General features: G+C 71.9%; 102 protein-coding genes, 4 tRNA genes and 1 riboswitch (2 of these 107 only partly in view). Of the genes, 44 read left to right on the top strand and 62 right to left on the bottom strand.

Translation table 11 applies throughout. The annotated features are described in order from the left end of the window. The 3 genes from SKED_RS04185 to SKED_RS20475 form a co-directional block, all read left to right on the top strand. Window positions 1-846 carry the 3' portion of an LCP family protein gene (locus tag SKED_RS04185; RefSeq protein ID WP_012865878.1) on the top strand. The gene continues 345 nt to the left of window position 1, outside the view, so only the last 846 of its 1,191 coding nucleotides appear in the window; its start codon lies off the left edge, out of view; its stop codon occupies window positions 844-846. A 100-nt stretch (window positions 847-946) separates the two neighbouring features. Beyond that, complete coding sequence (locus SKED_RS04180; protein WP_143755649.1) at window positions 947-2,158, top strand: LCP family protein; 1,212 nt, start codon at window positions 947-949, stop codon at window positions 2,156-2,158. A 568-nt stretch (window positions 2,159-2,726) separates the two neighbouring features. Continuing rightward, window positions 2,727-3,803, top strand: a complete 1,077-nt coding sequence (locus SKED_RS20475; protein ID WP_245534605.1) for an LCP family protein — start codon at window positions 2,727-2,729, stop codon at window positions 3,801-3,803. 24 nt (window positions 3,804-3,827) lie between these two features. On the opposite strand, the gene purE is transcribed toward SKED_RS20475, so the two are convergent. Both purE and SKED_RS04165 read right to left on the bottom strand, forming a co-directional pair. Beyond that, window positions 3,828-4,361 (bottom strand): 5-(carboxyamino)imidazole ribonucleotide mutase, encoded by a 534-nt coding sequence (purE, locus tag SKED_RS04170; protein WP_012865875.1) that lies wholly within the window; start codon window positions 4,359-4,361, stop codon window positions 3,828-3,830. A gap of 113 nt (window positions 4,362-4,474) precedes the next feature. Then, window positions 4,475-5,605: a 5-(carboxyamino)imidazole ribonucleotide synthase gene (locus tag SKED_RS04165; RefSeq protein WP_245534604.1), complete on the bottom strand. Its 1,131-nt coding sequence runs from the start codon at window positions 5,603-5,605 to the stop codon at window positions 4,475-4,477. A 156-nt stretch (window positions 5,606-5,761) separates the two neighbouring features. On the opposite strand from SKED_RS04165, the gene SKED_RS04160 reads away from it, so the two are divergent. Continuing rightward, on the top strand, window positions 5,762-6,304 hold the full coding sequence (locus tag SKED_RS04160) for a GtrA family protein (protein WP_012865873.1): 543 nt from the start codon (window positions 5,762-5,764) through the stop codon (window positions 6,302-6,304). 10 nt (window positions 6,305-6,314) lie between these two features. Here SKED_RS04160 and SKED_RS04155 read toward each other — a convergent pair whose 3' ends face one another. Beyond that, complete coding sequence (locus SKED_RS04155) at window positions 6,315-7,640, bottom strand: ATP-binding protein (RefSeq protein WP_042437761.1); 1,326 nt, start codon at window positions 7,638-7,640, stop codon at window positions 6,315-6,317. A 107-nt stretch (window positions 7,641-7,747) separates the two neighbouring features. Then, entirely contained in the window at window positions 7,748-8,431 is a 684-nt protein-coding gene (locus tag SKED_RS04150; RefSeq protein WP_012865871.1) for a response regulator transcription factor, read from the bottom strand. Window positions 8,432-8,671: 240 nt separating this feature from the next. On the opposite strand from SKED_RS04150, the gene SKED_RS04145 reads away from it, so the two are divergent. The 4 genes from SKED_RS04145 (at window position 8,672) to SKED_RS04130 (ending at window position 14,265) form a co-directional block, all read left to right on the top strand. Next, the gene (locus tag SKED_RS04145; RefSeq protein ID WP_012865870.1) at window positions 8,672-9,934 is read left to right on the top strand and encodes a sensor histidine kinase; all 1,263 of its coding nucleotides are present in this window, start codon (window positions 8,672-8,674) and stop codon (window positions 9,932-9,934) included. Continuing rightward, window positions 9,931-10,641: a response regulator gene (locus SKED_RS04140; RefSeq protein ID WP_012865869.1), complete on the top strand. Its 711-nt coding sequence runs from the start codon at window positions 9,931-9,933 to the stop codon at window positions 10,639-10,641. The genes SKED_RS04145 and SKED_RS04140 overlap by 4 nt, the downstream gene beginning before the upstream one ends. Before the next feature lie 220 nt (window positions 10,642-10,861). After that, window positions 10,862-11,686 carry an ABC transporter ATP-binding protein gene (locus tag SKED_RS04135; protein ID WP_012865868.1) on the top strand — a complete coding sequence of 275 codons (825 nt, stop codon included), beginning with the start codon at window positions 10,862-10,864 and terminating at the stop codon, window positions 11,684-11,686. Next, window positions 11,686-14,265, top strand: a complete 2,580-nt coding sequence (locus SKED_RS04130; protein ID WP_012865867.1) for an ABC transporter permease — start codon at window positions 11,686-11,688, stop codon at window positions 14,263-14,265. The genes SKED_RS04135 and SKED_RS04130 overlap by 1 nt, the downstream gene beginning before the upstream one ends. A 105-nt stretch (window positions 14,266-14,370) precedes the next feature. Here SKED_RS04130 and SKED_RS04125 read toward each other — a convergent pair whose 3' ends face one another. Next, complete coding sequence (locus SKED_RS04125; protein WP_012865866.1) at window positions 14,371-14,841, bottom strand: hypothetical protein; 471 nt, start codon at window positions 14,839-14,841, stop codon at window positions 14,371-14,373. A gap of 331 nt (window positions 14,842-15,172) precedes the next feature. Here SKED_RS04125 and SKED_RS04120 point away from each other — a divergent pair, with 331 nt between their 5' ends. Further along, window positions 15,173-15,421, top strand: a complete 249-nt coding sequence (locus SKED_RS04120) for a WhiB family transcriptional regulator (RefSeq protein WP_012865865.1) — start codon at window positions 15,173-15,175, stop codon at window positions 15,419-15,421. 236 nt (window positions 15,422-15,657) lie between these two features. Here the strand turns inward: SKED_RS04120 and SKED_RS04115 are convergent, their stop codons facing one another. Continuing rightward, on the bottom strand, window positions 15,658-17,136 hold the full coding sequence (locus SKED_RS04115; RefSeq protein ID WP_012865864.1) for a sensor histidine kinase: 1,479 nt from the start codon (window positions 17,134-17,136) through the stop codon (window positions 15,658-15,660). 103 nt (window positions 17,137-17,239) lie between these two features. Between SKED_RS04115 and SKED_RS04110 the strand changes: the two genes are divergently transcribed. The 8 genes from SKED_RS04110 to SKED_RS04080 all read left to right on the top strand — a co-directional run bounded on the left by SKED_RS04110 (window position 17,240) and on the right by SKED_RS04080 (window position 27,762). After that, window positions 17,240-17,752, top strand: a complete 513-nt coding sequence (locus SKED_RS04110; RefSeq protein WP_012865863.1) for a DUF2505 domain-containing protein — start codon at window positions 17,240-17,242, stop codon at window positions 17,750-17,752. A gap of 398 nt (window positions 17,753-18,150) precedes the next feature. Next, window positions 18,151-19,467 (top strand): ABC transporter substrate-binding protein, encoded by a 1,317-nt coding sequence (locus SKED_RS04105; protein ID WP_012865862.1) that lies wholly within the window; start codon window positions 18,151-18,153, stop codon window positions 19,465-19,467. 139 nt (window positions 19,468-19,606) lie between these two features. After that, on the top strand, window positions 19,607-20,746 hold the full coding sequence (locus SKED_RS04100; protein WP_012865861.1) for a carbohydrate ABC transporter permease: 1,140 nt from the start codon (window positions 19,607-19,609) through the stop codon (window positions 20,744-20,746). Further along, a complete protein-coding gene (locus SKED_RS04095) occupies window positions 20,743-21,657 on the top strand; it encodes a carbohydrate ABC transporter permease (RefSeq protein ID WP_012865860.1) in 915 nt (304 codons plus the stop codon). Before SKED_RS04100 ends, SKED_RS04095 begins: the two co-directional genes overlap by 4 nt. After that, on the top strand, window positions 21,654-23,138 hold the full coding sequence (locus SKED_RS04090; protein WP_012865859.1) for a GH1 family beta-glucosidase: 1,485 nt from the start codon (window positions 21,654-21,656) through the stop codon (window positions 23,136-23,138). Before SKED_RS04095 ends, SKED_RS04090 begins: the two co-directional genes overlap by 4 nt. A gap of 51 nt (window positions 23,139-23,189) precedes the next feature. Beyond that, window positions 23,190-24,245 carry a LacI family DNA-binding transcriptional regulator gene (locus SKED_RS04085; protein ID WP_012865858.1) on the top strand — a complete coding sequence of 352 codons (1,056 nt, stop codon included), beginning with the start codon at window positions 23,190-23,192 and terminating at the stop codon, window positions 24,243-24,245. 518 nt (window positions 24,246-24,763) lie between these two features. Then, window positions 24,764-25,990, top strand: a complete 1,227-nt coding sequence (locus tag SKED_RS19905; protein ID WP_143755647.1) for an MBL fold metallo-hydrolase — start codon at window positions 24,764-24,766, stop codon at window positions 25,988-25,990. A gap of 392 nt (window positions 25,991-26,382) precedes the next feature. Then, on the top strand, window positions 26,383-27,762 hold the full coding sequence (locus SKED_RS04080) for a Glu/Leu/Phe/Val family dehydrogenase (RefSeq protein ID WP_012865856.1): 1,380 nt from the start codon (window positions 26,383-26,385) through the stop codon (window positions 27,760-27,762). 109 nt (window positions 27,763-27,871) lie between these two features. On the opposite strand, the gene hemQ is transcribed toward SKED_RS04080, so the two are convergent. The 3 genes from hemQ to SKED_RS04065 form a co-directional block, all read right to left on the bottom strand. Beyond that, window positions 27,872-28,624, bottom strand: a complete 753-nt coding sequence (gene hemQ / locus SKED_RS04075) for a hydrogen peroxide-dependent heme synthase (protein ID WP_012865855.1) — start codon at window positions 28,622-28,624, stop codon at window positions 27,872-27,874. A 25-nt stretch (window positions 28,625-28,649) separates the two neighbouring features. Then, on the bottom strand, window positions 28,650-29,837 hold the full coding sequence (locus tag SKED_RS04070) for a ferrochelatase (RefSeq protein ID WP_012865854.1): 1,188 nt from the start codon (window positions 29,835-29,837) through the stop codon (window positions 28,650-28,652). A gap of 80 nt (window positions 29,838-29,917) precedes the next feature. After that, a complete protein-coding gene (locus tag SKED_RS04065) occupies window positions 29,918-30,709 on the bottom strand; it encodes a zf-HC2 domain-containing protein (RefSeq protein ID WP_012865853.1) in 792 nt (263 codons plus the stop codon). A 214-nt stretch (window positions 30,710-30,923) separates the two neighbouring features. Between SKED_RS04065 and SKED_RS04060 the strand changes: the two genes are divergently transcribed. From SKED_RS04060 to SKED_RS04045, 4 genes are read left to right on the top strand one after another with little or no spacing between them, the layout of a single operon-like run. Then, window positions 30,924-32,768 carry a beta-N-acetylhexosaminidase gene (locus tag SKED_RS04060; protein WP_012865852.1) on the top strand — a complete coding sequence of 615 codons (1,845 nt, stop codon included), beginning with the start codon at window positions 30,924-30,926 and terminating at the stop codon, window positions 32,766-32,768. Next, on the top strand, window positions 32,765-34,441 hold the full coding sequence (locus tag SKED_RS04055; protein WP_012865851.1) for an N-acyl-D-amino-acid deacylase family protein: 1,677 nt from the start codon (window positions 32,765-32,767) through the stop codon (window positions 34,439-34,441). Before SKED_RS04060 ends, SKED_RS04055 begins: the two co-directional genes overlap by 4 nt. Continuing rightward, window positions 34,438-35,811, top strand: a complete 1,374-nt coding sequence (locus SKED_RS04050) for an alanine racemase (protein ID WP_012865850.1) — start codon at window positions 34,438-34,440, stop codon at window positions 35,809-35,811. Before SKED_RS04055 ends, SKED_RS04050 begins: the two co-directional genes overlap by 4 nt. A 37-nt stretch (window positions 35,812-35,848) precedes the next feature. Next, entirely contained in the window at window positions 35,849-36,262 is a 414-nt protein-coding gene (locus tag SKED_RS04045) for a RidA family protein (protein WP_012865849.1), read from the top strand. Between the two features lie 25 nt (window positions 36,263-36,287). Here the strand turns inward: SKED_RS04045 and SKED_RS04040 are convergent, their stop codons facing one another. Continuing rightward, window positions 36,288-37,466, bottom strand: coding sequence for an AAA family ATPase (locus SKED_RS04040; protein ID WP_012865848.1), 1,179 nt, complete (start codon window positions 37,464-37,466; stop codon window positions 36,288-36,290). Between the two features lie 131 nt (window positions 37,467-37,597). Next, entirely contained in the window at window positions 37,598-38,359 is a 762-nt protein-coding gene (locus tag SKED_RS04035; RefSeq protein WP_042437757.1) for an isoprenyl transferase, read from the bottom strand. 204 nt (window positions 38,360-38,563) lie between these two features. Here SKED_RS04035 and trhA point away from each other — a divergent pair, with 204 nt between their 5' ends. Further along, window positions 38,564-39,352, top strand: coding sequence for a PAQR family membrane homeostasis protein TrhA (gene trhA / locus SKED_RS04030; RefSeq protein WP_012865846.1), 789 nt, complete (start codon window positions 38,564-38,566; stop codon window positions 39,350-39,352). Between the two features lie 27 nt (window positions 39,353-39,379). On the opposite strand, the gene SKED_RS04025 is transcribed toward trhA, so the two are convergent. The 3 genes from SKED_RS04025 to mca are packed head-to-tail and all read right to left on the bottom strand — an operon-like array spanning window position 39,380 to window position 41,431. Next, a complete protein-coding gene (locus SKED_RS04025; RefSeq protein WP_012865845.1) occupies window positions 39,380-40,177 on the bottom strand; it encodes a nitrilase-related carbon-nitrogen hydrolase in 798 nt (265 codons plus the stop codon). A 1-nt stretch (window position 40,178) separates the two neighbouring features. Then, the gene (locus SKED_RS04020; protein ID WP_012865844.1) at window positions 40,179-40,547 is read right to left on the bottom strand and encodes a hypothetical protein; all 369 of its coding nucleotides are present in this window, start codon (window positions 40,545-40,547) and stop codon (window positions 40,179-40,181) included. Further along, the gene (gene mca, locus SKED_RS04015; RefSeq protein ID WP_012865843.1) at window positions 40,544-41,431 is read right to left on the bottom strand and encodes a mycothiol conjugate amidase Mca; all 888 of its coding nucleotides are present in this window, start codon (window positions 41,429-41,431) and stop codon (window positions 40,544-40,546) included. Before mca ends, SKED_RS04020 begins: the two co-directional genes overlap by 4 nt. A gap of 180 nt (window positions 41,432-41,611) precedes the next feature. On the opposite strand from mca, the gene SKED_RS18865 reads away from it, so the two are divergent. Beyond that, window positions 41,612-42,211: a DUF4307 domain-containing protein gene (locus tag SKED_RS18865; RefSeq protein WP_012865842.1), complete on the top strand. Its 600-nt coding sequence runs from the start codon at window positions 41,612-41,614 to the stop codon at window positions 42,209-42,211. A gap of 274 nt (window positions 42,212-42,485) precedes the next feature. After that, window positions 42,486-42,968 carry a transcription elongation factor GreA gene (gene greA, locus SKED_RS04005; RefSeq protein ID WP_012865841.1) on the top strand — a complete coding sequence of 161 codons (483 nt, stop codon included), beginning with the start codon at window positions 42,486-42,488 and terminating at the stop codon, window positions 42,966-42,968. A 94-nt stretch (window positions 42,969-43,062) separates the two neighbouring features. Here greA and ilvA read toward each other — a convergent pair whose 3' ends face one another. Continuing rightward, a complete protein-coding gene (gene ilvA / locus SKED_RS04000; RefSeq protein ID WP_012865840.1) occupies window positions 43,063-44,289 on the bottom strand; it encodes a threonine ammonia-lyase in 1,227 nt (408 codons plus the stop codon). A 31-nt stretch (window positions 44,290-44,320) separates the two neighbouring features. After that, window positions 44,321-45,688 carry an AI-2E family transporter gene (locus SKED_RS03995; protein ID WP_012865839.1) on the bottom strand — a complete coding sequence of 456 codons (1,368 nt, stop codon included), beginning with the start codon at window positions 45,686-45,688 and terminating at the stop codon, window positions 44,321-44,323. 231 nt (window positions 45,689-45,919) lie between these two features. On the opposite strand from SKED_RS03995, the gene msrA reads away from it, so the two are divergent. Then, window positions 45,920-46,588, top strand: a complete 669-nt coding sequence (gene msrA, locus SKED_RS03990) for a peptide-methionine (S)-S-oxide reductase MsrA (RefSeq protein ID WP_012865838.1) — start codon at window positions 45,920-45,922, stop codon at window positions 46,586-46,588. A 96-nt stretch (window positions 46,589-46,684) separates the two neighbouring features. Beyond that, on the top strand, window positions 46,685-47,119 hold the full coding sequence (locus SKED_RS03985; RefSeq protein ID WP_012865837.1) for a VOC family protein: 435 nt from the start codon (window positions 46,685-46,687) through the stop codon (window positions 47,117-47,119). Between the two features lie 22 nt (window positions 47,120-47,141). Here the strand turns inward: SKED_RS03985 and SKED_RS03980 are convergent, their stop codons facing one another. After that, a complete protein-coding gene (locus SKED_RS03980; protein WP_012865836.1) occupies window positions 47,142-47,972 on the bottom strand; it encodes a LysR substrate-binding domain-containing protein in 831 nt (276 codons plus the stop codon). A 40-nt stretch (window positions 47,973-48,012) separates the two neighbouring features. On the opposite strand from SKED_RS03980, the gene SKED_RS03975 reads away from it, so the two are divergent. Further along, window positions 48,013-48,420 (top strand): DUF5997 family protein, encoded by a 408-nt coding sequence (locus SKED_RS03975; protein ID WP_012865835.1) that lies wholly within the window; start codon window positions 48,013-48,015, stop codon window positions 48,418-48,420. A gap of 28 nt (window positions 48,421-48,448) precedes the next feature. Here the strand turns inward: SKED_RS03975 and SKED_RS03970 are convergent, their stop codons facing one another. The 3 genes from SKED_RS03970 to SKED_RS03960 all read right to left on the bottom strand — a co-directional run bounded on the left by SKED_RS03970 (window position 48,449) and on the right by SKED_RS03960 (window position 50,850). Then, window positions 48,449-49,333, bottom strand: a complete 885-nt coding sequence (locus tag SKED_RS03970) for a hypothetical protein (RefSeq protein ID WP_143755645.1) — start codon at window positions 49,331-49,333, stop codon at window positions 48,449-48,451. A 235-nt stretch (window positions 49,334-49,568) separates the two neighbouring features. Then, window positions 49,569-49,973, bottom strand: coding sequence for an FKBP-type peptidyl-prolyl cis-trans isomerase (locus SKED_RS03965; protein ID WP_012865833.1), 405 nt, complete (start codon window positions 49,971-49,973; stop codon window positions 49,569-49,571). Window positions 49,974-50,019: 46 nt separating this feature from the next. Then, window positions 50,020-50,850, bottom strand: coding sequence for a Bax inhibitor-1/YccA family protein (locus SKED_RS03960; protein WP_012865832.1), 831 nt, complete (start codon window positions 50,848-50,850; stop codon window positions 50,020-50,022). Between the two features lie 405 nt (window positions 50,851-51,255). On the opposite strand from SKED_RS03960, the gene SKED_RS03955 reads away from it, so the two are divergent. The 4 genes from SKED_RS03955 (at window position 51,256) to SKED_RS03940 (ending at window position 56,803) form a co-directional block, all read left to right on the top strand. Beyond that, window positions 51,256-52,212: an ABC transporter ATP-binding protein gene (locus SKED_RS03955; protein WP_012865831.1), complete on the top strand. Its 957-nt coding sequence runs from the start codon at window positions 51,256-51,258 to the stop codon at window positions 52,210-52,212. After that, a complete protein-coding gene (locus SKED_RS03950; protein WP_012865830.1) occupies window positions 52,209-53,027 on the top strand; it encodes an ABC transporter permease in 819 nt (272 codons plus the stop codon). Before SKED_RS03955 ends, SKED_RS03950 begins: the two co-directional genes overlap by 4 nt. Window positions 53,028-53,119: 92 nt before the next feature. Beyond that, window positions 53,120-54,769, top strand: a complete 1,650-nt coding sequence (locus SKED_RS03945) for an FAD-binding dehydrogenase (RefSeq protein ID WP_012865829.1) — start codon at window positions 53,120-53,122, stop codon at window positions 54,767-54,769. Between the two features lie 324 nt (window positions 54,770-55,093). Continuing rightward, on the top strand, window positions 55,094-56,803 hold the full coding sequence (locus SKED_RS03940) for a sensor histidine kinase (RefSeq protein WP_012865828.1): 1,710 nt from the start codon (window positions 55,094-55,096) through the stop codon (window positions 56,801-56,803). A 79-nt stretch (window positions 56,804-56,882) separates the two neighbouring features. On the opposite strand, the gene SKED_RS03935 is transcribed toward SKED_RS03940, so the two are convergent. Next, window positions 56,883-57,203, bottom strand: a complete 321-nt coding sequence (locus tag SKED_RS03935) for a hypothetical protein (protein ID WP_012865827.1) — start codon at window positions 57,201-57,203, stop codon at window positions 56,883-56,885. A 129-nt stretch (window positions 57,204-57,332) separates the two neighbouring features. Between SKED_RS03935 and SKED_RS03930 the strand changes: the two genes are divergently transcribed. After that, the gene (locus SKED_RS03930) at window positions 57,333-58,031 is read left to right on the top strand and encodes a helix-turn-helix domain-containing protein (protein ID WP_012865826.1); all 699 of its coding nucleotides are present in this window, start codon (window positions 57,333-57,335) and stop codon (window positions 58,029-58,031) included. Continuing rightward, complete coding sequence (locus tag SKED_RS03925) at window positions 58,028-58,294, top strand: hypothetical protein (protein ID WP_012865825.1); 267 nt, start codon at window positions 58,028-58,030, stop codon at window positions 58,292-58,294. The genes SKED_RS03930 and SKED_RS03925 overlap by 4 nt, the downstream gene beginning before the upstream one ends. A 72-nt stretch (window positions 58,295-58,366) precedes the next feature. Here SKED_RS03925 and SKED_RS03920 read toward each other — a convergent pair whose 3' ends face one another. From SKED_RS03920 to SKED_RS03900, 5 genes are all read right to left on the bottom strand, one after another. Next, on the bottom strand, window positions 58,367-60,301 hold the full coding sequence (locus SKED_RS03920) for a heavy metal translocating P-type ATPase (RefSeq protein WP_012865824.1): 1,935 nt from the start codon (window positions 60,299-60,301) through the stop codon (window positions 58,367-58,369). A gap of 174 nt (window positions 60,302-60,475) precedes the next feature. Next, the gene (locus tag SKED_RS03915; protein ID WP_012865823.1) at window positions 60,476-61,279 is read right to left on the bottom strand and encodes an energy-coupling factor transporter transmembrane component T family protein; all 804 of its coding nucleotides are present in this window, start codon (window positions 61,277-61,279) and stop codon (window positions 60,476-60,478) included. Further along, window positions 61,276-62,952 (bottom strand): ABC transporter ATP-binding protein, encoded by a 1,677-nt coding sequence (locus SKED_RS03910; protein ID WP_012865822.1) that lies wholly within the window; start codon window positions 62,950-62,952, stop codon window positions 61,276-61,278. Before SKED_RS03910 ends, SKED_RS03915 begins: the two co-directional genes overlap by 4 nt. Then, on the bottom strand, window positions 62,949-63,617 hold the full coding sequence (locus tag SKED_RS03905) for an ECF transporter S component (RefSeq protein WP_012865821.1): 669 nt from the start codon (window positions 63,615-63,617) through the stop codon (window positions 62,949-62,951). The genes SKED_RS03910 and SKED_RS03905 overlap by 4 nt, the downstream gene beginning before the upstream one ends. After that, entirely contained in the window at window positions 63,614-64,291 is a 678-nt protein-coding gene (locus SKED_RS03900) for a YkoF family thiamine/hydroxymethylpyrimidine-binding protein (RefSeq protein ID WP_012865820.1), read from the bottom strand. Before SKED_RS03900 ends, SKED_RS03905 begins: the two co-directional genes overlap by 4 nt. 74 nt (window positions 64,292-64,365) lie before the next feature. Further along, window positions 64,366-64,466: riboswitch (TPP riboswitch) on the bottom strand. Window positions 64,467-64,578: 112 nt separating this feature from the next. On the opposite strand from SKED_RS03900, the gene SKED_RS03895 reads away from it, so the two are divergent. From SKED_RS03895 to SKED_RS03885, 3 genes are all read left to right on the top strand, one after another. Continuing rightward, complete coding sequence (locus SKED_RS03895) at window positions 64,579-65,673, top strand: PrsW family glutamic-type intramembrane protease (RefSeq protein WP_042437750.1); 1,095 nt, start codon at window positions 64,579-64,581, stop codon at window positions 65,671-65,673. 142 nt (window positions 65,674-65,815) lie between these two features. Then, complete coding sequence (locus SKED_RS18860; protein WP_012865818.1) at window positions 65,816-66,691, top strand: D-alanyl-D-alanine carboxypeptidase family protein; 876 nt, start codon at window positions 65,816-65,818, stop codon at window positions 66,689-66,691. Between the two features lie 111 nt (window positions 66,692-66,802). Beyond that, a complete protein-coding gene (locus SKED_RS03885; protein ID WP_012865817.1) occupies window positions 66,803-67,663 on the top strand; it encodes a pentapeptide repeat-containing protein in 861 nt (286 codons plus the stop codon). A gap of 55 nt (window positions 67,664-67,718) precedes the next feature. Here SKED_RS03885 and SKED_RS03880 read toward each other — a convergent pair whose 3' ends face one another. After that, the gene (locus tag SKED_RS03880; RefSeq protein WP_012865816.1) at window positions 67,719-68,768 is read right to left on the bottom strand and encodes an iron-siderophore ABC transporter substrate-binding protein; all 1,050 of its coding nucleotides are present in this window, start codon (window positions 68,766-68,768) and stop codon (window positions 67,719-67,721) included. A gap of 143 nt (window positions 68,769-68,911) precedes the next feature. Next, the gene (locus SKED_RS03875) at window positions 68,912-69,805 is read right to left on the bottom strand and encodes a helix-turn-helix domain-containing protein (RefSeq protein WP_143755644.1); all 894 of its coding nucleotides are present in this window, start codon (window positions 69,803-69,805) and stop codon (window positions 68,912-68,914) included. A 181-nt stretch (window positions 69,806-69,986) separates the two neighbouring features. On the opposite strand from SKED_RS03875, the gene SKED_RS03870 reads away from it, so the two are divergent. After that, window positions 69,987-70,715, top strand: coding sequence for a hypothetical protein (locus SKED_RS03870; RefSeq protein WP_012865814.1), 729 nt, complete (start codon window positions 69,987-69,989; stop codon window positions 70,713-70,715). A gap of 65 nt (window positions 70,716-70,780) precedes the next feature. On the opposite strand, the gene SKED_RS03865 is transcribed toward SKED_RS03870, so the two are convergent. The 11 genes from SKED_RS03865 to SKED_RS03815 all read right to left on the bottom strand — a co-directional run bounded on the left by SKED_RS03865 (window position 70,781) and on the right by SKED_RS03815 (window position 82,342). Then, window positions 70,781-70,854: transfer RNA gene (locus SKED_RS03865), tRNA-Leu, on the bottom strand. Between the two features lie 198 nt (window positions 70,855-71,052). After that, on the bottom strand, window positions 71,053-72,534 hold the full coding sequence (locus tag SKED_RS03860; protein WP_042437748.1) for an NAD(P)/FAD-dependent oxidoreductase: 1,482 nt from the start codon (window positions 72,532-72,534) through the stop codon (window positions 71,053-71,055). A 213-nt stretch (window positions 72,535-72,747) separates the two neighbouring features. After that, complete coding sequence (locus SKED_RS03855; protein ID WP_012865812.1) at window positions 72,748-73,947, bottom strand: HAAS signaling domain-containing protein; 1,200 nt, start codon at window positions 73,945-73,947, stop codon at window positions 72,748-72,750. After that, the gene (locus SKED_RS03850; protein ID WP_042437744.1) at window positions 73,944-74,270 is read right to left on the bottom strand and encodes a PadR family transcriptional regulator; all 327 of its coding nucleotides are present in this window, start codon (window positions 74,268-74,270) and stop codon (window positions 73,944-73,946) included. The genes SKED_RS03855 and SKED_RS03850 overlap by 4 nt, the downstream gene beginning before the upstream one ends. Window positions 74,271-74,478: 208 nt before the next feature. Next, window positions 74,479-75,540: a Ppx/GppA phosphatase family protein gene (locus SKED_RS03845; protein WP_012865810.1), complete on the bottom strand. Its 1,062-nt coding sequence runs from the start codon at window positions 75,538-75,540 to the stop codon at window positions 74,479-74,481. Between the two features lie 46 nt (window positions 75,541-75,586). Continuing rightward, window positions 75,587-76,108, bottom strand: a complete 522-nt coding sequence (locus SKED_RS03840) for a DUF501 domain-containing protein (RefSeq protein ID WP_012865809.1) — start codon at window positions 76,106-76,108, stop codon at window positions 75,587-75,589. Between the two features lie 128 nt (window positions 76,109-76,236). Next, window positions 76,237-76,995 carry an FtsB family cell division protein gene (locus SKED_RS19900; protein WP_012865808.1) on the bottom strand — a complete coding sequence of 253 codons (759 nt, stop codon included), beginning with the start codon at window positions 76,993-76,995 and terminating at the stop codon, window positions 76,237-76,239. Between the two features lie 193 nt (window positions 76,996-77,188). Continuing rightward, window positions 77,189-78,469: a phosphopyruvate hydratase gene (gene eno, locus SKED_RS03830; protein ID WP_012865807.1), complete on the bottom strand. Its 1,281-nt coding sequence runs from the start codon at window positions 78,467-78,469 to the stop codon at window positions 77,189-77,191. A gap of 141 nt (window positions 78,470-78,610) precedes the next feature. After that, on the bottom strand, window positions 78,611-79,321 hold the full coding sequence (locus SKED_RS03825) for a nucleoside triphosphate pyrophosphohydrolase (protein WP_012865806.1): 711 nt from the start codon (window positions 79,319-79,321) through the stop codon (window positions 78,611-78,613). Between the two features lie 41 nt (window positions 79,322-79,362). After that, complete coding sequence (gene pntB, locus SKED_RS03820; protein ID WP_012865805.1) at window positions 79,363-80,781, bottom strand: Re/Si-specific NAD(P)(+) transhydrogenase subunit beta; 1,419 nt, start codon at window positions 80,779-80,781, stop codon at window positions 79,363-79,365. A gap of 1 nt (window position 80,782) precedes the next feature. Beyond that, the gene (locus SKED_RS03815) at window positions 80,783-82,342 is read right to left on the bottom strand and encodes a Re/Si-specific NAD(P)(+) transhydrogenase subunit alpha (RefSeq protein WP_012865804.1); all 1,560 of its coding nucleotides are present in this window, start codon (window positions 82,340-82,342) and stop codon (window positions 80,783-80,785) included. 324 nt (window positions 82,343-82,666) lie between these two features. Here SKED_RS03815 and SKED_RS03810 point away from each other — a divergent pair, with 324 nt between their 5' ends. Genes SKED_RS03810 through SKED_RS03800 form a run of 3 tightly spaced genes read left to right on the top strand, consistent with a single transcriptional unit; the run spans window position 82,667 to window position 85,049 of the window. After that, the gene (locus tag SKED_RS03810) at window positions 82,667-82,978 is read left to right on the top strand and encodes a hypothetical protein (protein WP_012865803.1); all 312 of its coding nucleotides are present in this window, start codon (window positions 82,667-82,669) and stop codon (window positions 82,976-82,978) included. After that, a complete protein-coding gene (locus SKED_RS03805) occupies window positions 82,975-83,358 on the top strand; it encodes a DUF6507 family protein (RefSeq protein ID WP_012865802.1) in 384 nt (127 codons plus the stop codon). Before SKED_RS03810 ends, SKED_RS03805 begins: the two co-directional genes overlap by 4 nt. Window positions 83,359-83,363: 5 nt before the next feature. Continuing rightward, the gene (locus tag SKED_RS03800; RefSeq protein WP_012865801.1) at window positions 83,364-85,049 is read left to right on the top strand and encodes an alpha/beta hydrolase; all 1,686 of its coding nucleotides are present in this window, start codon (window positions 83,364-83,366) and stop codon (window positions 85,047-85,049) included. A 227-nt stretch (window positions 85,050-85,276) separates the two neighbouring features. Here the strand turns inward: SKED_RS03800 and mfd are convergent, their stop codons facing one another. The 8 genes from mfd to SKED_RS03760 all read right to left on the bottom strand — a co-directional run bounded on the left by mfd (window position 85,277) and on the right by SKED_RS03760 (window position 97,499). After that, complete coding sequence (mfd, locus tag SKED_RS03795) at window positions 85,277-88,915, bottom strand: transcription-repair coupling factor (RefSeq protein WP_012865800.1); 3,639 nt, start codon at window positions 88,913-88,915, stop codon at window positions 85,277-85,279. A 214-nt stretch (window positions 88,916-89,129) separates the two neighbouring features. After that, window positions 89,130-90,098 (bottom strand): DUF2332 domain-containing protein, encoded by a 969-nt coding sequence (locus tag SKED_RS03790; RefSeq protein WP_012865799.1) that lies wholly within the window; start codon window positions 90,096-90,098, stop codon window positions 89,130-89,132. Beyond that, the gene (locus SKED_RS03785) at window positions 90,098-90,799 is read right to left on the bottom strand and encodes a hypothetical protein (RefSeq protein WP_012865798.1); all 702 of its coding nucleotides are present in this window, start codon (window positions 90,797-90,799) and stop codon (window positions 90,098-90,100) included. The genes SKED_RS03790 and SKED_RS03785 overlap by 1 nt, the downstream gene beginning before the upstream one ends. Window positions 90,800-90,880: 81 nt before the next feature. Beyond that, window positions 90,881-91,666, bottom strand: a complete 786-nt coding sequence (locus tag SKED_RS18855) for a phosphotransferase family protein (protein WP_012865797.1) — start codon at window positions 91,664-91,666, stop codon at window positions 90,881-90,883. A 37-nt stretch (window positions 91,667-91,703) separates the two neighbouring features. Beyond that, complete coding sequence (locus tag SKED_RS03775; RefSeq protein ID WP_012865796.1) at window positions 91,704-93,284, bottom strand: gluconokinase; 1,581 nt, start codon at window positions 93,282-93,284, stop codon at window positions 91,704-91,706. After that, entirely contained in the window at window positions 93,281-94,666 is a 1,386-nt protein-coding gene (locus SKED_RS03770; RefSeq protein WP_012865795.1) for a GntP family permease, read from the bottom strand. Before SKED_RS03770 ends, SKED_RS03775 begins: the two co-directional genes overlap by 4 nt. Window positions 94,667-94,830: 164 nt before the next feature. Continuing rightward, window positions 94,831-96,021 carry a UDP-N-acetylmuramate dehydrogenase gene (locus SKED_RS03765; protein WP_012865794.1) on the bottom strand — a complete coding sequence of 397 codons (1,191 nt, stop codon included), beginning with the start codon at window positions 96,019-96,021 and terminating at the stop codon, window positions 94,831-94,833. A 92-nt stretch (window positions 96,022-96,113) separates the two neighbouring features. Continuing rightward, on the bottom strand, window positions 96,114-97,499 hold the full coding sequence (locus SKED_RS03760) for an MFS transporter (RefSeq protein ID WP_143755643.1): 1,386 nt from the start codon (window positions 97,497-97,499) through the stop codon (window positions 96,114-96,116). Window positions 97,500-97,759: 260 nt separating this feature from the next. Here SKED_RS03760 and SKED_RS03755 point away from each other — a divergent pair, with 260 nt between their 5' ends. Further along, window positions 97,760-98,839 (top strand): LacI family DNA-binding transcriptional regulator, encoded by a 1,080-nt coding sequence (locus SKED_RS03755; protein WP_012865792.1) that lies wholly within the window; start codon window positions 97,760-97,762, stop codon window positions 98,837-98,839. A gap of 217 nt (window positions 98,840-99,056) precedes the next feature. Here the strand turns inward: SKED_RS03755 and SKED_RS03750 are convergent, their stop codons facing one another. The 6 genes from SKED_RS03750 to SKED_RS03730 form a co-directional block, all read right to left on the bottom strand. Then, window positions 99,057-99,491 (bottom strand): MaoC family dehydratase, encoded by a 435-nt coding sequence (locus tag SKED_RS03750; RefSeq protein WP_012865791.1) that lies wholly within the window; start codon window positions 99,489-99,491, stop codon window positions 99,057-99,059. After that, window positions 99,488-99,991 (bottom strand): FAS1-like dehydratase domain-containing protein, encoded by a 504-nt coding sequence (locus tag SKED_RS03745; RefSeq protein WP_012865790.1) that lies wholly within the window; start codon window positions 99,989-99,991, stop codon window positions 99,488-99,490. The genes SKED_RS03750 and SKED_RS03745 overlap by 4 nt, the downstream gene beginning before the upstream one ends. A gap of 22 nt (window positions 99,992-100,013) precedes the next feature. Then, window positions 100,014-100,184, bottom strand: coding sequence for a 50S ribosomal protein L33 (gene rpmG, locus SKED_RS19420; RefSeq protein WP_012865789.1), 171 nt, complete (start codon window positions 100,182-100,184; stop codon window positions 100,014-100,016). An 85-nt stretch (window positions 100,185-100,269) separates the two neighbouring features. Beyond that, window positions 100,270-100,346 (bottom strand) — tRNA-Met (locus SKED_RS03740). 63 nt (window positions 100,347-100,409) lie between these two features. Next, window positions 100,410-100,481, bottom strand: a tRNA-Thr gene (locus SKED_RS03735). 237 nt (window positions 100,482-100,718) lie between these two features. Next, window positions 100,719-100,800 (bottom strand) — tRNA-Tyr (locus tag SKED_RS03730). A 194-nt stretch (window positions 100,801-100,994) separates the two neighbouring features. On the opposite strand from SKED_RS03730, the gene rarD reads away from it, so the two are divergent. The 3 genes from rarD to SKED_RS03715 all read left to right on the top strand — a co-directional run bounded on the left by rarD (window position 100,995) and on the right by SKED_RS03715 (window position 103,344). Continuing rightward, window positions 100,995-101,939 carry an EamA family transporter RarD gene (rarD, locus tag SKED_RS03725; protein ID WP_012865788.1) on the top strand — a complete coding sequence of 315 codons (945 nt, stop codon included), beginning with the start codon at window positions 100,995-100,997 and terminating at the stop codon, window positions 101,937-101,939. A gap of 110 nt (window positions 101,940-102,049) precedes the next feature. After that, window positions 102,050-102,544, top strand: coding sequence for a YajQ family cyclic di-GMP-binding protein (locus SKED_RS03720; protein WP_081447914.1), 495 nt, complete (start codon window positions 102,050-102,052; stop codon window positions 102,542-102,544). Between the two features lie 2 nt (window positions 102,545-102,546). Further along, entirely contained in the window at window positions 102,547-103,344 is a 798-nt protein-coding gene (locus SKED_RS03715; RefSeq protein ID WP_012865786.1) for an HAD-IIB family hydrolase, read from the top strand. 2 nt (window positions 103,345-103,346) lie between these two features. Here SKED_RS03715 and SKED_RS03710 read toward each other — a convergent pair whose 3' ends face one another. From SKED_RS03710 to SKED_RS03670, 9 genes are all read right to left on the bottom strand, one after another. Next, entirely contained in the window at window positions 103,347-104,948 is a 1,602-nt protein-coding gene (locus tag SKED_RS03710; RefSeq protein WP_012865785.1) for a methyl-accepting chemotaxis protein, read from the bottom strand. Between the two features lie 189 nt (window positions 104,949-105,137). Then, on the bottom strand, window positions 105,138-106,040 hold the full coding sequence (gene htpX, locus SKED_RS03705; protein WP_042437738.1) for a zinc metalloprotease HtpX: 903 nt from the start codon (window positions 106,038-106,040) through the stop codon (window positions 105,138-105,140). A 133-nt stretch (window positions 106,041-106,173) separates the two neighbouring features. Continuing rightward, a complete protein-coding gene (locus tag SKED_RS03700; protein WP_012865783.1) occupies window positions 106,174-107,547 on the bottom strand; it encodes an FAD-dependent oxidoreductase in 1,374 nt (457 codons plus the stop codon). A gap of 117 nt (window positions 107,548-107,664) precedes the next feature. Beyond that, complete coding sequence (locus tag SKED_RS03695; protein WP_012865782.1) at window positions 107,665-108,144, bottom strand: LpqN/LpqT family lipoprotein; 480 nt, start codon at window positions 108,142-108,144, stop codon at window positions 107,665-107,667. Then, complete coding sequence (locus tag SKED_RS03690) at window positions 108,144-108,839, bottom strand: hypothetical protein (protein ID WP_012865781.1); 696 nt, start codon at window positions 108,837-108,839, stop codon at window positions 108,144-108,146. Before SKED_RS03690 ends, SKED_RS03695 begins: the two co-directional genes overlap by 1 nt. A gap of 109 nt (window positions 108,840-108,948) precedes the next feature. Further along, window positions 108,949-110,655, bottom strand: coding sequence for a serine/threonine-protein kinase (locus tag SKED_RS03685; RefSeq protein ID WP_012865780.1), 1,707 nt, complete (start codon window positions 110,653-110,655; stop codon window positions 108,949-108,951). Window positions 110,656-110,668: 13 nt separating this feature from the next. Then, complete coding sequence (locus SKED_RS03680; RefSeq protein WP_012865779.1) at window positions 110,669-112,513, bottom strand: FHA domain-containing protein; 1,845 nt, start codon at window positions 112,511-112,513, stop codon at window positions 110,669-110,671. A gap of 97 nt (window positions 112,514-112,610) precedes the next feature. Beyond that, window positions 112,611-113,411, bottom strand: a complete 801-nt coding sequence (locus SKED_RS03675; protein WP_012865778.1) for a PP2C family protein-serine/threonine phosphatase — start codon at window positions 113,409-113,411, stop codon at window positions 112,611-112,613. A gap of 280 nt (window positions 113,412-113,691) precedes the next feature. Next, window positions 113,692-114,402, bottom strand: the 3' portion of a protein-coding gene (locus SKED_RS03670) for a polyprenyl synthetase family protein (protein WP_012865777.1). It continues 303 nt past the right edge of the window; only the last 711 of its 1,014 coding nucleotides appear in the window; its start codon lies beyond the right edge, outside the window — the gene reads right to left on this strand; it ends in the stop codon at window positions 113,692-113,694.

The raw sequence follows: 114,402 nt of genomic DNA, 5'->3' as shown, positions 1-114,402 counted from the left end.
ATCCACGTGTCGGCCGACAGGACGCGGGTCGAGTCGGTGTCCATCCCGCGCGACTCCCTGGTCGACATCCCCGAGTGCCAGACCACCAACGGCCCCGTGCCGCCGCGCCGGCAGGCGATGTTCAACAGCGCGATGGCCGCCGCCTGGGACAAGGGCCAGGACCACGAGTCGGCGATCGCCTGCCTGCGGGACACCGTCGAGTCGCTCACAGGGGTGCGGGTCACGGAGTTCGTGCTGCTCGACTTCGTCGGCTTCGTCGCCATGGTCGACGCGCTCGGCGGCATCCCGATGGACCTGCCCGAGCCGATCGTCTCGCCCAAGGCGGACCTCGAGCTCGAGGCCGGCCCGCAGGTCCTCGACGGCCACCAGGCGCTCGGGTACGTGCGCGCCCGCACCGGAGCCGGGCTGGACGGCTCCGACCTCTCCCGGATCGGCCGGCAGCAGGAGCTGGTCACGGCGATGCTCGACCAGGTCCTCAGCACCGACCTCATGACGAGCACACCGTCGCTCCTGCGGTTCCTCGACGCCGCGACGTCGTCCATCATGACGAGCCCGGGCCTGGACTCCGTCTGGGAGATCGCCGGCCTCGCGCACTCGCTCCGCGGCGTCCCCCTCGACGACGTCACGCTCGTGACCGTGCCGACGACGGTCGCCCCGCAGGACCGGAACCGTGTGGTCTGGACCGAGGAGGCCGACGAGCTCTGGCGCCGCATGGCGGCCGACGAGCCGATCGTCGACGTGGCACCGAACCCCTCTGAGCAGGGGTCGGAGGTGCCGGGTGAACCTGCGCCCGGGGCGCACGCCACGCCCCTCGGAGCACGCGACGGGCAGGTCCTGGTCCCGTAGGCTCACGGCTGGCGAAGGGTGGCCTTCTCCACAATCCCTCCACCCAGCGGGCGCTCAGGCTTCTCCACGCCGCCGGAACCGCGACCTAGGATGACTCATCGTGACCTCACCTGAAACCCCCACCCGAGCCGCCCAGCGCGCTGCCCGCGGGAGCACGGACCGCGAGCTCCCCGCTCACGCCCGCTCCCTGCGCCGCCACAAGGTCGGCCGGATCGTGGCGCTCGCGCTCGTCGGGGTCTTCACCTTCACCGGCACCGCCGCCGGTGCGCTCTACTACACGCTCGAGCACAACATCGAGGCCGTGAACATCGACGCCCTCACCAACGAGGACCTGCGCCCGGCCGCGCCCGAACCGGACCCCGAGGACCCGAACGGTGGCCGAGCCCTCAACATCCTGCTCATCGGCTCCGACGCCCGCGACGGCGAGAACGGCGCGATCGGCGGCGAGGCGCCCGGCATGCGCTCTGACACGACGATGGTCATGCACGTCTCGGCCGACCGTACCCGCGTCGAGGTCGTCTCGATCCCCCGCGACAGCATCGTCGACCTGCCCTCCTGCCTGACCTCCAACGGCGAGGTCCCGGCGCAGTCCAAGGCCATGTTCAACTCCGCCTTCGCCTTCGGATGGGACCGCGGAGGCGACATCGAGTCCGCCGTCAGCTGCACCCGCACGGCGATCGAGTCGCTCACCGACGTCCGGATGGACGGGTTCATGGTCGTCGACTTCACCGGCTTCGAGCACATGGTCGACGCCATCGGCGGCGTGCCGATCACCCTCGACGCACCGATCAACGCCCCGCTCGCCGACCTCGACCTGCCCGCGGGCGAGCAGGTCCTCAACGGGCAGCAGGCCCTCGGCCTCGCCCGGGCCCGCAAGGGCGAGGGCCTCAACGGCTCCGACCTGCAGCGCATCGACCGCCAGCAGGACCTGCTCGACGCCATGGCGTCGGCGGTGCTCTCCAAGAACCTGCTGACCGACACCCCGGCGCTCATCCAGTTCCTCAGCTCGGCGACGTCGTCGCTCACGGTGAGCCCCGAGTTCTCGAGCATCCCGGAGCTCACGGGCCTCGCGCTGTCGCTCAACAAGGTCTCGACCGAGAACATCATCTTCGAGACCATCCCGATCACCGACTACCCGGCCGACAAGAACCGCGTCATCTGGACGAGCGCAGCCGACGAGGTGTGGGCGAACATGAAGGCCGACATCCCGATCCCCGTCTCCGAGCAGGTCTCCGGGACCGGCATCAGCAGCCCCGAGCCGGCCGACACGGCCGGTGAGACGGCCGACACCACCGGTGTCGTGGTTCCATGAGCACCACGACCACCGCACCGCTCGTGTGCTCCGGCACCGCGACGCTCCGCTGCCCCACCTGACCGGGACCTGAATGCCATCCGACGCCACGCCTCCGAGGCGGACACCCCCTCCGAGCTTCACGCCGCAGTCCGGACGCCCCGCGCGCCCGTCGGCCCGTGACGTCGCGATCGAGGTGCCCGACTCGGGCGAGCAGCCGCAGTCTCCGGCTCCCACGTCCGCGCCAGCGGCACCGGTGGCGCCGTTGAGCAGCAACGCTCCCCGGCCCGGAGCCTCTGGTCGGGTCCCGGCACGCGTCCAGCGGCCGGCCGAGAACCCGCAGGCCGCTCGACCCGCGAGCGTGCCGCCGGGCCGGCCGACGAGCCGACCCGGGAGCGCGGCTGCGGGCGACGTCCCCGCACGCTCGGCAGCGAGCCGCACGCCCACGAGCGGCTCGGGCACACCCGTCTCGTACGCCCCCGCGTCGCGGACCGCCCGCCCGGGCGCGACAGGCGCCTCACGCACCGGCGCCCCGCAGCAGCCCGCCGCCGGCAGACCCGCTGCTCAGCAGCCCGCCGCCGGTCGTCGCGTGACCTCCTCGCCCCAGGCACGCGTGGCCTCGGCACCGCAGGCCCGTGCCGGCTCAGGACGCCCGTCCGGTCCGCCGCCGTCCGCCCCCAAGAGCCACGCCGCTGCTGCGGCCGGGGCTCCCGGTCCGCGACGCCGCCCGCGCTGGCGCCGGATCGTCGCCGTCGGGCTCGTCGTCCTGCTCGTGTGCCTCGTCGCCTGGCCCGTGGGCCTCATGCTGTGGGCCAACGGCAAGATCAACCACGTCGAGGCGCTCTCGAGCGCTCCGTCGACGCCCGGCACCACCTACCTGCTGGCGGGCTCCGACTCCCGCGACGACGGCAGCGTCGTCAACGACGGCACCGAGGGTGCGCGGACCGACACGATCCTCGTGCTGCACGTCCCCGAGTCCGGGCCGTCCTCGCTCATCAGCCTGCCGCGCGACTCCTACGCCGAGATCCCCGGCTACGGCGGCAACAAGCTCAACGCCGCCTACTCCTTCGGCGGTGCGCCGCTGCTCGTGCAGACCGTCGAGGGCCTCACCGGCATGAAGGTCGACCACTACGTGGAGATCGGGCTCGGCGGTGTCGAGGAGATCGTCGACGCCGTCGGCGGCGTCGAGCTGTGCCTCGACTACGACGTGGACGACCCGAAGAGCGAGCTGATCTGGACGGCCGGCTGCCACGTGGCCGACGGGCACACCGCCCTCGCCTTCTCGCGCATGCGGTACTCCGACCCGCTCGGCGACATCGGCCGCGCCGAGCGTCAGCGCCAGGTGATCTCCGCGGTCACCACCAAGCTGCAGGACAAGTCCCTGCTGGTGAAGCCGCTGTCGCAGACCGCGCTCATCAGCTCTGGCCTCGGAGCGGTCACCGTCGACGACTCGACGAACATCGTGGACATGGGCAAGCTCGCCCTGGCCTTCCGCAACGCCAACGGCCCCGAGGGGATCACCGGGACGCCGCCGATCGCGACGATCGACTACCGCCCGGGCGGAGTCGGCTCGGCGGTGCTCCTCGACCCCGACCTCAGCCCGCAGTTCTGGACCGACATCAAGAACGGCACCATGGCCCCCGGCGCCGTCGGCGGGATGCCCTGACCCGACCCGTGGCCGGGCAGCGCCTCAGGCGCTGAAGCCGGCGGCGGGGCGCGTACGGCTGGCGCGCAGGCGGGCGCCCTTCTCCTTGGCCTGGTCGCTCAGCGCGGCCTGGAAGGCGACCATCCGCTCGCGCAGGGCGAGGGACTCGTCGTCCGTGCCGCTCGCGAGGATGCGCGCCGCCAGGAGCCCGGCGTTGCGTGCGCCGCCGATCGACACGGTGGCGACGGGCACTCCCGCGGGCATCTGCACGATGGACAGCAGCGAGTCCATGCCGTCGAGGTAGGCCAGCGGCACCGGCACGCCGACCACCGGGAGGGGCGTCACGGCGGCGAGCATGCCCGGCAGGTGGGCCGCTCCCCCGGCGCCCGCGATGATGACGCGGATCCCGCGCCCGGCCGCGTCGCGGCCGTAGTCGATCATCTCGGTGGGCATCCGGTGCGCGGAGACCACGTCGACCTCGACCTCGACGCCGAGCTCGGCGAGCGCGTCGGCTGCGGCCTGCATGACCGGCCAGTCGGAGTCCGAGCCCATGACGATGCCGACGACGGGGGTGCTCATGCGTGTCTCCTCAGAGGTGGTAGGTCGTGCCGTGCCATGCCGTTCAAGAGGTACAGGTCGTGAGGTGCAAGTCGTGAGGTGCAAGTCGTGAGGTGCAGGTCAGGTCGTGCAGGTCACGGCTGATCGCCGCGCAGCATGGCGGCGGCGGCGACCGCGCGACGACGGACCTCGTCGAGGTCGCTGCCGCTCACGTTGACGTGACCGAGCTTGCGCCCGGGGCGCACCTGCTTGCCGTAGAGGTTCACGCGGGCGTCCGGGAAGGCCGCGAGCACCGCAGGGAGGGCGTCGGTGACGTCGTCGAGCGCGCTGCCGAGCACGTTCGCCATGACCGTCCACGGTGCGACCGCGGAGGTGTCGCCGAGCGGCAGGTCGAGCACGGCCCGCAGGTGCTGCTCGAACTGGCTGGTGACGGCGCCGTCGATGGTCCAGTGGCCGGAGTTGTGCGGGCGCATCGCGAGCTCGTTGACCACGAGCGTCGGCTCGGCGTCGGGGCTGGTGCGCACCTCGAACATCTCGACGGCGAGCACGCCGGTGACGCCGAGGCCCTCGGCGATGCTCAGCGCGACCGCGCGGGCACGGTCGGCCTCGTCGGTCGTGAGGTCGGGGGCGGGGGCCACCACCTCGGAGCAGACGCCGTCGCGCTGGACGGACTCGACGACGGGCCACGTGCGCGCCTCGCCGCTCGGGCGACGCGCCACGAGCACCGCGAGCTCGCGGGTGAAGGGCACCTTCTCCTCGACGAGCAGGGTCGGTCCGCCCGCGGTGACGGCGGCGAACCAGTCGGAGACGGCGTCGGCCGAGCCGACGACCCGCACGCCCTTGCCGTCGTAGCCGCCGCGAGAGGTCTTGACGACCACGTCGCCGCCACCGCCGTCCGCGATGAAGCCGTCGAGGGCGACGCGCGCGTCGCTCTCCTCGCGCGGGAGCTCGAGCCAGCGCGGGCAGGGCGCGCCGAGCTCGGCGATCCTGCGGCGCATGACGATCTTGTCCTGGGCCTGGACCAGGGCGTCCGGGCCAGGGTGCACGGGCGTGCCGGAGGCGACGAGCTCACGGAGCAGCTCGTTGGGCACGTGCTCGTGCTCGAAGGTGAGGACGTCTGCGCCGACGACCAGCGCCCGCAGGGCCTCCTCGTCGGAGGCGACGCCGACGGGGGCGTCGACCACCACCTGGGCCGCGCTCGAGGCGGGGTCCTCGACGAGCACCCGCAGGTGCACACCGAGCTCTGCCGCCGCAGGAGCCATCATCCGGGCAAGCTGCCCGCCACCAACCACTGAGATCACCGGAGCTGCCACGGGAGCGATCTTAGTCGACCCCCCGGTGCCGTCGTCGCGCACCGTGCACCGGTGGACAGGTGCCTCCGCGCCCAGGTGGACCGCAGGCATCCGGGGTAATCTGCCGCAATGACATCGGACGTCCGCCCGGCCGCCACGGCGACCACCTCCCCGGGCAGCTCACAGGGCACGGAAGACCCCGGCCCCGCCCCCCGGCGAGGGCTCGCAGCACGTCGCGCCGCGCTCGTGGCCCGGGTCAGCGAGCTGCTGCGGTTCGGGACTGTCGGGGGCGTCGCCTTCGTGGTCGACACGGGTCTGTTCAACCTGCTGCGCTTCGGCCCCGGCGGGCTGCTCGACGACAAGCCGCTCACCGCCAAGGTGGTCTCGGTCGCGGTCGCGACCATCGTCGCGTGGCTCGGCAACCGGTACTGGACTTTCGCGGACCGCCGCACCGAGACCCACCTGCGCGAGTTCCTCGGCTTCGTGGTCGTCAACATCGGCGGCATGGCCATCGCGCTCGGTTGCCTGTGGTTCTCCCACTACATCCTCGACCTGCGCACGCCGCTGGCCGACAACATCTCGGCCAACGGCGTGGGGCTCGTCCTCGGCATGGTGTTCCGGTACCTGGCCTACAGGACCTTCGTCTTCACCGCGGCACCCAAGGACGCCTGACCGGCTCCTGCTACCAGGACCGGCGGCGCTTCGAGCTGCTGGAGATCGCCACGCCGCGCGGGATGACCACGTCGGGGTTCATGGTGCGGGGCACGCCCGCGAGGAACACCGAGAAGATGGGCGGCTGGCGCTGCGTGAGCTCGAGGCGGCCACCGTCGGCCGCGGCGAGGTCGCGGGCCAGCGCCAGGCCGAGCCCGGTGCCCTTGCCCGAGGTGACCTCGCGCTCGAAGATCCGCGGCGCGAGGTCGTCCGGGACCCCGGCGCCCTCGTCGGTCACCGTGATGACCATGGCCTTGCTCGGGCCGGACTGCTTGGCGCGGACCGTGGTGGTCCCGCCGCCGTGCTTGAGCGAGTTCTCGATGAGCGTCGCGAGCACCTGGGCGAGCGCACCGGGGGTCGCGAGGACGTGGATCTCGTCGGAGACGTCGATGACGAGGGAGCGGCCGTTCTGCTCGAAGGTCGGCCCCCACTCCTCCTCCTGCTGCTGCAGCACCTCGACGAGGTGCACGGCCTCGGTGGTCCCTCCCGAGGTGCGCGAGCGGGAGAGGAGGTCGTCGACCACGCGGACCAGGCGCTCGACCTGCTCGAGCGAGATCCGCGCCTCCTCCTGCACCTCGGCGTTGTCCGGGGCCGCCATCGCGATCTCCTCGAGGCGCATGGACAGCGCCGTGAGGGGCGTGCGCAGCTGGTGCGAGGCGTCCGAGGCGAACTGCCGCTCGGCCGCGAGCCGACCGGCCATGCGGTCCGAGCTGCGCCCGAGCTCCGCGGCGACGAGGTCGATCTCCTCGACGCCGGAGGGCTCGATCCGGGGTCTGACCTGCCCCGACCCGAGCTGCTCGGCGGAGGCGGCGAGGTACACGAGGGGCGCGGAGAGCCGGTTGGCCTGCCACACGGCCATGACGATGCCCGCCCCGAAGGCGACCACCGCCGCGGCGACCACGAGCACGACCACCTGCGCGCTGCGCAGGTAGAGCGACCACGTCGACACCTCGATCTGCACGATCCAGTTGGACTGCGTGCGGATGGGCCGCGACTCGGTGCGCCCCTCGATGGGGTCGCCGGCGGTGATCTTGTCGCCGACGCCGAACACCTGGACGTAGCCCTGGAGGTTCCCGTCGTCGCCTCCCACGTACCTCTCGAGGAGGTCGGGGGTGATCTGCTCGTCGCGGGCCAGGCGGTTCTCGATGGAGCGGCCGAGCTCGGAGGTGCGTGACTGGAGCGAGCGGATCTCGTTGTCGCGCACGAGCGTCGCCCCGATGAGGGCGAGGGGCAGCCCCAGCAGGATGACGGCGACGGCCACGGCGGACACCGTGGCCATCAGTACTCGACGTCGCATGTCAGTCCTCGCTCATGGGGTGCGCAGCGCGCGAGGTGCACGGTGTGCACCTGGCGCGCTGGCGACCCGCGTCACACATGACGGCGGGCCGTCAACCGGCAGGGGGCTCAGCCCTCGCCGTTCTCGAAACGGAAGCCGAGACCGCGGACGGTCGTGATGTACCGCGGGGAGTTCGCGTCGTCGCCGAGCTTGCGGCGCAACCACGAGACGTGCATGTCGAGGGTCTTGGTCGAGCCGATCGGCTCAGAGCCCCAGACCTCGCGCATGAGGGCGTCGCGGACCACGACGGTGCCCGCGCCCTGGACCAGGACGCGCAGGAGCTCGAACTCCTTGGTGGTGAGGTGGAGCTCGCGCTCGCCCTGGAAGGCCCGGTGCGCCGCGACGTCGACCTTGACGTCCTGCGCGTGGAGCTCCTCGGCCTCGGTCGGGTCGCCGTGCGTGCGACGCAGCAGCGCCCGCACGCGGGCGAGCAGCTCGGCGAGCCGGAAGGGCTTGGTGACGTAGTCGTCGGCACCGGCGTCGAGGCCGACGACGAGGTCGACCTCGTCGGCACGCGCGGTGAGCACGAGGACGGGGGTGGTCAGGCCGAGGCCACGGATCGCACGGGCGACCTCGAGACCGTCCATGTCCGGGAGCCCGAGGTCGAGCACGACCAGGTCGGCGACAGATGCGTTGTCGATCGCGCCTTGACCTGTTCCTTGCACAACCACGTTGTAGCCCTCACGAGAGAGCGCGCGCGCCAAAGGTTCGGCAATCGCCGGGTCGTCCTCTGCCAGAAGTACGTGGGTCATTCGCCCATGCTAGGTCATGGAACGACCTCGCGGGTGATGAAGTCCGCGCGCGCCGAGCCCGAGTGCGTCACAGCGCCCTCTCGGCACGGGCCGCCTGCAGGATCCGGACATCTCGCAGGTCAGGTGGCACGTCGGCGCGTCCCCTCCGGCGGGGTCAACCCCGGGGCGGGCGCGCCCGGGGGTGCGGCTCCGCCCACGGGCTGACGCCGACCCGGCCGCCGCGCTCCTAGGCTGTCCGTCATGAACTGGTACGACAGGATCGGCCGCTGGGCCGAGGAGCGCCGCGCGCAGGTCGACGTCGTCGGGACGCTGCTCGCGCTGCTCGTGGTCGTCCCCATGGCGATGTCGATGACGAGCGGCTACGTCGACTTCGGCCTCGGCTACGGCCCGACCGCCACGCGACCGGTCCTCGCGCTCTTCGCCGTGGCGACGGTCGCTCCCCTCGCCGTCAGGCGCACACGCCCGGTGCTCTCCGTCGTCCTCGTCTACACGGCGACCCTGGTGCAGATGCTGTCCGGCATCCCGATCCTGCTCCCGGCCAACCTCTTCATCCTCGTCGCGGTGTTCTCGATCGCCGTCTACGGGCCCCGGTGGGCGCACCTCGCCGCGATCGGCACCGGTCTGGTCGGCTGCGGGCTGCTCGGCGCGATGCTCGGGCTCGCGAGCGGCCCGGGGAACGTCGTCTACGCGACCGTCTTCTCGATGGTCTTCATCGGGCTGATGTTCATCGCCACCTGGGCCTTCGGCCTCGTGCGGCGCGCGCGGCGCGAGACCTACACGGCGCTGCGCGACCGCACCGAGCGCCTCGAGGTCGAGCGCGACCAGCAGGCCCGCATCGCCACGGCCGCCGAGCGCTCGCGCATCGCCCGCGAGATGCACGACATCGTCGCGCACTCCCTGTCCGTGATGATCGCGCAGGCCGACGGCGGCCGCTATGCCGCGAGCCACGACCCCGAGGCAGCCTCCCGCACGCTCGGCACCATCAGCGAGACCGGGCGCGCCGCCCTGGCCGACATGCGCCGCCTGCTCGGCGTGCTCCGCGACGACCCGGACGACGCCCGCGGCGACGGCGGCGCGGCCGAGCGGACCCCGCAGCCCGCCGCCGGGGACATCACCGCCCTCGTCGAGCAGGTCCGCGCGTCCGGCATGCGCGTCTCGCTGGTCCGCATGGGCACCGCCCGCACCCTCCCGCCCGGCACCGGCCTCACGCTGTACCGGATCTGCCAGGAGGCGCTCACCAACATCCTCAAGCACGCCGGCCCCGACCCTTCGGTCACCGTCGTGGTGACCTGGGAGCGACGCGGCGTCAAGGTCGAGATCGATGACGACGGCCGAGGCGCCTCGGCCGACAGCGACGGCGCCGGCCAGGGTCTCCTCGGCATGCGCGAGCGCGCCGCCATGTTCGGCGGGACCGTCACCTCCGGGCCACGCCCGGGCGGCGGCTTCCGTGTGATGCTTGACCTCCCGCTGCCCGAACCCTCCCCGAGGAGCACCGACGCATGACCGACACCCTCGACGCCGCCCCGCACATCCGCGTCGCGATCGTCGACGACCAGCAGCTGCTCCGGGCGGGCTTCCGCATGGTCATCGACTCCCAGCCGGACCTCGAGGTGGTCGTCGAGGCCGGCGACGGTGCCCAGGCGGTGCGTCTGCTCACCGACCACCCCGTCGACGTCGTGCTCATGGACGTGCGCATGCCGACCATGGACGGCCTCGTCGCGACCGCCCAGCTCACCGCCCTGTGGGAGGCCCGCGGCGACGAGGCACCTCGCATCATCGTGCTCACCACCTTCGACCTCGACGAGTACGCCCTCGAGGCCATCCGGTCGGGCGCGAGCGGGTTCCTGCTCAAGGACGCCCCGCCCGAGGAGATGCTCGCCGCGATCCGCACCGTCCACTCGGGCGACGCGGTCATCGCGCCGTCGACCACGCGGCGCCTGCTCGACCGGCTCGTCACGACCCTCCCCGAGGAGCAGCTCGTCGACTCCGGTCAGGCCTCGGCCGTCGACTCGCTCACCGAGCGCGAGCGCGAGGTCCTCGTGCTCATGGCGCGGGGGCGCGCCAACCAGGAGATCGCCTCCGACCTGTTCGTCGCCGAGGCGACCATCAAGACCCACGTGGGCCGCATCCTGTCCAAGCTCGGCGCCCGCGACCGCGTCCAGGCCGTGGTGACCGCGTACGAGACCGGCCTGGTGCGCCCCGGGGAGTGACCCCTCCCCCGCCCGGTGGCCGCGAGCGCCCGCCGGGTCCGCCTGCGGGATGACCCCGGGTGCCGGCAAGACCCGCCCCCAGCCCGACGCCCCACCTGCACCTCCGTCGATAGCGTGGTGATCACGTCGGGGGCAGGTTCCCCCAACGCAGCGCGGCCCGGTCCCCCGGAGCGCTGGCGCCCCCGACGGCCACCGTCCCCCCGCCACCTGGAGACTCCCCGTGGACACGTCCGCACACCAGCCGCCCGCCGCACCGGGCACCCCCGCCCAGCCCGCCGTCCGCGCTCGCAGCCTCACCAAGCTCTACGGCAAGGGCGCAGGGACCGTGCACGCGCTCGACGGGGTCGACGTCGACTTCGCGCAGGGGCAGTTCACCGCGATCATGGGCCCGTCGGGCTCGGGCAAGTCGACGCTCATGCACCTGCTGGCTGGCCTCGACTCCGCGTCCTCCGGTCAGGCGTTCCTCGGGTCGACCGAGGTGACGAGCCTCGACGACGACCACCTCACCGCGCTGCGCCGCGACAGGGTCGGCTTCGTCTTCCAGTCCTTCAACCTGCTGCCGATGTTCACGGCCGAGCAGAACATCCTGCTGCCGCTGACCCTCGCCGGCTCCCCGGTGACCGCCGAGGTCAAGGGATGGCTGGGCACGCTCGCCCAGACCCTCGGGATCCAGGACCGGCTCACGCACCGCCCCTCCGAGCTGTCCGGCGGGCAGCAGCAGCGCGTCGCGATCGCCCGCGCGCTCATCGCCCGCCCCGAGGTGGTGTTCGCCGACGAGCCCACCGGGAACCTCGACTCGCGCTCGGGCGCCGAGGTGCTGAGCTTCCTGCGGCGCTCGGTCCGCGAGCTCGGCCGCACCATCATCATGGTGACGCACGACCCCGCCGCGGCCGCCTACGCCGACCGCGTGGTGCTCATCGCCGACGGTGCGATCGCCGGCGACATCGCCAACCCCACCCCCGAGTCCGTCCTCGCGGGCCTCGACGCGCTGCGCACCTTCGAGTCGACCGCCGACACGGGCGCCACCCGGCAGGTGGCCTCCTGATGTTCTCCCTCACCTTCGCCCAGATGCGTCGCAGCATCGGGCGGCTCACGGCTGCCGGGATCGCGATCGCGATCGGCACCGCCTTCGTGGCCGCCACGCTGCTCGCCTCGGACGTGCTCACGCGCGCGACCTACGACTCGGTCGCCGCGCAGTACGGGTCCTCCGACCTCGTCGTGCGCAGCGACGGCGCCTACTTCGGCTCGAGCACGATCACGTCGCAGCAGCTCGACCAGATCCGTCAGGCCGACGGCGTCGCCGCCGCAGACCCTGTCGCCGCCGCCTATCTCGAGCTCACCGCCGGTGGCAGCAGCCTCTACCAGGCGAGCATCGCCGTCGGGACCTCCCCTGACCTCCAGCCGCTCACGGTCGCCGAGGGCGCCCTGCCCACCTCCGACAGCGAGATCGCCCTCCCCGAGGGCACCGCCCGCCTCCTCGGCGTGTCCGTGGGCGACAGCGTCGACGAGGTCTCCTACCCGTCCACGGGCGAGAGCGTCTCCGACCCGGTCGGTGTCCGGACCCCCCTCACGGTGACCGGCATCGTCGACGACCCCTATAAGGCCTACGCCGCGCAGGGCGGCGCCGCCGTCGTCGCGGAGGGCCTGTTCACCGAGCGGCACTCCTACGGCACCAACCCGGTGTACCCGCAGGTGGCCGTCGCTCTCACGCCCGGCACCGACCTCGAGACGGCCCGAGACCGCATCGCCGGGATCGTCGACCTGGACAGCACCGAGGTGGTCACCAAGGACGAGGCCGCAGCAGCGTCCGTGAACTCCGCGACCGGCGGGCAGCAGGTCTTCACCGTGGTGATCCTCGCCTTCGCGGCGATCGCGATGGTCGTCGCGGCGCTCGTCATCTCCAACACCTTCCAGGTGCTCGTGGCCCAGCGCACGCGCACCCTCGCCCTGCTCCGCTGCGTGGGTGCCAAGAAGGCCCAGCTGCGCGGGTCCGTCGTGCTCGAGGCAGCCACCCTCGGGCTCGTCTCGTCCCTGGTCGGCATCGTGCTCGGGTCGGCCTTCGTCCAGCTGACCATCATGGTGCTCGCCCGGACCGACCTCGACTTCCCGATCCCCGGACGCATCACCTTCTCCCTCGGCGCGATCCTCTGGCCGCTCGTCGTCGGCACTCTCGTCACCGTCGTGGCGAGCCTCGTCCCCGCCCGGGCGGCGACCCGCGTCGCGCCGCTCGAGGCCATGCGTCCGGCCGACGCGCCGACCCTCGGCGCCTCGGCCGGCAAGGTACGCCTCGCCTTCTCGCTCCTCCTCGCCGTCGGCGGTGCCCTGTTCATGGTCCTCGGTGTCTACCTCACGGCGACCACAGGCCGGGTGGAGGAAGCCGTCGCCGCCGGGGTCTTCGGAGGTGCCGTGTCCTTCGTCGGGATCCTCGTCGGAGCCGTGTTCTGGCTCCCACGCGTCATCGGGCTCGTCGGCCGGCTCCTCGGATCCGCCGGCCCGAGCGCCCGGCTCGCCGGGGCGAACATCACCCGCAACCCGCGCCGCACCGCGGCCACCAGCAGCGCACTCCTCATCGGCGTCACCCTCGTGGCCATGATGTCGGTCGGCGCGGCGTCTGCCCGAGCCTCCCTCGCCTCGACCCTCGACTCCTCGTACAACGTCGACGTCATGGTCGAGACCGGGGCGGTCGAGGCCGACGGGTCGAGCCCCGAGGGGTCGCTCACACCGGCCGTCCTCAGCGAGCTCGCGACGGTCGACGGGGTCGCCGCCGTCGCGCCCGTCTCCGACGTCATGCTCGACGTCGCCGGGAGCACGGGCAGCGTCGCGACGCAGGAGCCCGTCTCCGTCGTCACGAAGGCCTCCGCCCAGGCCGCCCTGCGCGACCCCTCGATCCTCGACGGCCTCGACGCCACGCACGTGGTGGTGTCGCCGTTCTACGCCGACTACATGGTCGGCGACGACAGGACGCTGACCTTCACCGGACCGGGCGGGTCCGTGACGCTCGACGTGGTCGTCGCCGACCTCAAGACCACGCGGGCCGTCGTCGACGCGACCGCCGTGTCCGGCATCGTCGGGGACGTGCTGCCCACGAGCGCGTGGATCCAGGTCGCCGACCTCGACGACGCCAGCACCACCGTGAACATGGTCCGGGACGCCCTGTCGTCGGACGCCGTGTCCGTCACCGGTGCGGCTGTCGAGCGAGCCACGATGCAGCAGGCGATCGACACCATGCTCGCCGTGGTCGTCGGGCTCCTCGCCATCGCGGTGGTCATCGCGCTCATCGGGGTCGCGAACACGCTCTCGCTCTCCGTCCTCGAGCGTCGCCGCGAGTCCGCGACGCTCCGCGCCATCGGGCTCAGCAAGCGACAGCTGAGGCTCACCCTCGCCGTCGAGGGCTCCCTCATCGCCGGGGTCGGCGCCGTGCTCGGCATCGTGCTCGGGGCCGTCTACGGGTGGGTCGGCGCGCTCGTCGTCCTCGGCGGCTTCGCCGACGTGTCCCTCTCGGTGCCCGTCGTCCCGCTGGTGCTCGTGCTCGTCGTCTCAGTCGCAGCGGGCCTGCTCGCCTCGGTGGTCCCCGGCCGCACGGCAGCCCGGACGTCACCGGTCGAGGCGCTCGCCGTCGACTGACCGGGCCGTCGGCACCGGGAGCACAGCAGAGGCCGCGCGTTCCCCGAGGGGATCGTGCGGCCTCTGGCATCTGCGGGAGAGCTCGCCGGTCCTGGTGGAGCGGGTTCAGTCCTGGTCGAGCGAGTACGTGCGGCGTCCGGTGAACCGGGAGACGGGGCCTGACAGCAGGCCGACGAGCACGAGCACGGGCACCACGACGAGCGCTGCACCCAGTGCGGTCTCCCCACCCTGGACGAAGTTCACGCCGACGAGGGCGGCGAGGACCTGGACGGTGATGACCGGCCCTCGGACCCACGCGCGACCGAGGGTGACGCCGTAGGCGCTGGCGAGCAGCAGCCACGCGCCGCCCGCGGCGGAGAGCGTCAGCGCGATCGCGACACCGAGCACCCGCTCGCGCCCGGGCAGCAGGTCGGTCGCACCGACCACGGCGACCACCACGAGGACGAGGCCTTCGAGCGCCAGCAGCGCCGCGGTGCACCACACGGCCGGGTGGCGGCGGATCGCGAGCCAGCGGCGGACCGCTCCGCGCGGTTCGGGAGCGGGCTCGGGCGGCGGGGTGAGACCGGAGGAAGTCATAAGTGATCCAGACGATAGCGGATCGACCGCGATGCTCTCGACCATGTCCTAGGTCCTGGATCGGACGTCACAGCACGCAGAGCCGACCGATCGTCGTGAAACGGCACAGAATCACCCTTGACCTGCGCCGTGCGGCGTGCTTATAACCCACTCGGGGAGCGTGGTTGACCAAAAATGTGACCAAGGCCTCAGTCGTCACACAATAGAAACCTCCTGGTAACCCTTGTGCCGGGGGTGGTTGAGGTGTGAACTGGTTACCAGCAGTCACACCCCCCTCCCTTTGCAGCCGCCCTCCCCCGGGGCTGGCTCCCCCCTGCCTGAGGAGATACCCATGGATTGGCGTCACCGCGCTTCCTGTCTCGACGAAGACCCGGAGCTGTTCTTCCCGATCGGCAACACCGGTCCCGCGATCCTGCAGATCGACGAGGCGAAGGCCGTCTGCCGTCGGTGCCCCGTCGTGGACACCTGCCTCAAGTGGGCCATCGAGTCCGGCCAGGACGCCGGCGTCTGGGGCGGCCTCTCCGAGGACGAGCGCCGCGCCCTCAAGCGCCGCACCGCCCGCGCCCGCCGCGCCAGCTGACCACACGCTGCGCAGGCGCACCACACGCTGAGCACGAGGCCCGGACCCCCTGAGGGGTCCGGGCCTCGTGCCGTCTGTACCGTCGCCGCCTTCGCCTCCGCCTCCGCCAGGTCGTACCGTCGCCGCCGAGGTCGTACCGACACGCCGACAACGCCCCGTGAGAGCGCCGATCTGGCGTGTCGGTACGACCTCGAGGCAGGGTGTGCGACCTCGGGGAGAAGGACGGCTGGTACCCGTCAGGCCGAGGGGTCGTGGTTCGTGACGCCGCGCAGCACCACGGCCACGGTCACGAGGGTGCCGCCGCCCTCGCGCGGCGACCAGTCGATCGTGCCCTGGAGCTCGTTGGTCACCAGGGTGTTGATGATCTGCGTGCCGAGGCCCCCCGAGGAGCCCTTGTCGCGCCCCTCGCCCATCCCGATGCCGTCGTCGGCCACCGTGACCGTGAGGTCGGCGCCGTCGCGCTGCGCCTTGACCTCGACCGTGCCACCACCGGTCGACGACAGGCCGTGCTCGACGGCGTTGGTCACCAGCTCGGTGAGGATCAGCGCGAGCGCCGTGGCGTCCTGCGCCGGGACCATCCCGAAGGAGCCCGTCTGCACCGTCCGCACGCTCACGTCGGCCGACGCGACGTCCGCGGTGAGCCGTAGCGCCCGGCCGACCATGTCGTCGAACTCGACCTCCTCGTCGAGGGTCTGCGACAGCGAGTCGTGCACCAGGGCGATCGTCGCGACGCGACGCATGGCCTCCTCGAGCGCCTCCTTCGCCTCGGGGAGCTTCATGCGACGTGCCTGCAGGCGCAGCAGCGCGGCCACGGTCTGCAGGTTGTTCTTCACGCGGTGGTGGATCTCGCGGATCGTGGCGTCCTTGGTGATGAGCTCGCGCTCGCGCCGCCGGAGCTCTGAGACGTCGCGGCACATGAGCACGGCACCGATGCGGTGCCCGTTCTCGGTGAGCGGCACGGAGCGCACCGACAGGCACACGCCGTGCGAGTCGATCTCCGTCCGCCACGGCGCACGCCCCATGAGGACCAGGGGCATGGACTCGTCGACGGGCACCTGGTGCTCGACCAGCTCGGTGGTCACCTCGATGAGCGACTCGCCGACCAGCGCACCGATGACACCGAGGCGGTGGAAGCAGCTCAGGGCGTTGGGGCTCGCGTAGAGCACCTCGCCCTCGGAGTTCAGCCGGATGAGCCCGTCGCCCACGCGCGGCGCACCCCGGCGCGGGCCGGTCGCCCCGTCGGGGGACGGGAACTCGCCCGTGGTCACCATGTTCATGAGGTCGTCGGCGGCCTCGACGTAGTTGAGCTCGAGGCGGCTCGGCGTCCGGCCGCTGCCCAGGTTCGTCTGGCGGGCGACGACGGCGATCGACCGGCCCGCGTGCACCACGGGGACGACCTCCTCGCGGACGGCGTAGGTACCGAACCAGCGGGGCTCGCGCGAGCGCTGCGTGCTCGCCTCGGTGAGCGCCCGCTCGAGCTGCGGCAGCAGCCCCTCGGGGGCGAAGGACCCGACGATGTCGTCGTGGTGGACGGTCGCCCCGGTGCTGGGCCGGCACTGCGACACGGCGACGAAGCCGCCGTCGGTCGTCGGCAGCCAGAGCACCAGGTCGGCGAAGGCCAGGTCGGAGATGAGCTGCCAGTCCCCGACCAGCAGGTGCAGCCACTCGGCGTCCGCGGGGTCGAGCGCGCTGTACTTGGACACGAGGTTGCTCATGGTCGACACAGGGGAAGCCTACGCGGGCCGCGCCGACGCGCGCTGTCCGCGCGCTGTTCGGTAGGCTCGACCCCACCCGTCACGGCGAAGGAGCGCGTCCGACATGCACACGAGCATCACCCTGCACCTGCCGCTGGCGACGGACGCCGCGGTGCGGCTGGTCAACGACCCCGCCTTCATCCGTCACAAGGCGGCCGAGGCCGGGTCCGGGGTGCTCAGCGTCGACGTGACCGTCGGGACCGACGGCAGCTTCACCTCCGCCGTGCGCCGCGTGATCCCGAGCGACCAGATCCCCGCGCAGGCGCGGTCCTTCGTCGGGTCAGAGCTCGAGATCCGGCAGACCGAGGCGTGGGCCGAGCCCACCGAGGGGGCCGACGGCCGCCGCTTCGGTACCGTCTCGGTCGAGATCACCGGGGCGCCCGTGCGGATGACCGGCTCGATCACCCTCGTCCCCGCCGAGGGCGGGTCGACCATGACCTACGACGGCGAGATCAAGTCACCGGTGCCGCTGTTCGGGGCCAGCATCGAGAAGGCTGCGGCCGAGGCGATCCGCCAGGCGCTCACCTCCGAGGCCGCCACGGCAGCCGGGTGGGTCGCCGACCACCCCGAGGCCTGACCCGGCCCCCGGACCTCACCCACGACGCACCGTCCCCGACGCCGTCACCGCACAGCGCACCGACCTGCACTCCAGACGGGTCGACGCCCGCGGTGGCGGCGTCGTCGTGCGTCGAGACGGCCCTCCCAGATAACGATTCGGCATCCCTCCTGCCACGGCGCAACGCCCTGACCTGCGACGACGTCGTCTCGCACCGTCGTGACCGAGGTCTCACCCGATCTGGTCGTTGACGTGTGGGAGCGATCCCACCATGATCATCCATGACGCATGGGAGCGTTCCCACCGACGGGCGCCCTCCACATGCAGGTTCGACGGTCTCCCCACCCACGGAGAGCCCGACCGTCCCTTGACACGCACGCGCGGCACCGCAGCCGCACGTGGACGAAGGAGTCTGCAGAATGTTCAGCAACCCCCGTTCGCGCCGCCTGACCACGGTGGTCGCCGGCGCTTCGATCATGGCGCTCGCGCTCTCCGCCTGCTCGAGCGACAGCGACGCCGAAGGCACCTCGACCAACGCCGACGGCAAGGTCGAGCTCACGATCGCCACGTTCAACAACTTCGGCTACACCGACGAGCTGCTCGCCGAGTACACGGCCGCCAACCCCAACGTGGTCATCAAGCACACGAAGGCCGCCAAGACCGAGGACGCCCGCTCGAACCTCACGACCAAGCTCGCCGCCGGCGGTGACGGCCTCGCCGACATCGAGGGCATCGAGGTCGACTGGATGCCCGAGCTCGACATGATCTCGACCGCCTTCGCCGACCTCTCCGACCCCGAGGTCGAGGGCCGGTACGTCGACTGGAAGCTCGCCCAGGGCACCGCGTCCGACGGCACGCTCATCGGCCTCGGCACGGACATCGGCCCGGCGGCCATCTGCTACCGCTCCGACCTCTTCGAGGCTGCCGGTCTGCCGACCGACCCCGCCGAGGTCGCCGAGCTGCTCGGCGGCGAGGACGCCACCTGGGACGAGTACTTCCAGGTGGGCCAGCAGTTCGTCGGCGCCAGCGACACCGCCTGGTACGACTCCAGCCTCGCCATCATGCAGGGCATGATCGGCCAGGTCGACGCGGCCTACGAGGACCCCACCACGGGCGAGCCCACGGACCTCTCGGCCAACACCGAGGTCAAGGGCATCTACGACTCGATCAACGCGGTCGCCCCCGACCTCTCGGCGCACCTCGACCAGTGGTCCCCGGACTGGGACGCCGCGTTCCAGAACTCCGGCTTCGCCACGATGCTCTGCCCCGCCTGGATGACCGGCCCGATCGAGGAGCGCGCTGGCGGCGTCGACGGCTGGAACGTCGCTGACGTCTTCCCCGGCGGCGGCGGCAACTGGGGCGGGTCCTTCCTGACCGTCCCGAAGGCCGGCAAGAACGTCGAGGAGGCCAAGAAGCTCGCCCTGTGGCTGACCGCCCCCGAGCAGCAGATCAAGGCCTTCGCCAACGCGGGCACCTTCCCGAGCCAGGTCGCGGCCTACGAGGACGAGACCCTCACCTCGGCCACGAACGACTTCTTCAACGACGCCCCGGTCGGCCAGATCTTCATCAACCGCTCCAACGCGGTGAACCCGGTCCCGCCGTTCAAGGGCCAGAACTACTTCGCGATCCACCAGGCCGTCCAGGACGCGCTCAAGCGGGTCGACGTCGAGCAGACGCAGCAGCCGGACGAGGCGTGGACCCAGGCGGTCTCCGACTTCAACAACCTCGGCTTCTGACCCAGACCTCGCGTCTGACCGCCTGAACGAACGCGCCGGGCGCCGCTGACCAGACCGCACGGTCTGGCAGCGCGCCCGGGCGCGCTCACGCCACACTGCCCGTCCGCGCCCTGCTGCGGCGTCCGCCCGGAGGAACCCCATGGCTGTCCTGTCCCCACCCAAGCCCTCGACCGACGAGGAGCGCACACCCCGTCGGATCGCCTTCCGCCAGCAGCGTGGCAAGTGGGATGTGAAGCTCTCCCCCTACCTGTACATCTCGCCGTTCTTCGTGCTCTTCGCGATCACCGGCCTCTTCCCGCTGGTGTACACCGCCTGGGTGTCGATCCACGACTGGAACCTGCTCATCGGGCAGGGCGAGATGGTGGGCCTCAAGAACTACGCGGACGTGCTCCAGCAGCCGAACTTCTGGAAGGCGCTGCGCAACACCTTCTCGATCTTCCTGCTCTCGTCCGTCCCGCAGGTGATGATCGCGATCGTGCTCGCGGCCCTCCTCGACGCCAACATCCGCGCCCGCACCTTCTGGCGCATGGGCGTGCTGCTGCCCTACGTGGTCGCCCCCGTCGCCGTCGGCCTCATCTTCGGCCGCCTGTTCGCCGACCAGTCCGGCACGATCAACGCCGTCCTCGACATCTTCGGCATGGACCCGGTCCGCTGGCACGCCGAGATCCTGCCCAGCCACTTCGCGATCGCGACCATGGTGAACTTCCGCTGGACGGGCTACAACACCCTCATCTTCCTGGCCGCCATGCAGGCGGTCCCCCGCGAGCTCTACGAGGCCGCGATCATCGACGGGGCCGGCCGCCTGCGCCAGTTCTTCTCGATCACCGTGCCGCAGCTGCGCGCCACCATCATCTTCGTCGTCATCACCTCGACCATCGGCGGTCTGCAGATCTTCGACGAGCCCCGGATGTTCGACCCCTCGGGAATGGGCGGCGCCGACCGGCAGTGGATGACGCTCACCATGTACATCTACGAGCTCGGCTGGGGCAACCAGAAGAGCTTCGGCCGCGCCGCAGCGGTCGCGTGGATCCTCTTCGTCATCATCGTCGTCATCGGGATCATCAACTTCCTCATCACCCGGCGCATCTCGTCGTCCGGGGCGAGGGCCGTGAAGCGCTCGGCCAAGAAGGCCCTGCTCGACGCGCCGCAGACTCCCCCGGCGCCCGCCGCGCCGCTGAGCCCCACCGGGGTCGCGGCACCGGCAGCACCGCCGACGACGACGTACCACCCAGACGACCTGCCGGACGACGGCACCACGACCACCGGGAGCACGCGATGAGCACCTCAGTCCCCGTCATCGCCCAGACCGCCGGCAAGGGCGCTGCCCGCAGCGCCGCCAAGCGCCGCCGCAACAAGGTCGGCGGCGCCGACCGCCGACCCGGGTGGGTCACCTACACCATCCTGTCCGTCGTGCTGCTCGTCTCGGTCTACCCGCTGCTCTACGTGTTCCTGCTCGGGTCCTCCGACCAGCTGACCATCTCGCAGAACCCGATCCCGAGCCTCATCCCCCAGGGCAACCTGCTCGAGAACTTCCAGCGGGTGTTCGACTCCGCGATCCCGCTGTGGAAGGGCTTCTTCAACTCGCTGATCGTCGCCGTGCTGCAGTCGCTGTCCGTCGTGATCTTCTCGACGCTCGCCGGCTACTCCTTCGCCAAGCTGCGCTTCCGCGGCCGCGGACCGCTGCTCGTGTTCGTCATCGCGACGATGGCGATCCCGACCCAGCTCGGCATCGTCCCGCTGTTCATCGTCATGTCCGAGATCGGCTGGTCCGGCAAGCTCATCGCCGTGATCGTGCCCGGCATGGTCACCGCCTTCGGCGTGTTCTGGATGACGCAGTACCTCGAGAACGCCCTGCCCTTCGAGCTCATCGAGGCGGCCCGCGTGGACGGCGCGTCGATGATCCGCACCTTCTGGCACGTGGCCATGCCCGCCGCACGCCCCGCCGCCGCGATGCTCGCGCTCTTCACCTTCATCGGGAGCTGGACCGCGTTCTTCTGGCCGTTCATCATCCTCAACGGGTCCAACCCCACCCTGCCCATGGTGATCCAGCAGCTCCAGGCGAACTACTTCCAGGACTACTCGCTCATCATGGCCGGCGTGCTGCTCTCGACGCTGCCGCTGATCTTCGTGTTCATCTTCGCGGGCCGCCAGCTGGTGGCCGGCATCATGCAAGGAGCTGTCAAGGGATGACGTCCGTGACCCCTACCCCCGCCCCGTCCACGACCGGCACGCCGCTCGTCTTCCCCGAGGGCTTCGTCTGGGGCGCCGCGACCGCGGCCTTCCAGATCGAGGGCGCAGCCCGCGAGGACGGCCGCAAGGACTCCATCTGGGACACCTTCTGCCGCGTGCCCGGCGCCGTCCTCGACGGCCACACCGGTGACGTCGCCTGCGACCACTACCACCGCTACGCCGACGACACGAGGCTCATGCAGGACCTCGGCATCGGCGCCTACAGGTTCTCGTCGTCCTGGGCCCGCGTGCGCCCGGACGGCGTCGCCGGCCCCGCCGGTGTCAACCAGAAGGGGCTCGACTTCTACTCGCGCCTCGTCGACTCGCTCCTCGAGCGGGACATCCTCCCCTGGATCACGCTCTACCACTGGGACCTCCCGCAGGCCCTCGAGGACCAGGGCGGATGGGCGAACCGCGACACCGCGTACCTCTTCGCGGAGTACGCCGTGACGATGCACGAGGCGCTCGGCGACAGGGTCGGCGTGTGGACGACGCTCAACGAGCCGTGGTGCTCGTCGTTCCTCAGCTACACCGCCGGGGTGCACGCGCCCGGCCGCCAGTCGCGACCCGACGGCCTCGCCGCCGCGCACCACCTGCTGCTCGGCCACGGCCTCGCCACCCAGGAGCTGCGTGCCCGGGCTCCCGAGGCGAACCTCGGGCTCACGCTCAACCTCACGGTCGCCGAGCCGGTCGACCCGACCAACCCCGACGACGTCGACGCCGCACGCCGGATCGACGCGCAGTTCAACCGGGTCTTCGCCGACCCGGTCTTCCACGGCGCCTACCCGGTCGACCTCCTCCAGGACCTCGACGACCTCGGGCTCGCCGAGGGGTTCCTCGAGCACGTGCACGACGGGGACCTCGAGATCATCTCGACGCCGATCGACACGCTCGGCGTGAACTACTACCACGGCGAGAGCGTCTCGAAGACGCCCGCAGCCCCCACCGAGGAGCTCCACGGCGACGCCCCCGTCACCCGCGAGACCTCCGCACCGTGGCCCGCGGCAGACGGCGTCTACTGGCACCCCACGGGCGCGCCGGTGACCGACATGGACTGGGAGATCCAGCCGGAGCTCCTCACCCGCCTGCTCGTGCGCATGCACGAGGAGTACACGGGACCGAAGGGCATGCGCCTCTACGTCACCGAGAACGGCTGCGCCTACGACGACGTCGCCGGCCCAGACGAGCAGGTCGACGACCAGGACAGGCTCTCGTTCTACGACCAGCACCTGCGCGCCACGCACGCCGCGATCGCCCAGGGGGCCGACGTCGCGGGATACTTCGCATGGTCGCTGCTCGACAACTTCGAGTGGGCCTGGGGCTACAACAAGCGCTTCGGCATCGTCCGGGTGAACTATGAGACCCAGGAACGTACGGTCAAGGCGAGCGGTGCCTGGTACGGCGAGGTCGCCAGCACCAACACCGTCCCGCCCCGCGGCTGAGGCACCCAGCCCCACCCGCAGCACGGCCCTCACGGGCCACGAGGAGATCCGATGAGCTCGCAGGTACCGACACTCGAAGAGGTGGCCCTGGCCGCCGGTGTGTCACGCTCGACCGCGTCACGCGCCATCAACGGCGGTTCGCGGGTCTCCTCCGAGGCGCAGGCCGCGGTCGACGACGCCGTCGCCCGGCTCGGGTTCGTCCCGAACCGGGCGGCGCGGTCGCTCGTCACCCGCCGCACCAACTCCGTCGCGCTCGTGGTCCCCGAGCCCGACGAGAGGTTCCTCAACGACCCCTTCTTCGCGGCGACGCTGCGCGGCATGAACTCCGTGCTGAAGAACTCCGACCTCCAGCTCGTGCTGCTCATCGCCAAGCTCGACGAGTCCGCCGGGCGGATCGCGCAGTACCTGCGGAACGGCCACGTCGACGGCGCGATCGTCGTCTCGCACCACCGCAAGGACGACCTCGAGGGCGCCATCGAGGCGTCCCGGCTGCCCGCCGTGTTCGTCGGGCGCCCCTTCCACCCGTTCCCGGGGCTGCGGTTCGTCGACGTCGACAACGTCGCCGGCGGACGCATGGCCACCGAGCACCTGCTGCGGCGCGGCTGCACCCGCATCGCGCACATCGCCGGACCTGCCGACATGACCTCGGGCGAGGACCGGCTCGCCGGCTTCGAGGAGGCCGTGCGCGCCGCAGGGCTCGAGCCCGGCCCCGTCGTCCGCGGCGACTTCACCACCGCGACGGGCGCCGCAGCCATGGAGCAGGTCCTCGCCGAGGACCCGACCATCGACGGCGTGTTCGCCGCGTCCGACCTCATGGCCAGCGGCGCGCTCCAGACCCTCGCGGCCCACGGCCGCCGCGTCCCCGACGACGTGGCCGTCATCGGCTACGACGACCTCGGCGTCGCCGACGACACCGTCCCCGCGCTCACCACCATCGCCAACCCCGTGGTCCGCATGGCGCGGCATGCGACCGAAGAGCTCCTCGTGACCCTCGGCGCGCTCTCCCCCGACACCCTGGTGGGCGGTGACGGCGACGCACCGCCGATCATCGAGGAGGACGGGCACTTCGTGCTCGCCCCGGTGCTCGTCGAGCGCGCGTCGAGCTGAATTGCTCTTCGACCTTCCTCGGTCTCACGGCTATGGTTCTCCGCCCGCATCTGCCCCAACAGCACGCCCACGAAAAGGGACGTCGGGCACCGTGTCAGCGGCACCCACGCCAACCCCCAAGTAGCAACCTGAGGCCTTCGGGCAGCGTCAGCATCTCAGGACTTCCCCGATGTGCTTGGAGTCGGGTGCCGACGTTCATCGTCAAGAGTCCTCTAGGATTTTCACGCTAGACCCAAAGCTAAACGTCCGGCCTCGTAGAGCGCGAGACCTCGAAGCCACCCCCTCGCATCGGCAACGGGCGCTCATGGTCATCACCCGCACCTCCCTCCTACACCAGCCATCAAGCGGGCGAAAAACTCTCACCCTCGAGGAAAATTCCCCCACACCATGTATGGTACTCATCAAGCCGAGAGGGAGACTCGGAAGCCACGTACACCTTTCCGCCAATTGCATCGAGGTGTCGGAATGTCAAGGGGAGACCAATGCAGCGTCTATTCGCATCTCGAACACAATGGGCGGTGGGCAATGGGTTCTTCCACAGCGGCATTATCGATACTGATGAGAGTCAAAGCGTCTACGTCTACGATTGCGGGTCAATCAACAGACCAGCCAACCGGGCCGCACTAACTCGAGAGATCGGCGAGTTCGGAAAACAGCTCGACCTGCGGGACGCTGGCGTTGACATCATGTTCATCTCGCACTTTGACGAGGATCATGTGTCCGGAATTCCAGAGCTTACCCAAAGGGTACGGGTGACAAAGTTTGTTCTGCCGATGATTCCAGGACCGGACCGCCTACTCCTCTACTCGAGGTCACTTCTAGACAGAACACCTGGGCGCCCAATCGGGTCCTTCTATGGATCTTTTATCACTGACCCGGATGCCGCCTTACGTGCACTCGGCGCCACGGGGGTTTTTTTCATCCCTCCTACGCAACCGCAAGGCGGCGACGAAGGAGATGCTGGCGAGCCCTTGCACGAAGAGCGGAAGCCCATCAGAGATATCGACTCAGACCAGGGCAACACCACGGCCCATGTCGACCTCGAAATCTCCACCAAACTGGCTACGATCTCAAGAGACGGCGACGTGGTCTGGGAATGGCGGTACGCCCAGTCGCAACAATCCACCTCCGTGATGAAGGATTTCGCTGGCGAGCTCGTGAAGGCCGGCGCGATCGCACGTGAAGTCGATCTTCACGACTCAAGAGAAATAGCACGCTTGGTGCAGACTAGACCGGCCGACCTAGCGGATGCATATCGGCTCGCGATCCGAAAAGTTGGAAGATCCTTCACGAGGAACCTCAGTTCTCTCATGCTTTATTCTGGCCCTCCGGTGGCGGGATGGTGCTCAACCCTTACACGCCGTTCCACAGCATGCCCCCCCTTTGAGGATGTTTTCGTCTCGGGCGATCGCCCGGGGTTTTTGGGCCTTGGCGACGCCAATCTTCGATCAAAGGCCCGTAGGGCGCACGTGAATGCAGTCTTTAAGGAAAGGAAGAAGCGGGTTGGGACCTTCGCGCCAGCCCATCACGGCTCCCACCTAGACTGGAACGTCAGTTTGCTCGATGGACTCGGGGGAGGCTCTGGGTACCGACCAACCCTGGTATTCAGCGCTTCCGGAGCCTACGACCATCCACATTTGAAAGTTCTCCTGGAGGCCAATGAGGCGGGAGCCACGACGAAAGTCGTAGGGGTCGAGGAGCCTTCGCGCTTGACGGAGTCTTTCGCCATCTTCTATCAACCTTGAAACGATTGGCATCGCCTGCCAGCATCTCGGGGTAAGAGATGTTCTGGGAGTGAATATTGTGGAATTCGCACCAGCTTAGCGAACCAGTATGTCAACCAATTATTTACGCAAGAGCTGCACAAATGCACCTTGGACGAAAGCCACCACAACTTAGGCCGCAGAATGCGAAGCCTTGCCGGATGGATGATTATTCGACACTGACAAACGCTTTATTTTCTCACTTTTTTGCGACAGTGAGCCTAGAGTCAGGTCGAGAATGTCTCGATCGACTCAGGGCGGGTGTGCAGAACCGCGACGCAACAAGACCCGAGCGTGAAGGTGCGGCTGACAGGTAGGTTGGTCTGTGACGTGCCGCACAACGGCGCTCACCGACAGCGAGGAGACCACCGACGATGTCCACCCAGAACACGGCAGCGGCAGCCCACGACACCGAGCAGCAGGACGACAGCCCCGAGCAGCGCCCAGGCAGCAGCTCGCCCGAGAGGCCACCGGTGGCGTCCGCACGGCCAGGCCTCGCCGTGCCGGCGACCGCGTCCGTCCCCTGGGCCAACGCCCTGGGCCAGCTCGCCGGTGCCGTGGAGATCCTCGGCTACGAGGAGGGCCTCCACGAGATGCTCGCCACGCCCCGCCGCGAGATCAACGTGGCCGTGCCGCTGCGACGCGACGACGGCCGGGTCGAGCTGTTCAAGGGCTTCCGGGTGCAGCACAACGTCTCGCGCGGGCCGGGCAAGGGCGGGCTGCGGTTCCACCCGAGCGTCGACGCCGACGAGGTTCGCGCGCTCGCCATGCTCATGACGTGGAAGTGTGCCGTCGTCGACCTGCCCTACGGCGGTGCCAAGGGCGGCGTCGGCATCGACCCCGCCGGCTACAGCGAGCGCGAGCTCGAGCGCGTCACCCGTCGCTACACCAGCGAGATCATGCCGATGATCGGCCCCGAGCGCGACATCATGGCACCCGACATGGGCACCAGCGAGAAGACCATGGCCTGGGTCATGGACACGTACTCCGTGAGCCAGGGCTACACCATCCCCGGCGTCGTGACCGGCAAGCCGCTCGCCGTCGGAGGCTCCCTCGGGCGCGCCACCGCCACCTCGCGAGGCGTCGTGCACGTGACCATCTCGGCGCTCGCCGAGGTCGGCGAGGAGGTCACCGGCGCGACCGTCGCGATCCAGGGCTTCGGCAAGGTCGGCGCCCACGCCGCGTCGATCTTCGCCGAGGAGGGCGCCCGGGTGGTCGCCGTGAGCGACCAGTTCGGCGGGCTGCACAACGCCGCCGGCATCGACGTCCCGCGCCTCCTCGACCACGTCGCCGCCACCGGGTCGGTCGTCGGCTTCGAGGGCGCCGACCCCGTCGACAACGACACGCTCCTCGCGCTCGAGGTCGACGTGCTCGTCCCCGCCGCCATCGACGGCGTCCTGGACTCCCGGACCGCCCCGACCGTCCGGGCCCGGTTCGTGGTCGAGGGCGCCAACGGCCCGACCACCGCAGACGCCGACCGGATCCTCGCGGCCAAGGGCGTCGTGGTCGTCCCCGACATCCTCGCCAACGCCGGCGGTGTGGTCGTCTCGTACTTCGAGTGGGTCCAGTCCAACCAGACGTACTGGTGGGACGCCAACGAGATCGAGCAGAAGCTCGCCGACCGCATGCACTCGGCCTTCCGCGAGGTCGCCGCGACCTCGCGCGCCCAGGGCATCACGCTGCGCGACGCAGCGCTGGTCATCGGCGTGCGACGCGTCGCCGAGGCGCACCAGATCCGCGGCCTCTACCCCTGACACCTCCCACCCCGAGGGACGGGGCGCGGCGGCGAGGTACCTCAGGAGGTACCTCGCCGTCGCGCCCCGTCCCTCATGGGGAGGTCAGTCGCCGAGGCGACGCCGTCTCTCAGTCGCCGAGGGGCTGGCGGTCGGCCCAGGCGTGCAGGTCGGTGCGCGGTCCGGTGAAGAAGGGGACCTCTTCGCGGACGTGGAGGCGCGCCTCGGTCGCGCGGAGGTCGCGCATGAGGTCGACGATGCGGGCGAGGTCGGACGCCTCGAAGGCGAGGAGCCACTCGTAGTCACCGAGGGCGAAGGCCTGGACCGTGTTGGCCCGGACGTCCTTGTAGCCCGCGGCCGCGACGCCGTGGTCGCGCAGCATGGTCGCGCGCTCGTCGGCGGGCAGCAGGTACCACTCGTACGACCGCACGAAGGGGTACACGCAGATGTACTTCTCCGGCGTCTCGTCGGCCATGAACGCGGGGACGTGCCCGCGGTTGAACTCGGCCGGGCGGTGCAGACCGACGTTCGACCACACGGGCTCGAGATGACGTCCGAGGTCCGAGGCCCGCAGGCGCTGGTAGGCGCCCTGCACGGACTCGATCGAGGGTCCGTGCCACCACACCATGAGGTCGGCGTCGGAGCGCAGGCCGCCGACGTCGTACCAGCCGCGGACGGTGAGCTCGGTGTCGATACCCGAGTCCTCGCCGCCCACGGCGGCGAGCGCCGCGTCGACCAGCCCGGCGCGCTCGTCGGCGTCGGTCGGCAGGGTCTGGACCGTCGAGAAGACGGACCACATGGTGTAGCGGACGGCCTCGTTGATGTCGCCCGTCGGCACGGTCTCGCCGGTGTCAGGACGGTGGTGCAGGTGCTGGTCGCTCATGGCGTGGGGCTCTCTTCGTCGCAGGTCAGGAGTTCAGGGCTTCTGAGCACAGCGCGGGCACGCCGCTGTCCTCGCCGTCACGGCGGCGGCAGCAGCCGGGCCGGCAGATCGACCTGTAGGCAGGCAGGGCGCCGACGGTCTGCTCGGTGATCTCGTCGCCGCGGGCCAGGGCGGCCCGCTCGAGGACGAGGTCGACGAGGCCGGACACGAACGGTGCGCGGGTGCTCACGGTGCCCGCACGCACGGCGGCGAGGCCGAGCTCGGCGGCGGTCGCGATCGCCTCGGTGTCGAGGTCGTAGGCGACCTCCATGTGGTCCGAGATGAAGCCGATGGGCGAGATCACGACGGACCTCACCCCCGCCTCGGCCAGCTCGCCGAGGTGGTCGTTGACGTCGGGCTCGAGCCACGTCTGGCTGGGCGGGCCGGAGCGGGAGCAGTACGAGAGGGTCCACTCGACCGGGTGACCGAGGACCGCCGAGACCTCTGCGGCCACCACGGCGGCGAGGTCGAGGTGCTGCTCGGAGTACGTGGCACCCGAGACGGCCGAGGCAGCCTCCATGGTGTCGGGGATCGAGTGCGTGACGAAGACCAGACGGGCAGCAGCGGCGAGCTCGGCCCCGTCCTTCTCCGCGAGCGCACGGTAGCCGTCGACCACCGCGTCGACGTTCGCCTGGGCGAAGCCGGGGTGGTTGAAGTACGAGCGCACCTTGTCGAACTGGACGCTGCGCGAGCCGTCCGGGCCAAGGTCGCCGAGGCCTTCGAGGGTGACGGCGAGGTCCTCGCGGTACTGGCGGCAGCCGGAGTACGAGGAGTAGGCGCTCGTGACGAGGGCCACGGCGCGCTGGACGCCCATCTCCTTGAGCTGCTCGACCGCGTCGCGGGTGTAGGGCTCCCAGTTGCGGTTGCCCCAGACGATCGGGAGGTCGATGCCGCGGGCTGCGAGCTCACCCTCGAGAGCGGCCTGGAGGGCCAGGTTCTGCTCGTTGATGGGGCTCTTGCCGCCGAAGCCGTAGTAGTGCTCGCCGACCTCTTCGAGGCGGGCGTCGGGGATGCCCTTGCCGGCCGTGACGTTCCGCAGGAACGGGACGACGTCCTCGGGCTTGTTCGGGCCTCCGAAGGAGTACAGCAGGAGGGCGTCGTAGGGGAGCTGGGGGCCGGGGACGGTCGCGGCAGCCGTGCCGGGAACAGCCTCGGTGTCTGGGGTGAGGGCCATGCCTGCCATCTTCGCACCGCTCCCTGAGGGTGCCACCGCGCAGGGCGTGCTCGGCGGTGTGAGTTTGACGGGACAGTCCGTCAGGTCGCCCCGCGTCGCGTCGCGGTGGTCCCGCCGGCACCGCCGGTGCTGCCGTGGCGCACCCCGCTCTCACGGTCGTCGCGGTCCTCCCGTGCGACCACGAGGGTCCGCGCGGTGCGGCGCAGCAGGCCGCCGACGTCGGAGAGGTCCTGGGACACGCCTCGGCAGTGCTCGCAGTGCTCGAGGTGGCGGTCGTAGCGGTCGTTCGAGGCCGGCGCGAGGGCTCCGCTGGCGCGCAGGTCGAGACGGGGCGCCACCCAGGCGCAGTCGGGCGGGGTGCTCGGCGACTCCACGATCTCGGTGAGCCACCGAGTGCGCAGGTCGACCTGGGCGACCCGGAGCAGCGCGTGCAGCTCCGTCTCGGGGACACCGACCATGAGGGCGACCGACGCGGGGGCCTCGTCCTCGACGGCGAGGTACCAGAGCACGGAGCGCGAGGTCAGGGAGAGCTCGGCGTAGGCGCTGACGACGAGCGGCAGCGGGCGGGGGCTGTCCCAGGGCTCGTCTGCGAAGAGCCTGCGGTAGAGGTGCAGCCGGAAGGGTCCGTCGACGGCTGCTCCCGAGGCGATCTCGAGCAGCAGGTCGCTGAAGGCGCGGTTGACGGTGGTCTCGGCCGGGTCGTCGGTGGACGTCCAGCGGCGCGTGAAGGCATAGGCGGCCTGCCGGTGGCGCCGCCAGAGCTCGAGGAACGCGTCCACGTCCCCGGTGCCGACGGCGTCGACGAGCGCTGCGTCGGTCGGGCTGGCGCGCGAGGCGGAGAGATCCCGTCCGGTCGGTACGTCGGTGAACATGCGCCCCTCCTGCGCCGCGCTCCCCCGGCGGCCTGTGCAGACAGAGTGCCAGGTGACAGGGGTGTGCGGCAGAGGGAAAACCGCATGCGGACCCCTCTGACGGGTGCGGTCCGGGTGATGCTGCGGGAACCCGTCGGGTGCTGAGACGGAGGTCACGCGCTCCGACGTTTGTCAGGAGGGTGGACAAACCCTGATCTCTCGCTAGGCTCGACGGGTGACCATCGCTGACCACCTCGGGCTCGTCCCCGCCCCCGTCCGGGCCACGACCCGCTCCGGGTCGCCCTTCGTCGCCGTCGACACCCTCGAGGTCAGGTCCGACGAGGACCTGCGCCTCGCCGCCCGGTGGTGGTCGGGCACGGTGTCCGCGTCCACGGGGATCGACGTCGCTGTGGTCACCACCGTCGCTGGCGACCCGCCCGCTGCGGCTGTCGCGCCCGCTGCGGGCGACGCACCTTCTCCTGCTGCGGGCACGGTGACCTTCCGGCTGCGCGGCGGCGAGAGCCCCCAGGACGGCGACGACGCACGGCACGACGCGACCAGCCTCCCGCAGGGCGGCGGGTACCGGCTCACGGTCGACAGCAGCGGGGTCACCGTCGACGCCGACGACCTCCCCGGCGCCTTCGCCGCAGCGCAGACGCTGCGCCAGCTCGCCGGGCCCGACGCGTCGCGCCGCGCGCCCCTGCGCTCCGGGCGCCCGCGACTCACGCTCTCGCCCGTCGAGGTCGACGACGCCCCGCGCCACGCCTGGCGCGGCGTGCTGCTCGACGTCGCACGGCACTTCATGCCCGTCCACGACGTCCTGCGCTTCGTCGACCTCGTGGCCGCGCACAAGCTCAACGTCCTCCAGCTACACCTCACCGACGACCAGGGCTGGCGCATGCAGGTGCTGCGCCACCCCCGCCTCACCGAGGTGGGCGGCTGGCGCACCGCGACGGGCGTCGGCACCTGGCGCACCGGGCTCACCGACGGGCAGCCGCACGGCGGCTGGTACACCCAGGACGACCTGCGCGAGATCGTCGCCTACGCCCGCGAGCGCGGCGTGGTCGTGGTCCCCGAGATCGACGTCCCCGGGCACGTGGAGGCGGCCGTCGCCGCGTATCCCGAGCTCGGGACGCGCAAGCAGCCACACCAAGTGCGGACGACCTCCGGGGTGAGCACCGAGGTGCTCGACCCGTCAGAGGCGACGCTCGCGTTCTTCCGCGAGGTCCTCGACGAGGTGCTCGACGTGTTCGACGGGCCGTGGGTCGCGCTCGGCGGCGACGAGGTGCCGACGACGCTGTGGCTGGAGAACCCGGCGATCGCCGAGCGCGCGGCTGCGCTCGGCCTCCCCGACGCCCGGCACCTGCACGGCTGGTTCGTGGACCGGCTGTGCGAGCACGTGATCGCGGCGGGCCGGCGCCCGGTCGTGTGGGACGAGGCCTTCACCCCGTCGCTGCCGACCGAGACCGTGGTCACCGCGTGGCGCGGCATCACCGTCGGGGCGCGCGCGATCGAGGCGGGCCACGACGTGGTCATGGCCCCGGAGCAGGTCGTCTACCTCGACCACCGCGCGGGCGAGCACCCGGACGAGCCGACGCCTGTCGGGTTCCTGCGGACGGTCGCCGACGTGTACGGCTTCGACCCGCTGCCGGCCGAGGTGCGCGCGGAGCACCCCGGTCTCGACGAGGCGCCCGGCCGGCTCGCGGGGGTCCAGGCGCAGGTGTGGACCGAGCACCTCGACTCCCCGCGCCGCGTCGACTTCGCGACCTTCCCGCGGCTCGCGGCCTTCGCCGAGGTGGCGTGGTCCCCCGCGACCGACCGTGCGCCCGGGTCGGAGGCCTCGGAGGAGTTCCTCGAGCGGCTGCGGGCCTCGCACCTGCCGCGCCTCGACGCCGCCGGGGTCGAGTACCGGCCGCTCGACGGGCCGCACCCGTGGCAGGCCCGCCCGGGCGCAGAGGGCTTCCCGCGGGACATCGACGCCGAGATGGCGGCGGCCGGCTGGGCCGGCGCCGGCGGGTGGCACGAGGGCGACTCGCAGGACGACGAGCGCGCCACCACCCAGACCGGTGGACCCGCGTGACGGGCGAGCGTGTCGAGACGGTGGTGCACGGCGTGCGGCTCCCGGACGCCACCTCGACCACGGGGCTGACCGGCCCCGTCGACCTGCACCTGACGGAGACCGTCCGGTCTGTCGTCCCCTCGGGGCGACGACCGACCGGGGTCGACGTCGTCGACGGCCACGGACGTGTCGCGCTCCCCGGCCTCGTCGACGCGCACGTTCACGGCGAGGCCGCGGTGCTCGACCCCGAGGTCCAGCACGCCATGCTGCGCCAGGGCGTGACGAGCATCGTCGTCGGCCAGGACGGGGTGTCGTTCGCGCCGTCGGCCCGGGCGTCCGAGGCGACGGCTCCTGGTGTCTCGGGAGGGTCCGAGCCCGACGCCCTCACCTGGGCCAGCCACTACTTCTCCGCGATCAACGGCGACCACCCCACCTTCCGCGGCGGCAGCGTCGCGGAGCTGCTCGGGACCTACGACGGCACGACGGCCGTCAACGTCGCCTACCTCGTGCCGCACGGCACCCTGCGCTACGGGCTGCTCGGCGACAGCGAGCGTCCGGCGACCCCGGCCGAGACCTCGCTGCTGGCGCGTGCACTCGGGGCCGCGCTCGACGACGGCGCCGTCGGCATGTCGACCGGGCTCGAGTACGTGCCGGCCGCCTACGCGGGCCGCGACGAGCTCGTCGCCCTCGCCCGTGTCCTCGCGGCCCGGGGGCTCCCCCACGTGAGCCACATGCGCGGCTACGAGGAGCGCGCCGGCACGGCGATGGCCGAGCTCGTCTCGATCGCCGCGGAGACCGGCGTCGCCACCCACGTCTCGCACTACCACGGGCCCGCGGCCGAGCTCGCGGGATACGTCGACGACGCACTCGAGGCCGGGCTCGACCTCACCTTCGACTCCTACCCCTACCTGCGCGGCGCGTCGATCCTGTCGATGGTCGCGCTCCCCACCTGGCTGCCGATCGCCGACCCGGAGCGGACCGTCGCCGCGCTGCGCGACCCCGCCGTCCTCGACCGGCTGCACCACGAGCACCTCTCCGGCCTGGACGACCTCTGGCCCCGGGTGACCCTGGCCTCCGTCCCGGGCGAGCACGCCTGGACCGAGGGACTGCCCCTCGTCGAGGTCGCGCGGCGCCTCGGCCGTACCCCCGCCGAGACGGCCGTCGACCTGCTGGTGAGCACCGGCCTGCGGGCCGGGTGCGTGTTCGCCCAGCCGCCGAGCAACTCGGCCGCGTCGGTCCAGACGCTCCTCGAGCACCCCGCCCACATGGGTGGCTCCGACGCGATCTACGCCGGCGGTCGCCCGCACCCGCGCGGCTGGGGCGCCTTCGCCCGGCTGCTCACCCAGGTGCGCTCGGGCGACTGGACCTGGTCGCAGGCCCAGCACCACCTGTCGACCGCGGCCGCCCGACGGTTCCGGCTGGACGGCCGTGGCACCCTCGAGGTCGGGGCCGCGGCCGACGTGGTGCTCGTCGACCCCGAGACCGTCCGCGACCTCGCGACCTACGAGTCCCCCCGCACCCTCGCGACCGGCATCGCCGACGTCCTCGTCGCAGGACGCCGCGTGCTCGCCGACGGCGGGCTCACCGGTCTGACCCCGGGCCGGCCGCTGCGCCCCGGCGGGTCTCCGCCGGCCCGACGCCCCCACCCGACCGCGGCGGCCGCCGCCGTGCCCGAGCAGACAGGACGACCATGACCGAGTCACCCCGCGCCACCCCGGTCGGCCCCCGGACCAAGGGCCTCGCGCTCCAGGGGCCCTCGTCCCTCGAGCAGGTCGCCGCGGCGCACCCCACCATCACGGCCGACACGTTCTCCTGGCCGCTGCTGACCCTCGACGACGCCGCCCTCGAGCACAACCTCTCGACGATGGCCGAGATCTGCCGCGCGGCCGGGGTGCAGCACGCGCCGCACGTCAAGACGACCATGTCGCCCCAGCTCTACGCGCGGCAGGTGGCGCACGGCGCGTGGGGCGCGACGGTCGCGAACCCCGCGCAGCTGCGCACCGTCGTCGACTGGGGCGCACGGCGGGTGTTCCTCGCCAACGAGCTGGTCGACCCGCGCGAGACGGCCGCGTTGCGCCACCTGCTCGACGCCGGCGCCGGTGCGGGTCCGGGTGTGGACGCGGGGACCGGTGTCGCTGACGGTCTGACCGACGGGCAGGCCCTCGAGGTGTGGCTCTACGTGGACTCTGCCGTCGGCGTCCAGCGCCTCGAGGCGGCTTTCGCCGACGCCGACCCGCAGGTACGTGCGCGGCTCGGTGTGCTCGTCGAGGTCGGTGTGGCTGGCGGGCGCACCGGCGTCCGCGGCCCGGCACAGGCCCTCGCCGTCGCCCGGGCCGTCGACGCCGCGGGCCTGCGCCTGGTCGGCGTGGCGGGCTACGAGGGCTCGGCCGCCGGCGGCACGAGCCCCGACGAGCTGGCGCGCGTCGCCGCCTTCTGCCGCTCGCTGCGCCACGTCGCCGGGATGCTGCTGTCCGAGGGGCTCCTCGGTCGCGACGGCACGCCCGTGGTCGTGTCGGCGGGCGGCAGCTCCTTCCTCGACGTGGTGGTCGCCGAGCTCCCCGGCGACCTGACCGGGCCCGACGGCGCGGCGGTCCCGGTCGACGTCGTCGTCCGCTCGGGGGCGTACGTGACGCACGACCACGGGTTCTGCGAGCGCATGGACCCGTGGCGGCGCATCCCCGGTGCGTCCCCGATGCAGGCCGCGGCCGTCGTCTGGGCGCAGGTGCTCTCGACCCCCGAGCCCGGTCTCGTGATCGTCGGCGCCGGGCGCCGAGACCTCGCCTACGACCTCGACCTCCCCGTCGCGCTCTCGGTCCGCCGCGCCGACGCCCGCGGCACGCTCGCCCCGCCGGTCCCGCTCGACGACGCGACGGTCACCGCCCTCAACGACCAGCACCTGTTCCTCACGGTCGAGCCCGCTGCGGGGAGCGCCCCGGCTCTCGCGCCGGGTGACGTCGTCGGGCTCGGGATCTCGCACCCCTGCACGCTGTTCGACAAGTGGCGGTTGGCGGCCGTCGTCGACGCAGACGACCACGTGGTCGAGCTCGTCACGACAGACTTCTGACCACCAGCACCTCTCACCACCACCGCACGGAGGACTCATGAGCATCGAGAACCGCAAGACCCCGATCAGCACGCCGCACGCCCCGGCACCGGCGCACACCTTCCACCAGGGGGTGCGCAAGGGACCGTTCGTCCAGGTGTCCGGGCAGGGACCGGTCGACCCCGCCTCGGGCGAGTACGTGTTCCCCGGGGACGTCGCGGCGCAGACCACCCGGACCCTCGAGAACGTGCGGGCGGTCGTCGAGGCGTCCGGGGCCACCTTCGACGACGTCGTCATGCTGCGCGTCTACCTCACGACGCGCGAGGACTTCTCGGCGATGAACGACGCCTACGGCGCCTTCGTGTCCGAGCACTGCCCGTCGGGGGTGCTGCCCAGCCGCACCACGGTGATGACCGGCCTGCCGCGCGAGGAGATGCTCGTCGAGATCGACGCCTTCGCAATCACCGGCTGAGCCGGAGGCCGGCTCGACTCAGCGCTCAGCGCTTGGCCCAGGCCCACCGTGGGCTGTCGAGCGGGCCCTCGCGGCCGTCGACCCCGGTCTCCCCCAGGGACTTCACGAGGTGCACCCGCTCGACCGTGTGCTTCCACCGCAGCGCCCGACGCTCCTCCTCGAGGGAGTCGAGCAAGATCTGGGAGTGGGTCACGAGGATCGTCTGGGTCCGCTCGGCGCTCGTCAGCACCAGGCGGGCGAGGGCCGGCAGGAGGTCCGGGTGCAGGCTGGTCTCGGGCTCGTTGAGCACCAGCAGCTCGGGCGGTCGCGGAGATCCCAGGGCAGCCAGCAGCAGCAGGTAGCGCAGCGTGCCGTCGGAGAGCTCGGCGGTCGACAGCGGTCGCAGCAGGCCCGGCTGGTGCAGGGCGAGCCTGAAGAGCCCGGCGTCAGAGGTGATCTCGAGGGTCGATCCCGGGAAGGCGTCGTCGACGGCGCGCTCGAGCGCACCGTCGGCGGTCATCCAGCGGATCGTCTCGAGCGCGGCGGCGAGGTCGGCACCGTCGTCGGCGAGCACGGGCGTCTGCGTGCCCACCTGTGCGGAGCGGGCCGGCGACAGCGGGTCGGTGCGGAACTGGTCGTAGAACCGCCAGTCGCGCAGGCCACGGCGCACGCGCAGCATCTCCGGGGCGCCGGTGTCGTCGACGAACTCGTCGATCATCGACTCCGACGTGCGCAGGTTCCGCCCCTCGCTCGTCCACCCGCCTCCGTCGTCGCGCGTCCGGACGTGCCCGTTGCGCCGCTCCGCCTGGAGCGTGGCGGTGCGCAGCACCCCACCTGACCACACCGACTCGGTCTTGATCTCGGGGTCGAGGGCGAACGGAGACGCGAGCGCGGTCTGCGGCAGGCCGAGGTCGATCGCGTACCCGAGGTCGGGCCCGCTGAAACCGAGCCGCAGCGCGACGGGGGCCGTGCGCCGGGTCCCCTGGGCGACACCACCCGGACGCGTCCCGTGCTGGGGACCGGCCCAGAGCGTCGACGGCAGGCCGCCCTCGGCGGCGAGCGCACCCACCACCCGCCCCTGCCCGCAGGCGGCGAGCAGGCGCAGCGCGCGGAAGAAGTTCGACTTCCCGCTGCCGTTGGCGCCGGTCACGACGGTGAGCTGCCCGAGCTCGACCACCAGCTCACGCAGCGTGCGGTACCCCTCGACGGCGACGGTCTCGATCATCCCCCGACCCTACGAGACCCGACTGACACCCGCCCCGAGGGACCGGGCGCGACCGCGAGGGTCTCCGGGAGGTCCCTCGCGGTCGCGCCCGGTCCCTCATGGTGGGGGTGGGTGGGCGGGGTGGGGGTGGGTCAGCGGCCGAGGCGGCGCTCGCGCTGGGAGTAGGCGCGCAGGGCACGCAGGTAGTCGACGCGGCGGAAGTCGGGCCAGTAGGCCTCGCAGAAGTAGAACTCCGAGTTGGCCGACTGCCACAGCAGGAACCCGCTGAGCCGCTGCTCGCCCGAGGTGCGGATGACGAGCTCGGGGTCGGGCTGGCCTCGGGTGTAGAGGTGCTGGCCGATGTGGTCGACGTCGATCGAGGCCGCGACCTCCGCGAGGCTGTCGCCGGCCTCCGCACGCTCGGTGAGGAAGGCGCGCACGGCGTCGGCGATCTCGTGGCGTCCTCCGTAGCCGATGGCGACGTTGACCTGGAGGCCCTCGACGTCGTCCGTCTCCGCCTGCGCGGCGCGCAGACGAGCGGCGAAGTCCTCCGGCAGCAGGTCGAGCCGCCCGACGACGCGCAGGCGCCAGCGACGGCTGCGGGCGAGGTCGGCGACGGCGTCCTCGATGATCGTCAGCAGGGCGTCGAGCTCGTCGGCCCCGCGCGAGAGGTTGTCGGTCGAGAGCATCCACAGCGTGACGACCTCGATACCGAGGTCCTCGCTCCACCCGAGGAACTCCTCGATGCGGTCCGCGCCCCGCCGGTGACCGTGCGCGGCGGGCTCGCCGAAGGACTTGGCCCAGCGACGGTTGCCGTCGAGGATCACGCCGACGTGCCGCGGCAGCGGGCGGGAGCGGAGGGCCTTGGCGACGCGTTTCTCGTAGAGCCCGTAGAGCAGGTGGGGCATGCGCACGCGGGTTCCTCCGGGGGTCACAGGAATGTTCGACCACCGTACCGGAGCGGGTGGTGGGAGATGCGCAGCCTCCGCGAAGATGTCTTCACAGGAACGACCGCCGCCCGGACGCTAACCTACGTTGCCGTAGGTTAGGGTCGGGGACGTCCCAGCCGCGAACACAGCACCACCGCCGCACCACCGAGGAGCACTGAGGAGCACCCCATGGCCAAGACCTCCCAGGCACCCGCCCCCGGTCCGTCGGACAGCCCCGTGGGCGGCCCGACGGGCGCACGCGACGCTGCGAGGCACGACGAGCACGACGGGCCTGACAGCCCGCTCGAGCGCGTCGCCGAGGCGGCCGAGGCCGTCGTCGACGCCATCAAGCCCCGCCTGCGGGGCTGGATCCACGCCGGGACCTTCCCCGTGGTGGTCGTCGCGAGCATCCTGCTGGTCGTCCTGGCCCCGCCGGTCGCCGGCAAGGTGTCGACCGCGGTCTTCGGCTTCACCGCGATCCTGCTGTTCGGGACCTCGGCGGTGTACCACCGCGGCAACTGGTCACCCCGGGTGCACGCGGCGCTGCGCCGGGCCGACCACTCCAACATCTTCCTCATCATCGCCGGGACCTGCACGCCCCTCGCGGTCCTGCTGCTGCCGAAGCCCTCGGCGATCACGCTCCTCGTCACCGTGTGGGCCGGGGCGCTGCTGGGCCTGGCCGCCCGGATGATCTGGATCGGTGCCCCGCGGTGGGTCTACGTGCCCGTCTACATCGCGCTCGGGTGGGTCGCGGTCTTCTACATGCCGCAGTTCGCGAGCAACGGCAGCCCTGCGATCGTCTGGCTCGTGGCGATCGGCGGGCTGGCGTACAGCGTCGGCGCGGTGGTCTACGGCCTCAAGCGCCCGAACCCGAGCCCGCAGTGGTTCGGGTTCCACGAGATCTTCCACGTGCTCACCGTGGTCGGCTACGGCTGCCACTACGCGGCCATCCTCGTCGCGGTCCTCATCGTCCGCTGACGTGACGGCTCCCGTCAGGACGCGGAGTCAGGCGGGCGTGCTCGGGACCACGGTGTAGCGGCGGTTGACCAGGGACGGGTTGCGGTCGCGCTCGGCGACCACGCCCTCGGCGTCGACGTCGGCCGTGCGGTAGGCAGGACCGTCGCCCAGCTCCATCGCGACGGCCCCGTCCGGGCCGACGAGCAGCGAGTGCCCGGAGACGCCCCGGCCCGCCTGCCCCACGGCGACGACGGCGCTGACGTTCTCGATCGCCCGGGCCTGCGCCAGGATCCGCCACTGCTCGACCTTGCCGGGACCGGCGGCCCACGCCGCCGGTACCACGAGCACCTGGGCGCCCGCGTCGACCAGTCGTCGCGCGCTCTCCGGGAACCGCAGGTCGTAGCAGGTCATCACGCCGACCTGGAGGTCGCCCACCGGGACGACGAGCGGCTCGGCAGCGGGGTCTCCTGCGGCGAGACGGTCGGACTCACGGTGCCCGAAGGCGTCGTACAGGTGCACCTTGCGGTACGAGCCGACGAGGTCCCCACCGCGCACCACGACCACCACGTTGCCGGGCAGACCGCCGTCGGCCGCGGCCTGCACCATGCCGCCCACCACGGTGAGCGACGTGCCGGCCGTGAGCTCGCGCAGCGTCGTGACGAACGGCCCGTCGAGGGTCTCGGCGTGCGCGACCCCCACCCCGGACGCGTCGTAGCCGCTCGCGTACTCAGGGAGGACGAGGAGGTCGCCGGACACCCGCAGCGCCTCGGCGACGGCCTGGCGCACCACCACGAGGTTGGCGGGGTGGTCCCCGCTCACCTCGAGCTGGGCGATCGTGACCCGCACGTCAGCCCCGGGTGTCGCGCTGGTCGGAGCTGATCCGGTCGTCGAAGACCGCCGAGGCCTGCGGGTCGGCGCCCTGCGAGTGGTTCACCTTGCGGAGCTTGCGCGTCATGGACAGCATCAGCAGGATCGCGGCCACCGCGACCACGAAGATCGCGAGGAACCCGGCGAGCCCGGGAGACACGTCCGTGACCTCGAGGTCGGGGCGCATGGTCGGGACGGTCACCGTCCCGTCGGTCGACGACGGTGCCGGCGTGGGGTCCGTGGCAGTCCCCACCACCCCGGTGGTCGTCTGTGCCGAGGCCGGCGCGTAGCCGAGCTGGGCGGCCACGGCCGGGTCGGCGAAGGTCAGTGCAGCGGCGGGGGTGCTCATGCGGTCTCCTCGGGGGGGCGGATCCCGGCGAACAGGTCGTCCTCGGGGAGCGTGGTGGCGACGCGCGACTCGGCGAGCTCGTACTCCTCGAAGGGCCACTCGTCGAGCTCGAGGTCGCGCGGGACGGCGAAGAAGAAACCGTCGGGGTCGATCTGCGTGGCGTGCGCACGGAGAGCGGCGTCCCGGGCGTCGAAGTAGTCCGCCACCGGCACGCGGGTGGTGACCTCGCGCTCGGGGATCTCGCGGGCCGCGCGGGACTCGACCCAGTCGCCGAAGGGCGACTCGAGGCCGGCACCGAGCATCGCCTCGTGGACCGCGCGGATGCGGGCCATCGAGAAGCCGTGGTTGTAGTACAGCTTGAGCGGCGTCCAGGGCTCGCCGCGCCCGCGGTAGCGCTCGGCGTCGCCAGCGGTCTCGTAGGCCTCCTTGGCGACACGGTGGCACATGATGTGGTCCGGGTGCGGGTACCCGCCGGTGGGGTCGTAGGTGGTGATGACGTGCGGGCGGAACTCGCGGACGATCTCCACGAGCGGCGCGGCCGCGTCCTCGAGCGGGGTCAGCGCGAAGCAGCCCTCGGGCAGCGGCGGCAGCGGGTCGCCCTCGGGCAGGCCCGAGTCGACAAAACCGAGCCAGCGGTGCTGGACGCCCAGCGCACGGGCGGCCTCGGCCATCTCGACGGTGCGCACGGAGCGCATCTCGTCGAGGTCGGTGATGTCACGGCCGTAGCTGGGGTTGAGGATGCTCCCCCGCTCCCCGCCGGTGCAGCTGACCACCAGCACCTCGACGCCCTCCGCGGCGTAGCGCGCCGTCGTGGCCGCTCCCTTGCTCGACTCGTCGTCGGGGTGAGCATGCACGGCCAAGAGCCGCAACGGTGCTGTGGTCACCGCGTCCTCCTCGGGTTCACGTGAGCTCGCACGGGTACGAGCCCGTGCGATTTCGGCTGCGCGCCGTTCACGACAATAATCAACACAGATCATGATCCCATCGATGTACGACGCCGACCGCCCGTCGGGGCCACGACGTCGTCACAGCACCGCACCACCGACGCCGGAGAGGCGCACCCCGTGACCGAGCACACGAGCCCACGACCGGACGACGCACGACCGCACGAGCCCTCACCGGGTGCCGACGGCCGGTCGCCCGAGCAGGCTCGCACGACGCAGCCCGGTGCCCCGCGAGAAGCCGCGGACCAGGCCGGGGACGACGGCGCACCTCGACCGCCCCGTCGCGTCAGGCTCAGCGACGAGGAGGCCTCCGGTGCTCCGGTGCCGGTCACCACGGGAGCGGCCGCGGGCCGCTACGACTCGCACCGCGGCATCAGCCGGACCACGCAGGTGCGCCTGGCCGTCGCCGCGGTGACCGTCGCGGTCCTCTCGATCGCCTGGGTGACGATGGGCCCGAGCGCCTCGACCGTGCGCGGCAAGGAGTTCGGCTTCTCCGTGCAGGGCCCCGAGGCCGTCGACATCACCTTCGACGTGGCCAAGCCCCGGGACGCGACCGTGCGCTGCACCGTCGAGGCCCTCAACGAGAACTACGCGCAGGTGGGCACCAAGGAGGTGCTCGTCGGCCCGGCCGAGGTCGACGAGGCCCGGTACACGACGACGATCGCCACCACCGAGCTCGCGGTGACCGCCGTCATCGACGAGTGCGTGCTCGTCGACTGACCGCTCGGCCAGCAGCGTTGCTATACTGGCCGATTCAGACGCTGCCCCGGCTCGTGCCGCACGCGACCAAGCGCACTGAAGCCGGGAGCCACTGACGTCACCAGCTGACGTGGACCGTCGACGGGTCACCCTCGACGGGCCTTGACGGGTCCTGCGCCGACGTGCCGCCGCGCGCTGCACCGGTCAGGCTGCGCTGAGGACGTCCCTGAGCACACCCACCACTCGAGTCATCGCGGACGGACACCGTGCGTCCGCGACAAGGAAGGAGCGACCTGTGGCAGAGAACGACGTCACCTGGCTGACCCAGGAGGCACACGACCGACTCCAGGCCGAGCTCGCGCACCTGACGGGTGAGGGCCGGACGGACATCACCGACCGCATCGCCGCAGCACGCGACGAGGGCGACCTCAAGGAGAACGGCGGCTACCACGCGGCGCGCGAGGAGCAGGCCAAGAACGAGGCCCGCATCCGCGAGCTCACCGAGAAGCTGCGGTCCGTGCGCATCGGCACGCCCCCCGACGACGGCGTCGTCGAGCAGGGCATGGTCGTGACCGCCGAGGTCGCCGGCGACGAGATGGTGTTCCTGCTCGGCTCGCGCGAGATCGCCGACACGACGGACATCGACGTCTACTCCGAGAAGTCCCCGCTCGGCGCGGCGATCCTCGGCAAGAAGATCGGCGAGACCGCCGCGTACACCGCGCCCAACGGCAAAGACATCTCCGTGTCGATCAAGGACGCGAAGCCGTACACCGGCTGAGACCGCACGCACGACGAGAGGGGCTGCACCGGACGGTGCAGCCCCTCTCGTCGTCCCTGCGGCTCGTCCCTGCGGCCCTGCGGGGCCACCCGGCTCACTCGGAGATCCGGTACCCCTCGCCGCGCAGGTGGTCGAGGAGCGCCGCGCAGTGCTCGGGCCCCTTGGTCTCGACCTGCATGGTCACCTCGACCTCGTCGATCGCGAGGTCGACACCGGTGCGCACGTGGTCCACGTGCATGATGTTCCCACCGGAGCGCGCGAGGTCCTGCAGCAGGTCGGCGAGCGCACCGGGCCGGTCGACGAGCCGCACCCGCAGCTGCATGTACCGGCCGGCGGACGCGAGCCCGTGGCGGAGCACCCGCAGCAGCACGAGCGGGTCGATGTTCCCGCCCGACAGGACGGCGACCACGGGGCCGTCGTCGTACTCCTCGGGGTGGGCCATGAGCGCCGCGACACCGGCGACCCCAGCCGGCTCGACGATGAGCTTGGCGCGCTCCGCGACGAACAGCAGCGCCCGCGAGATGTCCTCCTCGGACACCGTACGGATGTGGCCACCGCCGTCCTTGATGATCTGGAACGGGACGTGCCCCGGGGTGCTCACGGCGATGCCGTCGGCCATGGTCGACGCGGTCACCGTCTTGGTGGGCTCCCCCGCCGCGAGCGACTGGAGGTAGCCGCCGGCGCGGGCCGCCTGCACCCCGACCACACGCACGTGCGGCGCGACGGCCGCCATCGCGGCGACCACTCCAGCACCGAGCCCGCCGCCACCGACGGGCACGACGACGGTCCTGACGTCCGGCACCTGCTCGAGGATCTCGAGGGCGACGGTCGCCTGGCCCGCCACGACGTCGACGTGGTCGAAAGGGTGGATCAGCACGGCGCCCGAGCGCTCGGACTCCTCGCGGGCCGCGGTCAGGACGTCGTCGACGGTGGTCCCGACGAGCCGCACCTCGGCGCCGTACTCCCGGGTCGCCGCGACCTTGGGCAGGGCGGCGTCCGTCGGCATGTAGACCACCGAGCGGATGCCCAGCAGCCGGGCCGCGAGGGCGACACCCTGCGCGTGGTTGCCGGCGCTCGCCGCGACGACGCCGCGGGCACGCTCGGCCTCGCTGAGCCGCGACATGCGGACGTAGGCGCCGCGGATCTTGAAGGACCCGGACCGCTGGAGGTTCTCGCACTTGAGGTAGACGGGGACGCCGACCACCCCGGCGAGGGCGCTGCTGCGCTCGACCGGCGTGACCGTCGCGACGCCGTCCAGCGCGCGGGCGGCGTCACGGATGTCCTCGATGCCGACGGACAGCGCCGGGCCGGGCTGCCTCACGTGTGCGTGCGACGGGTCGGCCCCAGACAGGTCAGTGGTCGTCACGGGGCCCCTCGGTGGCGTCAGGTGCTGCGTCGGTGCCCGCAGACCGCGAGGCGCCCGGGCCCTTCTTCAGGATCCCGGCGGAGGCGAGCTTCTCGGCGCTCATGACCATCACGGACCGCCGGCCGGCCGGCCTGACCTCGACGTGGTCGTCGAAGCCGAGCTCGGGGAACTTGTCGTGCCCGTGGAAGTACAGGAACACCGTGTTGAGGACCGCGGCGATCGGCACCGCGAAGAGCGCGCCGACGATCCCGGCCGTGAGCGTCCCGGTCGTCACCACGAGCAGCACGGCGACGGGGTGCAGCGAGACCGCGTGCCCCATGAGCCACGGCTGGAGGACGTTGCCCTCGATCTGCTGCACCAGCAGCACCACCGCGAGCATGATGAGCGCCTGGACGGGGCCGAGGGCCACGAGGGCCACGAGCACGGCCATCGCACCGGTGACGATGGCACCGACGAACGGGATGAACGACCCGACGAACACGAGCACGCCGAGCGGCAGGGCCAGCGGGACGCCGATGATCGCCGCACCGAGGCCGATGCCGATGCTGTCGATGAAGGCGACGAGGATCTGGGTGCGCGCGTAGGACGCGAGCGTGACGAAGCCGCGGCGACCGGCCTGGTGGGTGCGCTCACGGGTGCTGCGCGGGAGCAGGCCGACGAGCCAGCCCCAGATGCTGCGGCCGTCCTTGAGGAAGAACAGCGTGCAGAACAGGGCGATGATCGAGCCCGCGAGGACCTGGCCGACCGTGGTCGTCACCGAGAGCGCACCCGAGAGGAGTGCGGAGGAGTTCTCCTGGAGGGCGTCGAGCCCGCTGTCGAGGTACTCGCTGAGCGACTCGTTGTCGATGTGCAGCGGCCCCTCGGCCAGCCACGTGAGCGCCTGCTGGAAGCCTTCGACGGCCTTGTCGCTGAGGTCGCTGATCCCGGAGACGATCGACCGGCCGGCCACGACCACGAGCAGGGTGATCGCGGCGATGAGCAAGACGACCGAGGTGGCGGCGGCCAGCATCGGCGAGAAGCGCGCCCTGCGCCGCAGGAAGGCGGCGACCGGCTGGAGGAGCACGGTGAGCAGGAGGGCGACCGCCACCGGGATGATGACGACCTTGAGGTAGGCCACGAGCGAGAAGGCCACGGCGAGCGCGGCGGCGATCGCGAGGAACCTCCACGACCACGACGCGGCGGCCTGGACGGCCGGCGTCACCACGGCCGAGTCCGCGTCGCGGGGCTTGGCCGCGGTCGCCGAGGCGAGCGTCGTGCTCGAGACGCGGACGGCGTGCGCAGCCTCGTCCGTGGTGGACGTCGGCTGGTCGTCGCGACCGCTGTCCTGCGGTGCGGTGCCCCCGGTGTCGCTCATCAGCTGCTGACCTCTCGTCGTGCGTCGTCGGCTCCCCGCGAGGTGCGGTCGCCGGCCCTCAGGACCTCGCGCGCCGGTGGTCCGGCACGGCGGCGGCGCCCGCCGACCTCGTGGTCTGACGGGACGCCCAGGCAAGGCTACGTCGATCGCCCGCCGGGAACACGACGAACACCCCGGGTGTTGGCGTCCGTGGGGAGTTCTCCCTACCCGTCGCACCCCGTGGAGGCCCGCATGTTCGGCTCGTTGTTCGGCTCGTCCCTCAAGACGACGATGGTCACGCCCGAGCGTGCCCTGTCCGGTCGTCCCGAGCCCACCTACTCGGTCCCGTCGACGCACACCGTCCTGGGCACCCCGCTCGCCGGGCCGTGGCCCGAGGGCACCCGGGTGATCTACCTCGGCCTCGGGTGCTTCTGGGGTGCTGAGAAGGAGTTCTGGCAGCTGCCCGGCGTCGTGACGACGGCCGTCGGCTACCAGGGTGGTTTCACGCAGAACCCGTCCTACGAGGAGGTCTGCACCGCGATGACCGGCCACACCGAGGCCGTGCTCGTCGCCTACGACCCGTCGGTGGTCACCGACACCGAGATCCTGCGGATGTTCTGGGAGTCGCACGACCCGACCCAGGGCTTCCGCCAGGGCAACGACGTCGGGACGCAGTACCGGTCCGCCGTCTACTGGACGACGCCCGAGCAGGAGGTCGCCGCGAAGACCACCTTCGACGTGTTCCAGAAGAACCTCGCCGCGCGCGGCTTCGGCCAGATCACCACCGACCTGCGCTCCGCCGAGGCGGCCGGCCCGTTCTACTACGCCGAGGGCTACCACCAGCAGTACCTCGACAAGAACCCGTCCGGCTACTGCCCGGTGCACTCGACCGGCGTCGCCTGCCAGCCCGCCGACGCCTGACGCTCTCGCCCGCCGCCGCGACCCGAGGTCGACGCGGCGGGCGGGTCCGCAAGATCAGAGAAGACGGACAGGCTCGGTGGCCCTAGTGTCAGGCTCATGACCTCGCACTCCATGATCTTCGTGAACCTGCCCGTCACCGACCTGGCTGCCAGCCGCGCCTTCTGGACGACGCTCGGCTACCCGATCAACGAGACCTTCAGCGACGACAACGCCCTCTCCGTGGTCCTCGGAGACACCATCACCGTGATGCTGCTGAAGACCGAGTACTTCCAGACCTTCACGTCGCTGCCCGTCGGCGACGCGAAGACGTCGACGCAGACCCTCCTGGCGCTGTCCAGCGAGAGCCGCGCGGCCGTCGACTCCCTCGTCGAGGCCGCGGTCGCCGCAGGCGCGACCGAGCCCCGCGAGCCTCAGGACCTCGGGTTCATGTTCCAGCGCACCTTCAGCGACCTCGACGGCCACACCTGGGAGATCACCTGGATGGACCCGTCGGGCTACAGCGGCGACGCAGCCGACGGCAGCGCGCAGTAGACCCCGACGGGGAGCAGCCGGGCTAGCGGTTGCCGCGCTTGCCGAGGCGCTTGCCGGTGAGCTTGCCACCGCGCGAGCCCGCCTTGCGGGCCGCGGCGGCCTTGCGGTCGGTCTCACGCCGGACGGCGGCGGCCTTCTCCTGCGCCTTGGTGCGCGGCTTGCCCTGCTGGTCGCCGGATCCCGTCGCCTTCTGGGCGTCCTGCTGCGCCGCGCGGCCGCGCGAGCTGTTGGCGGTGCGCCCGCGGACGATGCCGATGAACTCCTCGACCAGGTCGGTGGTCTCGCCCTCGGGCCACACGAAGCCGATGCGCGACTCGGGGCCGTCCGACACCGGACGGTAGGTGAGGTCCTTGCGGTGGTGCAGCCGGGCGACCGACTGGGGCACGACCACGACACCGACACCCGCCGCCACGAGCTCGATCGCCGCAGCCGTCGTGGCGGGGCGCTCGACCGCCGGGGTACCCGGGAGCGCCTCCCACTCGAGGAAGTCGTCGAGCGGGTGCAGCACGGTCTCGTCGGCGAGCTCCTCGACGCTCACCTGGTCGAAGGCGGCGACCACGTGCTCCTTGGGCACCACCACCACCGGGATCTCGGTGTAGAGCAGGATGACGCTGAGACCCTCACGGTCGAGCGGCAGGCGCAGCAGCCCGGCGTCGACGGTGCGGTCCCGCACCACGGCACCGCGGTCGAGCACCTCGACCTGGACGAGCTCGAGCGGGACGTCGGCGAGCCTGTCACGCCACACGCCGACCCACTTGGCGGGGGTGACGCCTGGTGCGATCGCGAGCCGGAAGGTCGGCGTCGTCGCGGGCTCGGGGGTCGGCTGGTCCGCGGGGGTAGGGTCTGAGGGCACGGAGTCAGGCTACCCGGCGCAGGACCGATACCCTTGTCCCATGACGTCCCAGAAGACCCCCCAGACCATGAAGCCCGCCACGGCGGCGAAGAAGCTGGGCGTGTACCTGCCTGCGACGCCCGCCGAGTTCCAGGAGAAGGTCATCTCCCGCGACGAGCTCAACGCCCTCTCGACGAACCCGCCCGAGTGGCTGGTCGAGCTGCGTCGCAACGGACCTCACCCGCGCCCCACGGTCGCGGCTCGCCTGGGCGTCTCGATCGCAGGTCTCGCCCGCGGCGGCGTCACCGAGGCGCTCACCACCGACGAGATCAACGAGCTGCGCGACGACGAGCCCGACTGGCTGGTGCGCGAGCGCGAGGTCCAGGCGAAGGTCCGCGAGGAAGAGGAGCGTCTGCGCGAGCGCGACGCCAAGCTCGCCGAGAAGGCCGAGCGCGCCGCCAAGCGCTGACTGCTGGTCCCCTGGGGATCAGGCGCCGTCAGAGGTAGGCGTTGACGACGGGCTCGTGCCCGCTCACGTCGACCTCGAGCCGCAGCGGCGGGACGTCCCCGTCGAGCATCACGTACACCAGCTGGACCGTCCCGGTGCGCCCGCACGGGACCTCGACCGCGGTCGAGCGACCGGACGCCGTCAGCCTCGCCCGCATGGCCTCGCGCAGGTCGGCCGACGACCGCACCCCGCCCTCGTAGGCGTCGACGTCCCGGGCCGACCCGGACCGCAGCGCCCGCACGTAGTCGGTCGCGACCCCGAGCGCCGAGGAGCCCTCCGGGTCGAGCACGGCCGGGTGGCCGTCGTCGTCGTGGAGGGCGCGGACCTCGGTGAGGCGCACCTGGTCGCCGGGAGCGGGGCTCGGGTCAGCCGTGCCTGACGACGCGCTCCCGGCCGGGTTGCCCGGCTCTGGGGCGACGTCCCACGACACGGCGTACGACGCACGGTCCGTGCTGGCCGGCCCGTCGACGGGCGACCGCACGGTCTCGACGGTGACGAGGGCGACCGGTCCGTGGTCGTCGTGCGTCTCGACCACCTCGGCGACCTCGACGCTCACGTCGGCGATGTCGGTGGGGCGGGTGTCCCGCTCGACCTGGGTGGCGTGCGCCTCGAAGAAGGCCCGCGCCTGGCTCCCGAGCGGGGTCCCGGCGGCGACCTCGTCGACCGTGGTCCGGGCTGGCTCCGCCCCTCCCCCGCCGACCGCAGGCCCGTCGACGGCGACGCGTCGCTCGATGTCGTCGAGCACCTCGGCGAAGCGGTCCGAGGCGACGAGGGCCTCGGCAGACGGGGCGACGGGGGTGTCGAGCCGCTCGAGGCTCCCCTGCGGGGCGCACCCTCCGGCGAGCGCGCCGACCAGCAGGGCCCCGACCAGCACGGCCGCACCCCGAGACCTGCCCCCTCGCACCATGATCACGCCACCCATCGTGGTCGACCCCGGCAGGGCGCCGCATCACCCTGTGGGCTGACTCTCACCGCCCCGGCCCTCGTCCGTCCGGCCTACCGGCAGGACGGCAGAAGGCCGCCCTCCCAGGGGAGGACGGCCTTCGGACCTGCCCCGCGACCGGGGCGTGGCGGCCCGCCTCGGAGAGGCAGGCCGCAGGTGGGGTGCGTCAGTCGACGCCCACGATGTCGACGACGAACACGAGCGTCGCGCCCGCGCCGATGCCGGCCTGCGGGACGCCGCGCGAGCCGTAGCCGAGCTCCGGCGGGATCGAGAGCAGCAGGCGCGAGCCGATGTTCTGACCGACGAGACCCTGGTCCCAGCCGCCGATGACCGCACCGATGCCGATGGGGAAGTCGATGGTGGCACCACGGTCGTAGGAGTTGTCGAACACCCCGCCGTCCCAGGACTGGCCCAGGTAGTGCACGACGATGTTGTCGCCGGCGGCGACCTCTGCCCCGTCGCCCTGGCTCAGCACCTGCACGTGGAGCCCCTCGGGGGCTCCTCCGGTCGGGAAGGTGATCTGGGGCTTCTCACCGAAGACTCCGGTGGCCTGGGGAAGTTCGATCGACATGCTGGGGACCTCTCAGATGGGGGAACGGTCTAGGGGACGAGCGCTGCTACTCGCCGCGGAGGATCGCGAGGAGGCGCAGGAACTCGAGGTAGAGCCAGATGAGCGTGACCATGAGGCCGAAGGCCGCCGACCAGGCGAACTTCTTCGGGGCGCCGTTGCGCACACCGCGCTGGATGGCGTCGAAGTCGACGATCAGCGAGGCAGAGGCGAGGCCGACGGCGACGAGGCCGACGATGACACCGAGGGGCCCCTCACGCAGCGGGCCGAAGCCGCCGTCGCCCACGCCGGCGAACATCATGACGACGTTCACGAGCGAGAAGACGAGGTAGCCGACCATCGCGAAGAGCAGCCAGCGCGTGAAGCGCGGCGTCACGCGGACGCGGCCCGAGCGGAAGAGCCAGAGGCAGGCGCCGAAGGTGCAGACGGTCGCGAGGACGGCCTGGAGGACGATGCCGCTCCACTGGCCCTCGAAGATCGAGCTGATGCCACCGAGGAACACTCCCTGGGCGACGGTGTAGGCGACGATGAGCACCGGGCTGGGCTCACGCTTGAAGGCGTTGACCAGACCGAGCACGAGCCCGACGATCGCGCCGACGAAGAACAGCTGCGGGAAGGCGACCCAGGTGACGGCACCGACGGCGACGAGCAGCGCGAGCAGCCCACCGGTCTTGACGATGACGTCGTCGTAGGTCAGGCGGCCGGTGTCGACGGGCGTCGCCGAGGGCGCGCCGTACATGGTGTTGAGGGTGGCGGCGTCGGTCGCGCCGTACTGCTGGCCGTACTGGGCCTGCTGGCCCTGCGCGCCGGTCGGCGCGTAGCCGGCGGCGTTCGCCTTCTCACCGAAGACGTCGCTCCGGGCAAAGATGGGACTTCCCACTGGGTACCTCCTGGTCGCGGTTCCGGTCCGACGCCGTGGCGCCAGCCGAGGGGCTCTCGCTGGCCGGATGATGACTCGTCGTTCCACTCTAGTCAACGCACAGTGCAGCGCCAACGTTCCCGGCGACGTGTGGACGAACGGTGGACGAAGCTCCTCTCCGGGCAGGTCAGGCGCCCGACCGGGCGATGGCCGAACGGCCGACGCCCCTGCCGAGAGATCGGCCGGACGACCGTAGGCGAAGACGTCCCGACCTCCGTAGTGTCGTACCCAGCAGCCGAGCCACGGACGGTCACGACCGACGTCCGGAGGGCCCGCACCGCTCGAGCCCCACCGCCGACGCCCTCTCGCAGGGCAGCACCGGCGGGACCGGCAGACCACGTAAGACACGACAGGAACGAGCACCCGATGATCGAGGTACAGAACCTCACCAAGAGGTACGGACAGAAGACAGCGGTGGACGGCGTCTCGTTCACCGTGCGCCCCGGGATCGTCACCGGGTTCCTCGGCCCCAACGGAGCCGGGAAGTCGACCACCATGCGCGCCATCGTCGGGCTCGACCGCCCCACCTCCGGGTCGGTCACCGTCAACGGCAAGCCCTACGCGCAGCACGCCTCGCCGCTCACCCAGGTGGGTGCGCTGCTCGACGCGAAGGCCGTCCACACCGGCCGCAGCGCGTACAACCACCTGCGCGCCATGGCCGCGACGCACGGCATCCCGCTCTCCCGCGTCGACGAGGTCATCGACATGACCGGCCTCGGGTCGGTCGCCAAGAAGCGCGTCGGCGGCTTCTCGCTCGGCATGGGCCAGCGTCTGGGCATCGCCGTGGCGCTGCTCGGCAACCCGCGCACCCTGCTCCTCGACGAGCCCGTCAACGGCCTCGACCCCGAGGGCGTCGTCTGGGTCCGCCAGCTGACCCGGGCGCTCGCCGCCGAGGGGCGCACCGTGTTCCTGTCGAGCCACCTCATGAGCGAGATGGCGCAGACCGCCGACCACGTGGTGGTCATCGGCCGCGGCAAGATCCTCGCGGACGCACCGGTCTCCGACATCGTCGCCCACGCCAAGGGCAACGGGGTGCGAGTGCGCTCCCCCCAGGCCTCGCAGCTCGTCGAGCTGCTGCGCCCCAGCGGCGCGGAGATCCGCAGCGACGAGCCCGGCCTGCTGTACATCAACGGTGCCCAGGCCGCGCAGATCGGCGAGACCGCCGCGTCGGCCGGCATCGTCCTCCACGAGCTCTCCCCGGTGAGCTCGACCCTCGAAGAGGCATACATGGAGCTCACGGCAGACTCCGTCGAGTACCAGTCGGGCCCCGCCGCAGGCGCGCAGGCCACCCAGGACGCAGCACAGCACGGAGGCACCCGATGAGCACCGAGACACTCACCCGCAGCGGGGCGACGACCCCCAAGACCGACCAGTACAAGGTGACGTTCCCGCGCCTGGTCAAGAGCGAGACCATCAAGCTCGCGACGGTCCGTTCGACCATCTGGTCGCTGGCCGTCGCGATCGTCATCATCGTCGGCTTCGCGGTGCTCATGGCCTTCGCGCTGCGCTCGCAGGACATCCCGGACTTCGGCAGCGAGCTGTCGCTCGGCGCGACGGTCGCGACCTTCGGCATCGGCTTCGGCCAGCTGGTCATCGTGGTCCTGGGCGTCCTGTCGATCGGCTCCGAGTACAGCACCGGCATGATCCGATCGACCTTCAGCGCAGCACCGACCCGCATCCCCGCGCTGCTCGCCAAGATGCTGGTGCTGGCCGTCATGGCCTTCGTCGCCTCGGCCATCGCCCTCTTCGCCGCGTTCTTCGTCGCCCAGGCGATCCTGCCCGCCTCGCAGACGGCGTCGCTCGGCGACCCGCAGGTGCTCCGCATGCTCGTCGGCGGTGCGCTGTTCCTCGCCGTCATGGCGATCTTCTCGGTGGCCGTCGGGGCGATCGTCCGCAGCACCGCGGCCGGCATCTCGATCATCGTCGGTCTGATCTTCATCCTCCCGGGCCTGCTCACGGCCATCCCGTGGGAGTGGGTCAAGACCATCGGCCGCTACCTGCCGGACTCCGGCATGGCGGTGTTCTCCGAGGCCGGCATCATGCCGCACGAGCCCTGGACCGGCTTCGCGATCCTCGTCGCCTGGGCCGTCGCAGCGACGCTCGTGGCCTCGGTGCTCGTCAAGCGCCGCGACGCCTGACCGCTCCAGTCGCACCGCACCACCCCAGACCGCCCCCTCGCCTCCCGTGCACCTCTTGCACCGGGAGGCCAGGGGGTGGTCTGCTGTCCGGCATGGGAACCTCGGACGTCGTGGTCGTGGGTGCAGGTCTTGCCGGGCTCGTCGCGGCCGCGGAGGCGGCGGACGCCGGGCGGACGGTGACGATCGTGGACCAGGAGCCGGTGCAGTCCTTCGGTGGGCAGGCGTACTGGTCCTTCGGCGGGCTGTTCCTCGTGGACTCCCCCGAGCAGCGCCGCATGAAGGTCCGTGACTCGGTCGAGCTCGCGTGGCAGGACTGGACCGGCTCGGCCGGCTTCGACCGTCCCGAGGACTTCTGGCCCCGACGCTGGGCCCGCGCCTACGTGGACTTCGCCGCCGGTGAGAAGCGCGCCTGGCTGCACGGCATGGGCGTGCGGTTCTTCCCCGTGGTCGGCTGGGCCGAGCGCGGCGGGTACACCGCCCAGGGGCACGGCAACTCGGTCCCCCGGTTCCACATCACCTGGGGCACGGGCCCGGGGGTCCTCGAGCCCTTCGTCCGCCGCGTGCTCGACCACGTGCACGCCGGCCGGGTCCGGGTGCTGCTGCGCCACCGGGTCGACGGCCTCACCACGCGCGACGGCACGGTGACCGGGGTGCACGGCGCGGTCCTCGCCCCGAGCGACGTCCGGCGCGGAGCGTCGAGCAGCCGAGAGGTGGTCGGCGACTTCACGCTCGAGGCGCAGTCGGTGGTCGTCGCGAGCGGAGGAATCGGTGGTGACCACGACCTCGTGCGCGCGGCGTGGCCGTCCCGGCTCGGCACGCCCCCGGAGGACATGATCACCGGGGTCCCGGCGAGCGTCGACGGGCGCATGATCGCCATCACCGAGGGCGCCGGCGCGCGCGTGGTCAACGCCGACCGCATGTGGCACTACGTCGAGGGCATCAAGAACTGGGACCCGGTCTGGCCCGGCCACGGCATCCGGATCCTCCCGGGGCCGTCGTCCCTGTGGCTCGACGCGACCGGCGAACGGCTGCCCGTCCCCCTGTTCCCCGGCTTCGACACCCTCGGCACGCTCGCCCACCTGCGGACCACCGAGCACGACCACAGCTGGTTCGTGCTCAACCAGGCGATCATCGAGAAGGAGTTCGCACTGTCGGGCTCCGAGCAGAACCCCGACCTCACCGGGCGCAGCGTCCGCCAGCTCCTCGGACGGCTGACCAAGGGGGCGACGCCGCCGGTCGAGGCCTTCAAGGACCGGGGCGAGGACTTCGTGGTCGCCGAGACGCTCGCCGAGCTCGCCGCGGGCATGAACCGCGTGGCCGGCAGCGACCTCGTCACCGAGACCGGTCTGCGCGAGGTGGTCGAGGCCCGCGACCGCGAGATGGTCAACGCCTTCACCAAGGACCTCCAGGTGACGGCGGTGCGCGGTGCCCGTGCGTACCTGGGCGACCGCCTCATCCGTGTCGCCACGCCCCGGGCGCTCATGGACGAGCGGGACGGGCCGCTCATCGCCGTCCGGCTGCGCGTCATCACCCGCAAGACGCTCGGTGGCCTCGAGACCGACCTCGAGTCACGGGTCCTCGGCCCCGACGGCCGCCCGGTCGAGGGGCTCTACGCCGCCGGCGAGGCCGCAGGCTTCGGCGGCGGCGGCATGCACGGGTACCGGTCCCTCGAGGGGACGTTCCTCGGCGGGTGCCTGTTCTCGGGGCGGGCGGCAGGGCGGGCGGTCGGCGCAGCGGGCTGAGTGCCTCAGACTCCCACCACCCCACCTCCGCCGACGCCGAGCTCGTGACATCGGAGCGAGTTCGATCCTTCTACGGCACGAACTCGCTCGAAAATCACGAACTCGCCCGGCAGTCACGAACTCGCCTGGAAGTCGGGCGGGCGGGTTGGGGTTCGGCGAGGGCTGGGGGGCGTGGTGGTGTCACGGGTGGGTGGTGACGTCCAGGACCCTCACGATGAGCCGTCCCGTGCCGATGGGTGGGGTTGGCGACGGTCGGCAGCGACCGTCACGACGACGCGCGCGGCACCGGCGGTGCGCGACGTCGCAGGACGCGAGGAGCGACACGTGAGCAGGACCGCAGTCGCGGCAGAGCACGGCCCGACCATCTCCCGGTGGTCGCAGGCCCTCGCCACCCGGGTGGGGCGCTCGGCGCGCGGTCCGCTGCTCACCCTCCAGATCCCGCTCGCGGCGACCGTCTCCCTCGTGGTGCTGCTCTTCGCGGCGACCGCGCACCGTTACCTCACCACACCGACCTTCGCGCTGGGCGTGGCCCTGGTCTTCGGCGGCTGCGCGTACGCGCGCTGGGCGCCGGCCGCGCGCACCAACCACCGCTGGGCTCCCGTCGTGGTGTGCCTGGTGGACTTCACGGCCATCGGGCTGCTGCGGTACGGCACGCACATGGAGTTCGGCGTGCTCGGGGTGCTCTCCGTGTTCCCCGCCGCCTGGCTCGCGCACACCTACCTGTGGCGTGGCGCGGCGCTGGCGACCGTCTCGACCATCGCGGTGACCATCGTCCCCGAGCTCGCGTCGGCGGTCGCCCTCAACCTCCACGTGGGGGTCCGGGTCCTGCTGCTGCCGCTCATCGTCGCGGTCGTCACCGTGGCGGTCGTGGTCATCACCGAGCACACCTCCCACCAGGAGCGCGTGCTGCAGCGCGAGCACGCCCGCCTCGACGCGGCTCTCACCGAGAGCGAGTCGACGTCGCTGCTGCTCGACGCGATGCTCGAGTCCCTCGACACCGGCCTGCTGGCGGTCGACTCCGCCGGCAAGATCATCCGCGCCAACACGACCGACCGTGACCTCTACGCGCTGACCCTGCCGTCGGACGACGGGACGTCCGGCGCCCGCGCCGTGTTCGCTGCGGACCGCACCTCGCCCCTCACCCGGGAGAAGATCCCGTCGGAGATGGCGCGCCGCGGCGAGGGCGCCACCGGGCAGCTCATGTGGCTCGGGCTGCCGAGCGGACCGCAGCGGGCGATCTCCGCGAACATCGTGCGCATCGTCGACTCGGGCGGCGTCGACCGCGGTGCCCTGGTGGCGTCGCACGACGTCACCGAGCTCATGGAGGCTATCGAGACCAAGGACCGGTTCGTCGGGACCGTCTCGCACGAGCTCCGCACCCCTCTCACCTCGATCATGGGCTACCTCGAGCTCATCGCGGAGGACGACTCGACGGGTGACAACCCGCTCTCGGAGGAGACCCGGGAGTACGTGGGGATCGCGCGCCGCAACGCCGAGCAGCTGCTGTCGCTCGTGTCCGACCTGCTCACCACCGCGCAGATCGACTCGGGGGCACTGCGCCTGACCACCGACGTGACGACCCTCAGCAGCCTGGTGGCGGACGCCGTCGAGGCCGCACGGCCGCGCTTCGTCGAGGCGGGGATCACCCTCACGTCGACGGTGGTGCCGACCGTCGTCCAGGACGTCGACCGCCGCCGGATGGCGCAGGTCATCGAGAACCTCCTGTCGAACGCCCTCAAGTACACCCCGGCAGGCGGGACCGTGACGGTCACGACGTCGACCGTGCTCGGCTCGTCGGTCATGACCGTGAGCGACACCGGCATCGGCATGAGCCGGGCCGACCTGGGCAAGATGTTCACCAAGTTCTTCCGCGCCGAGTCCGCCCGCACGGCCCGCATCCAGGGCTTCGGCCTGGGGCTCGTCATCTGCCGGGCGATCGTCGAGGCGCACGGCGGCAAGCTCCGCATCGACAGCACCCTCGGTCGCGGGACCAAGGTCAGCGCCGTCCTGCCGGTCGGGGTCACCGAGGACTGAGGCTCGGGCGGTGCCGGCGTGCACCGGGCCGCGCAGGCCCGTCGACGTGCCGGGTCGGGTGTCGACGGCCGACGTCCCGTCAGGAGTCGAGCGCGTCGAGCTGGTCGAGCGCGTCCTGCGCGCGTGACAGCCGGGCGTCCTCGGGCTCGTCCCACCAGCGCGGGCCGCGCTCCCCCAGCCCGGCCTTGGCCAGACCGACGCGGTGACGGGCTGCGGCGACCGCGTCGTCGTCCCCGTCCTTCTTCGCCACACGCACCCCTGACCGCCCGCGCCCCAGGTGCGAGGTGAGCGCCTCGACCACGTCGGTGGGCAGGCTCGGGTCGGTGCGCCGCCAGCGACGGCCCTTGACCACGAGCCAGCGCTCGTCGTCGGTGGAGGTGGAGGTCGCGTCGTCGGTCATCGTCCATGGTCCTCACACCTCTCCTGGGAGCGCACCTCGGGACGATCTTCGACGACCACCACCCGAGTGCAAAGAAGTGGTTGCAAAGAACCTCTTGCAAAGAGGTCTTTGCACTCCTAGGCTGTGAGCATGACACCGGACGAGACCACCTCCCCCCGCGACGACGTCGCAGGCAGCACCGCGGCCGAGACGGCCGAGGCATCCGCCGACGGTGCCGTCGAGGCAGGCTCGCCGGCGATCACCGCCGACCAGCGCATCCTCGACATCGACGCGCTGCGCGGGCTCGCGCACCCCCTGCGCATCCAGCTGCTGGAGATCCTCGGCTCGCTCGGCCCGCACACCGCGAGCGGGCTGGCTGCTCTCACCGGGGAGTCCAGCGGTGCCACCAGCTACCACCTGCGCCAGCTCGAGCGGCACGGCTTCATCCAGGAGCTGCCGGACAAGGGCACCGCCCGCGAGCGCTGGTGGGGCTCGAAGCCCGGCGGCTTCGCGATGCCGGCGGCGTCGCTCGCCGAGTCCAGCCCGGCGAACCGCGAGGCGGTCTCGCTGGTCAGCCGTGGGTTCGTGCAGGCCCAGCACCGTCACCTCCTGGCGCACCTCGACCGCAGCACGTCCGACGCCGCGGGTTCCTGGTTCGAGGCCAGCACCGTGACGACCGTGAACCTGCGCGTCACGGAGGACGACCTCGTCGAGATCTCCGCCGAGCTCAACGATGCCGCCCAGCGGATCGTCGACCGCTACCGGGACGGCAAGGACCGTCCCGGTACGCGACCGATCCAGATGAACCTCAACGCCTTCCCGCTCTCGCTCCCCGAGGAGACCTCATGAACGCCGCACCCGCAGGGCCGTACCGCCAGCCCGTCCCCTTCCCCTCGACCTCGTCGCTGCACGCTCGCGGCCTCACCGGGCTGCTGGTCCGCGCGAGCCTCGCGGTCGCGTCCTGGGGCGAGCGCCGCGCGCTCCGCCAGGCCGACGCCGCCGTCGCGCGACCGACGTCCCCACGCCGACGTCCGGTCCAGGGGTGGAGCGACCCGGTGCCCGAGCACGAGCGCTACGCCGCGCGTCGCTCTGCCGGGTTCCTCGCACCGTAGCCACGACGCAGCACCACGGGCCTCACGCCGCCGCGGACCTGGACCGGTGAGGGCCTGACCCGGGCGCGCGGGCTAGACGAGGACGTCGTCCCGTCGCTCGGCCCGCTCCTGGTGCCGGGAGGTGACCGCACGACCGCTCCTGCGCCCACCGGTCTCGGCTGCCGGCCCGCCGAGGGCACGCAGCGCGTTGAGGATGGCGACGAGGTCGACGACCTCCTGCAGCCCCGCGCCGACGACGGCCGGGATCACCCCGAAGGCCGCGAGCACCATGAGCACGAGGCTCAGACCGATGCCGAGCCCGATGCTCTGGAGCGCGATGCGGACCGTGCGCCGGGAGATCGCGACGGCGTCAGCCACCCGGTCGAGCTCGTCGACGAGCACGACCACGTCCGCCGACTCGCTCGCCGCCGTGGCTCCGCGGGCGCCCATCGCGACACCGACGTCGGCGACCGCGAGCACCGGCGCGTCGTTGAGGCCGTCGCCGACCATCATCACGGGCCGAGAAGACGTCCCGGCAGGGCCGGCCAGACCGGCGACCGCGTCGACCTTGCCCTGCGGCAGCAGTCCCGCCCGCACCTCGTCGAGGCCCACCTGTGCCGCGACGGCCTCGGCCGTGGCCTGCCCGTCGCCGGTGAGCACGAGCATCCGGTCGACCCCGGCGTCCCGCAGGCGCGAGACGGTGCGGGCGGCGTCGCCACGGACCTCGTCGGAGAGCGTCACCGTCCCGGCGTAGCGCCCGTCGACGCTGACCACGACGGACATCTCCCCCGGGGCGAGCGCCTCCGGCTCCATGCCGACGGCGGTCCCCGCGACGAGGGCGTAGGAGCCCAGCACCACGTGGTGCCCGTCGACCCGCGCACGCAGCCCGCGGCCCGGGACGTCGTCGACGGTCACGTCGGTGGTGAGCGTGAGCCCGCGTGCCGCTGCCTCGTCGACCAGGGCACGGGCGAGCACGTGGTTCGACAGCTGCTCGGCCGAGGCCACGAGGGCGAGCAGCTCGTCGTCCGTGCGGCCGGCGGGGAGCACCCGGGCGACCCGCGGCGTGCCGTGGGTCAGGGTGCCGGTCTTGTCGAAGGCGACGGTGCGGACCCGGGCGAGGCGCTCGAGCGTCCCGCCGTCCTTGACGATGATGCCGGCCCTCGCGGCACGGCTCATCCCCGCGATGAAGGACACCGGGGCCGCGATGAGCAGCGGGCACGGGGTCGCGACGACGAGCACCTCGGCGAAGCGGACCGGGTCGCCCGTGACGGCCCAGGCCGCGCCCGCGATCGCGAGGGCGACGAGGGTGAAGGGCACGGCGTAGCGGTCCGCGAGCCGCACGAAGGGCGCACGGCTCTCCGCCGCGTTCTCGACGAGGGCGACGATCTGCTGGTACTGCGAGTCGGCCGCCGACGCCGTCACCCGCACGGTGACCGCCGTCGACCCGTTCACCGCACCGGAGAGCACGGCGTCCCCCGACCGGCGCGTGACCGGGAGCGGCTCACCGGTGGTCGACGACTCGTCGAGCTCGGCCGCCTCGCTGAGGAGCACCCCGTCGACCGGGACCATCTCTCCCGGCCTCACCAGGAGGGTCTGCCCGACGGTCACGTCGTCCACCGAGACGTCGAGGACGGAGCCCTCACCCAGCACGAGGTGGGCGGAACGAGGCGCCCGGGACAGCAGCCCGGTGAGCTCGCGGCGAGCCCGGGTCTCCGCGTAGTCCTCGAGCGCCTCACCGCCGGTGAGCATGAGGACGATGACGATCGACGCCCAGTACTCACCGACGGCGAGCGTGCTGAGGATCGCGGTGATGGCGAGGACGTCGAGCCCCCACCGACCGCGCAAGGCGTCCTGCACCATCCCCCAGCCCTGCTGCACGGCGACCACGAGCGCGAAGGCCGTGACGAGCACCCGGGCGACGGCGGGACCGTCGTCGAGCACGAAGAACGCCGCGAGCGCGAGCAGGCCCACGGTGACCGTGAGGGCGACCGCCGGGTACCGGCGGATGAATTCCAGGACGCGTGACATACGGATAGTGATACACCCGGGAAAGCGGCCTCTCAAGCAAGCGCAGGCTGCCCTCAGCCGCTAGATCCTGCGGCTGAGAAAGCAAGCCTCACCATAGTGAGGGCAGCCTCGCCATCGTTCCGCAGGGCAGTCTCGGCACCATTCTTCGCAGGCGGAGAAACTCTTCTCGAGGCCTCAGAACAATGCCCCCGGCCCCTCGAGCGTCCCGGCGGAGGCCGCGGCGACGAGCACCGCGGCGAGGACCCCGAGGACCGTGACCGCGAAGACCGCGTCGGTCCGCCCGAGCGGGACCGGTCGCCAGGTGGTGCGCTCGCCGTCGCCGAGGCCGCGGAGCTCGAGGGTCCCGGCGACCCGGTCGCCCCGGCGGACCGAGCCGACGAGCAGCGCGAAGGCCGACGCCGCGTGCCCGCGCAGCCCCACGCGCGGGCGTCCACGGCGGCCGAGCGGCGCCCGCACCGCCTGGGCTCGCCGGATGGTCTGCCACTCGTCGCCCAGCTGCTGCAGCAGCCGGTACCCGGCGAGCACCGCGAAGGTGACCTTGGCGCCGAGGCGGGCGTGCTGGTGCAGGCTCGTGACGAGGGCGACCCCGTCGGTGGTCGCCACGAAGGCCACGGAGAGCAGCCCCATGAGCAGGGTGCGCCCCGCGAGGCCGGCCCCCACCCAGATGCCCTCGGCCGTGACCCGCAGCCCCGCGCCCTGCCACACGACCTCGCCCGGGCGGCTGAGCATGTTGACGACCAGCACGCCGAGGGCGAAGGCCACGAAGGGCAGCTGCGCCCGGAGCAGCGCGCCCGGCCGGACGCCCGCGCCGGCGAGGACGGCTGCGGCGACCAGGGCGTAGAGCGCAGCGGGGGTCACCGGGTCGAGGACGGCGAGCAGCACCCCCGACACGACGAACAGCAGCGCGAGCTTGACCGTCGGGTTGCGTCGCGCGAGCGGCGAGGCGAGCGCCACGGGGTCGGCCTGCAGGACGCTCATGCCGGCACCCTCCCGGCCGGGGCAGCCTGGGTCGGGTCGGTCGGGTCGAGCGCCGGGCTGCGACCCAGCGCCCGGAGCGCACCGCGCAGGGACCCGGTCGTCGGGCACCGCGCGAGGAACCACCGGACGACGGCCGGCAGCACGAGGCCAGCGTCCGCGAGCGCCTGCGTGTCCCCGAGCACGTCCCGTGCTGGCCCCTGCCCGAGGATCCGCCCGCCGCCGACGAGGACCACCACGTCGGCGACCTCGGCGGCGAGGCGCAGGTCGTGCGTCGAGAGGACGACGGCTCCGCCGGCGTCGGCGACCGTGCGCAGGGCGTCGGCCACCACGACGGTGTCCCGGCGGTCGAGACCGAAGGTCGGCTCGTCGGCGAGCAGCACGGAGCGCCCGTGCGCGAGCATCGCCGCGAGGCTCAGGCGGCGCTTCTCACCGCCCGAGAGCTGGTGCGGGCTGCGGTCGGCGACGTGCTCGAGGCGGTGCTCGCGCAGCATGCGCGCGACCGTCTCGTCCGGGTCGGTGAGCCCGTGGGCGATCTCGCCGGTGACGCTGTGCGCGACGAGCTGGTGCTCGGGGTTCTGGAACACCATGCCCGGGCGCGCACCGGTCACGGTGCCGGCGTGCGGCCGGGCGAGACCCGCGAGCGCGTGCAGCAGGGTCGACTTGCCGGTCCCGTTCTCGCCGAGGACCGCGACCACCTGCCCTGCGTGCACGTCGAGGTCGACGCCGTCGAGGACCGTCCGCGCGCCGTGGCCGACCGCGAGGCCTCGCGCCCGCAGCAAGGGCGCTGCGCCGTGCCCACCGTCTCCCTCTCCCCCCGTCCCACGAGGCACGAGGCCCTCGAGGAACGCGTCGTGCGCCCTCGAGGCGAGGTCGCCGTGCGCACCGCTGAGGGCGGTGAGCTCGGCCTCGAGCGGCAACCAGCACCCGAGGCGGTGCAGCGCCGCGGCGTGCTCGCGGAGCACCGAGGGGGTGGGGCCGTCGGCGACGACGCTGCCGTCGTCGCCGAGCACGACGGCCCGGCCGGGCAGCGCCTCGACTCCGCCGTCACCGGCGTAGTCGTCCAGCCGGTGCTCGACGAGCAGCACGGTGAGCGACGCGTCGCGCGCGACCTCGTCGACCGCGGCCCGCACGGCGCGGACGCCACCGGCGTCGAGCATGGAGGTGGGTTCGTCGAGGAGCAGCAGCCCGGGCTGGCCGACCACCGCGGCCGCGAGCGCGACCCGTTGCGTCTGCCCGCCGGACAGCCGGGCCGTCTGGGCCGCGGCGAGCGCCCCAGCACCGACCTGGTCGAGAGCGGCCTGGACGAGCGGCCCGATGAGCGCGGGAGGCACGGCCCGGTTCTCCAGGACGAGGGCGAGCTCGGCGTCGACCTGCGGCAGGCACACCGAGGCCGAGGGGTCCTGCCCGACGACCCCGAGGACGGTCGAGCGCTCGTGGACCGGGGTGTCGACGTCGAGGTCGAGCGTCGCCCCCAGTCCCAGCGTGCCGGTGACCGTCGCCGGCGTGCTGTGCGGCACGAGCCCGGCGACGAGGTGCAGGAGGGTGGACTTCCCGGCGCCCGACGGCCCGAGGACGACCACCCTCTCCCCTGCTGCGACGTGCAGGTCGACCCCGCGCAGGGACGGGGTGTCCCTGCGCGGGTAGGTGACGGTGACGTCGGTGAGCGAGATCATCGCGGGGCCGTGCGGCCGATGGCGAAGCTGTCGACGACCCCGGTGCGGGCGAGCGCGTCGACGACCACCTTGGCGAGCAGCCCGCCGAGGACCACACCGGAGACCACCTGGATGGCCAGGCGGGTCCAGAACAGGTCGGTGCCGTACCAGCCGGCACGGAACGCGCTGAAGAAGAACACCGCGAAGGCACCGAGCCCTCCGGACACGGCGTAGGTGAGCCACGAGTAGCTGCGGTACCGCGTCGCGGTGAAGGGCAGCTCGCTGCCGGCACCCTGGATCGCGGCGGCGACGAACAGCAGGGGCCCGACGGCCGAGCCGAGGAACACGACCTCGATGACCGAGGCGAGCACCTCGGCGACGATGCCGGCACCGGGGCGCTGGATGATGGCGATCGCGACGGGCGCGACGATCAGCCAGCCGCCGAGCAGGACGTGCTGGGTGAGGTCGCCGAAGGGGCCGGTGACCGCCGCGAAGGCGATCCACCCCTGGACGAGCGCCCAGTAGAGGAAGCCGAAGACGACGCCGAGCACCACGACGAGCATGAGCTCCTTGAGGCTCCAGGGTGCCCGGCGCGTGCGGCGGAGTCCCTGGGAGGGCGTGGCGGGAGAGCCGGAGCCCTGGCTCGCGATCGGAGTGGTGGTCTCCGGGGTGCCGTCGCCGCTCATCGGGCAGCCTCGCTCGGGCTGTTGACGGAGATGGTCACGTGGGTGGTGACGTGCCGGACGGACTGCCCGACGGTGACCCACGCGTCGACGACGGTGGTGAGGACGTCGGCGACGTCGCCTGCGAGACGGGTGACGTAGTGATCACTCCCGACGACGGTCCCGGCCGCACGTGCCCGCTCGATCGCGGCGTAGATGTCCCGCATGTGGTCGGGCACGGTCGAGCCGGCGAGGGGCTGGTCGGCGAGCGGGTAGAGGGCCCACTGGGCGACGGCGCGGACGCCGGTCTGCGGGAGGGCCACCGTCTGCCGCGCGGGGAACGGCTGGTCGGCGGGCAGGTCGCAGGTGACCTCGCCCGGGCAGCCGCGCGAGAGCATCACGGCCGCCGAGACGTGCTCGCCGCTCCGGGAGGCCGCCGCGACGAGGTCGGCGAGGTACTCCGCGATGCGCTGCTCGGTGCCGGCGACCCGGGTCGAGACCGGGTCGGTCTCGACGACCAGGCCGTCGGTCGACGTGACGGCGAGGGCCTCGGTGATGATGCGGACGTAGTCCGAGCTCATCACCGACAGCGTGATGCGCGCGCCGATGCCGAGCTCCGCGGGGGTGGGCGCCGGCTCGGTGCCCGTCGCGGCGCTCGTGGTCGCACTGGTGATGGTCGTGCTGGTGGTGGTGTGCACTGTCGTGCCCTTCTCGTCTCGAGGTGGGGCACGGGCAGCACCGACGCACGCCAGCGATGAGCTGGCGTGCGTGGGTGCCGTAAGAGATGCCTCCCTGCGCTGGCATGATCCAGATCAGGTTCGACGGTCGAAGGTTGAGAACCTTCCTCTCAGCCCGGCTCACCGGACTCCCGTGTTCGTCACCCACCCTAGGGGTCGGCGCACCCCGCTGACCAGCCGGGACCGGTCGTCGAGACTCGTGGGCCGGAACCGTGGCGGTGAGGGTCCGCTCCTGCCACACTGCCTCCATGACACTGAGCGTGGTGGGGGCAGCACTCTTGATCATCGGCCTGACCGGGGCCTACGTCGCAGCACGGGTCCGCGAAGGCGTCCCGGCACCGGGGTGGTTCCCCGACCCGTCCTCGCACTCCGCGCAGCGACGCTGGTGGGACTCCCGGGCGTGGACCGCACGCGTCGAGCCCGGTGAGCAGCCTGCCGTCCGCGGCCGACGCTTCCACGGCAGGTTCTGGGGACGTTCCTGGGTCGCGTCGCTGGTCGGTGCCGTCGTCGTCCTGGTGGTGGGGTCGGCGGTCTACACCGCGACCGACGCGATCCACGTCATGGGCGTCGCCAGCCTCGTCGGCATGGCGCTGGTCTGCTGGGCCTTCTACAGGTTCGTGAACCGCCAGCTCGCCCTGGACGACGTCATCGGACCGCTCGAGGTCCTGGCCGTCGTGGTCGGGACGAGCGGCGCGGTGCTGCTGGTGGCCGCGAACGTCAACTCCTGGATCATCGACGGGCCGGGCATCCAGACGGCCTCCGCGCTCGTCGGGCTCGTCGAGGAGGGCACCAAGCTCATCGTGCCCCTCGCGCTCTTCGTCCTCGGCCGGTACCGCGACCCGCGCGCCGGCATCGCGGTCGGGCTCGCCTCCGGCTTCGGCTTCGCCATCACCGAGACTGTCCAGTACGCCTACCAGACCGCGTCCGCGACCGGCCCGAACTTCTGCGGGACCGGGACGGTCGACAGCTCGAGCGCGACCGTCGTGCAGGAGCAGGTCTTCCGGATCTTCACCGTGTCGCCCCTGCACTGGCTGTGGACCGGGATCGCCGTGGCGATCGCCTGGCGCCTCTGGCACCTGCACGGCCGTCGCGGCACGCTCGGTGCCGTAGGAGGCATCCTGCTGGTCATGGTGGTCCACTCGCTCAACGACAGCTCGATCACCTCGACCTGCGACAACCCGACCGCCACGTCGCTCCTCGCGCTGCTGCGCTGGGTCCTGCTCGTTGTGATGTACCTGACCTTCCGGGCGTGGGCGCGCAAGTCGACGCCGCCGCAGCTGGTCGGCCAGGTCTCGCGCGGGTGGGACCCGAAGCACCTGCCGTCCGACCGGTCTCACGGCTGACCGTCCGGTGACCCCGGCCCGTGCGTCCGCCCCGGGGCGGATGCACGGGTCCCCCGGCGGGCTGGTGGCGACGCCTGCCGGGCCGGGAGATCAGCCCGCGGGCTGATGCCCTGGGTGCCGTCCTGGCGGGACGATCATCACCATGACCTCCTCTCAGGCGACCAGCCGTCCCCGCATCCCTCGGCGCGGGTCTGCCGAGAGCACGCCCGCAGCACTGCCCGCCGAGCCACCGCGCCGGCGGACGACCGTCCGGGCGAACGCCGCGCACGTCGTGCCCTTCGACACGGCGTGGCGCGAGCACGCCACCGACCGCTCGGTCGATGCGTCGGACGGCATCGTGCTCGGTACCTTCGCCCCGGATGCCCCCGTCGCAGACGAGGTGGGCTGGCACATTCGCGCCGCCGTCGGGGCTGACCCCGTCGCCGGACCGTCCCCGACGAGCCTCCACGCCTCGTCGCCACGTCCCACCCGGCGCACCGCTCTGCTCGTGTCCGTCCCTGTCGTGGTGCTCACCCTCGGGCTCGCCGCGGTGGCGCTCGGGGTCTCCAGCAGCGTAGGTGGGCCAGCAGCCGCTGGTGCACCCGGTGCGTCGTCGGGTCCGCTGGGCGGTGCCGCGGCGCCCGCCGCCACAGGCCTCGACGCCGAGCTCGAGCGGCGGTTCGCCGGCGCGGTCGAGGCGGCTGCCGCCGACGGCGTGGAGATGACGCTCACCTCCGGGTGGCGGTCGGCCGAGGACCAGGCCGCTCTCGTCGAGATGACCCTGGCCAAGCACGGCTCCGCAGAGGAGGCGCACCGGTGGGTGCTGCCGCCCGAGCGCTCGGCGCACGTGGCCGGGCTCGCGATCGACGTCGGTCCCACCGACGGCGCGCTGTGGCTCGAGCAGCACGGATCCGAGCACGGCCTGTGCCGGGTCTACGCGAACGAGCTGTGGCACTTCGAGCCGGTCGTCGAGCCGGGCGGGACGTGCCCCGACCTGCTGCCCGACTCGTCGAGCGGCTGGGACGGCATCGACGGCTGAGCAGCTGAGCCACCTCACTGCTGCCCGCTGTCCGCTGTCCGCGAGTAAAGACGCGACCGCACACCGGCGCGGTGCGAGACTGGGAGACCCGTCCCCGTCGGAGCCTCACCTGTGACTGCTGAACCTCCCCGCCCGCTGCTCGCCCTCGCCGAAGGCGGCACGAGCGCGCCGCAGCCTGCGGACCGCCTCCGGGCCGACTGCTCGCGCTGCGCGGGTCTGTGCTGCGTCGCGCTGCCCTTCGCGAGGTCCTCCGACTTCGCCTTCACCAAGGCGGCGGGCGACCCCTGCGGCAACCTCACCGAGGGCTTCGGCTGCGGCATCCACGCCCGGCTGCGGGACTCGGGGATGCGCGGGTGCACGGTCTACGACTGCTTCGGCGCCGGCCAGCAGGTGGTGCAGGGCACCTACGCGGGGAGCACCTGGCGTGACGGGGCGCCAGCCGCAGAGATGTTCGCGGTGTTCCCGGTGGTCAAGAACCTGCACGAGCTGCTCTGGTACCTCACCGACGCCCTCACCCACGAGGCGGCCTCCGCCGAGCACGCGGCGCTGCGTGACGAGCTCGCGCGCACCGAGGCACTGACCCGCGGGACACCCGTGGCGCTGCTCGCGCTCGACGTGGACGCCGAGCGGCAGCGCGTCAACGCCGTGCTGCTGCGGGCCAGCGCACTCGTCCGCTCCCAGGTCCCGGGGAGACCGGTGGACCACCGCGGTGCCGACCTGCTCGGCGCCCGGCTGGCCGAGGCCCGTCTGGCCGGCGCCAACCTGCGCGGCGCGTACCTCATCGGCGCCGACCTGCACGGAGCAGACCTGCGGTGGGCCGACGTCATCGGCGCAGACCTGCGCGACGCCGACCTGCGAAGCGCGGACCTGTCGACCGCGCTGTTCCTCACCCAGGCCCAGGTCGCGTCGGCGCGGGGCGACGCCTCGACGCGCCTGCCGGAGCGGTTGGAACGGCCCGGGCACTGGAGGTAGCCCTCGAGAAGACGCCCTCGGTGGTGGGCGGTCGCTCCCGCCCACCACGTGGGCCTCAGCCGAGGATGTCGGTGAGCTGGGTGACGAACTCGTCGAGGGCGTAGGGGATGCTCAGGACGGTCGGGGCAGAGGTCGCCATGGCGTAGTCCATGCCGATCATCTGGATGACGCGGCCGTCGGCCACGGCCGGCAGGCCCGCGAAGAGGTCGTCCTGCATGAGCTGGTCGAGGACGGTGTCGTCGACGTCCACGAGGATGAACGCGTCGGCGTCGAGGGTGTCGACGAGCTCGGGGCTGACGATCACCGAGGACGCGTCGTCACCGGCGCAGGCCTGCTCGGTGCCGGCCGACGGGACCATGCCGATCTCGACGAGCATCTCGATGCGGGGGTCGTTGGGGCAGAACACGATGACGTCCTCGCCCGCCATCGCGTACGTGACGGTCTTGCCGGCCAGCTCGGGGTTCGCCTCGCGGGTGGCGGCGAGGGTGTCGGCGATCCCGGCGACGAGCTCGTCGGCGCGGGCCGGCTGCCCGAGGGCGGCGCCGATCATGGTGGTCTGGTCCTGCCAGGGCGTGGACCAGGCGACCTCGGGGAACGCGACGGTCGGCGCGATCTCGGTGAGACGGTCGTAGTCCGACTGCTCGATGCCGGAGTACACCGCGATGATCACGTCGGGCTCGAGCGCCATGATCTGCTCGAAGGGCACCTCGGGGTTCGAGGTGAGCAGCGTCGGGGTGGCGTCGACGAAGTAGTCGGTGTCCCACGGGAGGATGTCGTCGACGATCCCGCTGCCGGTGAAGCGCTCGATGCCGACGGGCACCTTACCGAGGGCGAGCACCGCGTCCTGCGCGCTCCAGCCGATGGTGACGATGCGCTGCGGCTCGGTCTCGATGGTCGTCGACCCGTAGGCGTGCTCGACGGTCGCCGGGAAGGCTCCGTCCTCGGCGAGGGCGACGGCGGTCGTGCTCGTCGTCGCGCCAGCGGTGCCGGTGGCGGCGTCAGCGGCGTCGTCGGTCGACGAGCAGCCGGCCAGGAGAGCGGTCGCGGCGAGGGCCGCGACGGCGAGGGAGGCAGCGCGACGCTGCCCGGAGAAGAGCGTGGTCATGGGGTTCCTTCGAGGAGGGTGGGAGTCGGCCACCGTCCGCGGAAGCAAGGATAGGCTGGCCTAAGAAGATGCTAGACGAGGCGGGATAGAGAAATCCCGTCATCTGTCGTCGCGATCCCGCCACGGCGTCGCTGATCGCCCCCTCAGCTCTCGAGCCCGCCGCCCTGCAGCCGCGAGTACGCCGCCGGCGTCATGCCCGTGGTCCGCCGGAAGAGCGCCACGAAGGTCCCGGTGCTCGAGTACCCGACCGCCCGCGCGACCGTCGCGACGGCCCGCCCCTCGGCGAGCATCGTCAGTGCGGCCGCGACCCGTGCCAGGATCCGCCACTGCGCGAAGGTCGACCCGGTGTCGTCGAGGAACCGCCGCATGAAGGTCCGCGGGCTCATGCCGATGCTCGACGCCCACGCGTCGAGCGACCGCCCGTCCCCCGGGTCGGCGACGACCTGCTCGGCGACGCCGCGCAGCGCCAGGTCACGCGGCAGCCGCAGCTCGATGGTCGCCGCCGTGAGCGGCACCATCTGCTCGACCGCCAGCGCCTGCAGCGCGTGGCGGCTCGCGTCGGGCATCGCCGCACGTCGGTTGTGCAGCAGGAGCTCGTGCAGCAGCGGGGTGACCGGCACACCGAGGATCGAGTCCCAGCCGGGCACCTCGCGGCTCGTGTCGAGGTAGGCGGCGAACACGCTCGCGTCCGGGTGGGCCGTGACCCGGTGCACCGTGCCAGCCGGGAGCCAGATGCCGAGCGTCGGCGGCACCAGCCACACCTGGCCGCGCGCCTCGACGGTGATCGCCCGGCCGGCGCACCACAGCAGCTCGTGCTCGTGGTGCACGGCCGACACCCACTCCCGGGCCTCCGCGGCAGGGTCGACCACCAGGGTCGAGAGCATCCACGGCGGCAGCACCTGCCGGTGCTCGGGCACGAGCGCGTCGTCGGCGAAGGGATCCGCGAGCGACGAGGTACCCCAGAGGCGGGCGCTGGCGTCGCGTCCTGTTGCGTCCAGACCGGGCTCCCGAGCCGCGCGCCTCTCGTGTTCTCCCACGACCCAGACCGTACCCGGATCGCCGAAGCCGCGGCGGACCGTTCGCTGTCCACAGGTAGCGCACGAGCCCGCCCGGCCTCGGTATGGTGCATATGCCACACACGAGACACAGGAAAGCCCCGGCGCTGGCAGCGCGCGCTGCCAACATCCCGGGGCTTCTCGTTCCTACGTCGCTGACAACATGCTCACCGAAGAGCAGGGGTCGTTCAGGACTCAACCCCTTGATTTTAGGTTCCCGGAGAGGTCGATGACAAGCCCCGAGCACGGCGCCTGGGTGACTGCGCCGCGGTTCCAGAAGTACGTCACCGCAGCCGGAGGCGACCCAGGTCGGGCTCTGGCCCTCTACGACTGGAACGCTCAGCTCGCGGCGGCGTGGCTGCGCGACGTCGGGCATCTCGAGGTCGGCCTCAGGAACGCCTACGATCGTGCGCTCTTGAGCCACCCTGCCCTCGGCGGAGCAGACTGGCTCCACGCCTCACAGCACGGTGTGCTCTTCCCTCCGCGACTGGACCTTCGAGGGGTCGACGCGAACGCCGGGATGCGGGGGAAGATCAGAGGCGCTCATCGGACGTGGCGGCACCAAGCAGCGCTTCCGCCCAGGGGCAAGGTCCTCGCGGAGATGCCCTTCTCGTTCTGGACGTCCCTCACCGCCCAGGAGCACGAAGCGACGATCTGGACCCCAGTGCTCCACCGGGCCCTCCATGCCGGGACTGATCGCACCAAGGTCCACCCACGACTGGCAGAGATCCGGGAGCTTCGGAACCGAGCCGCACACATGGAGTCGATCTTCACCCGGGCTGGGGCCGTCTACCCGCAGCTCATCGGCGTGACACGTCGGCTCGACAGGACGCTGGCGTCGTTCATCAGCCAGACATCTCAGGTGCCCGATCTGCTGGCGGCCAAGCCCTGAGATGGCCCCGCCACCGGCCTGGCCCGCACGAGCTCTCGGGCCAGATCGAGGTCTGCCGACAGCGGTGCCCCCGGTGGGGTTCGAACCCACACTGTGCCGATTTTAAGTCGGCTGCCTCTGCCAGTTGGGCTACGGGGGCGTGCTGCCCGCGCGGCGTCGACCGGGAGGGCAGGTTCCGGACGATACAACACGCGGCGGCGCCTCGGGTGGAGACAGACCGGGCGGGAGCGCACCGGTCGGGCGCGTCGCCCGCAGACGACGACGGGGACGCACCGTCTCGGTGCGTCCCCGTCGGGGTGGGGCGACCTGCGTCAGCAGGTCGCCCGGTGGGCTGGCGTCAGGACTTCGACGCGGCCTCGGTGTTGTTGGTCTCGGTCGGAGCCATCGGCGTGGTCTTCGCCGCCTCGGCCGGGGCCTCCTTGGGCTTGGCCGGGGTCGACACGGCGCGGAACTCGGCGCGCGGGTCGTGGATCGAGCCGAGGGAGACGACCTCGCGGCGCAGGAAGTACGTACCGAACCAGTTGGTCGTGATGCGGATCTTGCGGCTCATGGTCGGCATGGCGGACACGTGGTACGCGCGGTGCATGACCCAGGCCGGGAAGCCCTTGAGCTTGATCGAGCCGAAGAGGATCGCGACACCCTTGTGCAGGCCGAGCGAGGCGACGGTGCCGAGGTTCTTGTGCTTGTACTCGGTGACCGGGCCAGACTTGAGCGACTGGAAGAGGTTGTCGGCCAGGACCTTCGCCTCGCGGATCGCGTGCTGGGCGTTCGGCGGGCAGAACTTGCCCGGGTTGTACAGGTCGGGGACCGCGGCGCAGTCACCGGCACCCCAGGCACCCTCGACGACGTTCCCGTCCTCGTCGGCGACCTGGAGGGTGGGCAGCACCATGAGGCGGCCCATCTTGTCGAGCGGCAGGTCCGAGGTGCCCAGGACCGGGTTGGCCTTGACGCCGGCGGTCCAGACGATGGTCTCGGAGTCGAACTCGACGCCGGTCGAGGTGACCACGTGGCCGTCGACGCAGGAGCTGAGGAAGGTCGACAGGTGGAACTCGATGCCGCGCTTCTTCATCTCGGCGAGCGCGTAGTTGGCCATCTCGAGGGTCAGCTCGGGGAGGATGCGGTCGGTGCCCTCGATCATCACGAAGCGGATGTCGTCCTGCGAGACGCCGGGGAGGTTCTTGGCGGCCGCGCGGGCCATGTCCTCGGTCTCGGCCAGGGCCTCGATGCCGGCGAACCCGCCACCGACGAAGGTGAAGGTGAGCATGCGGCGACGGAGCTCGGGGTCCCAGGTGGAGCTCGCGAGGTTGATGCGGTTGAGGATGTGGTTGCGCAGGGCGACCGCTTCCTCGACGTTCTTGAAGCCGATGCCCTGCTCCGCGAGTCCCGGGATGGGGAGGGTGCGGGCGACCGAGCCGAGGCCGACCACGAGGTGGTCGTAGGTGATCGAGTAGGCGTCGCCCTCTTCGGGCGTGATCTCGATGGTGCGCTCACCGTGGTTAATGTGCGTGACCTTGCCCTGCAGCGTGTCGACGTGCTTGAGCGCACGGCGGTGCGGGGCGACGACGTCGCGGTCCTGGATGGATCCGGCCGCGACCTCGGGGAGGAACGGCGCGTAGGTCATGTACGGGCGCGGGTCGACGACGACGATCGCGGCCTCGCGGCGACCGAGGCGCTTGCGGAGGCGACGGGCGGAGTAGAGGCCGACCGAACCACCACCGAGCACGACGATGCGCGGAACCTTGCGCGGCTTGGGCGCGCGGGCGGGTGCCGCCGAGGGAGATGAGGCAGCACTATCCGGGGTCACGTCAGTCTGAGCCATACAGCCATGATATTCCCGGGTCTATGGTCCGCGAACCCGTAGCACCGTGATCCGCGGCACAGAGGTCTTCACCCGCCACACACACGACGCCCACCAGCACGAACACGGACCACCGGTCCCCAGACCCGCACTCCCATGCTCGTGGCGCGACGGCAGACACCTCCGCGGAGGGTCTAGCCGTCGCGCCACGAGCATGGGGAGGGGCTGCGTGGGTCAGCTGTCTGGGGTCTCGGGGGCGGCGGGAGGGGTGGTTGCGGTGTCGGTCGCGGGGTCGGTCGACGCGGGGTCGGTCGACGTGGGGTCGGTCGGACCTGCGGGTCCGTCCGGGTCCGCCTCTGGCTCCGCGGCCGTCGAGGCGGCGTCGACGTCTAGCGGAGCGACGCTGCGGACCGGTGGGGCGGGTTCGGTGACCGCACCTACCTGGCTGTCCGTGCCCAGGTCGTCGAGCCTGCCGTAGCTGTCGCTGCGGACGGTCGGCACCGGGTAGGCGTTGGGGACCTCACGCCCGTCGACGTCGAAGAGCGGCGCCCAGTGCAGGACGGTCGCCTCGCCGTCGATCCAGAGGCCGTCGGGCTCGTCGACGCGGACGGCGCGCCCCTGGTTGTCGAGGACCTGGGCGTGCTCCACGTACTCGCCGTCCGCGTCGTAGACGAAGAGGTTGGTCACCCGGGAGCCGTCGACGTAGACGCCGTCGACCGGAGGCACGTCGGAGTACGCCGAGTCCTCGTACCGGACCTCGGCGGGCGCCGCCATCGCCGCGACACCGGGGAGCAGGAACACCGCCGCGACGACGCTCAGCCCGACGGCCAGCCGCCGGACCGGCCTCGGCAGCGCCCGGCGATCCCGCCCGTACTCGACGCTCAGCCACACGAGCCCGAGGAACACGATCCACTCGAGCAGACCTCCTGGGGCGACCACCGTTCCCTCGGTGCTGTTGAGCGAGAAGAGGATGCCGAACAGCACCCAGCCGCGCGCGACCCACCAGGCCGGTCGGACGGCGAGGGCGAAGGAGCTGACCGAGGGCCACACCGGGTGAGCCGTCGCGGCCTTCTTCTGCTCGCCCCACCACGCGACCATCTCTTCCCAGCGGGACGGCCCGAGGTCAGGTGTCCCGGCCTCGGGGGCCAGCGGCAGACCGGCGGCCGTGCGCAGCTCGGCGGCGTAGTCGGCCGGGTCGCCGAAGCGCGCCGCCAGGTCGAGGACCACCGTGTCCGCAGTGCCGTCGACCGGCAGCCGTACCGTGGGGACCTCGCCCGTGACCGGCCGGGCGTCGGGGTCGGCGAGCGCCTCGGCGAGGTCCGCCTCGAGGCCGTCGGTGAGGTCGTCGACCTGCTCGGAGGGCAGGTCGGACAGGTGGGTGCGGACCTGCGCGGCGTAGGCCGTCACGTGCCCGAGAAGTGCCGCGGTGGTCATGCTGCCCCCTTCATGAGGAGCGCGCTCATCGCGCCCGAGAACTCTTCCCACTCCTTGCGCTGCGTGGCGAGCATCGCCCGCCCCTGCGGGTTGATGCCGTAGTACTTGCGGTGCGGCCCCTCGTCGGAGGGGACCACGTAGCTGGAGAGCACTCCCGCCGAGTAGAGCCGGCGGAGGGTGCCGTAGACCGAGGCGTCGCCGACGTCCTCGAGCCCCGCGGCCCGCAGCCGGCGGACGACGTCGTAGCCGTACCCGTCGGCGTCGTCGAGCACCGCGAGGACCGCGGCGTCGAGCACTCCTCTGAGGAGCTGTGTGGTATCCATCGGACCTCCTGGTGCGTCGCTGCGACCCAGGGCGCCGGGGCCCCTCGTCGGCACGCACCGGACGTGCGCGGTCCGCGCCCCTGGTCGTGCACCGCACACACTACTACGCGACGCGCACTACCCGGCCGAGAGCAGTACCCCGCGGCGTGTCGTAGTACACGACGAGCCCCCGCACCGTCAGGCGCGAGGGCTCGTGGGACAGCCGGGCTCAGCCCTGGGCGACGCTCCAGGCGATGCCGTCGAGGATGTCGTGCTCGCTCGTGACCACCTCGGTGAGCTCTCCCCCGGCGGCGGCGACCTCGTCGCGCACCCGCCGGACCACCTCGGACCAGACGAGCGCCCCGGCGGCGATGACGTCGACCCGTCCCGGGTGCATGAAGCCGAGCGAGGCGCGCTCGTCGCGCGAGCGGGCCAGCAGGTCGTCGCACGCCGCGAGCGTCTGCTCGACGGTGAGCACCGAGCCGTTGATGCGGTCGCGGTCGTAACGCTCCAGCCCGAGGGCGTGAGCCGTCACCGTGGTGACCGTCCCGGCGAGGCCGACGAGGGTTCCGGCCCTGCCGAGCGGGACCACCTCGGCAGCCGAGTCGAGCGCGGCACGGACGTCGGCCCGGGCGGCCTCGACCTGCTCGGCCGTCGGCGGGTCCGGGGTCAGGTGCCGCTCGGTCATGCGGACGCACCCGACGTCCATGGAGCGCGCCGCCTCGGGTGCGTCGGTGCCGAGCACCACCTCGGTCGAGCCACCACCGAGGTCGACCACGAGGTAGGGGGCCGTGTGACCCGCACCGAGCACGCTCGTGGCCCCACGGAAGCTCAGCTCGGCCTCTTCGTCACCGGAGATCACCTCGGGCTCGACGCCGATCGCGGCGACGACACCGTCGACGAAGTCCTGGCGGTTCTCGGCGTCGCGCGACGCCGACGTCGCGACGAAGCGCACACGCTCGGCGCCGAGTTCGCGGCAGGTCTCGGCGTAGCGCCGGGTGGCCTCGAGGGTGCGCTCGAGCGCCTCGGGCGCCAGGCGCCCTGTGCGGTCGACCCCCTGGCCGAGGCGGACGACCTCCATCTCGCGGACCAGGTCCGTGAGCGTCCCGGCCTCGGTGTCGACGTCCGCGACGAGCAGGCGGATCGAGTTGGTGCCGCAGTCGATCGCGGCGACCCGCCGAGAGCCCGGTGCAGGCCCGGAGGCCGCAGGGGCGTCGGCGTCGCCTGCGGGGCCGGTGAGCGCCGAGAGGACGGGGGACGAGAGCGGTGAAGGGTGTGCAGCCGAGGTCATAGGGCCAAGCCTGCCACCTCGCGGTGACATCCGAGGACCTGCCTGGTCAGCAGGTGCAGCGGTCCTGACGCCAGGTGCCCTGGATGAGCGCGAGGGCCTCGTCGCCGAGCGGGTTGACCCCGGGGCCGGCGGCGAGGGCGTGCCCGACGAGCACGTGCAGGCACTTGACGCGCACGGGCATCCCGCCCGCAGAGATGCCGGCGATCTCCTCGACGTGCCCGAGCTCCTCGCGCTGCGCGAGGTAGTGCTCGTGCGCCTTCTGGTACGCGGCGGCGAGCTCGTCGTCCTCGAGCAGGCGCTCGGACATCTCGCGCATGACCCCGTTGGCCTCGAGGGTGCTGGCGGCGGCGACGGCGCCCGGGCTCGTGAGGTAGTACGTCGTCGGGAAGGGCGTCCCGTCGTCGAGGCGGGGCGCGGTGCGGACCACCAGCGGCCGGCCGCAGACGCAGCGGGCGGCGATGCCCACGACGCCGCGGGGGACGCGTCCGAGCTGCTCGGCGAGGACCTCGAGGTCACGCTCGGTGACGGTCTGCGGGTCAGGGACGACGGCGGGTGCCGGCTCGGTCACGGGGCGTTCCTTCGTTCGGGTGGTGGTCGTTCGCGCCGGACCATTCTCCCCCGGAATCCTGCGTGCCTCGACCTCGCGGGCCGCCGGGCCGTGCCGGGCGACGACGTGCGAGCCGTCCGGGCTGCGGGTCAGTCCGCCTGCCCGGCGACCTCGACGGAGTCCCACACGGTCGAGTACCAGGGCTGGTCCTCGACGAGCCCCGAGGTCACCGCGCCGTCCTCGACCGGCCCCTCGGTCTCCTCGGGGACGGGCTCGGCGACGGACTCGGGGTCGACGACCCGGTAGGCCTGCTCGCCCGGGAACACGAAGGTGAGTCGCTCGCGCGCCTGGGCGATGACGAACCTGTCGTCCTGCCAGCGGCTGAGCTCGTTGGTCGCCGTCGCGTTCTGCTCCTGGATCTGCGAGAGCTGGGCCCGGAGCTCCTCGTTGGCGGCGCGCTGCTTGAAGAACTGCAGCGCGGTGGGGAGCGTGAGGATGAAGCCCATGAGCGTCACGAGGATGATCACGGCGGACCGCACCGTGAAGATGCGGACCCAGCCGCGAGGTCGAGGGGCCGCGGGCTGGGTCCCGGCCGACGTCTGCCGGGAGCCCCGTGGAGAGGCGGTGGGGCCGGTGCGGGGTGCGGCGCCGCGCGGGGCCGACCTCGGTGCGGAGCCGGAGGTCCGGCCCGTCGGCCGTGGGACGGCGGGGACGTCGCCGGTGCGCGTCGACGCGGGGCGGGACCGTGGTGCGGGCCGGGCGGCTCCGGCTGGCCGGGCGGGTCGGCCTGCGGCTGACCGGGCCGGTGCGCCCGCTGCGGGCGGGGCTGGACGCTGGGCCTCCGAGGAGCGTCCCGTGGCCTTGCCGCCGTCAGGGCGGGGCGCGGGGGGACGGGAGGAGGGAGGCACGGTCCAATCCTGCCTCGTCGCGCCGCCGCGTGCAGCACGCGACTCGCCCGCCTGCACATCCCTCACACACGACGGGGGCCTGGTGGGCCGTGCGAGCCAGGGTGGGGCAGGTCCGGAGACGACGGAGCCCGGTGGCCCTCGAGGGGCCACCGGGCTTCGTCAGCAGGTCAGGGACCTACCGGTGAGCTGGTGCTCAGGCGTTCCAGCGCGGGAAGGCCGAGGCGCCGGCGTAGACAGCCGAGTCGCCGAGAGACTCCTCGATGCGGAGGAGCTGGTTGTACTTGTTGATGCGCTCGCCGCGGGCGGGGGCACCGGTCTTGATCTGACCCGAGTTGGTCGCGACCGCGAGGTCGGCGATCGTCGTGTCCTCGGTCTCGCCCGAGCGGTGCGAGATCATCGCGGTGAAGCCGGCGCGCTGCGCGAGCTGCACGGCGTCGAGGGTCTCGGTGAGGGTACCGATCTGGTTGAGCTTGACCAGGAGCGAGTTGGCCGAGCGCTGCTTGATGCCCTTGGCCAGGCGCTCCGGGTTGGTGACGAAGAGGTCGTCGCCGACGATCTGCACCTTGTCGCCCACGAGGGCGACGAGCTCTGCCCAGGAGTCCCACTCGTCCTCGGACAGCGGGTCCTCGATGGAGACGAGGGGGTAGTCGGCGACGAGCTGCGCGTAGTACGCGACCATGTCGGCCGGGCTCGTGGCCTTGCCCTCGAACTGGTAGGCGCCCTCGGAGAAGAACTCGGTCGCTGCGACGTCGAGCGCGAGGCCCACGTCGACGCCGGGCTTGAAGCCGGCCTTCTCGATCGCGACGAGGATCAGGTCGAGCGCGGCACGGTTGCTCGAGAGGTTCGGCGCGAAGCCACCCTCGTCGCCGAGACCGGTCGAGAGGCCCTCGCTCTTGAGGACGGACTTGAGGGAGTGGTAGACCTCGGCGCCGATGCGCAGGCCCTCGCGGAACGAGGTGGCACCGATCGGGGCGACCATGAACTCCTGGATGTCGACGTTGGAGTCGGCGTGCGACCCACCGTTGAGGATGTTCATCATCGGGACGGGGAGGACGTGGGCGTTCGGGCCGCCGACGTAGCGGAAGTACTCGAGGCCTGCGGACTCCGCAGCGGCCTGCGAGACGGCGAGCGAGACGCCGAGGATCGCGTTGGCGCCGAGCTTGCCCTTGTTGGGGGTGCCGTCGAGGTCGATGAGGGTGGAGTCGAGCTCGCGCTGCTCCTCGGCCTCGAGGCCGATGATCTCGGGGGCGATCTCCTCGTTCACGGCGTCGATGGCGCCCTGGACGCCCTTGCCGAGGTAACGGCCCTTGTCGCCGTCACGGCGCTCGACGGCCTCGAACGCACCCGTCGACGCACCGGAGGGCACGCCTGCGCGGGCGGACGAGCCGTCGTCGAGGACGACCTCGACCTCGACAGTGGGGTTTCCGCGGGAGTCGAGGATCTCGCGTGCGTAGACGACTTCGATGCTGGCCACAGATGCTCCTTCTAAGGACTACGGGTTTACGACCCAACACTAGTCGGATCCGAGCCGTCCTGGGGCGGGATGTTCGACCTATGGCGGACACGTTCACGGCCGGGCCACCCCCGCGTCACCGGTGCGTCACGTCGGCGGAGGTCAGCCGTCGCTGCGCTGCTCCACGTCGCGGATCTCGGTCTCGAGGCTGCGCAGCGCAGCACGCAGCGCACCCTCCGCGTCGACGCCCGCGGCCTGCGCACGCCTCACGACGGCGAGCAGCTCGGCGCCGACGTCCTCGGCGCTGGGCTCCGCCTGGCCTGCGCCGACGGGAGCACCGCCGACCGAGAGGCCGTCCTCGTGCGTCCCGCCGTCCGGAAGCCCCGCACGACGGGCCCGCGTGACCACCTTCTGGGCGCGCGAGAGCGCCCCCTGCCCGAGCGGGACGCCGTCGAGCACGGAGCCGCGGGCCTTCTCCTGCTGCTTGATCTGGTCCCAGCGCACGGTGAGGTGCTCGGCGTCGACGTACTCGTCGTCGCCGAACACGTGCGGGTGGCGCCGCTGCAGCTTCGCGACGAGGTCGGCGGCCACGTCGTCGAGCGTGAAGGGGTCCTCCGCGTCCTCCTGCGCGATCCGCGCGTGGAACACGACCTGGAAGAGCACGTCGCCGAGCTCCTCGCGGAGCCCGGGCCTGTCCCCCGTCTCGATCGCCTCCGCGAGCTCGTAGGACTCCTCGAGCAGGTACCGCACGAGCGAGCCGTGCGTCTGCTCGGCGTCCCACGGGCAGCCGCCCGGCGAGCGCAGGCGGTCCATCGACGCGACGAGGTCGTGGAGGGGGTCGGCCGACGGGACAGGGCGGGCGGCGGTGGTCATGCGTCGATTCTGCCGCAGCCCGCCCGTCGAGAGAGGCCTGGTCAGACCGAGACCTTCTCGTCGGCGCCGATCGCCGCGACGATGTCGTCGACGCGCTGCTTGGCGTCGCCGAACAGCATCGCGGTGTTCTCCTTGAAGAACAGCGGGTTCTGGACCCCCGCGTACCCGGTGGCCATGGAGCGCTTGAACACGACGACCTGCTTGGCCTTCCACACCTCGAGGACCGGCATCCCCGCGATGGGCGAGGACGGGTCGTCGAGGGCGGCCGGGTTCACGGTGTCGTTCGCGCCGATGACCAGGACGACGTCGGTCTCCGCGAGGTCGTCGTTGATCTCGTCCATCTCGAGGACGATGTCGTACGGCACCCGGGCCTCGGCCAGCAGGACGTTCATGTGCCCGGGCAGGCGCCCGGCCACCGGGTGGACCCCGAAGCGCACGTCGACCCCCTGCCCGCGCAGCCGCGAGGCGAGGTCGGCGACCGGGTACTGGGCCTTGGCGACGGCCATCCCGTACCCGGGCGTGATGACGACGGACCGGGCGGTGGTGAGCATCTGGGCCACCTCGGCCGCCGTGACCTCGGTGTGCTCGCCGTGGTCGGTGTCGTCAGCCCCTGCGGCGGGCGCGCCCTCGTCGGCCCCGAAGCCACCGAGGATCACCGAGACGAAGGACCGGTTCATGGCCTTGCACATGATGTACGACAGGATCGCGCCGGAGGACCCGACGAGCGCGCCGACGATGATGAGCAGGTTGTTGCTCAGCATGAAGCCGGCTGCCGCGGCAGCCCACCCGGAGTACGAGTTGAGCATCGACACGACGACGGGCATGTCGCCGCCGCCGATCGAGGCGACGAGGTGCCAGCCGATGGCGAGGGAGACGACGATCGTGAGGAGCAGCGGCCACACGGACGGGCTCGCGAGGAACCAGGCCAGCAGCCCGGCGCAGGCGGCGAGACCGGCGAGGTTGAGCAGGTTGCGCCCGGGGAGCGTGAGCGGCGAGGACTTGATGCGCGCCGAGAGCTTGAGGTACGCGACGATCGATCCGGTGAAGGTGATGGCCCCGATGAAGATGCCGAGGAACACCTCCACGAGGTGCAGCGCGTCGGCGTGGGTCTCGGTGAGGTAGGAGTTCACGCCGACCAGCACGGCGGCGAGTCCGACGAAGCTGTGCAGCATCGCGATCATCTCCGGCATCTGCGTCATCTCGACGCGGCGGGCCTGCCAGGTGCCGACGCCGGCTCCGATGACGAAGACCATCGCGATGAGCAGCGCGGTGACGAGCACGGGCCGTTCGCTGCTGTCGAGGCCGAGGGCCACGGTCGCGAGCAGGGCCAGCCCCATGCCGAGCATGCCGAAGACGTTGCCGTTGCGTGCCGTGCTCTGCTGGGAGAGCCCGGCGAGGCTGAGGATGAAGAGGATCGCGGCGAGGACGTACACGGCCTGCGCGAGGGAGGCGAGCGTCATGTCAGGCGTCCTTCCGGAACATGGTGATCATGCGGTTGGCCACGAGGAACCCGCCGAAGATGTTGATGCTGGCGACCGTGGCGGCGACGAAGGCGAGGGCGGTGACCCACCAGTCGTCGCTGCCGATCTGCAGGAGCGCGCCGACGAGGATGATCCCCGAGATCGCGTTCGTCTGGGCCATGAGGGGCGTGTGCAGCGAGTGGCTCACGTTCGAGATGACGTAGTAGCCGACGAACACCGCGAGCACGAAGACCGTGAAGAAGCCGACGAAGGCGGGTGGCGAGAAGGCGACGGCGAGCCCGAGGAGGACGGCACCCAGGCCGTACGTCACCAGGCGACGCTGCCCCTGGCGGCGTACGGACTCCGCTGCCTCGCGGGCGGCGACGACGGGGTCGACCACCGGGACGGCGGCGGCCGGTGCGGCCGGGGCCGCTGCCGAGACCTGGACGGGCGGCGGGGGCCACAGCACCTGGCCCCCGAGGGTGACGGTCATCCCGCGCTGCACGACGTCGTCCGTGTCCAGGACGACCTCGCCGTCCTTGCCCGGCGTGAGGAGCTTCATGAGGTTGACGATGTTGGTGCCGAGCAGCTGCGACGTGTGCCTGGGCAGCCGGCTGGCGAGGTCGGTCCAGCCGATGATCGTCACCCCGCCGTCGGTGACGACGACGGTGCCGGGGACCGTGAGCTCACAGTTGCCTCCCCCGGAGGCGGCGAGGTCGACGATCACGCTGCCGGGGCGCATGGCGTGGACCATCGCGGCGGTGAGGGTCCGCGGCGCGGAGCCCCGGACCAGCGCGGTCGTGATGACGATGTCGGCCTGGGCGCTCTCCTGCGCGTACATGACGGCGGTGAGGCGTTCTTGCTCGTCGGTCATCGCCTGGGCGTAGCCGTCTGAGGAGACCTCCTGCTGTGCCGCCTGCGCCTGGACGAACGAGGCCCCCATCGACTCGATCTGCTCCCCTGCCTCGGGGCGCACGTCGAAGGCACGCACCGTCGCTCCGAGGCTGGTCGCGGCTCCGATGGCCGCGAGACCGGCGACGCCGCCCCCGATGACGAAGACCTTGGCCGGGGCGGTCTTGCCCGCGGCGGTGACCTGCCCTGCGAACATGCCGCCGTAGGCCTCGGCGGCCTCGATCACGGCGCGGTAGCCCGCGACGTTCGACATCGTGCTCAGCACGTCGAGCGCCTGGGCTCGCGAGATGCGCGGCACCGCGTCGAGGGCGAGCGCGGTGACGCCACGCTCGGCGAAGGCGTCGACCAGCTCCGGGTGCGTGGCCGGGGCCATCATCGAGACGACGGTCGCCCCGGGGCGCAGGCGGGCGACGTCGTCGGGGCTCGGCGCGTGCACGCAGGTGAGGACGTCGCTCGACCAGACCTCGTCGTGGTCGACGACGCTCGCGCCCGCCTCGCGGTAGCTCGCGTCGGAGAAGCTCGCCTCCTCGCCGGCCCCTGACTCGACCGCGACCTCGTAGCCGAGCGCGACGAGCTGGGCGACGGTGGTCGGGGTGGCTGCGACGAGCCTCTCCCCCGGACGCGACTCGCGGGGTGCTCCGATCCTCATGGATCCTCCTGGTTGGCTCGGTGCTGGCCTGTGGTGCTCTGGTTCTACCACAGTTTGCGGTAAGCGCTTTCCGCATTCGTGGGCAGAGAGCGGCCTGGTCAGCCGCCAGCCGAGGTGGCCGGCTCCCACGCCCATGCTCCTCCCAGCACACGCGCACCGGCAGGGACCTAAGCCCTTGTCGGGCCGTCCTGGCGGGGTCGCGACCGACGCCCCGAAGACCGGACCCTGTGGATAACGCCTGAAACAACCTTTTACGTCGGTAAGGTCATCCTGTCACTTATCAACCGATCGCCAGGTCCAGGTGGTCTCGAGGTGGGAGCAGCCATGCCACGAACAGCCGACGAGGCCTACTCGTTGAGCGCGTCGTCCGAGACGCAGTCGACCCTGCGCGGCGTGATCGACCGGCTCGACGCCGTCCTCGACGCACGGGACGCCGCCGTGCGCCGCGCCATGTCGGACTACACGGCGCACGGCGTCGACGAGCGGTACCGCGACGCCGAGGACCGCTGGTTCCGTGCGTCCGGGCAGCTGCGGGAGACCATCGCCCGGTTGCGCGGAGCACTCGTGGCCGCCGACTCCACCGCGCGAGACGCTCTGGCCAGCGCCCAGGCCGCGGTCTCGGTGGTGGTCACGTGACCGGCGAGGCGTGGCGCGTCGACCCGGCCGAGGTCGACGCGATCGTCACTCGCACCGCGGGCCCCGTCGCCGACGTCGTCGAGGCACGCGCGGCGCTGCAGGCCGCCTTCGCGACGGCCTCCGCCAGTGCCGCCTCCGGCACGGTGGCCGCCGCGCTCGACGAGTTCGCGACGCACTTCGCCCCGCTGCTCGCCGGCGTCAGCACGACCCTCGCGTCCGCGCGGACCGCCGCCACGGCGGCGACCTCGACCTACGCGCGTGCCGGAGACCAGATCGCCGGTCGCGTCCGGGCCGAGAGCGACGCGGCAGGTACGGCTCGCAGCCCCTTCGACGGGCGCTTCTCGGGCAGCCGTGGGCGCGGCTCGGTGGCCATCCGATGAGGCAGGTGCAGACCGCGGACATCCCCGGCGGTGACGTCAACACCGAGGGCGTCGTGACGTCGGCGCGGGCGGTCCGCGACGCGTCGGAGCGACTGCGCAGCGCGGGCGACCAGGTCGTCGGGATCTGGGCCGGGCTGCCGCACTGCTACGACGCACCGGAGGCGCCGACCCTGTACGCCGCCATGCACCCCGTCGCCCGCGACACCGTCACCTACGCAGAGGCGGCCGGCGCCGCAGCCACCGCGCTCACGCGGTACGCCGAGGACGTCGCGTCGGTCCAGGCCCGGATGCAGGTCACCGCGCCCCTCGTCGAGGCCCTCGCTGGTCGGATCGCCGCGACACCGGTCTGGAGGTCCGACGCGTCGATCACCAGCCAGAACTCGACGCTGCAACGCCAGGTCCGCGGCGCTCAAGAGGACCTCGACAGGGCCGCCGACGTCTGCGCCGCGGCGATCCGCGGGGCTCTGATCGGAGGAGGACGCGCCGCGACGCCGTGGCTCACCGCGCCGCGTCCGATCAGCGCCGGTGCGCTGCAGCAGCACCTGACCTCGCTCGACGACCCGCGGACCAACCCGTTCTTCTTTCTCGGCAAGACACCCGCCGACGTCAACGCCCGGTGGCGTGGCCTCAGCCCTGGCGTGCAGCGCCAGCTCATCACGGACCGACCCGACCTCGTCGGCAACCGAGACGGCATCCCAGCCGCTGCCAGGGACGAGGCGAACCGGATCCGCCTCGCGACAGCACGCGAAGAGATCGAGAAGGAGATCCGAGACCTCGAGAGGCGCCTCGCCGGAGACCCCAGGTTCTCACCGCACAACCCGGACTACGCCGGCCCACAGCTCCCAGTCGGGCCGTTGCTGTGGGACGAGGCGGGGCAGATGCTGCTCCGCCGAGCGCGGGCGCGGCTTGAAGGGGTGGCCGCTTTGGAGAGAGTTGTCGAGCGTGGCTCTCGGCAACTCCTCACTTTCCGCCCCACCCCCTATGCAGTACGAGCAGCAGTTTCGATTGGGGACCTAGACCAAGCTACGCACGTAGGGATCCTCGTCGGCGGTACCGGCACCACCGTTGCTGGAAAAGCAGAGGACATCGATCGCGACGCACACGCCCTTCTGCGTACTGCGAACGCCCTCGAGGGCTCGCATCGAGGCACCACCTCTCTCATCTCCTGGTTGGACTACGACGCACCACCTGAATTGACGAACGCCCTTTCGCCGCTGCGCTCTAGGAGCGCAGGCCAAGACCTCGCCTCTTTCACCCATGGAATCTCCGCCATTGCAGCATCTCAACCCAGTGTCACGATCTTCGGACACTCGTATGGCGCCCTTGTCGTGAACGAGGCGGCCGCAAGGGCCCCAGAGTCGGTCCAGAATATCGTCGTCGGCGGCGCCCCCGGAGTTGGTCGCCAGTCAGCGGACGACGTGACCCGCTACACGTTGCTGGCTAAGGACGATCCGATCCGAGCCTTCCACGTCGTCGCGGGCGAACTGCTGCTCGGCCACGTCCCAGACGGGTGGCCTTCTGATGAAACCCACGGTCCATGGCACCGGCTATCGACCGCACCACACTCTCTTGAGGATGGCTCGACGTACCTAGGCAGCTCGGGGCATTCAGAATACTTGATCGACCAAAGCACCAGCCAAAGAAGCATCGCCGCCCTGATCGCCGGCCACGCCCCGATAAGTAGCCATTGAAGAAGAATCCTTGAGAGGCAGAACCATGCAACGCAACACGTTTCTAATAATATTGACAGTCGCACTCCTGATCATTTTCGGCATCGCGTACGGCCTTAAACCGCGACCGATGTCGAAAGAAGACGCCCTCGTACGGCACGACCACTCAGCGGTCACCACCTCCCCCATCTACACGGAGGAGATCCGGCGCCTGCAGGATCCAGGAGTTGTGGGTTGAGGAGCGCCCCTTAGCGCCGCGTCCCCACCGAAGCCGCCGCACTCACGTCGCCCTTGATCACCGCGTCGATGAGCTCGGTCGCCCAGGCGAGGATCTCGGCGCCTCGCAGCGGGCGGCCGCCGATGCGGCCGGTCGTCGGGAAGGGCACGAGCACGGAGCGGATCGCGGGCTTGAGGATGGTGCCCGGGTACAGGCGCTTGAGGCGCAGCTCAGCGGACTCGGCCAGGTCGACGGGCGCGAAGCGCACGAACTTGCCCTGCGCGGTGATGTCCGACAGGCCCGCCGCACGGGCGTAGTTGCGGAACGCCGCCACGTCGAACAGGTTGCCCACCACCTCGGGCAGCGCACCGTACCTGTCCACGAGCTCCGCACGGATGTCCGTGAGCGCCGTCTCGTCCTGCGCCGCAGCGATCTTCCGGTACGCCTCGAGGCGCAGCCGCTCGTGCCCGATGTAGTCGTGCGGCAGGTGCGCGTCGACCGGGAGCTCGATGGTGACCTCGGGGGCCTCCTCCTCCGCCTCACCACGGAACGCCGCGACCGCCTCGCCGACCATCCGCACGTACAGGTCGAAGCCCACCCCCGCGATGTGCCCCGACTGCTCACCACCCAGCAGGTTGCCCGCACCACGGATCTCCAGGTCCTTCATGGCCACCGCCATGCCCGAGCCCAGGTCCGTGTTCGCGGCGATGGTCGCCAGACGGTCGTGCGCAGTCTCCGTCAGCGGCCGCTCCGGCGGGTAGAGGAAGTACGCGTACGCACGGTCCCGCCCACGACCCACGCGCCCGCGCAGCTGGTGCAGCTGCGACAGGCCCAGCATGTCCGCGCGCTCGAGGATCAGGGTGTTCGCGTTCGAGATGTCCAGCCCCGTCTCGATGATGGTCGTGCAGACCAGCACGTCGAACTTCTTCTCCCAGAAGTCCATGATGACGCGCTCCAGCTGGTGCTCGCCCATCTTCCCGTGCGCCACCTCGATGCGCGCCTCCGGCACCAGCTCCTTGAGGCGGGCCGCGGTCCGGTCGATCGAGTCGACCTTGTTGTGCACGTAGAACAGCTGGCCCTCACGGAGCAGCTCACGGCGGATCGCCGCGGTGATCTGCTTGTCGTCGTACGCACCGACGTAGGTGAGCACCGGGTGGCGCTCCTCCGGCGGCGTCGCGAGCGTCGACATCTCACGGATCCCCGTGACAGCCATCTCGAGGGTCCTGGGGATCGGCGTCGCGCTCATGGCGAGCACGTCGACGTTGGTGCGCAGCTGCTTGAGGGTCTCCTTGTGCTCGACACCGAAGCGCTGCTCCTCGTCGACCACCACCAGCCCCAGGTCCTTGAACTTGATCGACCCGGACAGCAGGCGGTGCGTGCCGATGACCACGTCGACCGTCCCCTCCTTGAGGCCGTCGACGATCTCCTTGGCCTCCTTGTCCGTCTGGAAGCGCGAGAGGCCCTTGACCACCACGGGGAACCCGGCGTACCGCTCGGCGAAGGTGTCGTAGTGCTGCTGCACGAGCAGCGTCGTCGGCACGAGGACCGCGACCTGCTTGCCGTCCTGCACGGCCTTGAAGGCCGCCCGCACCGCGATCTCGGTCTTGCCGTAGCCGACGTCGCCGCAGACCAGACGGTCCATGGGGATCGTCTTCTCCATGTCCTGCTTGACCTCGTCGATGGTCGCCAGCTGGTCGGGCGTCTCCGTGTACGCGAAGGCGTCCTCGAGCTCGCGCTGCCACGGGGTGTCCGGCCCGAAGGCGTGCCCCTTCGTGGCCATGCGCGCCGAGTACAGGCGGATGAGCTCCGAGGCGATCTCCTTGATGGCCTTCTTGGCGCGGCCCTTGGTCTTGGCCCAGTCCGAGCCACCCATCTTGTTGAGGGCGGGCGACTCGCCACCGGTGTACTTGGTCACCTGGTCGAGCTGGTCGGTGGGCACGAACAGCCGGTCGCCCGGCTGTCCGCGCCGCGAGGAGGCGTACTCGACCACGAGGTACTCGCGGGTCGCGGCGGCCGCGCCACCGCCGAGGGTGCGCTGCACCAGCTCGACGAAGCGTCCGACACCGTGCTGCTCGTGGACCACGAAGTCCCCGGCGCGCAGCTGCAGCGGGTCGACGACGTTGCGCCGCTTGGACGGCATCTTGCGCATGTCACGGGTCGACGACCCGGCGCGGCCGGTCATGTCCGACTCGGAGAACACCGCGATCTTGAGGTCGGGCGCGACGAACCCCGGGCCGAGCGGCGCGGGGGTCACGAGGACGACGCCGCCCTCGGGGTCGCCGGTGATCTCGCCGACGAGGCGCGCCGGCGCGTCGGCGCCGCTGAGCTGCTCGACCATGCGCTTGGCGGGACCGTGACCCTCGGTGGTCATGATGAGGCGCCACCCGGCGTGCTGCAGGCCGCGCACGTCGTCGAGGGCCCGCGCCACGTCACCGTGGTACGCCTCGACCTCACGCGCGCCGATGCGCAGCGTGTCGGCGTCAGGGTCCTGGACGGGCACCTCGTCGTCGGTGTCGTCCTCGGGGTTGTCGAGCCCGAAGGGGCTGAGGGTCCACCAGCCGAGGCCGCGACGGGCCGAGAGGTCGCGGGCGTCCTCGATGGTGTCGAAGGACGCCGCGCTCAGGTCGATGGGCGTCGAGCCGCCAGCCGCAGCCGACGTCCACGCGGCGGCGAGGAACTCCTGGGTGGTGGCCACGAGGTCGTGCGCGCGGCGGCGCACACGCTCGGGGTCGCTCAGCACGACGAGCGCGTCGTCCGGCACGAGGTCGAGGACGGGGACCATACGGTCGACGAGGACCGGCGCGAGGGACTCCATGCCCTCGACGGCGATGCCCGCACCCATCTTGTCGAGCATCTCGGCTGCGCCCGGCAGCTGTTCCACGAGAGCGGAGGCACGGTCGCGGACGTCGTCGGTGAGGAGCATCTCGCGGCACGGCGGTGCCCACACGCCGTGGTCGGCGATCTCGAGCGAGCGCTGGTCGGCGACCGCGAACCAGCGGATCTCCTCGACCTCCTCACCCCAGAACTCCACGCGTAGCGGGTGGTCCTCGGTCGGCGGGAACACGTCGAGGATGCCACCGCGGACGGCGAACTCGCCGCGACGCTCGACCATGTCGACGCGCGCGTAGGCAGCTGCGGAGAGGCGGTCGGCGACGTCGGCCAGGTCGGCGCGGTCGCGCGTCTCGAGGCGCACCGGCTCGAGGTCGCCGAGGCCGTCGACGACGGGCTGCAGCAGGGCGCGCACGGGCATGACGAGCACCCGCACGGGACCGGTCATGCCGAGGTCGGCCGAGGGGTGGGCGAGCCGGCGGAACACGGCGATGCGCTTGGCCACGGTGTCCGAGCGCGGCGACAGCCGCTCGTGCGGCAGCGTCTCCCACGCGGGCAGCACGGCGACGTCGTCGTAGGGCAGGTAGCAGCGCAGCGCGGAGGCGAGCTCGTCGGCCTCACGCCCGGTCGCGGTGACGACGACGAGCGGGCGCGAGCCCTCCACACCGGTCTCGGGCACGAGCCCGTCGCTCGCCCGGGCCCCCGCCATGGCGGCGAGCAGCGGCGGACGCACACCGGCCGGGCCGATGACGTCGAGCGCGCCGCGGGCACGCACACGGTCGACCGTGGCGCGCGCGCCCGAGTCCTCGAGGAGAGCGGAGATGATGCCCGTGAGATTCATGTGTCCTTCACCAGTGACCAGGAGCCGTGCGACAGAGCCCGCGGCGCCGACGACAGTGCCGCAGACGCTCGCGCGCACCCGGAGTGAGCCGGGCGCGGCAACGCGAACAGGCCCGAGTCACGAATGACCCGGGCTACGTGCTTCTAGCGTACGACGCACCGCTGACAACGCGAGGCCAGCGCAGGACGTGGACGAGGAGACCTGGACCGCGCAGTCACCGCAGCCGAGCGAACCCGCGCCCGTGCTGCTCCGCGAGCGCGACGGCCACCCCGTCCTGCGCGACGACGAACCGCCCGCCGACGTCTGTCCCGGGCGGGAGCGTCTCGGCGACCTGGGGCAGCACCCCGACCCCCTCGTTGCTCAGCCACACCGCGCCCAGCTCGCGCACCCGGGTGGCGAACCTCTCGCGCACCGCGAGGTCGACGTAGGTCAGCACGGCGGAGTGCTGCACCACGAGCGTCGCGCCGGCAGGGGCCTGGGCGACGAGGCCTGGCAGCGCGTCGAGCAGGTCTCCGGCGACGAGCAGCGGCGGCTCGGCGGCGACCACCGAGACGGCTGCGGCGAGGCGTGCTCGGCGGTCGTCGTGCTCGGGCCAGACGAGCGCGTCGAGCCACGCGGCGTCGTCGGGGTCGGTGATGTCGAGCGGGTGGAGGTCGATGCCCGCCCGCCACACGACGTCGGGCAGGCGTCGCGGGACGCGTGCGAGGTCGTCGACGCGGCACGTGAGCTCGACGGCGCTCGGGCCGTCCACAGGGTCGACCCGCACCTCGTCCGCACCGTCGACGTAGCGGTAGGAGTAGCGGTCCGGGTAGAGGCAGAGCCCTGCGGAGGCCCCGACCTCGAGGAGCGCGACCGGTCCGTCGACGCCCGCCAGGACGGGCAGGAGGGTCGCGCAGCGGCCGGCCTCGTTGGTCTGGGTGGTGCGGGTCAGCGCCTCGCTCGCCACGAGGTCCCAGTGCGCCACGAACCAGTCGCGGACCTGCGACCACGCCTCGACAGGCACCCCGAGCAGCCGGGCACACCCGAAGACGAGGTTCGGCTGGCGACGCGACCGCGGCAGGGTGTCCACGAGCCCGAGCACCTCGGCGTCCTCGCTGAGCCCGACGGCCCAGTCCTCGTACACCGGGGACGTCCCGCGCGCGGAGACCTCTCCGAAGGTCCGGTAGACCTCGGCCGTCCCCATCAGCGCCCGTCGCCCGGGACGGGGATCGGTGCAGGTCCCGGTCGCGGCGTCCGCTCGGGGATGGGCGGGGCGGGCAGCTCCGCCTCCGGCGGCAGCGGCTGCGGGTCGGCGGGCACCGGGTCGAGCGGGGCTGGCTCGGTGGTCGGGCTGGGTGCAGGGGCCTGCGCGGCCAGCCACTCCTCGTGGGAGTCGGCCGCGAGCCCCGCCGCGTGCTGGAGGTTGGCGGTCGACGCACGGGCGCGGGTGGCGGCGCCCACGACGGCGTCGCGGCGGGTGCGGTCGACCTCGGCGTCGCGGGTAGTCCTCGCCGTGGTCAGCGCGCCGACGAGCGCGTCGCGCGTCGACTCGTCCACGACCTCCCCCTCGGTGACCGCGAGGACGTCTTCGGCGGTGGTGACCGCGGTCGTGAGGGTGGCGAGCGCCGTGTCGAGGTCGGCGAGCGCCTCCTCGAGACCGTCGTCCGCGGTGTCGTCTGTCGCGTCGTCGGTCGGCTCCGCGGTGGTGGTCGTGGCGGTCGCGCTGGGCTCGACGTCCGGATCGGTGCCGCGCTGCCCGGAGAGCAGCACCACCATGACGACGGCCCCCACCACGAGCAGCACCGAGAGGAGGGCGACGATGACCTGCGTCTGACGGCGTCGCGCGTCCGCGGTGTGCTCACCGTCGTCGGGCAGGTGGTCGATCGGATCGCGCTCCTGCGACATCGCCTGCCTTCCGTCGGTGGCACCGGGTGAAGGCCGAACCTACCGTGCGAGGGCTCGGTGAGGCCAGAGTCCCGGTCCTGCTCACCGCACCGGGGTCTCGCCGGCTCCCTGGGTCACCGCGTCGTCGAGCGCTGCCCGGACGTGCGCCAGCCCCGCCTCCGGGTACCGCCCCCCGAGGTCCTCGAGCATGTACCGGCACGCCCACGCGGTGGCTTCCGGCGGCAGGGCGTCGAGCCCCGCTGCCTCGGTCCACCCTCCGAGGAAGGCGTCCCAGACCGGGTGCCCGAGGAGCGGTACGAGGTGCGGGTCGAGGGTGAGCACGCTGGCCGTCCGTGCCAGGTCGAAGGTCGCAGGACCTGCGGCGGCGTTCGTCCAGTCGACGACGGCCGTCACCTGGTCGTCGTCGTCGAGCAGGATGTTGAGCGGGTGCAGGTCGAGGTGCAAGAGCATGCGCTCCGCGGCCGGGCCGGCGTCGCGCACTGTCGGGAAGCCTGCGGGTGCGGGCACCTGCCCGAGGGCCACCTGCACCCGGCCGCACGCGACGCCGCGGCGTCGGGCCCGCTCGGGCGACATCCCCTCGAGGGCGCCGGCGTCCGTCCCGGCAGCGCGACGGAGCAGCACGACCGCACCGTCGCCCGCCGGGTCGTCGTACCGGTCGAGCGTCGCGGGGACCGGCACCACGTGCCCGGCGGCCTTCGACGCGACCTGCTCGTGATCGAGCACCCCGGGGTACCCGACGCGCAGGACCACGTCGTCGACCGCGAGCACCTGGCCGGTGGCTCCCCCGAGCCTCTCGAGGCGTGCCGGGTCGACCCCGAAGGCTGCCGCCGCGGCACGCACCAGCCGTACGACTTGCTGCTCGTCCATCGACTTCCCCTCGTCTCGTCAGCCCCGCACGGTGCTGCTACTCCGTCGGCAGCTCGGGAGCGATCTCGCGCAGCGCCTCGAAGGTCGGGACGAGTGCGTCGTAGAGCCCGGCGAACACCGGGCGCAGCCGTGCGTACACCGCCGCCGACGCGGGGTCGGGCTCGACGGTCTCGACGACGGTGGAGGACGCCCCGGCCTGCTCGATGGAGTCCACCAGCCCGAGGGCCGCCATGCCGAGGATCGCGGCGCCGAAGCTCGAGCCCTCCTGGCCCTCGGTGAGGTCGATCGGGGAGTCGAGGGTGTCGGCGAGCACCTGGCGCCACAGCGGGCTGCGGACCACTCCCCCGGTCGCCCGGATCGTGGTGATCTCGAGCCCCGCGTCGCGCATGGAGTCGAGGACGAGGGACAGCTGCTGGCAGACGCCCTCGATGGTGGCGCGGACCATGTGCTCGCGGCTGTGCGTGCGGTTGAGCCCGACGTACACGCCCTGTGGGAGCGAGGACCACCGCGGGGCGCGCTCGCTGAGCAGGTAGGGCAGCATGAGCAGCCCGCCGGAGCCCACGGGAGCCGTCGCGGCGAGGGCCAGCAGTGCTTCCTCGCCGTCCTCGCCGAGGTCGGGCGCCAGGGCGTCGAGGGCCCAGCGCATGACGATGCCGCCGTTGTTGATCGCACCGCCCACCACCCACAGGCCCGGGGCGAGGGCGTAGCAGAACACCCTCCCCGACGGGTCGACCACGGGCTTGTCGACGACGACGCGCAGCGCACCGGAGGTGCCGAGGGAGCAGGCGACCATCCCGGGGCGCACCGCACCGACACCGAGGTTGGCGAGCGGGCCGTCGCCGGCGCCGACCACCAGAGCGGTGCCTGCGGTCAGGCCCATCCCGTGGGCCTCGTCGTCCAGCAGGGGGAGCACGTGGGTGGTCGGGACCACCGTGGGCAGCTGCGCGGCGGTGATGCCGGCCAGTGTCAGAGCCTCGTCGTCCCAGCGCTCCTGGTGGATGTCGAGCAGCCCGGAGCAGGACGCGATCGACAGGTCCATGACCAGCTCGCCGCTCAGGCGCAGCAGGACGTACTCCTTGATCCCGCACCAGCGGTCGACGGCGGCGTGCGTCGCGGGCTCCTCCTCGCGGAACCACACGAGGCGCACGAGCGGCGACATGGGGTGGACGGGGGTCCCCGTCCGGCGGTGCAGCTCGAGCCCCTCAGGGGTCGCGCGCAGGCGCTCGGCCTGCGCGTCGGCCCGGGTGTCGGCCCAGGTGGTCGACGGGGTGATCGGCTGCTGCTCGGCGTCGAGCCCGATGAGCGAGTGCATGGCCGAGCTAAAGGCCAGGCCGACGACCTCGCGGCCGTCGGTCTCGCGCAGCTCGGCGACGACGTCGCGCACCGTCTGGCGGACGGCCTCGAGGATCACCTCGGGGTCCTGCTCGGCGTAGCCGGGGTGCGGGCTGTCGAGAGGGTAGGTGACGGTCGCGTGGGCGAGCGCCAGCCCGGTGGCGTCGTAGGCGACGGCCTTGGTCCCCGTGGTGCCGATGTCGACACCGACGACCACCTGGTCGTGAGACGTGGCCGGCTGGGCGGGGTCCTGGCTGCTGGTCGGCGTCATGTCGTCGCGGCTCACACGACCGAGAATACTGCGGCAGCGAGCGCGAAGGCGATGACGGACTGGATCGACTGCTGCACCGTCCACGTCTTGAGGGTGGTCTTGACGTCCATCCCCATGAGGCGTCCGACGAGCCAGAAACCGGAGTCGTTGACGTGGCTGGCGAAGGTCGAGCCCGCGGCCGTGGCGATGGTGATCGCCGCGATCTGCATCCCGCTGAAGTCCCCCGCGACGACCGCCGGTGCCATGAGCCCGGCGGTGGTCACCAGGGCGACGGTCGCCGAGCCCTGGGCGACGCGCAGCACCACGGCGACGAGGTACGCGGCCACGATGACGGGCAGGCCGATCGAGGCCAGCGAGTCGGAGAGCGCGTCGCCGATCCCGGAGGCACGCAGCACGGCACCGAACATGCCACCGGCACCGGTGATGAGGATGACCGAGCAGACGGGGCCGAGGGACGAGTCGAGGACCCGCTCGACGGCCGAGCCGCTCTCGCCACGGCGGGTGCCGAGCACGAAGGTCGCGACGAGCACCGAGATGAGCAGGGCGACCGGGGCGGAACCGATGATCACGAGGACCTGGACCCAGGTGGCCTCGGCGTCGACCGCACCGACGGAGGCGAGGGAGCTCAGGCCGGTGTTCATGAAGATGAGGACGAGCGGCAGCAGGAGCACGGCGATGACGGTGCTCGGCTTCGGCGGGACGGTGACGTCGTCGCCGTCCGTGACGTCGGCTCCGAAGAAGTCGGGCACGGGCAGGTTGTACTTCCTGCCGACGTAGCCACCCCACAGGTAACCGGAGACGTACCAGACGGGAGCCACGAGGAGGAGCCCGAGGAGCAGGACGAGCCCGAGGTTCGCGCCGTAGAGCTCGCTCGCGCTGACCGGTCCGGGGTGCGGCGGGACGAACACGTGCATCACGGAGAAGGCCGCGGCGGCAGGGATGCCGTACGCGAGGACGTTGCCGCCGAGGCGGCGGGCGACCGCGAAGATCACCGGGAGCATGACGATGAGCCCGGCGTCGAAGAACATCGGGAAGCCCATCGCGAGCGACGCGAGGCCCAGCGCCAGCACGGCGCGCTTCTCGCCGAACACCCGGACGAGGCCGTCGGCGAGCGACTTGGCCCCGCCGCTGTGCTCGACGAGCTTGCCGAGCATCGCCCCGAGGCCGATGAGCAGGGCGACGTTCGCGAGGGTCTTGCCGAAGCCGTCCTCGGTGAGCACCGTGAGGAGGTCCTCGAGCGGGAGGCCCGTCGCGAACGCTGTGAGGAGCGACACCACCACGAGGGTGAGGAAGGCGTGGACCTTGAACCGGATGATGAGGACCAGCACCACGAGGATGGCCGCAGCGGCGATGAGCAGGAGCGGGGTGGTCCCCAGGGGTTGTGTCCAGTCGTCCATCGAGCGGTCTCCGTTGATCGTGACGGGTGCCCTGAGGGCGCGGAACGACGACCCTCGCACAGCACCGAGGGGCCAGCAACCCGGTGGACGCCCTGACCAGGGGCACGCACCACCGTCGGAGAGCCCGGCGCCGGACCGCGCGCTGGTGGCTCAGAGCGGCTGGCTCAGAGCGCGACGCCCACCAGCACCGGCTCGGGGACGAGCTCGATGCCGAAGGCCGCGTCGACCCCCGCGCGCACCTCGCGTGCCAGGCGGACCACGTCGTCCGCGGTCGCGTGACCGCGGTTGGTCAGCGCCAGCGTGTGCTTGGTCGAGACCGTCGCCGCGCTGTCGGGACCGTTGACCCCGAAGCCCTTGCCGAAGCCGGCCTGCTCGATGAGCCACGCGGCCGAGACCTTGACCACGCTCGGGTCGACGGTGCCCAGCGCGGGCCCCGTCGTGGTCGTCGGGGTGGCGGTGCGGACCGGGAAGACCGGGATGCCCTCGGGGAGGTCGGCGACGAGGTCGGCCGGGATGATCGGGTTGGTGAAGAAGGACCCGGCGCTCCAGCGGTCGTGGTCGGGGGCGCCGTCCCCGGAGTCGAGGAGCATGCCCTTGCTGCCGCGCAGCGCCAGGACGGCCTCGCGCACCTCGGAGGTGTCGGCGCGCGCGCCCTCGTCGACGCCGAGGCGGCGTGCGAGCTCGGGGTAGACGACCGGGGCGGAGAGCGAGCCCAGGCGCAGCTGGAAGCTCACGTCGAGCACCACGTACCGCGGGCTCGGGTACCAGGGGGCGCGGGGGTCGACGTCGCCCGGCTCACCGCCGCGCGAGTGCGGCATCTGGGTCGAGCGCTTGAGCATCGACGTGCGGTACCCGAAGTCGAGGTCGACCAGCGAGAGGGTGCGCACGCGGCTCTGCCCCCGGTCCCAGACGCGGACGTTGGCGACCGACCCCGAGAGCTCCTGGCCGTAGGCCCCGATGTTCTGGACCGGGGCCGCGCCGACCGTGCCGGGGATCCCGGAGAGCGACTCGATGCCCACCCACTCGCGCTCGACGGCCTCGGCGACCAGGGCGTCCATGCTGTGCCCGGCGGGCGCCGTGAGGTTCGCGCCGCCGCAGGAGTCCGCGCTCTCGACCCGCAGGCCGGAGCGCTGGTCCTGGATGACCACACCCGCGAAGCCCTCGTCGGCGACGAGCAGGTTGGAGCCCCCGCCGAGGATCAGCACGGGCTCACCGGCGTCGTCGGCCGCGCGGACCGCGTCGATGAGCTCGGCCTCGGTGCTGGTGCGCACCAGGGTGTCCATGTCCCCGCCGACGCGCAGCGTCGTGAGGTCGGCGAAGGTGGGCTCGGCGAGCGTTCTCAGGTCCTCGGTCACCGGCCCAGTCTAGGACTCGGCGACGCGCCACGGCTGGCCGTGGCTGTGAGGATCTGGCGCAGGACGGGCGTGCACGTGACCCGGGCCGTGCGTCAGCCCCGGGCGCGCTCCTGCTCCTGCTCGAGGGCGAGCTCGTGCGCGTGCTCGGCCTCTTCGGCCTCCTCGACGAACACCTCGACGGTGAGCGCGTCCGAGACCATGTTCTCGGCGAGCGCCATCTCCATGCCGAGGGTCGCGCTCTCCGTACGTCGCTCGTCGTCGGTGGTCGCGTCGCCCGAGCCGGTGGCGGCGCCTGTGTGGTCCTCCGGGACCAGGCGCTCGACGTGCTTGGACAGCAGGACCGACAGCACCACGAACACGACGATGCCAGTGAGCGCCTGGCGCGCACCGATGGACTCGGCGGCGAAGCCGACGATGGGCGGAGCGACGAGGGAGGACATCGAGGCGAAGGCGGAGACGACCGAGACGCGGGCGGCGGCCTTCATCGGGTCGTCGGAGGCCGCGGCGATGCCGACGGGCACGGCGAGCGCCGCACCGAAGCCCCAGAGGACGACACCCACGGCGGAGACGGTGAGCGTCGGGCCGAAGCCGAAGAGCAGCAGGCCGACCATCGACACGATGCCGGAGCACCGCAGCACGAGCACGCGGCCGTAGCGGTCGATGAGGCGGGTGCCGAAGATGCGGACGACGGTCATCGCCGTGACGAAGGCACCGAAGATCAGGGCGCCGGTGCTCTCGGAGGCCGAGAACCCGTCGACCACGCTGATGGCCAGCCAGTTGTTGGCCGACCCCTCGGACAGCGAGGCGGCGAGGATGACGACGCCGATGAACAGGGTGCGCGGCTCGCGCCAGGCGCTCAGCGCGGAGCCGAGGCTCGCGCGGCGGGCCCGCACGACGGCACGCGTGCCGGTGGTGCCGGGCGCGGCCTGGATCACGCCTGCGCGGATCTCGGCCTTCTGCACACGGCGGACGCGGGCCGACGACGCGCGCTCCCACCGGACGGCGCCGTCGAGGTTGGTGTCGTGGACGATGTGCCGCACGGAGAGCAGGCGCCAGACGAGCGTGAGCGTGGTCATCACGAGGAACTGGACGACGACGGGGACGTCGAGGCTCGAGCAGGCCGCGCCGATGAGGGAGCCGAGGACGGCACCGATCGAGAACGCCGCGTGGAACTGCGGGACGATCGCGCGCCCCATGCGGCGCTCCACGCCTGCGGTCTCGACGTTCTGCACCACGTTGAGCAGCGCGATGCTCATGCCGTTGAGGAAGATGCCGACGACGAGGATCCACGTGTGGCCCATCGCTGGGCCGATGCCCTCGAGGGCGAGGGCGAGGAAGCTCGACGACGCGGCGAACACGTAGACCGGTGTGCCGCCGAAGCGCAGGACGATCGAGCCGGCGAAGGTCACCATCACCAGCGAGCCGACGGCTCCGGCGAGCATGACGCCGCCGAGGTCGGTGGTGCTGAGGCCGAGCATCTCCCGGATGGTCGGCAGGCGTGCCAACCAGCTCGAGGTGTTGACCCCGAGGATGAGGAAGAGCCCGAGGAGGGCGAGGCGCGCGTTGTGCAGGGCGCGGTCGGGTGAGGTCGTGGCCTTGATGGTGCTGTTCCTTCGCAGTCGAATCGATTCGAAAGCCTGCCACGACGCTGATCGAATCGTTCCGAGGCTTGCTGATAATTGTCAGGTACGCTGGCGGCGTCCGTCAATCAGATGTGCCCAGGGGAAACGAGGATCACATGTCGGCTCACCGCCCGACGCTCGCGAGCGTCGCCGAGGTGGCCGGTGTCTCGATCTCGACGGCCTCCCTCGCCTTCGCCTCCTCCGGGCCGATCGCCGAGAAGACCCGCGCGAAGGTGCTCGCCGCCGCCGAGGAGCTCGGCTACCGCGGCCCCAACCCCCTCGGGCGCCAGCTGCGCTCCGGGCGCTCCGGGATCGTGGGCGTGGTCATCGGCGACAAGCTCCGCAGGTCCTTCCGCGACCCGGTCTCCGTGCAGGTGCTCGACGGCCTCGCGAGCACCCTGGGTTCCATGGGGCTCGGGGTGCTGCTCATCCCCGGTGCGAGCGACGAGGACGGGCTGCAGACGGTCGACCCGCTCATCGAGACCGCCGCGATGGACGTCGCGATCCTCATCTGGGGCGTGCACGCGAACGACACGAGCGTCGAGGCGCTCCAGCGTCGCGGTGTCCCCGTGGTCGTCGGCGAGGGCCGTCCGATCGAGGGAGCCCCGCTCGTCGGCATCGACGACCGCGGTGGCTCGGCAGAACTCGCCCGCTACCTCACAGGACTCGGGCACGAGCGCATCGCGCTCATCACCCTCCCCTTCTCTGCCGACCGTCGCGCAGGACAGGCGGTCGACCTCGACGACATCGAGTGGACGCCCACCCGCAACCGGCTGGCCGGCCTGCGCGACGCGGGCGTCGAGCCCGTGGTCGTGTGGGAGACCGAGGCGTCGCTCGTCGAGCACGGGCACGCCGCGGCCATGGAGCTCCTCTCCCCCGACCGCTGGCCCGACCCGGCGCTGCGCCCGACGGCGATCGTCGCCCAGTCCGACCTGCTCGCCGCCGGCGCGATGATCGGTGCGCGCGAGCTCGGCCTGCGCGTCCCCGAGGACGTGTCGATCGCCGGCTTCGACGGCCTCGACCTGCCCTGGCTCGGGTCCGACGTCCTCACCACGGTCACCCAGCCGCTCGCCGCCAAGGGCGCAGCGCTCGGTCACGCCGTCGAGGGCATCCTCGCGGGCGAGGACCCGGTGACGACGATCCTCGAGGTCGAGCTCACCGTCGGCACGACGACAGGCCCCCCGGCGCAGCCCTGAGCCACCCGCTGCTGCCCCCGTGCTCCCGGGCCGCCGAGGTCGCAACCCCTGCACCGAGGTCGCACGGCGAACGCCGAGGTCGCCTGGACACGCCAGATCGAGTGCCGAGACCGGGTCTCGCGGCGTGTCCGTGCGACCTCGAGGGCAGAGGTGCGACCTCGACGGTGAGGGTGCACCGGGTGCTGGCTGGGTCAGCAGGACCTCGGTACGCCGTGGCTCAGAGGGCGACGACGGCCTGGGACTTGCCGAGGACGCGGGCGCCCTCGAAGGTGACCGTGAGGTCGACGCGGACGGTGCGGGCCTCGAGGTCGATGGCACCGACGGCGGCGGACACCTCGACGACGGCCTCGCCCGGGTTGGGCACGGCGACGGGCCGGGTGAAGCGCGTCTGGTAGTCGACGACGCGGCCGGGGTCGCCCGCCCAGTCCTCGACGAGGGCGACGGCTGCTCCCATGGTGAACATGCCGTGCGCGATGACACCGGGGAGACCGACGCCCTGGGCGAAGGTGTCGTTCCAGTGGATCGGGTTGAAGTCGCCGCTGGCGCCGGCGTAGCGCACCAGGCGTGCCCGGTCGACGACGACGGTGCGGGTGCCGACGACGGAGCCGACGGTGAGCGTCGTGATGTCGGGCAGGGGGCTGAGCGTGGTCACAGACCCTCACCTCGGACGGCGAGCGTCGAGGTGACGCTCGAGACGAGCTCGGCACCCTCGGTGCTGGGCTGCGCGGGGCTGGCGGCGTCCGCGTCGGCGGGGAGCGCGTAGATGTCGCAGCGTGTGGTCACCATGGCGAGGCCGGCGCGCTCGGTGATGGACACGACGTGCAGGACGGTGACGAGCTCGTCACCCGCGACGATCGGCCGGTGGTGCACGAACCTCTCGTCGGCGTGGACCACGCGGGAGAAGTCGACGCCCGCCTCGGGGTCCTCGATGTACTGCGCCTCGGCGCGCTGTGCCACGAGGACCGCGAAGGTCGGCGGTGCGGTGATGTCCGGATACCCCAAACCCCGCGCTGTGACCACATCGTGGTGCGCGGGGTGGGACGAACCTACTGCTGCAGCGAACTCACGGATCTTCTCTCGGCCAACCGAGTACGGGGCATTGGCCGGATACTCGCGCCCGACGTAGTCGAGGTTGACCGAGGAGGACGTCATCGCTGTGCTCTGACCGAGAGGGTCAGCGGGTCTCGCGGTGCGCGTTGTGCTTGCCGCAGCGCGGGCAGAACTTCGCGAGCTCGAGACGGTCGGGGTTGTTCCGACGGTTCTTCTTCGTGATGTAGTTCCGCTCCTTGCACTCGACACAAGCGAGCGTGATCTTGGGGCGAACGTCTGAACTCTTGCTAGCCACGGTCGTGCCACCTCTCGCGCCGCCGGGGGCGCTACGAACTTCGGATGACGCACACCGCCGGCCGGCGCGCGCGTGTTGCCAGTGCTGGTAGCGGGGGCGGGGCTCGAACCCGCGACCTCACGATTATGAGCCGTGCGCTCTGACCAACTGAGCTACCCCGCCGCATCGATGTCAACGCCTGACGCGGGACTCATAGTCCCACGCTCGGCGATGTCACACCAACAGAGCCCCCGATGGGAATCGGACCCATGACCTCAGTCTTACCAAGACTGCGCTCTACCACTGAGCTACGGGGGCAGCGCGGAAAACGATACATGCTCAGGGGCTGGTAGTCGAAATCGGCTCCATGTGGTTCCGATCACGGCCCTGACTCTCCGCGAACGACAACGATACAGCAGGCTGGAGGTGCTTCTGCACCACCCGCCCGGAGGAGCCTCGAGGGCGCCCAGATCGGCCTGTCAGGCCGATCCTGGGCCCTCATCGCCCCTGGAGAACACTGAAGGCGCCACCCGGATCGGGTGGCGCCTTCTGCTGTGGCAACTGAGGGATTCGAACCCACGTAGTCTGTGACGGCTGATTTACAGTCAGCTCCCTTTGGCCGCTCGGGCAAGTTGCCTAGCTGGCTACCCACCGCGTCGGACAGCACCCGGACGAGCCGGAGCGCCGCTACCTACGCTGCAGGAGCACCCCAACAATACAAGAGGGTCCGCCTGAGGGGAAATCCGCTGGTCCACGGCCTGCGGAGAGCCTCTGAGGCCCCCGTCTCGGGCCTCTGCGCACCGCCGGGCCGCGGCGGCGTACCGTGACGACGTGACGTCCTCCCCCACCTCGGCCCCGACCACCAGCGCCACAGGCTCTACCCGCTGGGGCCTGACGCTCGGCATCGCGAGCTATGCCATGTGGGGGACGCTCCCCCTGTACTTCCCGCTGCTGCAGCCCGCAGGCGCGCTCGAGATCATCGCGCACCGCATCGTGTGGAGCCTGCTGTTCTGCCTCGTCCTGCTCCTCGCGACGCGGCAGATGCGCGGCTACGTCGAGGTGCTGCGCTCCGGGCGCATGCTCGCCGTCCTCGCGGCGGCCGCGGTGCTCGTCGCCGCCAACTGGACCATCTACGTGTTCGCGGTGACCTCCGACCACGTGGTCGACGCGGCCCTCGGGTACTTCATCAACCCCCTCGTGACCGTCCTGCTGGCCGTCCTGGTGCTCAAGGAGCGGCTGCGCCCGGCGCAGTGGGTGGCCCTCGGCTTCGGGGCCGCCGCCGTCGTGGTCATCACCGTGGGGCTGGGCACCGTGCCGTGGGTCGCGCTCGGTGTCGCCTTCTCCTTCGGGTTCTACGGGCTCCTCAAGAACCGTGCCGGGCGCACCGTCCCCGCGATCCCCGGCCTGGCCGTCGAGACGACGGTCCTCGCGCCCGTCGCCGCCCTGTACCTCGTGTGGCTCGCCACGCAGGGCACGAGCACCTTCCTGCAGCACGGCAGCGGGCACGCGCTGCTGCTCGTGTCGTCGGGCGTCGTCACCGCGCTCCCCCTGCTGTGCTTCGGTGCCGCAGCACGGCTGCTGCCGCTGAGCGTCGTCGGGATGCTGCAGTACATCGCGCCGATCATGCAGCTCGCGCTCGGGGTGCTCGTGTTCCACGAGGCGATGCCGCTGGTCCGCTGGGTCGGGTTCTCCCTCGTGTGGTGCGCGCTCGTGGTCCTGACGGTCGACGCGCTGCGGGCCATGCGCGTGTCACGGCTGGCCCGCGCCGCGGCCTGAGGGCCGACCGCAGACGTCGTGCGCAGACGCTGTCCACACCCCTCCACGGGGTGCGCGCGCATCAGATACCGTTGCGTGAACCCCTACCCCGTCTCACGAGGAGTCTCACCGTGGCCGATTCATCGATGGACATCGTCAGCAAGGTCGACCGCCAGGAGGCCGACAACGCCCTCAACCAGGCGGCCAAGGAGGTCGCGCAGCGCTACGACTTCAAGAACATCGGCGCCTCGATCGCCTGGAGCGGCGACACCATCGTGATGATCGCGAACTCCGAGGAGCGCGTCCTCGCGATCCTCGACGTCTTCCAGACCAAGCTCATCAAGCGCGGCATCTCCCTCAAGCACCTCGACACCGGCGAGAACGAGCCGAAGCTCTCCGGCAAGGAGTACCGCCTCGAGGGCACCCTCAAGGAGGGCCTCGCCGGCGAGAACGCCAAGAAGGTCACCAAGCTCATCCGCGACGAGGGCCCCAAGGGCGTCAAGACGCAGATCACGGGCGACGAGGTCCGTGCCACGAGCAAGTCGCGCGACGACCTCCAGGAGGTCCAGGCCCTCCTCAAGGGCGCCGACCTCGACTTCGCCGTGCAGTTCACCAACTACCGCTGACCGTGCCCCGACCGCGCGTCGTCGCGACCGACCTCGACGGGACCCTGCTGGCCGACGACGGCTCGCTCTCCGAGCGCTCCCGGGCGGCTCTGCGGGCCGTCGAGGACTCCGGGGTGCACGTGCTGTTCGTGACGGCGCGCCCGCCGCGCTGGCTCACCGGGCTGGCTGACGCGATCGGCGGGCACGGCCACGTCATCTGCCTGGGCGGTGCCGGTGTCTTCGAGGTGGCCACCTCCCTCGTCAGCGAGGTGCACGCCTTCGGCGAGACGGCGCTGCGCGAGGTCGTGGCCGACCTGCGACGTGAGGTCCCCGGCATCGCCTTCGGGCTGGAGCGCCCTGACGGCCCGGCCTTCGACCCGCGCTTCTACTCCGACGAGGACCACGTGGTCGCCGAGGCGCCCCGCGTGCCCGTCGAGGACCTGCTCGACCACCCGGTCGGCAAGCTCATCGCGCGGCACCGCGAGATGCCCGACGAGGCGTTCTTCGCCCGGGTGGCCGAGACCGTCGGCGACCGCGCGACCCTCGCGTTCTCCGGCGCCGCAGGCCTCGCCGAGATGACAGCCCCCGGGGTGACCAAGGCCTCGGCCCTCGAGCGGTGGTGCACCGAGCGAGGCATCGACGCCGCCGAGGTGTGGGCCTTCGGCGACATGCCGAACGACCTGCCGATGATGCGGTGGGCTGGCCGGTCCGTCGCGGTCGCCAACGCGCACCCCGACGTGCTGCGCGCAGCGACCGCCACGACGGCGTCCAACGACGACGACGGCGTCGCCCAGGCCCTCGAAGGACTGCTCGCCCGCTGACCTCAGAACGTGAAGCGTCGCACCTCGCCGCGCAGCGCCGACGCCATGGCGGCGAGGTCGTTGACCGCCACCTGCGTCTGGGCCGCAGCCTCGGTGGTGAGCGTCGCCGCACCCGAGACCCCGCCGATGTTGTCGGCGATCTCCCCGCTGCCGGTCGCCGCGACCTGCACGGACCGGCTCATCTCGGCCGTCGTGGCCGTCTGCTCCTCGACCGCCGAGGCGATCGAGAGCTGGAACTCGTTGATCTCCGAGATGATCGACGAGATCTCGCTGATCGCGTCGACCGCGCCGGTGGTGTCCGACTGGATGGACTCGACCCGGCGGGAGATGTCCTGCGTGGCTCGCGCGGTCTCCTGCGAGAGCTCCTTGACCTCGTTGGCGACGACGGCGAAGCCCTTGCCCGCCTCGCCGGCCCGGGCGGCCTCGATGGTCGCGTTGAGCGCGAGCAGGTTGGTCTGCTCCGCGATGCTCGTGATGACCTTGACGACCGCGCCGATCTCCCGCGACGAGATCCCCAGACGGGACACCCGCTCGGTGGTCTGCTCGGCCGAGGACACCGCCTGCGCGGCGACGCGCGCCGCGTCGTTGGCGGACTGGGAGATCTCGCGGATCGCCGCGCCCATCTCCCCCGCACCGTCGGCCACCCGGCCGACGTTCTGCGACACCTCGTCGGCGGCTGCAGCCACGACGCCCGACTGCGCGGAGGTCTCCTCGGCCGACGACGCGATCTGCGCGGCGGTCGCCGAGAGCTCCTCGGAGGCCGCGGCGACACCGTCAGCAGCACTGACCACGGACGACATCACGGAGCGCACGTCGAGGATCGCCGCGTCGAGCGACTGGGCCATGCGCCCGATCTCGTCGCCCGAGGTGACGCCGGTGGTCGCGAGCAGGTCGCCCTGCGCGAGCCGGTCGGTCGCCGACTGCACGCGGCGGACGTCGCGCAGGATCGTCCGGGTGACGACGAAGGCGAGCAGCCCCGAGCCGACGAGGCCGACAGCCAGCGTGAGGATCACCGCGAGGATCGCCTGGCGGGCGTTCGCGGCACCGTCGGCGGCCCGCTGCTCGCCCTCGGCGGCCTGCGCCGCGGTCTCGGCGGTGAAGGGCTCGACGAAGGCGGTGATCATCGGGCGGATGGTCTCCTGGAAGTTCGTCGCGAAGCCGGCGTCGTCGCCCGAGTCGGCGAGCGAGAACAGCGTGCCCTCGGAGGCCGCGTAGAAGGCGTCCAGCTTGGTGCGGAAGTCCGCCATGCCCGCGGGGTCGATCTCGAACGGCGCGTAGTCGTCGATGAGGGCCTGGATCTCCAGGCGACGCTCGGTGAGCTCGGTGCGCAGCACCTCGCGGGTCTCGTCGTCCGCCATGCCGTACTGCGTGATGCGGGCACGGTCCCCCTGGAACGCACGCTGGATCTCGCCGAGCACCACCATCGGTGCGACGTTCTCGGTGTAGAGCTGCGCCTGGCCGTCGCGCAGCGAGCCGATCCGCTGGACGGCGAGGAGGCCGGTCACGAGCGCGGCGACGGCCATGAGACCGATCGCGGCGCCGATCTTCAGGCCCAGCGGACGGTTGGACAGGGAGTACCACGGACGACGTGGGGTGGACGACATGGGGAGTGCTCCTCGGTGAACAGGTTCCGCCCTGGTGGGCATGCAGGACCTATCGACCGCGCGAGGCGCTGCGTGACGTGTTACCCGCGGGAACTTCGCCCGCCCAGCGGGTGACATCTGCGCCCCGGGCCACACCCCCGGCCGACCACCGGGGCACGTCGCCCCGGCGAGCCGCCGTCCCGCATCCTGCTAGTACCGCGTGATCGGGCCGTCCTGCGTGCCACGTCCCCCGGCGGGACCGCCGGCCATGCGCTCGAGGCGCTGGATGCGGTCGGGCATGGGCGGGTGGGTCGCGAAGAGCTTCTTGACGCCACCACCGCGGAACGGGTTGGCGATCATCATGTGCGCGACGTCCACGAGGCGCTGGTCCTGCGGCAGCGGGGCGCGCTGCGTACCGGACTCGAGCTTGCGCAGCGCCGAGGCGAGCGCGAGCGGGTCCCCGGTGAGCTTCGCGCCGTCCTCGTCCGCGTCGTACTCGCGCGTCCGGGAGATCGCGAGCTGCACCACGGTCGCGGCCAGCGGGGCGAGGAACGCCATGGCCAGCATCGCGATCGGGTTGCCGCCGCGGTCCCGGCTGCCGCCGAAGAACATGAGGAACTGGGCGATGCCGGTGATCACGCCGGCGAAGGCCGACGCCACCGACGACGTGAGGATGTCGCGGTTGTACACGTGCATGAGCTCGTGCCCCAGCACCCCGCGCAGCTCGCGCTCGTCGAGCAGCGTGAGGATGCCCTCGGTGCAGCACACCGCGGCGTTCTGCGGGTTGCGGCCCGTCGCGAAGGCGTTCGGGGCCGCCGTCGGCGACACGTACAGCCGCGGCATCGGCTGGCGCGCAGCCGTCGAGAGCTCACGGACGATCCGGTACATGGCCGGCTGCTCGATCTCGCTGACCGGCCGGGCGTGCATCGCGCGGATCGCGAGCTTGTCGGAGTTCCAGTACCCGTAGGCGGTGGTCGCGACACCGATCCCGCAGAACAGCACGAGCATGGGCCCGCTGCCCTGCCCGATGAGCGCCCACAGCCCGAGCAGCACCGCCCACAGGAGTCCGAACAGCACCGCTGTCTTCAGGCCGTTGTAGTGCCTGTGGCCCATCGTGCCCACCTCTGTCTCTCTTCTGCGACGTCCACCTGGCACAACGCACGAGCCCCCGTGGGCGTTCCCGTCTCCAGGAAGCTCACAGGGGCTCGTCAGCAGGTGCGCAGCAGCAGCTCCTCCGGCGGCGTGCTCAGCGACCGAGGGTGATGTCCAGCATCTCGTCGCGGGCGATCACCTTGATGCGCTCTCGGCCGGCAGCCTCACCGAGGGCACGCTCGTGGGCGTCGAGGAGCTCCCACCCGGACCACTGCACGACCTCGACGCCGCGGTCGGCGAGGAACGCCGTGATCGCGTCGGGCGAGGGCTGCGTGGCCGACGCGAAGCCGTCCTTCTCGCTGTCCTCGACGAGGTGGCGGACGGTCTCGGAGGCGTCCGACTTGGTGTGGCCGATGAGCCCCACCGGTCCGCGCTTGATCCACCCGGTGCAGTACACGCCCTCGAGGTGCTCGCCGTCGAGGTCGAGGACCCGACCCTCGGCGTTGGGCACGACGCCCTTGACGTCGTCGAAGGGCAGCTCGGCGAGGGGCGACCCGAAGTACCCGACGGCACGGTAGACGGCCTGGACGGGCCAGTCGTGCGTCTCGCCCGTGCGGCTCACGGTGCCGTCGCCGTTGAGGCGGGTGCGCTCGGTGCGCAGCAGGTCGACCTTGCCGTCGCCGTCGGCGTCCACGATCTCCGCGGGCGCGTGCAGGAAGTGCAGGTGCAGGCGGCGCGACGCGGAGAAGGTCGACGGGTCGTTGAGCGTCCAGTCGGTGAGCGTCTTGACGATCTGCTTGGTCTGGTTGGACGAGCCGATCGCGGCGACCGAGCCCTCGTCGAACTCGAAGTCCTCCGGGTACACGATGACGTCGACGTCGGGGACGTGGCCGAGCTCACGGAGCTCGAGCGGCGAGAACTTCGCCTGCGCCGGGCCGCGACGGGCGAAGACGTGCACGTCGGTGACGGGCGACGCCTTGAGGCCGGCGTAGACGTTCTCGGGGATCTCGGTGACGAGCAGGTCGTCGGCGTGCTTGGCCAGCACGCGTGCCACGTCGAGGGCCACGTTGCCGGCACCGATGACCGCGACCTGCTGGGCGTCGAGCGGCCAGGTGGTCGGCACGCTGGGGTGACCGTCGTACCAGGAGACGAAGTCGGCAGCGCCGTAGGACCCCTCGAGCTCGACGCCCGGGACGTCGAGGGCTGCGTCGGTGATCGCGCCCGTCGAGAAGATCACCGCGTCGTAGAACTCGCGGAGCTCGTCGAGCTTGATGTCCATGCCGTAGTCGACGTTCGAGAGCAGGCGGATGTCGCCGCGCTCGAGCACCCGGTGCAGGGCGGTGATGATCTGCTTGATGCGCGGGTGGTCGGGCGCGACGCCGTACCGCACGAGTCCGAAGGGCGCGGGGAGGCGCTCGAACAGGTCGATGGAGACGTCGAGCTCCGTCTTGGAGAGGATGTCGGCGGCGTAGATGCCGGCCGGTCCCGCTCCGACGATCGCGACGCGCAGCTGACGGTCAGTGCTCACGGAGATGCATGCCTTCCGATAGGGATCTGCGAGCGCGGCTCGGCAGAGAGGTCGTCCTGGCTACTGAGTCTAGGCTTACCTGCCCGCGAGGTGCGTGCCACGACCGCCGGGCGGTCGTCAGCCCGCGAGCCTCAGGGTGTCCTGGATCTCGCGGATCTGCCCGAAGAACGCCTCCGTCTGCGGGCCCGAGCACGTCCCGGTGATCTGCACGACGTCGAAGACCGGCCCGGCCTCGACCACGCACATGCGCAGGGCCTGGACCATCGTCCCGCCCTTGCCGTCGGAGAAGTACCCCTCGACCCGCATGCCCGGGGACCCGAGCATCTCGATCGAGTCCTCGCGCAGGGTCTGCGTGAACCGCGGCAGCGCCTTGAGGCTCTTGTTCACCGCGGAGCGGGAGTCGGCGACGGTGTGGCCGACCCCGAAGCGCTGCACGGTGACGAGCACGTTGGGGCGGAACTGCCCGGAGGGCACCTCGGCGGCGAGGGCGAGCGGCAGGCCCACGCCGGCGAGCGCGACCCAGCCGTCGGGCTGGTCGATCTCGAGCGCCGGGTACGCGGGGAAGGCGTCGGACGGGAAGGAGAGCGTGCCGGGCATCAGTCGTCGGAGTCCACGTCGAGCAGGGGCAGGTCGGCCGAGGTGACCAGGCGCGAGGTCACCGCGTACTCGACGAGACGGGACCGCCGGTTCGTGGCGAGCTGCTTGGGTCCGCCGCGCAGCCCCTTGACACCCATCCGGTCGAGCTTGTCGCACACGTTGTCGAGCTTGCGGTTGAAGCGCGTCGTCGCCCAGCCGAGGCGCTTGGCGGCCTCGGCGGTCGACGGGATCTCGCTGAAGCCGGCACCGTCACGCTTGAGCATCGGCTCGCACAGCGCGACGATGAGCTGCTTCTGGCTCGTGGTGAAGGAGATCACGCCGATGGTGGTCTCGCCGATGAGGGGGTCGTCGGTGAGGACCTCCTGGTACGGCGACCCCTCGAGGTGCGCGAGCAGCTCGTAGGTGGTGGGCCCCGCGGTGAAGACGATCGTGGTGGTCTTGAAGACGATGGGCAGCCGGTTGCCGGGAGAGAGCCACGACTGCACGCCGCCGCTCGCGTCGCAGATGGTCGCGGAGATGAGCGAGCCGACGTTCGACAGCCACCAGATGCCGTCGACGTGCGTGATCCGCAGGAACCTGCGGTGGAGGTACGGGTTGTCGTCGACGGAGAGGTCGGCCTCGCGCCCGATGTCGAAGGGCTCGTCGAGGGACGGCTTGAACCACTCGCCGCAGTAGTCGATCGCCAGCTCGGTCATCGCTCAGTCCACACTCTCTCTCGTGCCCCCTGGGGGCGTCGTGCTCGGTGCCGGGCTCGGTGCCCTGCGCCGCGTGTGCTCGCCCGCTCGACTCTAGCGGGAAGCGCTGTCAGTCGAGGCACGCCCGCGCCGGGGAGCCGGACAGCCGGCCGTCCCGCACGATCGCGACCTCGAGGCAGGGGTTGGTGACCCCGAAGGCGTTGACGGTCGCGCTCAACGACCGGGTCTGCCGGTACGACTCGCTCGACGCGGCGTCGAGCGTCGTGGTCGACCGGTAGGCGTAGAGGTCGGAGGCGCCGGGCTCGGGGTTCTCCCACGCGAAGACCACTTGGTTCGACCCCTCGCTCCCGCTCACCGTGAGGTCGACGGGGGCAGGCACGGTCGACGCGGCGAGCAGGTCGGGGCGGTTGGCACGCTCGACGGCGACGACGCCCACGGCGGCGAGGGCCACCACGGCCACGGCGGAGGTGATGGCCGTGGGCGAGCGCCAGCGCGACCGGCGACGACCGGCACGGTCGCCGGGGTGGGGTCGCGGCGCCCCGGGGAGACCCTGCGTGCCGGGTGATCCTGGAGCCGTCGGTGCGGCCACGGTCCCGAGGGCTCCCCCGGGGTACGAGGTCCCGTACTCCGGCGAGGCGCCTCCCTGGGCTGCGTCGGCCGCCGGCAGCGGCACGTACGGCGCCCCGCCCACCCTGCCGTAGCTGCTGCTGGTGAAGGAGTCGCTGCGGTGGCCCGACACCGAGTCGACGACGATCCCGTAGGGTCCGGCCGCGCTGTCGGCGTCGGAGCCGCGGGACCACGACTGCTCGGCGTGCCCCACACCGTAGCCCGGGTGGAACCGGTCGCTCGCCAGCCGGATGCGGGTGCCGCCCTCGCCGGTCTCGTCCTGCCCGTCGGTCGGCCCGCCGTCCCCGCCGAGGTGCGAGACCGTGGTGCTCGTCGAGTCGTCGATGATGTCGATCGTGGTCGCGGTGAGGTTCAGCCCGGACTGGACGCGCTGCAGCGCCCGTCCGAGGTCGAGCATCGACGGGTACCGCATGTCGGGCGACTTGGCCATGGCCGCACCGAGCACCTGCTCGAGCTCGGCCGGCACGTCGCCGCGCCCGATCGGGGGCAGCGGCGCCTGGGTGATGCGCTCGACGAGCGCGCGCTGCGTGTTGTTGCCGCCGGTCACCTCGAAGGGCGACCGCCCGGCCAGGAGCGTGTAGACGGTCGCCCCGAGCGACCACACGTCGCTGCGCACCCCCGACCGCGGGTCGGCGGTGAGGTTCTCGGGCGGCGACCACGGCACGGACATGCCGTCGGCGCCGGCCTCGCTCTGCTCGATGGTCGCCGAGATCCCGAAGTCGGTGAGGGCAGGGTGACCGTAGTCGGTGACCAGGATGTTGGCGGGCTTGATGTCTCGGTGCACGATCCCGTTGCGGTGCGCGGTCTCGACCGCCCCGGCGATCTGGATGCCGACCCTCAGGGTCTCGGCGACCCCGAGCGGCTCGCGCTTGTACCGGGCCGACATGGTCGACCGCGAGCAGTACTCCATGGCCAGGTAGAGCCGGCCGTCGTCCGTGACGTCCGTGTCGAAGATCGTGACGATCGAGGGGTGGCTCGACAGGATGGCCATGAGGTCGGCCTCGGCCGTGAACGCGGCCCGCGTCGCCTCGTCGGCGCGCTGCGGGAGGAGCACCTTGATGGCGACCTTCCGGCGCGGGCGCAGCTCCTGGTAGAGGAACACGTCGGCGAAGCCGCCCGAGCCGATGACCCGCAGGTACTCGTAGCCGGCGATGTCGGGCGGCGCGGACGGAGGCCTGCGCGACCTCATGCGACCGGCCCCCTCACGCGACGCCCTCGAAGGTCAGGCGGACGCCGTCGCCGAGGTCCGCGACGTCGCCGCTCACCACGAGCGTGGGCTCCTGCGGGTGCAGGCGGCGCGGCGGCTGCCCCGGGCGCAGGAGGGTGGTCCCGTTGACGGTGGTCAGGTCGACCAGCAGCACGTTCCAGCCCTCGAGCCGCACCTCAAGGTGCGACCGCGAGATGTCCTGGCTGGGGCTCGGGACCGTGACCAGGCGAGGTGCTTGCGCCTGGGCGGTGACCACGTGCGCCTGCGGGTAGCGGCCGAACACGACGGGCTGCTCGAGCTCGACGACGTCGCCGGTCGAGATCACGACGCGGCCGAGCGACGGACGGGGCACGACCTCGGCCTGCGGGTTGAGCCCTCCCCCGCACACGGCGCAGGTCGAGCGGACCGGGGTGTTGGCGTGCCCGTAGGCGCAGCTGCGCGCCAGGATCGTCGGGACGTCGGCCGCAGGCACGGGGGCCGGACCGACCACGGCGGCGGGCGCCACCGGCGTCCCCGGGAGCTGGACCGTCCACTGCTGAGGCACAGGGGCGTAGGACTCGCCGGGCGGTGTCTGAGGCGCAGGGGCATACGCCTCACCGGGCGGGGTCTGGGGCGCAGCCTGGTACACCGGGTAGGGCGAGTCGCCGGAGCCGACCGGAGCCTGCTGCTGAGCAGCCGGGGTTTCCTGCTCGACCGGGGGCGCGGGCGGCGGCGGGGGCACCGGGGGCAGCGCCGGACGCACCGGCTGCGGAGCCACGTCCGTCGGCTCGGCGGTCACGGGGGCGGCCCCGTCCCGGTCCTTCATGAAGCTGCGCAGGCCGTCGATCGAGAGCACGGTGTCGTCCTCGACCTCCTCGTCGTCGCCGGCGCCGCCGCCGGTCTCGTCGTGCTCCGGCTCCTCGGGAGCCGGTGCGCTGCCTCCGGCCACGGCGAGCGCGTCGGCCGTTGCGAGCGCGTCGGCCGTGCCGTCCACCGTCGCGTCGTCGGGCACGGGCTCCTCGGCGGCGGCGCTCGCGCCGGCAAGGCTCTCGGCAGCCGGCGCCTCGTCCGCAGGGATCTCAGCACCGGCGGGGAGGTCCTCGTCGGACGGTGCACCGTCACGAGAGCCGTGGTCGACGAAGTCGTCGTCGAGAGCTACGTCGTCGAGGGCTCCGTCATCGAGGGCTCCGTCCGGGAACTCGCCGAGCGTGCGGGCGAAGTCCGGCTCGGCCGGGTGCACCGGCACCATGGCAGGGTCGGGCTCCGCGACGGGCTCGACGGTCGCGACCACGGCCTGCGGGGCCGGGACCTCGCTGCCCGAGCCGGCGTCGCCGACCTCCGCCGGGACGGCCGGTGCCTCGTGGTCGCCCGCGGACGGCGCCTCGGCCGGGCGCTGCCAGCTGACGGACCTCGCGGTGACCACTCCTGTGCTCAGCGCGAGCGAGAGCTCGGCCGGCAGGCCCGTCGGGCCGGTGGCGACCTCGTAGTGGTCGACGTCGGTGAAGCGCTTGTCGGCCCAGGTGGTCATGTCGAAGGCCTCGATGGTCTCGCTGCCGACCTCGCCGGCGAGGTGCACCGACACGGTGCCGCGGGCGACGACGTGCAGCACACCGGTCTCCTCGCCTCCTGCCGCCACCTCGTGCAGGACGATCGCGAAGTCGGGCAGCTCGCGCAGGGAGGGGTCGAGGACCGTCGTGACGGCGTCGAGGACGTCAGCCATGCTCGTCTCGGGACGTCCGAGCCGCTCGAGCGACGCCCAGACCGACGACACCGAGGCCGCCGCGACGGAGCCGTCGAGGAGCACGACCACCCCCGGTCGGACCAGGGCGAAAGCCGTTCCGGGCGCGTAGCTGATCGACATCTGTTCCTCGTTCTCGTGCCGGGGGGAGTCCGCGTGGTGCGCGTGCGGCTGTCGTGGGTGGTGCTGCCTGGACGGTACTGCGTCGTCGGTGAGTCTGCTACGCGGAGACGGTCCGGCCCGGGCGACCGCCGTGGGCCGGTGTCGTCGGGGCGGGGCCGGACAGCGAGGTGGCGACGTCGACGACCACGACCGTCACGTTGTCCCGTCCGCCGGCGAGGAGCGCGTAGTTGACGAGCTGGTCGGCGGCCAGCTGGGGGTGCGGCTGCTGGCGCAGCACCTCGGCGATCTGCTCGACCGAGACGTCCTCCGTCAGCCCGTCGGAGCAGATGAGCAGGCGCTCCCCGGGGACCATGGGCAGGCTCCAGCAGTCCGGCTCCGGGTCGACGGGCCCGCCCAGGGCGCGGGTGATCACGTGCCGCCGCGCGAAGGTCCGGGCCTCCTCGGGCGAGACCTCGCCCGCCGCGACGAGCTCCTGGACCAGGGAGTGGTCGACGGTGATCTGCTGCAGCGCGCCCTCCACGAACCTGTAGGTGCGCGAGTCGCCGATGTTGGCCACCAGCCAGGTGGGGACGCCGTCGCGCTGGACCACCACGGCGCCGGTCATCGTCGTGCCAGCGTGCCGGCCGGGCTGGGTGGCGATCTGGGCCACGGCACGGTGCGCCTCGTGGACCGTCGCCTGCAGCTGCTCGATCGTCACGTCGTCCGACTCCGCCAGGGAGCACAGGACCTCGACGGCCGCGGCGCTCGCCCGGGCGCCCGCCTCGTGACCGCCCATCCCGTCGGCGACGAAGTACACGCCGCGCTCGGCGTGGAAGGCGTCCTCGTTGGCTGCGCGGCGTCGGCCGGCGTGGGTGGTCGCGCCCCACCGGAGGGCGCTGACGGCGTGCCGCTGGTCCACTGCCCGTCACCTACCCGTGTCTCGAGAGTGCGCCCCACGTAGGCGCGTGTCGCGTACGTCGGCCCTGCGGCTGCGCACCGCCCGTGCGGGCACACTCGACGCTAGTCGTCGGCGCCCGACGCTGCGATGGGGACTACTCCCCGCGCGGCGGGCGCCCTCTGGCGTGCGCGGCCGGACCTGGTGTGGCAGACCTGCACGGCCGTCCGACCAACGGCGAGCGAGACGATGCCCGCCGAGCCGAGCGGACGACGAGCGGTCAGGCCGTCCAGTCGACGAGCGGTCAGGCCGTGCGGTCGACGAGCGACTCTGCGAAGGCCACGAGCGCGTCCTTGACCGGGCCGTCGGGCAGGGGGACGAGCTCGGCGACGGCGTCCTGCGCCCACGCCACGGCCTGGGCGCGCGTCTCGGCGACGACGGGGTGGTCGCGCAGGGCGGCGACAGCACCGGCGAGCGCCTCGTCGGAGGTGAGGTCGGAGTCGAGGAGCTCGAGGAGGGCGAGGTCCCCGGCGGAGGGCTCGTCGCTCGCGGCCACGTGGCTGCGCAGCAGCAGCACCGGCATGGTCGGGACGCCCTCGCGCAGGTCGGTGCCGGGGGTCTTGCCGGTCAGCGCACCGTCAGAGGTGAGGTCGATGACGTCGTCGGCCAGCTGGAAGGCGACACCCACCTTCTCGCCGAAGTTCGCGACGATCTCGACGATCTCGGGCCGGCACCCCGCGTACCGGGCGCCGAAGCGTGCCGAGGTCGCGATGAGCGACGCCGTCTTGTCCGACAGCACCTGGAGGTAGTGCTGGACCGGGTCCTCGTCGGGGCGCGGACCGACGGTCTCGTGGAGCTGGCCGAGGCAGAGACGCTCGAAGGTCTCCGCCTGCCAGCGCACGGCCTCGGGGCCGAGGCCGGCGACCGTCACGGAGGCGCGGGCGAACAGCAGGTCCCCGGTGAGGATGGCCACGGAGTTGCCCCACACCTCGTGCGCTGCAGGTGCTCCGCGCCG

Origin of the sequence: Sanguibacter keddieii DSM 10542 (assembly GCF_000024925.1) — a bacterium.
GTDB classification, from domain to species: domain Bacteria; phylum Actinomycetota; class Actinomycetes; order Actinomycetales; family Cellulomonadaceae; genus Sanguibacter; species Sanguibacter keddieii.
Note: the sequence above shows the minus strand (reverse complement) of the source record. Positions and strands in the feature narration are given on the sequence as shown.

Bases quoted from the DNA above. Each gene is read 5' to 3' on its own strand.
- SKED_RS03825 (WP_012865806.1), bottom strand. From the start codon at position 79,321: ATGACCACCGCCGCCCGCCCTGTCCCGTCGGCCGACCCCCTCCACGAC.
- SKED_RS03695 (WP_012865782.1), bottom strand. From the start codon at position 108,144: ATGCCCGGCACGCTCTCCTTCCCGTCCGACGCCTTCCCCGCGTACCCG.
- SKED_RS04160 (WP_012865873.1), top strand. From the start codon at position 5,762: ATGACATCGGACGTCCGCCCGGCCGCCACGGCGACCACCTCCCCGGGC.
- SKED_RS03910 (WP_012865822.1), bottom strand. From the start codon at position 62,952: ATGATCTCGCTCACCGACGTCACCGTCACCTACCCGCGCAGGGACACC.
- SKED_RS03685 (WP_012865780.1), bottom strand. From the start codon at position 110,655: ATGAGGTCGCGCAGGCCTCCGTCCGCGCCGCCCGACATCGCCGGCTAC.
- SKED_RS03965 (WP_012865833.1), bottom strand. From the start codon at position 49,973: ATGTCGATCGAACTTCCCCAGGCCACCGGAGTCTTCGGTGAGAAGCCC.
- SKED_RS03950 (WP_012865830.1), top strand. From the start codon at position 52,209: ATGAGCACCGAGACACTCACCCGCAGCGGGGCGACGACCCCCAAGACC.
- SKED_RS03925 (WP_012865825.1), top strand. From the start codon at position 58,028: ATGAACGCCGCACCCGCAGGGCCGTACCGCCAGCCCGTCCCCTTCCCC.
- SKED_RS03895 (WP_042437750.1), top strand. From the start codon at position 64,579: ATGACACTGAGCGTGGTGGGGGCAGCACTCTTGATCATCGGCCTGACC.
- SKED_RS04140 (WP_012865869.1), top strand. From the start codon at position 9,931: ATGACCGACACCCTCGACGCCGCCCCGCACATCCGCGTCGCGATCGTC.
- SKED_RS04125 (WP_012865866.1), bottom strand. From the start codon at position 14,841: ATGACTTCCTCCGGTCTCACCCCGCCGCCCGAGCCCGCTCCCGAACCG.
- SKED_RS04065 (WP_012865853.1), bottom strand. From the start codon at position 30,709: ATGTTCACCGACGTACCGACCGGACGGGATCTCTCCGCCTCGCGCGCC.
- SKED_RS03905 (WP_012865821.1), bottom strand. From the start codon at position 63,617: ATGAGCGGCGACGGCACCCCGGAGACCACCACTCCGATCGCGAGCCAG.
- pntB (WP_012865805.1), bottom strand. From the start codon at position 80,781: ATGACGCTCGCCTCCCTCGCGCAGGCCGTGTACGTCCTCGCCGCGATC.
- SKED_RS03790 (WP_012865799.1), bottom strand. From the start codon at position 90,098: ATGGGGACGGCCGAGGTCTACCGGACCTTCGGAGAGGTCTCCGCGCGC.
- SKED_RS04095 (WP_012865860.1), top strand. From the start codon at position 20,743: ATGAGCACCTCAGTCCCCGTCATCGCCCAGACCGCCGGCAAGGGCGCT.
- SKED_RS04155 (WP_042437761.1), bottom strand. From the start codon at position 7,640: ATGCGACGTCGAGTACTGATGGCCACGGTGTCCGCCGTGGCCGTCGCC.
- SKED_RS03680 (WP_012865779.1), bottom strand. From the start codon at position 112,513: ATGTCGATCAGCTACGCGCCCGGAACGGCTTTCGCCCTGGTCCGACCG.
- SKED_RS04045 (WP_012865849.1), top strand. From the start codon at position 35,849: ATGAGCATCGAGAACCGCAAGACCCCGATCAGCACGCCGCACGCCCCG.
- SKED_RS04040 (WP_012865848.1), bottom strand. From the start codon at position 37,466: ATGATCGAGACCGTCGCCGTCGAGGGGTACCGCACGCTGCGTGAGCTG.
- SKED_RS03870 (WP_012865814.1), top strand. From the start codon at position 69,987: ATGCTCACCGAAGAGCAGGGGTCGTTCAGGACTCAACCCCTTGATTTT.
- SKED_RS03770 (WP_012865795.1), bottom strand. From the start codon at position 94,666: ATGGACGACTGGACACAACCCCTGGGGACCACCCCGCTCCTGCTCATC.
- htpX (WP_042437738.1), bottom strand. From the start codon at position 106,040: ATGGGCCACAGGCACTACAACGGCCTGAAGACAGCGGTGCTGTTCGGA.
- SKED_RS03930 (WP_012865826.1), top strand. From the start codon at position 57,333: ATGACACCGGACGAGACCACCTCCCCCCGCGACGACGTCGCAGGCAGC.
- purE (WP_012865875.1), bottom strand. From the start codon at position 4,361: ATGAGCACCCCCGTCGTCGGCATCGTCATGGGCTCGGACTCCGACTGG.
- SKED_RS04085 (WP_012865858.1), top strand. From the start codon at position 23,190: ATGAGCTCGCAGGTACCGACACTCGAAGAGGTGGCCCTGGCCGCCGGT.
- SKED_RS03880 (WP_012865816.1), bottom strand. From the start codon at position 68,768: ATGACCACGCTCTTCTCCGGGCAGCGTCGCGCTGCCTCCCTCGCCGTC.
- SKED_RS03985 (WP_012865837.1), top strand. From the start codon at position 46,685: ATGACCTCGCACTCCATGATCTTCGTGAACCTGCCCGTCACCGACCTG.
- SKED_RS03935 (WP_012865827.1), bottom strand. From the start codon at position 57,203: ATGACCGACGACGCGACCTCCACCTCCACCGACGACGAGCGCTGGCTC.
- msrA (WP_012865838.1), top strand. From the start codon at position 45,920: ATGTTCGGCTCGTTGTTCGGCTCGTCCCTCAAGACGACGATGGTCACG.
- SKED_RS03745 (WP_012865790.1), bottom strand. From the start codon at position 99,991: ATGACGTCCTCCTCGGTCAACCTCGACTACGTCGGGCGCGAGTATCCG.
- SKED_RS04115 (WP_012865864.1), bottom strand. From the start codon at position 17,136: ATGAGCAACCTCGTGTCCAAGTACAGCGCGCTCGACCCCGCGGACGCC.
- SKED_RS04070 (WP_012865854.1), bottom strand. From the start codon at position 29,837: ATGGCCCTCACCCCAGACACCGAGGCTGTTCCCGGCACGGCTGCCGCG.
- SKED_RS18860 (WP_012865818.1), top strand. From the start codon at position 65,816: ATGACCTCCTCTCAGGCGACCAGCCGTCCCCGCATCCCTCGGCGCGGG.
- SKED_RS03975 (WP_012865835.1), top strand. From the start codon at position 48,013: ATGACGTCCCAGAAGACCCCCCAGACCATGAAGCCCGCCACGGCGGCG.
- SKED_RS03810 (WP_012865803.1), top strand. From the start codon at position 82,667: ATGCCACGAACAGCCGACGAGGCCTACTCGTTGAGCGCGTCGTCCGAG.
- SKED_RS04105 (WP_012865862.1), top strand. From the start codon at position 18,151: ATGTTCAGCAACCCCCGTTCGCGCCGCCTGACCACGGTGGTCGCCGGC.
- SKED_RS03845 (WP_012865810.1), bottom strand. From the start codon at position 75,540: ATGACCTCGGCTGCACACCCTTCACCGCTCTCGTCCCCCGTCCTCTCG.
- SKED_RS03690 (WP_012865781.1), bottom strand. From the start codon at position 108,839: ATGACCGAGCTGGCGATCGACTACTGCGGCGAGTGGTTCAAGCCGTCC.
- SKED_RS03995 (WP_012865839.1), bottom strand. From the start codon at position 45,688: ATGAGCGACACCGGGGGCACCGCACCGCAGGACAGCGGTCGCGACGAC.
- SKED_RS03955 (WP_012865831.1), top strand. From the start codon at position 51,256: ATGATCGAGGTACAGAACCTCACCAAGAGGTACGGACAGAAGACAGCG.
- SKED_RS03860 (WP_042437748.1), bottom strand. From the start codon at position 72,534: ATGGCTCAGACTGACGTGACCCCGGATAGTGCTGCCTCATCTCCCTCG.
- SKED_RS03915 (WP_012865823.1), bottom strand. From the start codon at position 61,279: ATGAGCGTCCTGCAGGCCGACCCCGTGGCGCTCGCCTCGCCGCTCGCG.
- SKED_RS18855 (WP_012865797.1), bottom strand. From the start codon at position 91,666: ATGGACGAGCAGCAAGTCGTACGGCTGGTGCGTGCCGCGGCGGCAGCC.
- SKED_RS03920 (WP_012865824.1), bottom strand. From the start codon at position 60,301: ATGTCACGCGTCCTGGAATTCATCCGCCGGTACCCGGCGGTCGCCCTC.
- SKED_RS03755 (WP_012865792.1), top strand. From the start codon at position 97,760: ATGTCGGCTCACCGCCCGACGCTCGCGAGCGTCGCCGAGGTGGCCGGT.
- SKED_RS04020 (WP_012865844.1), bottom strand. From the start codon at position 40,547: ATGAGCACCCCCGCCGCTGCACTGACCTTCGCCGACCCGGCCGTGGCC.
- SKED_RS04120 (WP_012865865.1), top strand. From the start codon at position 15,173: ATGGATTGGCGTCACCGCGCTTCCTGTCTCGACGAAGACCCGGAGCTG.
- SKED_RS04130 (WP_012865867.1), top strand. From the start codon at position 11,686: ATGTTCTCCCTCACCTTCGCCCAGATGCGTCGCAGCATCGGGCGGCTC.
- SKED_RS03785 (WP_012865798.1), bottom strand. From the start codon at position 90,799: ATGTCGCAGGAGCGCGATCCGATCGACCACCTGCCCGACGACGGTGAG.
- mfd (WP_012865800.1), bottom strand. From the start codon at position 88,915: ATGAATCTCACGGGCATCATCTCCGCTCTCCTCGAGGACTCGGGCGCG.
- SKED_RS04150 (WP_012865871.1), bottom strand. From the start codon at position 8,431: ATGACCCACGTACTTCTGGCAGAGGACGACCCGGCGATTGCCGAACCT.
- SKED_RS04145 (WP_012865870.1), top strand. From the start codon at position 8,672: ATGAACTGGTACGACAGGATCGGCCGCTGGGCCGAGGAGCGCCGCGCG.
- SKED_RS03850 (WP_042437744.1), bottom strand. From the start codon at position 74,270: ATGGATACCACACAGCTCCTCAGAGGAGTGCTCGACGCCGCGGTCCTC.
- hemQ (WP_012865855.1), bottom strand. From the start codon at position 28,624: ATGAGCGACCAGCACCTGCACCACCGTCCTGACACCGGCGAGACCGTG.
- SKED_RS04110 (WP_012865863.1), top strand. From the start codon at position 17,240: ATGCACACGAGCATCACCCTGCACCTGCCGCTGGCGACGGACGCCGCG.
- SKED_RS04090 (WP_012865859.1), top strand. From the start codon at position 21,654: ATGACGTCCGTGACCCCTACCCCCGCCCCGTCCACGACCGGCACGCCG.
- SKED_RS03945 (WP_012865829.1), top strand. From the start codon at position 53,120: ATGGGAACCTCGGACGTCGTGGTCGTGGGTGCAGGTCTTGCCGGGCTC.
- trhA (WP_012865846.1), top strand. From the start codon at position 38,564: ATGGCCAAGACCTCCCAGGCACCCGCCCCCGGTCCGTCGGACAGCCCC.
- SKED_RS03760 (WP_143755643.1), bottom strand. From the start codon at position 97,499: ATGCTCGGCCTCAGCACCACCGACCTCGGCGGCGTCATGCTCGCCGGA.
- SKED_RS04165 (WP_245534604.1), bottom strand. From the start codon at position 5,605: ATGATGGCTCCTGCGGCGGCAGAGCTCGGTGTGCACCTGCGGGTGCTC.
- SKED_RS04050 (WP_012865850.1), top strand. From the start codon at position 34,438: ATGACCGAGTCACCCCGCGCCACCCCGGTCGGCCCCCGGACCAAGGGC.
- SKED_RS04100 (WP_012865861.1), top strand. From the start codon at position 19,607: ATGGCTGTCCTGTCCCCACCCAAGCCCTCGACCGACGAGGAGCGCACA.
- SKED_RS03710 (WP_012865785.1), bottom strand. From the start codon at position 104,948: ATGTCGTCCACCCCACGTCGTCCGTGGTACTCCCTGTCCAACCGTCCG.
- SKED_RS04080 (WP_012865856.1), top strand. From the start codon at position 26,383: ATGTCCACCCAGAACACGGCAGCGGCAGCCCACGACACCGAGCAGCAG.
- SKED_RS03815 (WP_012865804.1), bottom strand. From the start codon at position 82,342: ATGAGGATCGGAGCACCCCGCGAGTCGCGTCCGGGGGAGAGGCTCGTC.
- SKED_RS03855 (WP_012865812.1), bottom strand. From the start codon at position 73,947: ATGACCACCGCGGCACTTCTCGGGCACGTGACGGCCTACGCCGCGCAG.